This is a genomic window from Synechocystis sp. PCC 7339 (genome assembly GCF_019924095.1).
In the GTDB taxonomy this organism is placed as follows: Bacteria; Cyanobacteriota; Cyanobacteriia; order Cyanobacteriales; family Microcystaceae; genus Synechocystis.
In genome coordinates, this window is record NZ_CP063659.1 from 2,355,506 (window position 1) to 2,470,848 (window position 115,343).

103 protein-coding genes and 1 pseudogene (2 of these 104 running past the window's edge) are annotated in these 115,343 nt (G+C 47.7%); 56 read left to right on the plus strand and 48 right to left on the minus strand.

Annotated features, from left to right (window positions below):
• A protein-coding gene (locus tag IQE94_RS11225) for a PAP/fibrillin family protein (RefSeq protein WP_212721811.1) crosses the window boundary here: on the plus strand, positions 1–476 show its 3' portion. Its footprint begins 133 nt before the window's first position; only the last 476 of its 609 coding nucleotides appear in the window; its start codon lies beyond the left edge, outside the window; its stop codon occupies positions 474–476.
• Between the two features lie 10 nt (positions 477–486).
• On the opposite strand, the gene IQE94_RS11230 is transcribed toward IQE94_RS11225, so the two are convergent.
• Positions 487–2,736, minus strand: a complete 2,250-nt coding sequence (locus IQE94_RS11230) for a PBP1A family penicillin-binding protein (protein WP_212718352.1) — start codon at positions 2,734–2,736, stop codon at positions 487–489.
• Positions 2,737–2,804: 68 nt separating this feature from the next.
• Here IQE94_RS11230 and IQE94_RS11235 point away from each other — a divergent pair, with 68 nt between their 5' ends.
• The 3 genes from IQE94_RS11235 (at position 2,805) to IQE94_RS11245 (ending at position 6,075) form a co-directional block, all read left to right on the plus strand.
• The gene (locus IQE94_RS11235; RefSeq protein ID WP_223341954.1) at positions 2,805–3,509 is read left to right on the plus strand and encodes a hypothetical protein; all 705 of its coding nucleotides are present in this window, start codon (positions 2,805–2,807) and stop codon (positions 3,507–3,509) included.
• 161 nt (positions 3,510–3,670) lie between these two features.
• Entirely contained in the window at positions 3,671–4,612 is a 942-nt protein-coding gene (locus IQE94_RS11240) for a hypothetical protein (protein ID WP_212718361.1), read from the plus strand.
• Between the two features lie 86 nt (positions 4,613–4,698).
• Positions 4,699–6,075, plus strand: a complete 1,377-nt coding sequence (locus IQE94_RS11245; RefSeq protein ID WP_223341956.1) for an OB-fold nucleic acid binding domain-containing protein — start codon at positions 4,699–4,701, stop codon at positions 6,073–6,075.
• Between the two features lie 219 nt (positions 6,076–6,294).
• On the opposite strand, the gene IQE94_RS11250 is transcribed toward IQE94_RS11245, so the two are convergent.
• The 4 genes from IQE94_RS11250 to IQE94_RS11265 form a co-directional block, all read right to left on the minus strand.
• Positions 6,295–7,560 carry a M23 family metallopeptidase gene (locus IQE94_RS11250; RefSeq protein WP_223341959.1) on the minus strand — a complete coding sequence of 422 codons (1,266 nt, stop codon included), beginning with the start codon at positions 7,558–7,560 and terminating at the stop codon, positions 6,295–6,297.
• 123 nt (positions 7,561–7,683) lie between these two features.
• Positions 7,684–7,878: a heavy-metal-associated domain-containing protein gene (locus IQE94_RS11255; protein WP_194014822.1), complete on the minus strand. Its 195-nt coding sequence runs from the start codon at positions 7,876–7,878 to the stop codon at positions 7,684–7,686.
• 119 nt (positions 7,879–7,997) lie between these two features.
• Positions 7,998–9,005 (minus strand): hopanoid-associated sugar epimerase, encoded by a 1,008-nt coding sequence (gene hpnA, locus IQE94_RS11260; RefSeq protein WP_223341960.1) that lies wholly within the window; start codon positions 9,003–9,005, stop codon positions 7,998–8,000.
• 131 nt (positions 9,006–9,136) lie between these two features.
• Positions 9,137–10,003, minus strand: coding sequence for an aspartoacylase (locus tag IQE94_RS11265; RefSeq protein WP_223341961.1), 867 nt, complete (start codon positions 10,001–10,003; stop codon positions 9,137–9,139).
• 237 nt (positions 10,004–10,240) lie between these two features.
• On the opposite strand from IQE94_RS11265, the gene IQE94_RS11270 reads away from it, so the two are divergent.
• Together IQE94_RS11270 and IQE94_RS11275 are read left to right on the plus strand one after the other, a co-directional pair.
• A complete protein-coding gene (locus IQE94_RS11270) occupies positions 10,241–10,684 on the plus strand; it encodes a hypothetical protein (protein WP_212718371.1) in 444 nt (147 codons plus the stop codon).
• A gap of 72 nt (positions 10,685–10,756) precedes the next feature.
• Positions 10,757–12,322 (plus strand): serine/threonine-protein kinase, encoded by a 1,566-nt coding sequence (locus IQE94_RS11275; RefSeq protein ID WP_212718373.1) that lies wholly within the window; start codon positions 10,757–10,759, stop codon positions 12,320–12,322.
• A 178-nt stretch (positions 12,323–12,500) separates the two neighbouring features.
• Here the strand turns inward: IQE94_RS11275 and IQE94_RS11280 are convergent, their stop codons facing one another.
• The 3 genes from IQE94_RS11280 to IQE94_RS11290 all read right to left on the minus strand — a co-directional run bounded on the left by IQE94_RS11280 (position 12,501) and on the right by IQE94_RS11290 (position 14,097).
• A complete protein-coding gene (locus IQE94_RS11280) occupies positions 12,501–12,701 on the minus strand; it encodes a hypothetical protein (protein WP_194014832.1) in 201 nt (66 codons plus the stop codon).
• A gap of 179 nt (positions 12,702–12,880) precedes the next feature.
• Entirely contained in the window at positions 12,881–13,708 is an 828-nt protein-coding gene (locus IQE94_RS11285) for a hypothetical protein (protein ID WP_212718375.1), read from the minus strand.
• 170 nt (positions 13,709–13,878) lie between these two features.
• Positions 13,879–14,097, minus strand: a complete 219-nt coding sequence (locus IQE94_RS11290; protein WP_212718377.1) for a hypothetical protein — start codon at positions 14,095–14,097, stop codon at positions 13,879–13,881.
• Between the two features lie 850 nt (positions 14,098–14,947).
• On the opposite strand from IQE94_RS11290, the gene IQE94_RS11295 reads away from it, so the two are divergent.
• The 5 genes from IQE94_RS11295 to IQE94_RS11315 all read left to right on the plus strand — a co-directional run bounded on the left by IQE94_RS11295 (position 14,948) and on the right by IQE94_RS11315 (position 18,324).
• Positions 14,948–15,466, plus strand: a complete 519-nt coding sequence (locus IQE94_RS11295; protein WP_194014837.1) for a phycocyanin subunit beta — start codon at positions 14,948–14,950, stop codon at positions 15,464–15,466.
• Between the two features lie 113 nt (positions 15,467–15,579).
• A complete protein-coding gene (gene cpcA / locus IQE94_RS11300) occupies positions 15,580–16,068 on the plus strand; it encodes a phycocyanin subunit alpha (protein ID WP_194014839.1) in 489 nt (162 codons plus the stop codon).
• A gap of 114 nt (positions 16,069–16,182) precedes the next feature.
• Positions 16,183–17,004, plus strand: a complete 822-nt coding sequence (locus tag IQE94_RS11305; RefSeq protein ID WP_212718379.1) for a phycobilisome linker polypeptide — start codon at positions 16,183–16,185, stop codon at positions 17,002–17,004.
• A 45-nt stretch (positions 17,005–17,049) separates the two neighbouring features.
• The gene (locus IQE94_RS11310) at positions 17,050–17,925 is read left to right on the plus strand and encodes a phycobilisome linker polypeptide (protein WP_194014843.1); all 876 of its coding nucleotides are present in this window, start codon (positions 17,050–17,052) and stop codon (positions 17,923–17,925) included.
• Between the two features lie 147 nt (positions 17,926–18,072).
• A complete protein-coding gene (locus tag IQE94_RS11315) occupies positions 18,073–18,324 on the plus strand; it encodes a phycobilisome linker polypeptide (protein ID WP_194014845.1) in 252 nt (83 codons plus the stop codon).
• Between the two features lie 211 nt (positions 18,325–18,535).
• Here the strand turns inward: IQE94_RS11315 and serS are convergent, their stop codons facing one another.
• The 3 genes from serS to IQE94_RS11330 form a co-directional block, all read right to left on the minus strand.
• Positions 18,536–19,828, minus strand: coding sequence for a serine--tRNA ligase (serS, locus tag IQE94_RS11320; RefSeq protein ID WP_212718381.1), 1,293 nt, complete (start codon positions 19,826–19,828; stop codon positions 18,536–18,538).
• Between the two features lie 89 nt (positions 19,829–19,917).
• A complete protein-coding gene (locus tag IQE94_RS11325; protein WP_212718383.1) occupies positions 19,918–20,667 on the minus strand; it encodes a DUF1995 family protein in 750 nt (249 codons plus the stop codon).
• 33 nt (positions 20,668–20,700) lie between these two features.
• On the minus strand, positions 20,701–20,964 hold the full coding sequence (locus IQE94_RS11330; protein ID WP_212718385.1) for a TIGR02450 family Trp-rich protein: 264 nt from the start codon (positions 20,962–20,964) through the stop codon (positions 20,701–20,703).
• A 137-nt stretch (positions 20,965–21,101) separates the two neighbouring features.
• Between IQE94_RS11330 and IQE94_RS11335 the strand changes: the two genes are divergently transcribed.
• From IQE94_RS11335 to IQE94_RS11350, 4 genes are all read left to right on the plus strand, one after another.
• Positions 21,102–22,679 (plus strand): polysaccharide biosynthesis/export family protein, encoded by a 1,578-nt coding sequence (locus tag IQE94_RS11335; RefSeq protein WP_223341963.1) that lies wholly within the window; start codon positions 21,102–21,104, stop codon positions 22,677–22,679.
• 166 nt (positions 22,680–22,845) lie between these two features.
• Complete coding sequence (locus IQE94_RS11340) at positions 22,846–26,193, plus strand: ATP-dependent helicase (protein ID WP_223341965.1); 3,348 nt, start codon at positions 22,846–22,848, stop codon at positions 26,191–26,193.
• Between the two features lie 182 nt (positions 26,194–26,375).
• Positions 26,376–28,040: a BRCT domain-containing protein gene (locus tag IQE94_RS11345; RefSeq protein ID WP_212718389.1), complete on the plus strand. Its 1,665-nt coding sequence runs from the start codon at positions 26,376–26,378 to the stop codon at positions 28,038–28,040.
• Between the two features lie 307 nt (positions 28,041–28,347).
• A complete protein-coding gene (locus IQE94_RS11350) occupies positions 28,348–28,776 on the plus strand; it encodes a ferredoxin (RefSeq protein ID WP_212718391.1) in 429 nt (142 codons plus the stop codon).
• Positions 28,777–28,867: 91 nt separating this feature from the next.
• On the opposite strand, the gene IQE94_RS11355 is transcribed toward IQE94_RS11350, so the two are convergent.
• Entirely contained in the window at positions 28,868–29,722 is an 855-nt protein-coding gene (locus IQE94_RS11355) for a DUF1350 family protein (protein ID WP_212718400.1), read from the minus strand.
• Positions 29,723–29,885: 163 nt separating this feature from the next.
• Between IQE94_RS11355 and IQE94_RS11360 the strand changes: the two genes are divergently transcribed.
• From IQE94_RS11360 to cofG, 3 genes are read left to right on the plus strand one after another with little or no spacing between them, the layout of a single operon-like run.
• Positions 29,886–31,046 carry a SpoIID/LytB domain-containing protein gene (locus IQE94_RS11360; protein ID WP_212718402.1) on the plus strand — a complete coding sequence of 387 codons (1,161 nt, stop codon included), beginning with the start codon at positions 29,886–29,888 and terminating at the stop codon, positions 31,044–31,046.
• 12 nt (positions 31,047–31,058) lie between these two features.
• Complete coding sequence (locus tag IQE94_RS11365) at positions 31,059–31,697, plus strand: alpha/beta hydrolase (RefSeq protein WP_212718404.1); 639 nt, start codon at positions 31,059–31,061, stop codon at positions 31,695–31,697.
• Positions 31,698–31,700: 3 nt separating this feature from the next.
• A complete protein-coding gene (gene cofG, locus IQE94_RS11370; RefSeq protein WP_212718406.1) occupies positions 31,701–32,642 on the plus strand; it encodes a 7,8-didemethyl-8-hydroxy-5-deazariboflavin synthase subunit CofG in 942 nt (313 codons plus the stop codon).
• 193 nt (positions 32,643–32,835) lie between these two features.
• Here the strand turns inward: cofG and IQE94_RS11375 are convergent, their stop codons facing one another.
• The 3 genes from IQE94_RS11375 to IQE94_RS11385 form a co-directional block, all read right to left on the minus strand.
• Positions 32,836–33,246, minus strand: coding sequence for a bleomycin resistance family protein (locus IQE94_RS11375; protein WP_212718408.1), 411 nt, complete (start codon positions 33,244–33,246; stop codon positions 32,836–32,838).
• A 29-nt stretch (positions 33,247–33,275) separates the two neighbouring features.
• Entirely contained in the window at positions 33,276–33,791 is a 516-nt protein-coding gene (locus tag IQE94_RS11380) for a hypothetical protein (RefSeq protein WP_212718411.1), read from the minus strand.
• Between the two features lie 181 nt (positions 33,792–33,972).
• Positions 33,973–35,283, minus strand: a complete 1,311-nt coding sequence (locus tag IQE94_RS11385) for an IS701 family transposase (RefSeq protein WP_223341782.1) — start codon at positions 35,281–35,283, stop codon at positions 33,973–33,975.
• 67 nt (positions 35,284–35,350) lie between these two features.
• Between IQE94_RS11385 and IQE94_RS11390 the strand changes: the two are divergent.
• Positions 35,351–35,443: pseudogene (locus IQE94_RS11390) on the plus strand (IS630 family transposase); the annotation flags it as partial.
• 142 nt (positions 35,444–35,585) lie between these two features.
• On the opposite strand, the gene IQE94_RS11395 reads toward IQE94_RS11390, so the two are convergent.
• The 3 genes from IQE94_RS11395 to IQE94_RS11405 all read right to left on the minus strand — a co-directional run bounded on the left by IQE94_RS11395 (position 35,586) and on the right by IQE94_RS11405 (position 39,569).
• Complete coding sequence (locus IQE94_RS11395; protein WP_212718448.1) at positions 35,586–37,640, minus strand: FAD-dependent oxidoreductase; 2,055 nt, start codon at positions 37,638–37,640, stop codon at positions 35,586–35,588.
• Between the two features lie 94 nt (positions 37,641–37,734).
• Positions 37,735–38,286 carry a DUF2808 domain-containing protein gene (locus IQE94_RS11400; RefSeq protein WP_212718446.1) on the minus strand — a complete coding sequence of 184 codons (552 nt, stop codon included), beginning with the start codon at positions 38,284–38,286 and terminating at the stop codon, positions 37,735–37,737.
• 281 nt (positions 38,287–38,567) lie between these two features.
• Entirely contained in the window at positions 38,568–39,569 is a 1,002-nt protein-coding gene (locus IQE94_RS11405; protein WP_223341966.1) for a ribose-phosphate pyrophosphokinase, read from the minus strand.
• Positions 39,570–39,737: 168 nt separating this feature from the next.
• Between IQE94_RS11405 and bioD the strand changes: the two genes are divergently transcribed.
• The gene (gene bioD, locus IQE94_RS11410) at positions 39,738–40,451 is read left to right on the plus strand and encodes a dethiobiotin synthase (protein WP_212718444.1); all 714 of its coding nucleotides are present in this window, start codon (positions 39,738–39,740) and stop codon (positions 40,449–40,451) included.
• 65 nt (positions 40,452–40,516) lie between these two features.
• On the opposite strand, the gene queA is transcribed toward bioD, so the two are convergent.
• The 6 genes from queA to glk all read right to left on the minus strand — a co-directional run bounded on the left by queA (position 40,517) and on the right by glk (position 46,205).
• Positions 40,517–41,602: a tRNA preQ1(34) S-adenosylmethionine ribosyltransferase-isomerase QueA gene (queA, locus tag IQE94_RS11415; protein WP_212718441.1), complete on the minus strand. Its 1,086-nt coding sequence runs from the start codon at positions 41,600–41,602 to the stop codon at positions 40,517–40,519.
• An 82-nt stretch (positions 41,603–41,684) separates the two neighbouring features.
• Positions 41,685–42,770, minus strand: coding sequence for an AI-2E family transporter (locus IQE94_RS11420; RefSeq protein WP_212718440.1), 1,086 nt, complete (start codon positions 42,768–42,770; stop codon positions 41,685–41,687).
• A gap of 152 nt (positions 42,771–42,922) precedes the next feature.
• Complete coding sequence (locus IQE94_RS11425) at positions 42,923–43,663, minus strand: creatininase family protein (RefSeq protein ID WP_212721832.1); 741 nt, start codon at positions 43,661–43,663, stop codon at positions 42,923–42,925.
• 36 nt (positions 43,664–43,699) lie between these two features.
• Complete coding sequence (locus IQE94_RS11430) at positions 43,700–44,131, minus strand: hypothetical protein (RefSeq protein ID WP_212718438.1); 432 nt, start codon at positions 44,129–44,131, stop codon at positions 43,700–43,702.
• A gap of 203 nt (positions 44,132–44,334) precedes the next feature.
• Entirely contained in the window at positions 44,335–44,952 is a 618-nt protein-coding gene (locus tag IQE94_RS11435; RefSeq protein ID WP_212718436.1) for a Crp/Fnr family transcriptional regulator, read from the minus strand.
• Positions 44,953–45,137: 185 nt separating this feature from the next.
• Positions 45,138–46,205, minus strand: a complete 1,068-nt coding sequence (glk, locus tag IQE94_RS11440) for a glucokinase (protein WP_223341968.1) — start codon at positions 46,203–46,205, stop codon at positions 45,138–45,140.
• Positions 46,206–46,411: 206 nt separating this feature from the next.
• Between glk and IQE94_RS11445 the strand changes: the two genes are divergently transcribed.
• The 5 genes from IQE94_RS11445 (at position 46,412) to IQE94_RS11465 (ending at position 56,381) form a co-directional block, all read left to right on the plus strand.
• On the plus strand, positions 46,412–48,154 hold the full coding sequence (locus tag IQE94_RS11445; RefSeq protein ID WP_223341970.1) for an ABC transporter ATP-binding protein: 1,743 nt from the start codon (positions 46,412–46,414) through the stop codon (positions 48,152–48,154).
• A gap of 348 nt (positions 48,155–48,502) precedes the next feature.
• On the plus strand, positions 48,503–50,509 hold the full coding sequence (locus tag IQE94_RS11450) for an NAD(P)/FAD-dependent oxidoreductase (RefSeq protein ID WP_212718426.1): 2,007 nt from the start codon (positions 48,503–48,505) through the stop codon (positions 50,507–50,509).
• 152 nt (positions 50,510–50,661) lie between these two features.
• A complete protein-coding gene (locus IQE94_RS11455; RefSeq protein ID WP_223341972.1) occupies positions 50,662–52,869 on the plus strand; it encodes a caspase family protein in 2,208 nt (735 codons plus the stop codon).
• Positions 52,870–53,074: 205 nt separating this feature from the next.
• Entirely contained in the window at positions 53,075–54,715 is a 1,641-nt protein-coding gene (locus tag IQE94_RS11460; protein WP_223341973.1) for a hypothetical protein, read from the plus strand.
• Positions 54,716–54,749: 34 nt separating this feature from the next.
• The gene (locus IQE94_RS11465; protein ID WP_223341975.1) at positions 54,750–56,381 is read left to right on the plus strand and encodes a DUF3352 domain-containing protein; all 1,632 of its coding nucleotides are present in this window, start codon (positions 54,750–54,752) and stop codon (positions 56,379–56,381) included.
• Between the two features lie 180 nt (positions 56,382–56,561).
• Here IQE94_RS11465 and IQE94_RS11470 read toward each other — a convergent pair whose 3' ends face one another.
• Entirely contained in the window at positions 56,562–56,774 is a 213-nt protein-coding gene (locus tag IQE94_RS11470; protein WP_010871838.1) for a chlorophyll a/b-binding protein, read from the minus strand.
• Positions 56,775–56,838: 64 nt separating this feature from the next.
• Between IQE94_RS11470 and IQE94_RS11475 the strand changes: the two genes are divergently transcribed.
• The 3 genes from IQE94_RS11475 (at position 56,839) to IQE94_RS11485 (ending at position 60,485) form a co-directional block, all read left to right on the plus strand.
• A complete protein-coding gene (locus IQE94_RS11475) occupies positions 56,839–59,688 on the plus strand; it encodes a GAF domain-containing protein (RefSeq protein ID WP_223341977.1) in 2,850 nt (949 codons plus the stop codon).
• Between the two features lie 122 nt (positions 59,689–59,810).
• Entirely contained in the window at positions 59,811–60,266 is a 456-nt protein-coding gene (locus IQE94_RS11480) for a divergent PAP2 family protein (protein WP_010871840.1), read from the plus strand.
• A 24-nt stretch (positions 60,267–60,290) separates the two neighbouring features.
• Entirely contained in the window at positions 60,291–60,485 is a 195-nt protein-coding gene (locus IQE94_RS11485) for a hypothetical protein (RefSeq protein WP_212718416.1), read from the plus strand.
• Positions 60,486–60,788: 303 nt separating this feature from the next.
• On the opposite strand, the gene IQE94_RS11490 is transcribed toward IQE94_RS11485, so the two are convergent.
• Entirely contained in the window at positions 60,789–61,499 is a 711-nt protein-coding gene (locus tag IQE94_RS11490) for a TetR/AcrR family transcriptional regulator (protein WP_212718415.1), read from the minus strand.
• A gap of 37 nt (positions 61,500–61,536) precedes the next feature.
• Between IQE94_RS11490 and IQE94_RS11495 the strand changes: the two genes are divergently transcribed.
• The 6 genes from IQE94_RS11495 (at position 61,537) to IQE94_RS11520 (ending at position 67,530) form a co-directional block, all read left to right on the plus strand.
• Positions 61,537–62,613 (plus strand): glycosyl transferase, encoded by a 1,077-nt coding sequence (locus tag IQE94_RS11495; RefSeq protein ID WP_223341978.1) that lies wholly within the window; start codon positions 61,537–61,539, stop codon positions 62,611–62,613.
• Between the two features lie 205 nt (positions 62,614–62,818).
• Entirely contained in the window at positions 62,819–64,129 is a 1,311-nt protein-coding gene (locus IQE94_RS11500; RefSeq protein WP_223341980.1) for an IS701 family transposase, read from the plus strand.
• Between the two features lie 50 nt (positions 64,130–64,179).
• Positions 64,180–64,584, plus strand: a complete 405-nt coding sequence (locus IQE94_RS11505; protein WP_223341982.1) for an IS630 transposase-related protein — start codon at positions 64,180–64,182, stop codon at positions 64,582–64,584.
• A gap of 7 nt (positions 64,585–64,591) precedes the next feature.
• On the plus strand, positions 64,592–65,074 hold the full coding sequence (locus IQE94_RS11510; protein WP_249214025.1) for an IS630 family transposase: 483 nt from the start codon (positions 64,592–64,594) through the stop codon (positions 65,072–65,074).
• A gap of 248 nt (positions 65,075–65,322) precedes the next feature.
• The gene (gene map / locus IQE94_RS11515) at positions 65,323–66,147 is read left to right on the plus strand and encodes a type I methionyl aminopeptidase (RefSeq protein ID WP_212718450.1); all 825 of its coding nucleotides are present in this window, start codon (positions 65,323–65,325) and stop codon (positions 66,145–66,147) included.
• Positions 66,148–66,795: 648 nt separating this feature from the next.
• Entirely contained in the window at positions 66,796–67,530 is a 735-nt protein-coding gene (locus tag IQE94_RS11520) for an SDR family oxidoreductase (protein WP_212718452.1), read from the plus strand.
• Between the two features lie 69 nt (positions 67,531–67,599).
• Here IQE94_RS11520 and IQE94_RS11525 read toward each other — a convergent pair whose 3' ends face one another.
• The 7 genes from IQE94_RS11525 to IQE94_RS11555 form a co-directional block, all read right to left on the minus strand.
• The gene (locus IQE94_RS11525) at positions 67,600–68,562 is read right to left on the minus strand and encodes a pyridoxamine 5'-phosphate oxidase family protein (RefSeq protein WP_212718454.1); all 963 of its coding nucleotides are present in this window, start codon (positions 68,560–68,562) and stop codon (positions 67,600–67,602) included.
• A 121-nt stretch (positions 68,563–68,683) separates the two neighbouring features.
• The gene (locus IQE94_RS11530; protein ID WP_212718456.1) at positions 68,684–69,085 is read right to left on the minus strand and encodes a VOC family protein; all 402 of its coding nucleotides are present in this window, start codon (positions 69,083–69,085) and stop codon (positions 68,684–68,686) included.
• 187 nt (positions 69,086–69,272) lie between these two features.
• The gene (locus tag IQE94_RS11535) at positions 69,273–69,941 is read right to left on the minus strand and encodes an FMN-dependent NADH-azoreductase (RefSeq protein WP_212718464.1); all 669 of its coding nucleotides are present in this window, start codon (positions 69,939–69,941) and stop codon (positions 69,273–69,275) included.
• A 168-nt stretch (positions 69,942–70,109) separates the two neighbouring features.
• A complete protein-coding gene (locus IQE94_RS11540; protein WP_223341983.1) occupies positions 70,110–70,802 on the minus strand; it encodes a cysteine hydrolase in 693 nt (230 codons plus the stop codon).
• A gap of 105 nt (positions 70,803–70,907) precedes the next feature.
• The gene (locus tag IQE94_RS11545; RefSeq protein ID WP_212718466.1) at positions 70,908–71,585 is read right to left on the minus strand and encodes a glutathione binding-like protein; all 678 of its coding nucleotides are present in this window, start codon (positions 71,583–71,585) and stop codon (positions 70,908–70,910) included.
• Positions 71,586–71,883: 298 nt separating this feature from the next.
• Positions 71,884–72,348, minus strand: coding sequence for a nuclear transport factor 2 family protein (locus IQE94_RS11550; protein ID WP_212718467.1), 465 nt, complete (start codon positions 72,346–72,348; stop codon positions 71,884–71,886).
• A gap of 149 nt (positions 72,349–72,497) precedes the next feature.
• Positions 72,498–73,127, minus strand: a complete 630-nt coding sequence (locus IQE94_RS11555) for an NAD(P)-dependent oxidoreductase (protein WP_212718469.1) — start codon at positions 73,125–73,127, stop codon at positions 72,498–72,500.
• A 364-nt stretch (positions 73,128–73,491) separates the two neighbouring features.
• On the opposite strand from IQE94_RS11555, the gene IQE94_RS11560 reads away from it, so the two are divergent.
• Positions 73,492–74,013, plus strand: coding sequence for a TetR/AcrR family transcriptional regulator (locus IQE94_RS11560; RefSeq protein WP_223341985.1), 522 nt, complete (start codon positions 73,492–73,494; stop codon positions 74,011–74,013).
• A gap of 292 nt (positions 74,014–74,305) precedes the next feature.
• Here the strand turns inward: IQE94_RS11560 and IQE94_RS11565 are convergent, their stop codons facing one another.
• The 4 genes from IQE94_RS11565 to gghA all read right to left on the minus strand — a co-directional run bounded on the left by IQE94_RS11565 (position 74,306) and on the right by gghA (position 79,912).
• Positions 74,306–74,650, minus strand: coding sequence for a DUF760 domain-containing protein (locus tag IQE94_RS11565; protein WP_190596516.1), 345 nt, complete (start codon positions 74,648–74,650; stop codon positions 74,306–74,308).
• A gap of 105 nt (positions 74,651–74,755) precedes the next feature.
• Positions 74,756–75,580: an RNA methyltransferase gene (locus IQE94_RS11570; protein WP_212718473.1), complete on the minus strand. Its 825-nt coding sequence runs from the start codon at positions 75,578–75,580 to the stop codon at positions 74,756–74,758.
• A gap of 80 nt (positions 75,581–75,660) precedes the next feature.
• On the minus strand, positions 75,661–77,187 hold the full coding sequence (gene glpK, locus IQE94_RS11575; protein WP_223341987.1) for a glycerol kinase GlpK: 1,527 nt from the start codon (positions 77,185–77,187) through the stop codon (positions 75,661–75,663).
• A 58-nt stretch (positions 77,188–77,245) separates the two neighbouring features.
• Positions 77,246–79,912 (minus strand): glucosylglycerol hydrolase, encoded by a 2,667-nt coding sequence (gene gghA / locus IQE94_RS11580; RefSeq protein ID WP_212718477.1) that lies wholly within the window; start codon positions 79,910–79,912, stop codon positions 77,246–77,248.
• 242 nt (positions 79,913–80,154) lie between these two features.
• Here gghA and ggpR point away from each other — a divergent pair, with 242 nt between their 5' ends.
• The 10 genes from ggpR to IQE94_RS11625 all read left to right on the plus strand — a co-directional run bounded on the left by ggpR (position 80,155) and on the right by IQE94_RS11625 (position 94,480).
• The gene (gene ggpR, locus IQE94_RS18765) at positions 80,155–80,427 is read left to right on the plus strand and encodes a glucosylglycerol biosynthesis transcriptional repressor GgpR (protein ID WP_304650917.1); all 273 of its coding nucleotides are present in this window, start codon (positions 80,155–80,157) and stop codon (positions 80,425–80,427) included.
• 276 nt (positions 80,428–80,703) lie between these two features.
• Positions 80,704–82,203 (plus strand): glucosylglycerol-phosphate synthase, encoded by a 1,500-nt coding sequence (gene ggpS, locus IQE94_RS11585; protein ID WP_223341989.1) that lies wholly within the window; start codon positions 80,704–80,706, stop codon positions 82,201–82,203.
• Between the two features lie 154 nt (positions 82,204–82,357).
• Positions 82,358–84,019, plus strand: coding sequence for a glycerol-3-phosphate dehydrogenase (gene glpD / locus IQE94_RS11590; RefSeq protein WP_212718481.1), 1,662 nt, complete (start codon positions 82,358–82,360; stop codon positions 84,017–84,019).
• Positions 84,020–84,239: 220 nt separating this feature from the next.
• The gene (locus IQE94_RS11595; protein WP_212718483.1) at positions 84,240–85,637 is read left to right on the plus strand and encodes a lipoprotein; all 1,398 of its coding nucleotides are present in this window, start codon (positions 84,240–84,242) and stop codon (positions 85,635–85,637) included.
• A 57-nt stretch (positions 85,638–85,694) separates the two neighbouring features.
• Complete coding sequence (locus IQE94_RS11600; RefSeq protein ID WP_212718485.1) at positions 85,695–86,198, plus strand: hypothetical protein; 504 nt, start codon at positions 85,695–85,697, stop codon at positions 86,196–86,198.
• A 10-nt stretch (positions 86,199–86,208) separates the two neighbouring features.
• A complete protein-coding gene (locus tag IQE94_RS11605; protein ID WP_212718487.1) occupies positions 86,209–87,696 on the plus strand; it encodes a hypothetical protein in 1,488 nt (495 codons plus the stop codon).
• A 111-nt stretch (positions 87,697–87,807) separates the two neighbouring features.
• Positions 87,808–91,038 carry a hypothetical protein gene (locus IQE94_RS11610; RefSeq protein ID WP_212718495.1) on the plus strand — a complete coding sequence of 1,077 codons (3,231 nt, stop codon included), beginning with the start codon at positions 87,808–87,810 and terminating at the stop codon, positions 91,036–91,038.
• A gap of 4 nt (positions 91,039–91,042) precedes the next feature.
• A complete protein-coding gene (locus IQE94_RS11615) occupies positions 91,043–92,104 on the plus strand; it encodes a hypothetical protein (protein WP_212718502.1) in 1,062 nt (353 codons plus the stop codon).
• Between the two features lie 103 nt (positions 92,105–92,207).
• Complete coding sequence (locus tag IQE94_RS11620; protein WP_223341991.1) at positions 92,208–93,329, plus strand: SH3 domain-containing protein; 1,122 nt, start codon at positions 92,208–92,210, stop codon at positions 93,327–93,329.
• A gap of 32 nt (positions 93,330–93,361) precedes the next feature.
• Positions 93,362–94,480 (plus strand): hypothetical protein, encoded by a 1,119-nt coding sequence (locus IQE94_RS11625; RefSeq protein ID WP_212718504.1) that lies wholly within the window; start codon positions 93,362–93,364, stop codon positions 94,478–94,480.
• A 24-nt stretch (positions 94,481–94,504) separates the two neighbouring features.
• Here the strand turns inward: IQE94_RS11625 and IQE94_RS11630 are convergent, their stop codons facing one another.
• Positions 94,505–95,143 carry a hypothetical protein gene (locus IQE94_RS11630; protein WP_212718506.1) on the minus strand — a complete coding sequence of 213 codons (639 nt, stop codon included), beginning with the start codon at positions 95,141–95,143 and terminating at the stop codon, positions 94,505–94,507.
• Positions 95,144–95,348: 205 nt separating this feature from the next.
• Here IQE94_RS11630 and IQE94_RS11635 point away from each other — a divergent pair, with 205 nt between their 5' ends.
• Together IQE94_RS11635 and ribD are read left to right on the plus strand one after the other, a co-directional pair.
• The gene (locus IQE94_RS11635; RefSeq protein ID WP_212718508.1) at positions 95,349–95,987 is read left to right on the plus strand and encodes a class I SAM-dependent methyltransferase; all 639 of its coding nucleotides are present in this window, start codon (positions 95,349–95,351) and stop codon (positions 95,985–95,987) included.
• A 76-nt stretch (positions 95,988–96,063) separates the two neighbouring features.
• Positions 96,064–97,176, plus strand: coding sequence for a bifunctional diaminohydroxyphosphoribosylaminopyrimidine deaminase/5-amino-6-(5-phosphoribosylamino)uracil reductase RibD (gene ribD, locus IQE94_RS11640; RefSeq protein WP_212718510.1), 1,113 nt, complete (start codon positions 96,064–96,066; stop codon positions 97,174–97,176).
• Here ribD and IQE94_RS11645 read toward each other — a convergent pair.
• Both IQE94_RS11645 and IQE94_RS11650 read right to left on the minus strand, forming a co-directional pair.
• Positions 97,121–97,279 (minus strand): DUF2256 domain-containing protein, encoded by a 159-nt coding sequence (locus IQE94_RS11645; RefSeq protein WP_212718512.1) that lies wholly within the window; start codon positions 97,277–97,279, stop codon positions 97,121–97,123. The two genes, ribD and IQE94_RS11645, sit on opposite strands and share 56 nt — an antisense overlap.
• A gap of 21 nt (positions 97,280–97,300) precedes the next feature.
• A complete protein-coding gene (locus tag IQE94_RS11650) occupies positions 97,301–98,581 on the minus strand; it encodes a pitrilysin family protein (RefSeq protein ID WP_212718514.1) in 1,281 nt (426 codons plus the stop codon).
• A gap of 221 nt (positions 98,582–98,802) precedes the next feature.
• Between IQE94_RS11650 and IQE94_RS11655 the strand changes: the two genes are divergently transcribed.
• Positions 98,803–99,864: an Mrp/NBP35 family ATP-binding protein gene (locus tag IQE94_RS11655; RefSeq protein WP_212718516.1), complete on the plus strand. Its 1,062-nt coding sequence runs from the start codon at positions 98,803–98,805 to the stop codon at positions 99,862–99,864.
• A gap of 142 nt (positions 99,865–100,006) precedes the next feature.
• Here the strand turns inward: IQE94_RS11655 and carA are convergent, their stop codons facing one another.
• A complete protein-coding gene (gene carA / locus IQE94_RS11660) occupies positions 100,007–101,164 on the minus strand; it encodes a glutamine-hydrolyzing carbamoyl-phosphate synthase small subunit (RefSeq protein ID WP_212718518.1) in 1,158 nt (385 codons plus the stop codon).
• Between the two features lie 170 nt (positions 101,165–101,334).
• Here carA and IQE94_RS11665 point away from each other — a divergent pair, with 170 nt between their 5' ends.
• A complete protein-coding gene (locus IQE94_RS11665) occupies positions 101,335–102,453 on the plus strand; it encodes a helix-turn-helix domain-containing protein (RefSeq protein WP_223341992.1) in 1,119 nt (372 codons plus the stop codon).
• Positions 102,454–102,520: 67 nt separating this feature from the next.
• On the opposite strand, the gene IQE94_RS11670 is transcribed toward IQE94_RS11665, so the two are convergent.
• The 3 genes from IQE94_RS11670 to IQE94_RS11680 form a co-directional block, all read right to left on the minus strand.
• Positions 102,521–105,052, minus strand: a complete 2,532-nt coding sequence (locus IQE94_RS11670) for a mannose-1-phosphate guanyltransferase (RefSeq protein WP_212721838.1) — start codon at positions 105,050–105,052, stop codon at positions 102,521–102,523.
• A 675-nt stretch (positions 105,053–105,727) separates the two neighbouring features.
• Positions 105,728–106,036 (minus strand): hypothetical protein, encoded by a 309-nt coding sequence (locus tag IQE94_RS11675; RefSeq protein ID WP_190598527.1) that lies wholly within the window; start codon positions 106,034–106,036, stop codon positions 105,728–105,730.
• Between the two features lie 172 nt (positions 106,037–106,208).
• Positions 106,209–106,589 carry a hypothetical protein gene (locus IQE94_RS11680; RefSeq protein ID WP_223341993.1) on the minus strand — a complete coding sequence of 127 codons (381 nt, stop codon included), beginning with the start codon at positions 106,587–106,589 and terminating at the stop codon, positions 106,209–106,211.
• Between the two features lie 223 nt (positions 106,590–106,812).
• Here IQE94_RS11680 and IQE94_RS11685 point away from each other — a divergent pair, with 223 nt between their 5' ends.
• The 4 genes from IQE94_RS11685 (at position 106,813) to IQE94_RS11700 (ending at position 109,882) form a co-directional block, all read left to right on the plus strand.
• The gene (locus tag IQE94_RS11685; protein ID WP_223341994.1) at positions 106,813–106,968 is read left to right on the plus strand and encodes a ribbon-helix-helix protein, CopG family; all 156 of its coding nucleotides are present in this window, start codon (positions 106,813–106,815) and stop codon (positions 106,966–106,968) included.
• Between the two features lie 65 nt (positions 106,969–107,033).
• Positions 107,034–107,270, plus strand: a complete 237-nt coding sequence (locus IQE94_RS11690; RefSeq protein WP_190598525.1) for a DUF3134 domain-containing protein — start codon at positions 107,034–107,036, stop codon at positions 107,268–107,270.
• A 258-nt stretch (positions 107,271–107,528) separates the two neighbouring features.
• Positions 107,529–108,413, plus strand: coding sequence for an S-methyl-5'-thioadenosine phosphorylase (locus IQE94_RS11695; RefSeq protein WP_212718522.1), 885 nt, complete (start codon positions 107,529–107,531; stop codon positions 108,411–108,413).
• A gap of 143 nt (positions 108,414–108,556) precedes the next feature.
• The gene (locus IQE94_RS11700; RefSeq protein WP_212718523.1) at positions 108,557–109,882 is read left to right on the plus strand and encodes an aminopeptidase P N-terminal domain-containing protein; all 1,326 of its coding nucleotides are present in this window, start codon (positions 108,557–108,559) and stop codon (positions 109,880–109,882) included.
• A gap of 211 nt (positions 109,883–110,093) precedes the next feature.
• Here the strand turns inward: IQE94_RS11700 and IQE94_RS11705 are convergent, their stop codons facing one another.
• The 4 genes from IQE94_RS11705 to IQE94_RS11720 all read right to left on the minus strand — a co-directional run bounded on the left by IQE94_RS11705 (position 110,094) and on the right by IQE94_RS11720 (position 113,476).
• Positions 110,094–110,702, minus strand: a complete 609-nt coding sequence (locus IQE94_RS11705; protein WP_028948479.1) for an ATP-dependent Clp protease proteolytic subunit — start codon at positions 110,700–110,702, stop codon at positions 110,094–110,096.
• Between the two features lie 125 nt (positions 110,703–110,827).
• Complete coding sequence (locus IQE94_RS11710; RefSeq protein ID WP_212718531.1) at positions 110,828–111,505, minus strand: ATP-dependent Clp protease proteolytic subunit; 678 nt, start codon at positions 111,503–111,505, stop codon at positions 110,828–110,830.
• Between the two features lie 147 nt (positions 111,506–111,652).
• Positions 111,653–113,065, minus strand: a complete 1,413-nt coding sequence (locus tag IQE94_RS11715; RefSeq protein WP_223341995.1) for a transposase — start codon at positions 113,063–113,065, stop codon at positions 111,653–111,655.
• Positions 113,066–113,323: 258 nt separating this feature from the next.
• A complete protein-coding gene (locus IQE94_RS11720) occupies positions 113,324–113,476 on the minus strand; it encodes a hypothetical protein (protein ID WP_223341996.1) in 153 nt (50 codons plus the stop codon).
• A gap of 270 nt (positions 113,477–113,746) precedes the next feature.
• Here IQE94_RS11720 and IQE94_RS11725 point away from each other — a divergent pair, with 270 nt between their 5' ends.
• The 3 genes from IQE94_RS11725 to IQE94_RS11735 all read left to right on the plus strand — a co-directional run.
• Positions 113,747–114,049 (plus strand): hypothetical protein, encoded by a 303-nt coding sequence (locus IQE94_RS11725; protein ID WP_223341997.1) that lies wholly within the window; start codon positions 113,747–113,749, stop codon positions 114,047–114,049.
• Positions 114,050–114,272: 223 nt separating this feature from the next.
• Entirely contained in the window at positions 114,273–115,226 is a 954-nt protein-coding gene (locus tag IQE94_RS11730) for a replication initiation factor domain-containing protein (RefSeq protein ID WP_223341998.1), read from the plus strand.
• A gap of 85 nt (positions 115,227–115,311) precedes the next feature.
• Positions 115,312–115,343, plus strand: partial view of a hypothetical protein gene (locus IQE94_RS11735; RefSeq protein WP_223341999.1) — the 5' end (the start) only. 484 nt of this gene lie beyond the right edge of the window; only the first 32 of its 516 coding nucleotides appear in the window; it begins with the start codon at positions 115,312–115,314; its stop codon lies off the right edge, out of view.

Consider the following 115,343-nt stretch of genomic DNA (forward strand, 5'->3'; position numbering starts at 1 on the left):
ACTATAACCCCCACCCCAAGCCACTCCGGGAGAAAAATTTGCTAGATGGTAACTGGCGGCTCCTCTACACCAGTAGCCAAAGCATTTTGGGGTTGAACCGTCTTCCCCTTTTGCAACTGGGGCAAATTTATCAGTACATAGATGTGGCGGAGTCACGGGTGGTAAATTTAGCGGAAATTGAGGGCATTCCCTTTTTTGAAAGTTTAGTGTCCGTAGTGGCATCCTTTCTGCCCGTTTCTGATAAGCGTATTGAGGTGAAATTCGAGCGTTCCATTCTCGGTCTGCAAAAGCTCCTTAACTATCAGTCTCCCCTGAAATTCATCCAACAAATTTCCACAGGCAAACGTTTTTTACCGGCGGATTTTAATTTGCCCAGTCGGGACAGTGCCGCTTGGCTAGAAATCACCTATTTAGACGAAGATTTACGCATCAGCCGGGGTAATGAAGGTAATGTTTTCATCCTGGCCAAAGTTTAGATAACCCTCATTACAACGACGCAAGTTGTCGCATATATTGACCCCAAAGACTGGCGGCCAAACCGCTACTGCCCTGGGTGGGACTACTGTCATCATTACCCAACCAAATACCGGTAACCAGATTTTTTTGCGGTAAGAAGCCGATAAACCACAAATCCACTGCCTTGTCTGTGGTGCCGGTTTTACCTGCGGCTCCGTAGCCAATTTGGGCGGCCTGTCCTGTGCCATTGTTAACGGCGGCCTGTAACATTTGGGTCATGGTGGCGGCGATCGCCGGGGAAACCACTTGTTTTTGTCCCCGGGCATCCTGGCTGACCTGATAAACTTCCCGGCAGTTTTTCAGTTGCTCCGGATTGGGACAATCCCCCCCATCGCGAATATTGACAATGCCGTGGGGCCGATTCCACATTCCCCCATTGGCGATCGCCCCGTAGGCTCCAGTCATTTCCAACACCCTGGTTTCACTTTGCCCCAACACTAAACCAGGTTCTTTACCCAGGGGAGAGTTAACGCCAAAATCCTTAGCCAGGGCAATAATTTCATCTAGCCCCACCGTTTGGGCCACCCGCAGAGCCACCACATTTTCCGACTGGGTAAAACCTTCCGTAAAGGTAATGGCCGGGGCCGCCCCACTCCGTTCACAGGGCTTGTAGTTTTGGCCCTGCCAGGTAAAGGGGCCACATTCAAAAGCTTGGTCCGTTCTCACTCCCTTGGCGATCGCCGCTGTGTAGGCAAAAAGCTTAAACGTGGAACCTGGTTGTCGTTGGGCTTGGCTGGCTCGATTAAACTGACTTTCCCGATAACTTTTGCCCCCCACCATGGCCAAAACAGCCCCTGTGCGACTGTCGAGGGTGACCACAGCCCCCTGGGAAACGGCATACTTTTTTCCCTCCGTGGTGAGGAAGTTTTGTAAGCTTTTCTCTGCTAAGGCCTGCATTTTCAAATTGAGGCTAGTTTCCACCACAAAATTGCCTTCGTCGGCCACGTCTTCCCCTAGCAACTGATTCAACTCACCGAAAATATAGCCGTAGAAATAGGGGGCTTGCCGTTGGGATAGGGTTTGGGTGGCCTTGGGACTAACCTGAATACGCGATCTCCTAGCTCGGTTAGCCTCCTGCTCGTCAATCATGCCCAGCATGGCCATGCGCTCAATGACTCGATTCCGCAACTGCACTGAGGTTTGGTAATCCTGCACGGGGTTATAAAGGTTAGGAGCCGGGAGCATAGCCACCAGGGTTGCCGCTTCCCCCACATCCAAATCCTGGGCAGATTTGTCGAAATAAAACTGAGCCGCATCTTCAAAGCCGTAATTGCCCGCCCCTAGGTAAACCCGATTCAAATAGGCTTTTAAAATCTCATCTTTGCTATACACCGCTTCCAACTTGAGGGCGACAAACATTTCCCGAATTTTGCGCCCCGCCGTGTTTTCCCGCCCCACTTCGCTGAATAAACTGCGAGCCAACTGTTGGGTGAGGGTGCTGGCCCCCTGTTTCACATCCCGGTCCTGGAGATTGATATAAATAGCCCGGCCTAAACCGTAGGGGTCAACGCCAAAGTGCCAATAAAAACGAGTATCTTCCGACGCAATCACCGCCTGGGGTAAATAGGGCGAAAAATCACTTAAATTGTCAAATTCCCGGTGAATTTCTTGCTTAATGGGGTTGATTTCCGTAACTCCATCCCCCGCATAGACCTTGACTGGCCCGGTCACACCGCTGGGCATTGGTTTGACAGGAATTTTGCTCCATTGCCAGGCGATCGCCCCGGTAATAATCAGAAAAAACAGAATACCAGTGGAAAAAAAAGTGCGCATTCCCTTGAGCCACAGTGGCGGCGGGTTGAAATAAACAAGTTTGGGCACATCCACCAATTCCGGTGGCCCCAGGGTAATTTCATCGCCATGGTGGAGGCGATAGCTTTTCAGGCGACGACGTTGGAGATAAATACCGTTGCTAGAGCCTTCATCCCGAATAAAAAACTGGTTAGGATGGTCAGGGTCCCGCCGCAGGGAACAATGGGTTTGGCTCACGAGGGGATTTTGCAGTTGAATATCGCAACTGGAACTGCGACCAAGGAAATATCGATCGCCAAGGAGGGGAAACACACGACGGGATTGGGAATTTTTGCCCGATTCCTGCAGACGAATTTTGGCCACCCTCGATCCTTTTTTGAGGGCTACCTTTTGGCTGTTGCCGCCCTGGGAAAGGTTAGTTTGACTTTTTTTAGGGGCAGAAGGGGCTTTGCGGGAACGGGTAGCCATGGCAAATTAGGGCAAAAGCAGTCCAATTTTAGACCGATACAGTGGTGAAATCAGAATCAACTATTTCTATGCAGACGCATTTATTGCCAAAAAAGGTTGCCTCCTGGATTACAAGCTTCGGTCTGGCGGGGCTCTCCATTCTAGCTTTAGACCCCCTGCCTAGCCGGGCTGATAGTCCCCTGACTTCCACGGATCTAGCGGGAGCCTACTCTGACCTGGCCGCAGTGGAATGGGCCCGACAGTATCGACTGATGTCCCCCCTGATTGTAGATTTTCTCCTTGGCGATCGTCCTTTGGGGGAAAAGGCCGCAGTGATCAATGCCCTAGGGTGGAATATTGACGGCACCAATAATGCCGAACAATTCCTGGTGGCCCTGGCCAGGAAAAGGGGGAAAGCCCCCACCCACCTAGATTTAGGGGATTTAACTCCGGAGGAATTATTTCTGGTCGGCTATCTCCTGGCTTTGGACGATTATTTAAACCTTGGCCCCCTCAGTACCCAGGGCGGCAATGACCTCTGGCGATCAACCCCGGTGCAACTGCTGTCTAAGGTGGCCTATGCTCTGCCAGAGAATTTCACAGTGCAATTTGTCCGCTCCCTGGTGACGGGGCAGGCTTGGTTTGGCTCTTCCTGGTGCGCCCTGTATCTAGAGCCGGTCAATGTGTTGGCCAATTTTCCCCCGGAAAAGCGTAATTTACGCCCCCAGGCGGTGCAAAATGCCATGGAATACCTCAATCTATATGAATCCTATTGTTTACAGGGGGATATTTAGTTATTCGCCCGTTGGCCACCATCGGGAAAACGGTTGTAAAGTTTTGAAAAAATTGTAATGACGTGGGCGGATTATCGTGGCACCTTACCGGAAAATTTTGCTGAGATTCCAGGCGATCGGGGTAGAATCCAAGCAATAGTTCCTGTATTTTGCTCGTCGTTATGTCTAAGCAACCTTCCCCCGGTGGCCTAACTAGGCTCAGCGTTGGTGATGTGGTTTCCGGTGCTCTAAGGGTTTACCGGGACCATTTCAAATCCTATCTCTGGCTAGCTGGTCAAGCTTACCTTTGGTTGTTAGCACCATTTTTGATCACAGTTTTAGCAGTGACAATTCTGGCCGGACTGTCTGCGATAATGGAACCGATCGCCTTAGCCGGTTTGATTATTTTGGCGATCGCCGTTTTATTGATGCCCTGGGGTTATTGTCTGGGCAAATTCTTCGCCATCCAGGGAGTATTAGCTAGGCTGGTTTTCTTTGAAGTAGGGGAACAACCGGAAACGGTGGCGGCGGCCAAAATTCAGTTGATGCCAAGATTTTGGCGATTTCTCTGGGTCAGTCTGCTCACTTCCCTAGTGTTTTTTCTGTTCTTTATTCCAATTATTTTGGGCTATAGCGTTGTCTTTGCCGTGTTTGCCTTTCTATTCACAACCAATGACCCCGATGTAATCACTATTCTGTTGGCGGTATTATTAACTATTGTTTGGAGCCTAATTTCCCTTTACATTTACATTTGGGCCTTTGCCCGCTTAGCCTTAGTGGACGTTTGTTTAGCTTTGGAGCCTACCCTTAGTCCCCTCAATGCCGTAGGCCGTAGTTGGGCTTTAACAAAGGGTTATGTTTTGAGTTTACAGGTAATTTTCTTCCTCGCTTTTTTGATTACTCTGCCCCTTTCCATGGTGACCAATATTGGTTCCATCACTACCCTCATTCTCGATATTGACCCTGCTTGGGGGTCGGTAATTGATGTGCCCTTAAGTTTAATTATTAGTGTTTTAATTGTACCTTTTTGGCAAGCGATTAAAGCATTAGTTTACTATGATCTCCGCATTCGAAAAGAAGGTTTAAATTTATCATTAGATTTGCCGACGATGGATAGTTTTTGATCATATTGTTTAGAATTGGAAAAGATTTCTCTAGATTTGGAATACAAAATTTTAAATATTTTTAAATATAAATAATTGCCGTCGTCATGGTTAAAGTTATCGGCCGTCGTTCCCTCGCAGTGCAAAAAGTATTTGATATTGGTCTCGCCCAAGACCACAATTTTTTCTTGAATAATGGGGCGATCGCTGCCAATTGCTTTAACAAATCCCATTCCACCGCCTACGCCTACGTTACCTACCAAACGGCTTATTTAAAGGCTAATTATCCGGTGGAGTACATGGCCGCCTTACTCACCGCCAGTAGTGACAGCCAGGACAAGGTGGAAAAATATCGGGAAAACTGTCAGAAATTAGGCATCACTGTTGAGCCGCCAGATATTAATCGCTCCCAGCGCCATTTCACTCCCCTAGGAGAATCCATTTTATTTGGACTTTCCGCTGTGAGAAATTTAGGGGAAGGGGCGATCGAGCAAATTATTACTGCCCGGGATAATTCCGAACAAAAACGCTTTAAATCCCTAGCGGATTTCTGCACTCAAGTGGATTTACGGGTCGTTAACCGTCGGGCGATCGAAACATTAATCATGGCTGGGGCATTCGATGGCGTTCAAACCAATCGTAACCAACTTCTCCATGATTTGGAATTGGTCATTGCCTGGGCCCAAAAACGGGCTAAGGAAAAAGAAACAGGACAATTAAATATTTTTGATAGTCTAACCGCAGGGGAATCGATTAAAGCTAAAGAAGCCTCTAATAACGGTTTTGAACAGGAACCTTCTGCTCCCCCAGTGGCGGAATTTTCTCTGCAAGAGAAGCTGCAATTAGAAAAAGAACATTTGGGCTTTTACGTATCTGAACATCCGCTCAAATCCGTACAAAGTTCTGCCCGATTACTATCTCCAATTAATTTAATTGATCTAGATCAGTATAAGGTACGTCAAAAAGTTAGTGCAGTGGCAATTTTGGTGGCAGTGAAAAAAATTATTACCAAAAAAAGTGGTCAGCCCATGGCTTTTTTAACCTTGGAAGATATGTCGGGACAATCAGAGGCAGTGGTGTTTCCGTCCAACTATGAACGCTTACAGGATGTATTAATAGAAGGCAGTCAACAAATGGTTTGGGGTAAAGTTGACCGCCGGGATGATCAATACCAGTTAATTGTGGAAGATTTAGAACCAGTGGAAGAGGTAAAAATGGTCATGTTGGATCTCACTCCCCAGGAAATTACCAACACCAGCACCCAAGCCCAACTGAAACAAATTTTGCAAAGCCATTCCCCCCAAAGGGAACAAATGAGAATACCAGTGGTGGCCTGCATCAATGAAGGGCCAACTAAACATTTCATTCGTTTTGGTGAAAACTACTGGGTAAATGATTACGGTGCTGCAGTGGCATCCCTACAGGAGTTGGGTTTCCGAGCCCGATTAGAACCATTGTTACCCCAAAGCCAGAGTGTCGGTTAGCATTAATTTCATGGCTAATTTAATTGAAAGTGAGATGAAATTACGGGCCGAATCTTTTTCCTATTAACTCGACTAAAGTTGATATTCCCCCATCTTGTTTTAATCGTTTAAGCTATTGCCATGGTCAAACAAAAAATCCCCGAGTTGGATGCACTCAGGGAATTGAAACAATGGGAAGCAAATCAGCAGTTTTATTGCGGCTGTCCGTTGTTTAGTTGTTTAACTTTGGGATTGGAGATCAGCTTGGGATTGGGCGTATTTTTGGGCCGCCATCAAATTAGCTAAAGCCGCTTCCAAATGGGGGCCAGCGTCAACTGCTACCCAACCATCGTTAGTCAAGTGTCGCCATTCAAAGTGTAAATGGGGCCCAGTGGAGAACCCAGTGCTACCAACTCGGCCGATCACTTCACCCCGAGCCACCTGTTGTCCGCTTTGTACAAAGGCTTCTGATAGGTGGGCATAACGGGATTCCTGGGTTCCATCTAAGTGGCGTAGGGTCACCATCAAACCATAGCCGCCGGACCATTGGGCCGCTTCCACTATGCCGTCATAGGCCGCGAGCACCGGAGTGCCCATGGGAGCACCGATGTCAGTGCCATTGTGCATACGCCCTTGGCCACTGATAGGGTGAATTCGCCAACCAAAGGCGGAGGTAATGGGATTAACACCGGCAACGGGGAACATCAGATCTGTGCCTTGGCCAGGCTGGCCCTGGGGAGAGTACAATCCCGTGGCCCTGCTATATTCCGGTAGCGGAGCTAGGGCAATTTGAATGCCCCGATTAGCCATGGGATCAAGACTGAAAACCTGATTAGATCCCACTGGTTGCCCGATCGCCAGGGAACTAATTTTGGGTTGAATATTGAGGGGATTGAGGGGAGCAACGGAGTTATTAGTGGGAGTCGTATTGCGGGCATTGATCCTCTGGCGACGGGGGGCGATCGCCGTGGGGGGATTAACCGGACTGGACTGCTGACGGGCCACGGGGGCGCGATTGGTGTTACTGCGATTGGCGGCGGGATAACGGGTGTTGAGGGGAGCCTGTTGCCCAGAGCGGGGAATGAACTCCACCTCCGTCCGAGTGGGCAAGTTGGGGGCCGCCGCAGTGCCCTGGGGAGCAGCGTCGATGTAACTATTCTTTTGCAAACCTTGACGTATCTGGGCCGGTTGGCTGGATACGGGGGCTGGGGGCAAAATGGTCGGTGCCGCCAGTTTGGGAGTTGCCGGTTTTGTGGCCGCCGGAGCGGGAGCCGGAGTAGATTTACTTTGCACCGGAGTTGGCGCCTTTACTGGGGTAGGGGGAGCGGCGGGAGTCGCAATGGGGGCTGAGCCTGAGCCCTCCACTTCCAAATTTCCCGTAGTGCTACCGGGTAAAGACCAGATCAAACCACCAAGGAGGATAAGACCACCTAGGGACAGGTTGTAGAGGCTGTAATCTCGGCTGGGCTTACTTTTTAGGTCTTTCACCTTCCATTGGGACTGCATTGTTCAGATCCTCACACACATACGGGTTGCAAAATACTCCCTCGATTGTAGAGGGTTGGGTTATAAATGCAAACCAGAACAGTCAGAACGAAAAATTGTCACTGTCTGGATCGCCACTAAATTTCATTCAACTTCATGCCCCGCCGAGGCGATCGCTGCCCGGATTAATTCCTCTGTCACCGCACTGGTGATGGTAACTTGCTTGCTGGCCACATCCACTTGCACCGTTGCTTGGGCATCCTCATTTTGCACAGCTTTAGTGACGGCGGCGGCACAGGCTTCACAAACTATGGTGGGTACAGTTAGTTGAATGGTCATAATTTAAAGTTATGGAAATTTGAATCAAGTATGGATTTAGTCAGGCTGGAGATAGCAGTCATTACCGAGAATCACTAGTAACGCTTCCTAGTTCCAGTGCAATGATAATGGACTCGGAATTATTGCGGCTCAACATACCCCTGATCTTGAAACCAATGCACTGCATCGGCCAAGGCTTGTTTAATGGAGGACTGGGGCAGACCCAATTCCCGCGCCGCTTTACCAGCATCGTAATACATCTCTTGGGCAGACATTTTAACCCCGTCCATGGGCACCGACGGCGATCGCCCCAGGGGAGCAAGAACTTTTTCTTCCACCCAGGCCACCGCTAGGGGTAGCCAAAGGGGTACTGTATTTTTGGGGGCCGGTAATCCGGTAATGGTGGATAGGTGGGCCAAAATTCCCTGGAGACTGATATTTTCGTGTCCCAGAATATATCGATCGCCCCTGGCAAGAGCAGTTTTTCCCTTTTGCCAAGCTAGGAGATGCCCCGCCGCCACATCCCGCACGTCAATTAAATTTAAACCAGTGTTAACGTAAGCTGGCATTTGTCGCCGCAGAAACCGCAAAATTATTTCCCCCGTGGGGGTAGGTTTAATATCCCAGGGGCCAATGGGGGTGCTGGGGTTAACAATGACAATATCCTGTCCCTGCTGGGCCGCCGCCAACGCCTCCTGTTCCGCCCAATATTTCGACTGTTTGTAAGCCCCAATTAATTTTTCCACCGGACTTTGATAGGTTTCGTCGGCGCTTTCTCCTGTTTCTTTAACTCCGATCGCCGCTACGGAACTGGTGTAGACAGTGCGCTCAATGCCTGCCTTCTGGGCACAGGCAAGGATGTTTCTGGTGCCTAACACATTGCTGTGATAAAGAGCCTCCCGGTCTTTTTGCCAAAGGGAATAGTGGGCGGCCACATGGAATAGGCCCCGACAGCCCTGCATTTGTCGATGGAGATCAGTATCATTCAAATCCCCCACCACCCAATCGATAGGTAAATTTTGTAAATTATCGGGACGACTGGAAGCCCGCACCAAAGCCCTTACTTGATAACCCTGGGCCAACAGATGCCGGACTAAATTGGCTCCAACAAAACCCGTGCCCCCAGTGACAAAAAAACAATCCGCCATAAGCTATCCAGTGACTGATCTGCCCATAATGCCATCAAACGTTAGCTTAAATTTCCCACTCCATTGATCGCCAAGACAACTTCTTACTATTTTTTCAACCCGCCCACTACGCAAAAATTGTCATTAAGCCATCAAATAGCAATGGTTTTCCGCTGAGTTAAAGCCATGGCTATGCCTTTTTCCACATAGGCCGCTTCGCCAATAAAGACAGGATAAACCGTTGAAGCCCCCTGATAGGGAGTGACATTACCTCGGCGATGGTAAAACAATGGTGTGCCTGGTTTAATCGCCTGGTAATCCCGGATATGGGGCGCAATTTCCGCCACAATTTGCCCCTGGGCATCCCTGGGGTAGTCGATGGTTTCTATTTGTTGATAGACGGTGCAATTATCCGCCGAACTCACATTACCGGATGTCAATGCCTGAATATAGGCCAAAATCCTGCTTAAAGTCCTTTGGGTTTTGGCGATCGCCGCCGGGTCATAAACTCCCTGGGGCACAGGGCCCAATTCGATGGTTAAGCCCAATTCACACAGACCACGAATATAGGGCAAATCCTTTTGGGGAGAGTATTGCAACACCCGAATTTCCTCGTCCTGGGCGCTGAGGTGGGCCGCTAGGTTGAGGAGTAGAGGATGGGGACAGTTTAGGATTAAAGTGGTGCCCATAGCCGCAGTGGTAGTGTGCAAATCCACAATAAAATCAATGCCCGCCAGGGAAATTTGATGGGCCAACTGCCGGGCCCGCAACTGCTCATAGCCCATCAGATAGGGGTTTTTGCGGTCTTGGGGCCGAAAACAACGGTTCAGATCCTGGTGAATATACCTACGATTAGCGGCGATCGCCCGGGGATTAGCCAAGAAATAATGACACTTCAATGCCGGAAAATACCGAGCAAAATCTTTCTGTTGCCACCGACGCACCACCTCCACCCCTGTTCGTTCATTACCATGCACCCCCCCCACAATGGCCAGGGAGCGAACTGCTGAATTTATCATTCCCCACTTAGTCCTATAAAAACTTAAGATCCAATAAAATGTCCTTATATTGTAACTTTGACTACTGTTCTAAAACAACAATATCGTTGTTTTTATCTATTTTTTAACAGTTTTTAACTCACCCTCCGCTGACCAAGCCAAATGTCGGCAATTATAGTGTGGATTTTTTGTAATATTTCCTTAGGTCACTGCCAGAATTAGGGACAATGGAGTTGCACCAAACAGGAGAAAAACACCTTGGCCCACACTTTCCTATTGGAGCCAGGCCGATGGCATCTAGCGGGCTTTTGGCTGGAGCGCGATCAACCCCCCCTAGAAATCAAGGGAGGTGCCCTCATAGCCTGGAATCAAGAAGATTGGTTTACTATGGTGACTAAGTTTAGCTTTCCCAGCGGTGGCCACCAAGATATATCCTGTCAATATCGGGGTCGCCTCAACGGTGGAGAGTCCCAATACACTTACGTTTTACAACACAGTCAACTAGGTAGGGTAGAAGGGGAAGGCTGGATCTCCAACCATGCCATTGTTCAGCGCTATTGGGTTCTAGGCGATCGTCAGCGGCAGAGTGGCTTTGAAACCTTTTACCGCTTCAGTGATCACCGTTATTATTTAGCTAGTGGAATGCTCACTGGCCACTACTTGACCAGTACAATGGAAGCCACCCTGGAAAGACAGGGCTGAGGCTAGAGAACCATACTGATCGCTTGTTGTTCGAAAATTAACATCACCGCTCGTCGCTGAGATATTTGCGCTATGACCCCTGACTCCCGTCACCGCCGCTTATTGGCCAATCGCTATCAACTGGTTGAGTTGGTGGGCAGTGGGGCCATGGGCCAAGTTTACCGAGCGGAAGATAAGCTCCTTGGGGGAGTAACCGTCGCAGTCAAATTCCTTTCCCAAGCCCTGCTCAACCCCCGCATGAAGGAACGGTTTGAACGGGAAGCTACTATTTCAGCCCTATTGGGGGAAAAGAGTATCCACATTGTGCGTGTGCGGGATTACGGCCTGGACGAAAAGGAGATCCCTTTCTATGTCATGGAGTACCTCCAGGGGGAAAATATCAGTGACGTAATTAAATACCGACCCCTCAAGGTGGAACGCTTTTTAAAAGTAGCTAGGCAAATTTGCTTTGGCCTGGATTGTGCCCATAAGGGAATTATTTACCAAGGGGAAGCCTGCCCCGTTGTCCACCGGGATATTAAACCCAGTAACGTACTCTTGGTGGAGGACCCGGCCCTGGGAGAACTGGTTAAAATTCTCGATTTTGGTATTGCCAAACTAGTACAGGCAGCGGAGGAATCGAAAACCCAGGCCTTCATGGGTACCCTCGCCTATTGTTCCCCAGAGCAAATGGAAGGCAAGGAATTGGACAGTCGTTCAGACATCTATAGTCTGGGGGTGATGATGTACGAAATGCTAACGGGGGAAATGCCCCTGTTCCCCGACAATTCTTCCTTTGGGGGTTGGTACGAAGCCCATCACCACACTAAGCCCCATCCTTTCTCCGCCCGTTATAAAATTCCCGCTTCCCTCGAAGCCTTGGTGATGAACTGCCTGGCAAAAAGCCCCAAGGGTCGTCCCCAGTCAGTGGATGTGATTATCCGGGCGATCGATGCCATTGAAACAGAAATTAAAGCTCCCCCCATTTCCGATACAGAGAAAACCCAGATTGCGCCCCATTTACTCAACAGTGACATGGAAGCAACGGTGGTAGCTCAACGGGGCCCAGGGACGGCCCCAGAAAAACGGTTGCCGCCGGTAAGTGAACTCTATAAACAATTGGACTGGCCCTCCGACAAACCAAAACAGAAAATTGTTTTTCCCTATGTGCTCAACGCGGCGGAAGGAAAATTAGCTAGTTTGTGGGTGATGTTGAACCAAGAGGATATCCTCACCCGTATGTCTAGCATCCGCTACAACCAATTTTTGTTGATGACGTCCCCCCATCCCATGGTGCTCTGGATTACGGTGCTCTACCATCGGGAATATGGGCCTCGTTGGTTGCCTTGTTATCTAGATTTAAAGACTAAATCGGGCCAAAGTTTTGCCCAAATGTTGGGGGAATCCGGCACCTACTGGTTGCTGTTTTTTGCCTTGGAAAATCCTACTCGCTGTCAGCATATGTTGACCGCCACCGTTGCTCCTAATCAGTGTAAGCTGCTCAAGGAGTGGGCCCAGTCTAGTCAATCCTTGCCCGGTGGTAAACCCCAGGTAACTAAACGCTTACTCAAACAGGAGTTGGACCGGCTTAAACCTAAAATTGAGGCGAAATTGTCCCAGGTTAAGCCATCCTTCAATAAGGAAGTGTCGGGATTGTAGGGCGATCACCAAAATTCTCCAAGGACGAGAATGGGACGGACTGAATCCCTCAAACCCTTTTCTTCTAGATGATAACGAGAGCCCAGGTCTCCTATGGCCAATGTCATACACAAACACAGGAAAACTGGGCGGGATCTGATTTACTTAGTTGACCAAAAACAATTCGGGCGCAAAAGCACTAATCATAATAATCTTGGCTAGAAACATTACCGATCGCCGCTTCATCTTGATTGATGCAACTGCTGTTGCGGGCAAAATTGCAGACCCTGGCCCAGAGCCGGGCCCTCGTTCCCGCTGGCCCAGAAGAAAAAACCACCTTAGAGCCATTTTCAATGGTGACGCCACATACAGGACAGGTTTCTGCGGGGAAAACACTCATGAGTATTTATTCCTAGTGAATGAATTAGAAGCTACGTTAGGAGATTTAACCAGAGTAGACCGTCACAAATGTTACTGTTTACCCGATTAATTTTAAGAAAATTTAAGTTATATTGACAAAAATGTCACTTTATATTTCAAAAGTGACAATCCATACGAGGTTATCTGGTTTGGCGCTGTCTACCAACTAGCACTGCGCCAGTTGCCGTTGTTGTTGTTAGTGGGCACCGTTTGTCCTTGGCCATTGCCGATGCGGAGGGGCGATTGCAACATCAGGGTCAAATCTCGGCTGGAAACGGTTAACAACTCCTCTGTGCCACCGCCAACAATGCCCGCAGTGGGTAAACCCCAACCGGCCAGGGCCCCCGCTGCCGCTCCCCCCAACACTTCCAGGGGCGTAATGCGACGATCACCAGTGGTGCCGGAAATGATCGTTGCCGTGCCAGCCCCAGCCAAGGTTCCCATAATCACATCAGAAGCACTCGCCCCCTTATTGACCGTTTGAAAACCTACTAATTCGCGGGAACGGGCATTGATGGGAATATACTCACCGGTATTGAGCACCAACTGTTGGGCCATAAATTGCATTGCATTGCCATTGGCGATCGGGCGGAACTGGCCAATAATTTCACTACCAGCGGGAATAACCGTAACACCGTCGGATTGACGGAGAGCCGTTGTGGTGCGGAGACTGACCGCCCTCGTTTCTCCCCTTTTTAAAGTGATCTGTCCTTGGTCAACCGCCACAGGAATCATCGTTTGGGCCGGCACTTCCACATTGTAAAGTTGGCCGATGTTATAGCCAGAACGAGGAGCGTAGGGATAGGGGTTATTCTCATTCCATCGCTTGGAATTTTGAGCGGCATTGCCACGGTTAGGACGGGGACGGGCTTCCACCGGACTAGCGAAACTAGTAACCAATCCCCCCATTAATAAAGCAGTGGTCAACAAAGCAGTGGAGCGACGGGCTTGCCAGTGCAGCTTAGGGAACGAAAAACTATTAAACATCCTAATTTCCTCACCTGATTGCGGATATGGGTTGTGGGAAAATCTTTCCCCACTGCATCCAGATTAGGTAAAGGAAAAAGGAATGTCAGTCCCCGTTAACATGGAAGTGTTTAGCCAAACATTTACCAATCAAGTGGAAAAAAAGGGAGCTCTCCGCCCAGGCAAACCCATCAACCACGCTTTTGTTTGACCTGCCCAATCGATAGGCGGCGGACATAGGTCATTTTTCCCATACGGCTGGCCACAGAGCGAACAATTTCAGCCCTAGTTTCCTGGTCAACCGTCAGCTTGTCCGGTACAGAATTTAATGATTTTTCCAGGTTGGCAATTTTTCGCTTGAGGGCAAGGTCATCGGGCAGACTAAAACAATCAGCAGTACAATCAAACATGATTAAAAAAAGACTTGAATGTCACTAACTACATCCAGTCTTTGCCATGGCCAGTTTTTCCACCAGAGAAACTATCACATTGACCAAGTGATTTAGGTCACAGACAAACCCCAGGGCCGTTGCCTAGATTAAATCCCATGGAATAATTTGCTCTGGCGATCGGAGTGGAAACCCATCCAGGTCTTAGAAAAAGTAGAGTTATGGCGGCGGTGGGGTTATTTAACCCATCAGTTAAGACAAATCAAACACTACTCCTACTTCATTGTAAAATAAACTTAACAAAGCTATTCCCTCCCACAGAAGCAAGTAACTGGGTATTAAGACAAGGGGAAAAGAAACCAAAAAAGCAAAGCCGATTCTGATTCCGTAGGCTGCGATCTTCTTTGTCTTGGCAGAAACTAAAAAACGAGAAAAGTTCGCACCGAACATCAATCACAGAATTTTAGCCCTAAAACATAAGCTGAACAGAAATTGTTGTCCTCTCTCCGCATCTAGGACAACCTGAGAATCCCCTGCAACATTACTTAACAAAAAAGCAGGAATAAAATTAACAAGATGTAACAGACATAAGCCCCATCAGCGTTGTATAAAGTTAACTGTGGGATTGCAAAAGCATTCAAGCCTAGGCGTTGAGCTGTTTGAGCATCCCGGTGGCCCTAATCGCTGCCTCCGTGTTCTCCCCTGGATTTATTTAGGTAAAATCTCTCATAAATCCCTGGGTGGTTAACGAAAGTTCATGGAGATCAGTAACAATAACTCCAGGGTCATTACTTTGAACTCCCTCCGTTTGTCCGGGGGAATTGTGTTTAAGAAAATCCCAACTCATAAAGTCAAGTAGGAGATTAATTCAATGTTCGACGTATTCACTCGGGTTGTTTCCCAAGCTGATGCTCGCGGCGAGTACCTGTCCGGTTCTCAAATTGATGCGTTAAGCGCCACCGTAGGCGAAGGTCTAAAGCGGATTGATGCTGTTAACCGTATGACCGGTAACGCTTCTGCTATCGTTTCCAACGCTGCTCGTGCTTTATTTGCCGAACAGCCCCAACTCATCCAACCCGGTGGAAACGCTTACACTCACCGTCGGATGGCTGCCTGTCTTCGTGACATGGAAATCATTCTCCGCTATGTTACCTACGCAACCTTCACCGGTGACGCTTCCGTACTCGAAGATCGTTGCTTGAACGGTCTCCGTGAAACCTATGTTGCCCTGGGTGTTCCCGGTGCTTCCGTAGCCGCTGGCGTTCAAAAAATGAAAGAAGCTGCTTTGGAAATCGTCAACGATCCCAACGGCATTACCCGTGGTGATTGCAGTGCCATCGTTGCTGAAGTAGCTGGTTACTTTGACCGTGCTGCCGCTGCCGTAGCCTAGTTTGGTTATTTTAAAAAACCAACTTTACTCAGGTTTTATTACCAGAGAAAATCCAGCACATCGCTGACATATCTAGGAAAATTTTCACATTTTTAACGGGAGATACCTGAACAATGAAAACCCCTTTAACCGAAGCCGTTGCTATCGCTGACTCTCAAGGTCGCTTCCTGAGCAGTACCGAATTACAGGTTGCCTTTGGTCGTCTTCGTCAAGCCAACTCCGGCCTCCAAGCCGCTAAAGCTCTGAGCGACAACGCCAAGAACCTCGTTAACGGCGCTGCCCAAGCTGTTTATAACAAATTCCCTTATACCACCCAAACCCAAGGCAACAACTTTGCTGCGGATCAACGCGGTAAAGACAAGTGTGCCCGGGACATCGGCTACTACCTCCGCATCGTTACCTACTGCTTGATTGCTGGTGGTACCGGTCCTTTGGATGAGTACTTAATCGCCGGTTTGGATGAAATCAACCGCACCTTCGACCTCTCCCCCAGCTGGTATGTTGAAGCTCTTAAGTACATCAAGGCTAATCATGGCTTGAGTGGCGATGCCCGTGACGAAGCCAATTCCTACCTCGATTACGCTATCAATGCTCTAAGCTAGTCAGTTTTCAATTCTAGCTGGCCTGGAAGGGTGGGGAAGTGTTAACAACTGGTTGACAATATTCCGCTTTTCCAGGTCTTGTCGTATTTATTGACACTCACCTAGGAGAACAAAATGACTAGTTTAGTTTCAGCCCAGCGCTTGGGCATTGTGGCGGTAGATGAAACTGTTCCCCTTGAGCTTCGTTCCCGCAGCACAGAGGAAGAGGTGAATGCCGTGATCTTGGCGGTTTACCGTCAAGTTTTGGGCAACGACCATATTATGTCCCAGGAACGATTGACCAGTGCAGAGTCTTTGCTCCGGGGCAGGGAAATTTCAGTAAGGGATTTAGTCCGAGCTGTTGCTCTGTCGGAAGTGTACCGGCAGAAGTTTTTCCATTCCAACCCACAAACCCGTTTCATTGAGCTTAATTATAAGCATTTATTGGGACGGGCTCCCTATGATCAGTCGGAGATTGCTTTCCACGCTGATCTCTATCACCAGGGAGGCTATGAGGCGGAGATCAATTCCTATATTGATTCCCCGGAATACACGGAAAGCTTTGGAGATTGGATTGTTCCCTATTTCCGCGGTTTTTCGACCCAACGAAACCAAAAAACCGTTGGTTTCAGCCGCTCTTTCCAGGTGTATCGGGGCTACGCCACTAGCGATCGTTCCCAGGGGAATGGTTCCCGTTCTCGATTGACGCGGGAGCTGGCTCGCAATACGGCTTCTCCGGTGTATTCCGGTTCGGCGGCCGAGAGCTTGCGGGGTGCTTCAGCGGGTAGTCGCAACCAAATGTATCGTTTGCAGGTGATTCAAGGGGCGGCCCCTGGTCGTGGTACCCGAGTGCGCCGAGGTAAAGCGGAGTATCTAGTTTCCTACGATAATTTGTCTGCCAAGTTGCAACAGATTAATCGCCAAGGAGATACGGTCACAATGATTTCCCTTGCCTAGAATCAGGATTTTTTGTCAACCTAGTTAGTAAAAGGAGATTATTTAGTGGCAATTACAACCGCAGCCTCCAGATTGGGGGTGGCTCCCTATAACGAGTCCCGCCCTGTGGAGTTACGGCCTGACTTTAGTCTTGATGACGCCAAAATGGTGATTCGGGCTGTATATCGTCAGGTTTTAGGCAATGATTACATCATGGATTCTGAGCGCCTCAAGGGTGCGGAGTCTCTTTTAACCAACGGCTCTATCAGTGTGCGGGAATTTGTCCGTACCGTGGCCAAGTCCGAACTTTATAAGAAGAAATTCCTTTATAACAACTTCCAAACCCGGGTCATCGAACTCAACTACAAGCATCTGTTGGGCCGTGCTCCTTTCAGTGAAGATGAGGTGATTTTCCACCTCGATCTCTATGAAAACCAGGGTTTCGATGCGGATATCGACTCTTACATTGATTCGGTCGAATATCAAGAAAACTTCGGGGAAAATATTGTTCCCTATTATCGTTTTAACAATCAGGTAGGCGATCGCACCGTGGGCTTTACCCGCATGTTTCGTCTCTACCGTGGTTATGCCAACAGTGACCGTTCTCAGTTAGAGCGCACCTCTACCCGTTTAGCAACGGAGTTGGGACAAAATACTGTTTCGGCGATCGTGGGCCCCAGTGGCAGTAATGCTGGTTGGGCTTATCGTCCCTCTCGGGCGGGCAACACCCCGGCCAAAGCGTTGGGCGGTACGGTTCCCTTTGGTCAAGCGAGCAAACTGTTCCGGGTGGAAATTACGGCTATTTCTGCACCTGGTTATCCCAAAGTGCGTCGTAGCAATAAGGCGGTGATTGTTCCCTTTGAGCAACTCAACCAAACCTTACAACAAATTAATCGTTTGGGGGGTAAGGTTGCTAGTATTACCCCGGCTAGCTTGAGCTAGATTTTTGTTTAGTTCAGGAGGAGAAGTGGCTTGACTTTATTTTCCCTCTGGGGAGTAACTTGGGGTCGCTTCTCTTTTTTGTTTTTGTAGATGATTTTGCAAATTAGCAAATTAAAAATTTAGTGTTTAGGAGTTTTTAGAATCGCCATGTTAGGTCAATCTTCTTTGGTGGGCTATTCCAATACCCAAGCGGCTAACCGTGTCTTTGTCTATGAAGTTAGTGGACTCCGCCAGACTGATGCCAGTGAAAACGTCAACCATGATATTCGTCGCAGTGGCAGTGTGTTTATTAAAGTTCCCTATGCCCGCATGAATGAGGAGATGCGCCGCATTTCCCGTTTAGGGGGAACTATTGTTAACATTCGCCCCTATCAAGCCGATAGCAACGAAGAAAATTAGGCTATTTTGTTAATTGCAATTTGGGCTGGGTATGCAATATTGTACCTAGTCAAAAGTTCTAACTAACAATGACTAATTCATTTTTCTGATTGAATTTCAGACTAGTCAGGTCAGTCCATTTGGTTCATTTTTAATAAAAATTTGTCAGCGGTGGTTTATCAATACCACCGTTTTTGTTTTGGTAAAGAATAGTTTTGGTACAGTGATGGGGTCAAAGATAATCTCGTTTGAGGAAATTCTGCAGGACAGGGGGAACTTTAACTTGACCAGTGCTGGGTTCGTAATAATTTTCTAAAATTGCCGCCATGGTGCGCCCGATCGCCAAACCGGAGCCGTTGAGAGTATGAACAAATTGGGTGCCTTTTTTGCTCTTTTCTCTGTAGCGGATGTTAGCTCGGCGGGCTTGGAAATCGTGGAAGTTGGAGCAACTGGAAATTTCTCGGTAGGTGTTGGCCGATGGCAGCCAGACTTCTAAGTCGTAGCACTTAGCCGCCCCAAAGCCGAGGTCGCCGGTGCATAGTTCCACCACTCGGTAGGGTAATTCTAAAGCTTGGAGAATGGCTTCTGCATCAGCTACTAGGGCTTGATGCTCGGCGGCGGACTCCTCTGGCTTCACTAATTTGACTAATTCAACTTTATTAAATTGATGGAGACGAATGAGCCCCTTAGTATCTCGACCATAACTACCGGCTTCCCGCCGAAAACAAGGAGTATAGGCACAATGTTTGACGGGCAGTTGTTCTAGGTCTAAAATTTCATCTCGATAAAGGTTAGTCACCGGCACTTCTGCGGTGGGAATGAGCCAGAGATCATCTTGCCGACATTGGAAACTTTCTTCGGCAAACTTGGGCAATTGCCCCGTTCCCAGCAGAGAATCGCTGTTAACCAAAATGGGGGGCATAATTTCCTGATAGCCTACCTCGATGTGTCGTTCTAGCATGAAGTTAATTAAGGCTCGCTCCAAGGCGGCCCCGGCTTTCATGAGGGAAATAAAACGACTCTGGGCTACTTTAACCCCCCGCTCACTGTCAATAATGCCTAATTTTTCGCCAATTTCCCAATGAGGTAAAATACCTTCTTTTTCCGTTCTTAGGTATTGATCTCCCCAATGTTTTACCTCCACGTTATCGGTTTCATTGGCTCCGATGGGGGTAGTTTCACAAGGTAAGTTTGGTAGTTCCAGCAACAGCTTTTGCAACTGCTCTTTGAGGTCTTTTTCCTGCGGTTCCAAATCCGCTAATTTAATTTTGATATTATTGCCTTCTTCCCGCAAAGTTTGAATTTCTGTGCCCTTGGGATCGGCTCCTTGGCCAATTTTTTGTCCAATTAATTTGCCAATCTCATTACTGCGACTTTGGAGCAGGGTTCGTTCACTTTCCTTGGTCTTTTGTTTAGCGGCGATCGCCAAAATTGGTTGGAGATCATAATCAGTGCCGCTTCCCCGTTGATTGAGACGATTTTGGATAGCGGTGGGATTTTCACGAATTTGCTTGAGGTCTAACACGAACCAACTCTACTTAAAATTCTGATTTTTTTAACTATTAACGGTCAACCCCATACAGTTTAAAACGTCGGGGCGGAATTCTAACCGGACTATTGACTGAGGGCTTTGAGAAAACGATTCAGGTTGGCCATGATGCCTCCCCGTTTAGGACTGGGGCCACTACTTTCTGAGCCGGGCTCCTGGGGATTGCTACTTTCCATTAGTAGGCGCTCTAGAGCTTCCCCCACGGGCTTTTCGGCTAACTCTGTTAAAAGTTCGTACTCTTCTCCCTTTTCCAGCAATACTTGCCATGGGGAAGGATGGGAACGCAACACCACTGCTCCTTCGAGGGGACGGAAATAGTAGGCACTGAATAGGGTGCTCAAAAACCGTTGCCGCAGTTGTCTGGCTGCATAGCCAATGCCAACAATGGACACATCTTCAAGTTGGGGAATGAGCAAAATCACCGGGCGATCGCCGGCCAATTCACAAAGTTTTTCCACGCTCTGAACTTCCACTGCAGAGGGGGACACCACCAAAAATACTTGGTCAGATTCAGCAATTTTGCGGTCGATGGGGGTGTAACGACTGCCCAAATCCCCGATCTGGAAAGGAACTTCGCCCCAGTCTCGTTTCGCTAGGGCCGCCGCCCCGGTATCGGGAAAAATAATCCGTAGCCCCAATCCTTGATCGGCAAACAATTGGCTAAATTCCAAGGCAATGGCCTGGGCTTGGAGGGCAATTTCCGGCACTGATAATTCCACCTGGATGCGGCGGTAACCGTCATCTAGGGCCCTTTGGGTGGCGGCGATTGCCTCGGTGATGGCCTCGTCAATGGTGGAGGGAACGGGGATGGACATGGTTAGGGGCAGTGATGGTTAGTGACTCGCAGGCTATTTTAGCGTTATCTGATCTTCCCCATCCTTTTCCATGACTTGGAGAGGTTGCCAGCCTGATCGCCAGAGCAAATCATCTTTAAGTTGTTGGGCATTGAGCCAAAAGCGGACTTTAGGATCACAACTAGCCACCATTTCGGCAAAAACCCACCGCCCTTCCTGCCGTCGATTGACCACTTGGAAGTGTCGCCAGCCCCAGGTTTTTTGTTGGGCTGTCCATTTGGAACCGAGGAGATGAGGAAATTTTTGCTTGTGGGTCATGGGTTCACAAAAAGCTGGAGGATAATTTTCACGGCGGTTTCCCCAACATATAATATGTACCTACGATATGCCCAGGCCATTGGGCTAATTCACCCCAGCCGGAAACTAAAAAGGCAATAATTGTTTCTTGTAGTGGGATGAAAACCTTACTTTTGACTGCTTTGGACTTTTCTCCGTTGGTGAATACAATGCTTCCCTTGAATCCGATCAATCCCAGTCAATCCTTGCCCTCAAAGCTCAACAGCGCAGTGTTACTAATCGCCATGGCCTGGGTGGGCTTGGGAACCCCGAAAGCATTGGCCCAAATTGGTAGTCCTGCCCCTGGTCAATTACAGCAATTTACGCCCCAAAATACTCCTTCAGTGCTGCCCCCGGAGAGTGAATATACCCTCGGCCCCGGCGATCGCCTCCGGGTTGATGTGCTGCAAGTGGAAGGGTTATCCGGGGAATATCAAGTTTTAGTGGATGGCACAGTGGGTTTTCCCCTCATTGGTACGGTCAGAGTGGCAGATCTCACCATCCCGGAGCTTAATCAACTTTTGGCTAATCAGTATGCAAAATACATTCGCCGCCCCCTAGTCACGGCCATTCTCACCAGTCCCCGTCCTCTCAACATTACCCTTTCTGGTGAAGTCAATTCCCCCGGAGCCTATGCCTTGGCGATCGAAGGTGGGCAGAAATTTCCCACCATGACCCAGGTAATTCAACAGGCCGGTGGTCTAACTCCCGTATCGGACATCAGTCGAGTACAACTGCGTCGACAAAAAGGTGATTACCAAGAAACCTACAGTATTAATTTGTGGGAACTGTTACGGGAAGGAAACTCCCGTCAGAATGTAACCCTGCGGGATGGGGATATTGTGGTTATTCCCAGCAAAACCGCTACAGATCCCAGGGAAGTGCGACAGTTGGCTGATGCAAATTTTGGGATTCGTTTTGAACAGGAAATCAATGTTGCTGTGATTGGGGAAATTTTTCGTCCTGGTTCGTACAAACTTTCCCCTGCCATTCGAGCTTCCAGTATCACTGAGGTGAGTGGTGACAACAGTAACAGAGCTGGCACCGGCAGCCGTGCCAACGTAGAAAATACTCAACCCGTACGTCTGACCCAAGCAATACAGGAGGCTGGAGGCATTAAATCCCAGGCCGACATTCGCAACGTCGAAGTACGGCGGGAAAATCGGGACGGTAATTTTGAGTTAATTGTGGTTAATCTCTGGGAACTGTTGGACGAAGGCAACTTAGACAAGGATGTTATCCTCCAAAATGGTGATGTCATCACTGTGCCCCAGGCCAAGGAACTTTCACCAGATGAATTTGAAGCCACTGCTACTGCTAACTTTTCACCTCGTTCCATCACTGTCAACGTTGTCGGGGAAGTACGACGGGGAGGTGCCATTCAGTTGCAACCCAATTCCACTTTAAACCAAGCAATTTTAGCCGCCGGTTCCTTCGATCCTATTCGGGCAGATAAGGCCAGTGTTGATCTGATTCGTTTAAATCCCGATGGTACAGTCACTAGGCTTAATATCGCCCCAGATTTTGGTCTCAATATTAGTTCTGACAGAAATCCAACTTTAAGAAATAATGACGTAGTTTTAGTCAATACCAGTGGTTTAACCCAAGCAACCGATACGCTCAGAGAATTATTTAGTCCTATTGGTGCGCTCCTAGGAGGAGGGGGGCTAAGCCTAATTAACTTAATTAACAATTAAACCTATATGTCTCTTTGATAACTATTAGTAAATAGATCAGTGGAATAGATTTATGACCTAGATTCATTTAGAGACTTTAGGAGTGAACTGTTCGAAGTCGAACAAAAATTGCAGACTAGAGTTAATTTTGACAGTAATATTGGGCAAATTTTTCTGGATATAATCGATGAACAACAACAAAACGATTGTAGAAATATCTCAGTCTCTGTTGGTGCTTCGTCCATTTCAATCTAGTTTAAAAGATAGCTTTTCTGCCATTTCAGGGCTGTTTTATCAGTTAATAAACATGCTTACTGACTCTGAAAATATAGTCTTTAAAAATTTTTATGCTAGGTTTAGATATTGCCTTAGTAAAATCAATTTAGATGAGCAGGATGTCAGTAACCTGGATGCTTTTCGCCGGTTTATCCGCAGAGGTTTTTCTGAAAAAGTCAATCAAGTGGCAATTGACCAAGGGATTTTATTGATCCAAAGACTGTGTTTAAAGGTGATCGAAAATCCTGAATTGCTAGAATTTGCTATTGAGAACAATCAATATGATAATCAATATTTCACAACCCTTTTCCAGGCAAGGCGATCGCCCCAGCCAAAATACCTAAAACTTTTATACACTGGGCATCATCAGAGTAAATCCCGACGAGCTTTTCGCCTGTACGGCTTTAGCTTAGATGATCTTCAAACAAGCATTATCCTGGAGTGTGATTGGTTTAAGGCCCCCCACTTATTTTATTTAACAGATTTATTAAACGAAGATACATTAATCGCTTGTCACAATTTAGTGCCAGTAGCTGAAAATAAATACCAAGCTAATTCAGAATCACTAATTGTTATTGAACCAGACTTTCTTATGGACGCCAGTGGCATCAGTGAATGTTTTGGTAACAGAAACACGAGTAGTGATATTTTTTGGCTCAGTAAATTAGTGGGAGAATTAGCTGGGGCTCCAGCTTTTAAGGGGACTATTGTTGGTTACTATCTGGATGAATTAGTCAGAAATGAACAGATTGATGTTGCTAAAATTTTTACAGATTATAAGAAATCAGATGCTTTAAGATGTGCCTATCTTGGGGAAAAAGAAATGGTCGACATTCAAACATCCATCATCCAAGAACATCTTCCCAACATTATTAATTTAGTCAAGAGATTACATCAAGAAAAGCTGCGTATTTGGATTGAACCAACTTTCTTTTCACAGCATTATGGTTTGCAAGGAAGATTAGATTTATTGACTATCAATTCAAAGAGATTTAAGGATATTATTGAACTTAAAAGTGGTAGCGCTCCCTATCCGGGCAGAGAATGGAAAAATCATAAAATGCAAGTGGTGGCCTATAACATGATGCTGGAAAGCACCTATGGCAATTATGTAGGTAACAAGGAAATATTTTACTCAAAATCAGACCAACCCCGTAGAAATATCGTCAGTGAATCCCGGGAAAAAAATGAATTGATTAAAATCAGGAATAAAATTGTTGGCAAAATTTACCAATTAGCTAACGGCGATTTTACCAGCTTAAATAAACTTAAAACTAATGGAGCTGGGGCATTACCAGAGTATAATCAACGACGTTTAAACCGTTTTCAACAATGCTATCAGCCCGGTAGATTAACCACAAATTATTATCAACAATTAATTTCCTTTACTCTCAAGGAATTAATTAACAGTAAAACATCAGATTTTCAACAGTCGGAATTAGAAAATAAGCATCAATCATCCACAGGATTTGCTAGTTTGTGGTTGGACAATTTTAATACCAAACAAAGTAACTATCGACTACTTTATGGTCTCAGAGTAATGGAAGTTGACAAGCGGAAGAGTTATCTTTCTCTGGCTATGACCCAGGCTGATATAGACCATTCATTTCGAGTCGGTGACATGGTAATTATCTACCCTAAAATAGACGGGGATTATGAACCTTTAAAGCAACATATTTTTAAGGGGTCAATTAAAGTTATTAATCAAGAACAAATTCTAGTTTCTTTATTTAATAAGCAAACTGATTATTCGTTTATTGAAAAGTATGAGTTTTGGGCTTTAGAGCCAGATATTTTTGAGCGCAATTATTGGAGTAGTATAGCTTGCTTGTTAGAAGTGTTAGTTTGCTCCATGGAGAAAAAACAACTGCTTTTAGGGCACTTAGAACCGCAAACATTATCGATAAATTATCAAGAAAACGATTTTTTGACTAGCAATCAAAATCAAATTATTTGTCAAGCCCTCGAAGCTAAGCATTATTATTTACTCCAAGGACCACCTGGTACAGGAAAAACTAGTATATTTTTAGTTAACTATGTACAAAATTTATTGAAGTTAGACAAGAAAAATATTTTTATCCTAGCTTTTACCAACAAAGCTGTAGAACAAATATGTAAGGCCATTAAACATCCACGCCATGGGGAATCAATAGATTACGTCCGTTTAGGCAATAAAACCGTAGTTGATGAAAATTTATTCACTAAAAAATTAACTGGTAATAATGCAGATCAATGGCGAGAATTACTGCAGGCAAGCCGGATTTTTGTTACTACTGTTTCAACTTTTAAGGATAAGTATTTATTACTCAGAGAATTTGTTGGTGAATTTGATCAGCTAATCGTTGATGAAGCTTCCCAACTAACAGAGGCTGATGTGGCAGGGATAGTGGCATTATTCAACAAGTTTGTTCTAATTGGCGATCAAAAACAATTACCAGCAGTGATTACTCAAGGGGATGGGGATTGCCTGGTAAAAACGAAAGAATTTTCTCGTTACAACATAAATTTTGCAGATCTGAGAGTGTCTTTGTTTGAAAGATTAATTACCAATGCCAAAAATAAAAAATGGAACCATTGCTACGGTCAGTTAACTGAACATTACCGTATGCATAGAGATATTACTTTGTTAATTGCTCATCATTATGATCGCCGGTTGCTGGAACAACGGGAGCAACAGAGGGAAACGGAGCCAAAACATAAAAATTATGAGAATTATCTATTAAAAGAATTAAGTAAGAGCAGAACTATTTTTGTGGAAACACCGTCCGAAATTGGTCTGCAACGGAAGAATACTGACGAAGCTATCATTGCGGCTGCAATTGTTAAAACTTACTGGGATAATAATCTTTTTCCTGCGGAGGAAATTGGTGTAATTGCTCCTTTTCGAGCTCAAGTGGCAGAAATCAATCAACAGCTAGAAAAAATTCTGGGTAATGCTGATTTACCCATTGTTGTTGATACGGTGGAGAGATTCCAGGGGGATGAACGGGAATTAATTATTTTTTCCACCACCATTTCCTGGTCTAAGCAAGTGACAAATATTCAAAGTATTGCCGACCACGATCGCCAAAACACAGACCGTAAATTACTAGTTAGTATTTCCCGGGCTAAAAGCAAACTAATTATTTTAGGCAACTCATCTCAATTGCAATTTGCCTCTGCCTATAGGGAACTAATTAAACACATTGAGCAAACCAACGGAATGATTGATCTGGCAATAGGGCAGAGAATATTAACCTGCTTCGGCTCAGATTCTTAGCATAGGGACGAAGCGAAGTTGGGGAAGTTCAGTCCAGGGTGTCCTTACGGTGAGACCTCGATTAAGTTTTGCGACTATTTCTCCCTATCCCTCCATAAAAGGTTCCCAAACTTGCTATAAGAGGATCTAGAGTCCAGTCCAGTGGCGATTGGCATTAATGTTCTTGATCGAGGAGACGGTGGATGACCCCATTGGAATTGAGCTACCCCTTAAGCGGATTGGTTTTGGCCCTAGGCAGTGGCATATATGTCTGGAATAGTCGTCGTGCCCTGGAAAAAAAACTGGCCCAGTCTCCACCTTCCGATTTGCCGTCAACCATACCCACCAGTTCCCCAACCCAGGCGATCGCCAAGGAAGTCAGCTCTAACCATGACAATGGCGAGGAATCCCCTGAGGGCATCATCCACACCAAGGGGAAATTGCGTCGTCTAGAGAAGGAGTTACAGTCGATCCAAAGCAGCCTACAAAATGCTTTAGCTGAACGGGATCAGTTGACAGAGAATTACCAAGCTCAGGAAAAAATGGTGGCCGCTCTGCAACATCAGTTGGCTCACTACGATGACATCCAGGGTGGAAAACTAGCGGGCTTGCAAAAACTCAATCAAGAATTGCTCCAGGAAAATACCAACCTTTCCGATCGCCTCAAGCAAGCGGTGAATGAAGTGGCGGAAACCCGCCCTAAATTGGTGCAGTTGCAGTCTCTAATGACCAGAAATCAACAGTTGAGCGACCAACTCACCCACGTAGAACAAAATCAAGCCAAGGCGATCGACCAACACTTAGCTTCCCAGGAAAAACTCTGGCAACAACAACGCCGGGAAGAGCAGGAAAGCTTAAAGAATCGGCTTGTCCAAGCAGAGCAAAAGGTACAAACATTAACCACGGAGCGGGATCAAGCCCAGCAAGAATCACACACTTTAAAAGAAAAAACCCAGTCAGTCCAGGCAGAGGTAACAAATTTACAAACCGCCCTTGCTCGCCTAGTGCAGCAGGAAGAACAGTGGCAAGGGGAACGGGAGCAACTCACCGCCAAACTAAACCAACTGGAGGAAGCGCAAAAAGAATTGGCCCTAGCCAACGCCGAATTAAAACTCAAACTGGAAACTACCCAGGCCGAAGGCGATCGCCTGAAAGCGGAGAAAAAAGAACAGACTGCCGCCGTGCAATCTGCCCAGGGGGAAGTGACCCAACTGCAGGAGGAATTGGCCACGTTGAAAGAGGCCATAGCCAAAACCCAGCCCACAGCTCCGGAAGTGCCGGTTAAAGCTAACGTCGCCGCAACTAAGCCTGCTCCAGCAAAACCAGCCGAGGCCCCCGCCCCAGTCAGTGTTGAAGTTGAGCAAGAATCAGCTAAACCGACCAAGGCTGAAAAAGTTGACCCCACCCCTGCTAAAACTACAGCAAAACCTGAACCCCAGCCCGCCAAAGTTGCTAAAGCGACCGTGCCCCAGCTATCTGAATCAAAGACAAAGTCTAGTCCGGAGTCAGAGCCCGCAGAAAAGGCCCCGGTTAAAGTGGAAAAAACTTCGGTAGAGGCACCCCAGGGAGAATCAAAATCAGAGCCAGCCCCAGCCCAAACTGGCGATCGCCCGCCGGAAGTTGACCAAAGCGGAGTCCATCCCCTGGCCGAGAAAAAAATTGTCATCCTCGGTACCCTCAACGCCATGAATCGGGAGGAAGCTAAAACCAGACTCCAAAATGTGGGGGCTGAATGCACTGGCACTCCCAGCGGCAAAACCGATTATGTGGTGGTGGGCAAGGCCCCCGGCGCGAAACTGAAAAAAGCTCAGAAGCTCGGCATTGCCCAATTGTCGGAAGCTCAATTCTTGGAATTGTTGGGCGAATAGGAAAAAATTCATAGGTGAACTTGGATTGCCCACTAAATTAACCAAACATGGTCGATTAAACCTGTTACCTCCCATAGTTGCTCTGATTGCTCTTTGGGAGGGATGGGGCGACTTGAAAAAACCTAACAAAAAAATCTCAGAGTACAAACCAGATAATCGCCAAGCCCAATAGGGTCAATACCATCATTAAATGGTTCATCCAGTCATCAAAGTTCCAATCTTTAAACATAATAATTTGGGGGGCAGGGCCATTGGGCTTCGTTCTCTCCAACTATACGGCGATTATTCAGTTTTGGCCCCCATTCCCATGGACAATTTCTTTCCCATAACCTCTCCAGGAACCATTGTTGATAGTTGTCAACGCCTCGGTATTAACCGCATTCAACGACACCTGTTTCTTTGCTGTGACCAGACCAAACCGAAATGTTGTAGCAAAGAAGATAGCCTCGCCACCTGGGATTATCTCAAAAAACGCCTACCAGAATTGGGGTTGGATTGCGCCCAAGCCAGTCAAACAGGGCATATTTTTCGCACCAAGGCGAACTGCTTAAGAGTTTGCCAACAGGGACCTATTTTGCTGGTGTATCCCGATGGAGTTTGGTATCGCAATGTCACCCCCCCAGTGATGGAACAAATTCTCCAAGAACATATTTTGCAAGGCCATCCGGTGGAAGAATACCGTTTTTTCACCCATCCACTTCCGGTTTCTGAAGAGACTGACAGAACCAACAACTAGCCAGGGAGCCTGATGATCGGACTATTCTGACTTTCCGGCAATCCTGGGGCATCCCACTAGAAGGAACAAGGGGGCTTTTGAGAGTAATCTATCAGTTACTAGAATTGTCAAAATGACTATAAAAACGGGCGGGTTCTAGCCAACGGAGAATTTCCTTTTGCAGTCGCCTTAAGTCTTGGGAAAGGGAGTTTTTTAACCATTGCCCCACCGCATCCAGGGGGGAAAATTCCTGGCCCGTTTCCCATTGAATGTCTTGTCCTAAAGGAGTCAAATGATTGCCGGGAAGGGGACAGTAGGCCACTAGGTCGGCAGTTTGTTGATTCAAAATCGGCCGGAGCCCCAGGGTTTGATCAATGTCATCGTTGGAAAATTTGATTAATAAATTCCGTCGCACCCGATAGCTTTCGGCAATTAAAAGATTCGTTTCCTCCGGTGAGGGGGTAAATTCAAAATTTAAATCCACCTGGAGATTGAACTGTCTCAGTTGTTTTTGCACCCCGGTGAGAAATTTGTCCAATTGCAGTTGGGCTAGTTGCTCCCCAAAGGGAATGGCCTGTTTAACCGGATAGTTATTAAACGCAATAAGGATATTGCCGGCCCGTTCCACCTCGTACAAACTGCCAATGAGCAGATGTAACTTACAACCAAGGCTATGGCCTAAGCCGTACACCGGCAATAAACCATTGGTAATTTCTCCCTGTTTTCGCAATCTTTCTAGAATAATTTCAAAACGATTCAGCACACTGCGGGCGATCGCCTGGTGGTCGAAGGTATTGAGAAAAGGGGTGGCCACCACCACATAACCAGCTTTACCCAGTTCCGTTAATAGCCAACGATAGGCCACATTGGGGGCAGTACCCACAAACGCTCCCCCGAGAAAATGCACCACGGCGATCGGTTGGGGCGGCACCAGAACCCAACTGCCAGAAATTTCACGCCATTCCATCGAAATCTATTTCCTCTTTGAGAAACTGACCCATTCCATAACCACCGCTATTTTAACGATCTTTCCCCCTTTGGTCGGCGCTGCAACTGGCTTGGCAAAATCCCCGCCAACGGCTACCTTGGTTAGGATTGACCGGTAGATTGTGCTGTGAGGAAAATTTGTCATGAAATTGACGACAAAAACAGGGGGTTCCCTGCCAACAAACTTACGGGCTCTCCTCCCCTGGTTACAACTAATTGGTAAATCTGGTTTTTTCAGTTTAATTATTTCCCTGGCTTGGACTTTATCCGCCCAGGCGATGGAATTGCGGGTTGCCATTAATAAAGGGGTTGGCAATGTCAGAGTGGGCAGTTCCACCCCGGCCCTGGTGAAAAATGCTGGGGGGGCCACCATTGGTCGCCTAGATTCCCTCGTCCCCGCCAATGCCACTGCCTCCGGTCGCAACATTAACCTGGCTGGCATGCAGGCTTCCCAAATCACCATTGAACCCAGCGGTGACGGCCGCATTTGGATCGGCGATCGTTGGTATCGGGGTAAGGTGCGTTTAATCCGTCAGGGCAATGGGGTCAGCGCTGTTAACCTGGTGGGCATTGAAGAATATTTATACAGTGTGGTAGGTTCCGAAGCCATTCCTTCCTGGCCTTTGGAAGCCCTAAAAGCCCAAGCTGTAGCCGCCCGCACCTACGCCATCTATCAAACCAGCAAAGATAGTAACCGTTACTACGACCTGGACACCACCACTGCCACCCAGGTTTACAAGGGAATGAATAACGAATATGTCAGCACAGTGGAGGCCGTAGAAGCCACGGCGGGGCAAGTAATGACCTACAACGGCAAGGTAATTTTGGCTGCGTTCCATGCCGCCTCTGGGGGCCATACGGAAAATGTTGAAGACGTATGGATGTCACCCCTGCCCTATCTACGGGGAGTAGTGGATTATGACCAAAGTTCGCCGGTGTTTAGCTGGAACCAAACCTTCAGTAACCGTGATTTAAGCCGACACATTGGCGGCATCGGCACTGTCACCGGCTTAACTCCCCTAAAAGTTACCCCCAGGGGTCGCATTGCTTCTATCCAAGTCAATGGCACCGGGGGGCGCAAAACGTTAACGGGCAATGCCATTCGTCAGGCTTTGAAACTCCGTAGCACTCTGTTCACAGTGTCAAAAAATGGCGACAATTTCACTATCATCGGTCGTGGTTCTGGCCATGGCATTGGTTTGAGTCAGTGGGGAGCCTACGGTTTAGCCCAAAAAGGCACCCCCTACCAACAAATTTTGTCCCATTATTACCAGTCCGCTAGTTTGACCCAGTTAAATCGCTAGGACTGTCCTGCCATGGCTCTACATTTTTCGGCCCATTCTGCAGCGGATCTCTCGGCGATCGCCTATCCTGACCGAGGAAGTTCACCGTCGCAGTCTAGCCGTTTGCTAGTAATGCTCCATGGTTGGGGGGCCGATGCCAGGGATTTGGCGGATTTAGCCCCCATGTTGGACTTGCCAAATTGTCAGTGGCGCTTTGTCAATGCCCCCTTTGCCCATCCCCAAATTCCCGGAGGGCGGGCTTGGTATGACCTGGAAAGTCAAACTTTTGAGGGACTATCCCAGGCAAAACAGAGTTTAAGGGCCTATTTATTGGGTTTAGAGGCAAAAACAGGCATTCCTCTGGCCAGAACTGTGTTGGGGGGCTTTTCCCAAGGAGGAGCTATGGCCCTGGATGTGGGTTTGACCTTACCCCTAGCAAAGATTTTTTCCCTGAGTGGTTATCTCCATTTCCAACCTGAACCCCAACTTCAGGCGATCGCCCCTATCTTGTTAATCCATGGCACCGAAGATCCGGTAGTACCGGTGCGGATGGCTCAACAGGCCAAGGCTGAACTAGAAGGCATTGGGGCGACGGTGGAATATCAAGAATTTCCCATGGGCCATGCCATTCCTCCCATGGCTTTGGCGCGGTTAAAGTCTTTTTTGAGTTGAAGTGTGTTGCCCATCACCTACAGTCCCGCCTATACCCTGGTTCCCACCTACGAGTGTTTTAATCGTTGTAGTTACTGCAATTTTCGGCAGGAGCCTGGACGGGATCAATGGTTAACCGAAAGCGCTGCTAAACAGCGGCTGGAAAGTTTGGCAGGGCAGGGAGTAAGGGAAATTTTAATTCTGGCCGGGGAAGTGCATCCCCAATCTTCCCGCAGAAAGGCTTGGTTTGAACTTATTTATAACCTTGGCAAAATGGCCTTGGATTTGGGTTTTTATCCCCATACCAATGCCGGGCCTCTGAGTCGGTCAGAAATGATTCGTTTAAAGGAGGTCAATTTTTCCCTGGGGTTAATGCTGGAACAGGTTTCTCCCCGGCTATTAACCACTGTTCATCGCCAAGCACCAAGTAAAGAACCCCAACTCAGGTTAGAACAGTTACAACTAGCGGGGGAATTGGGTATTCCTTTCACCACCGGTCTACTATTGGGCATTGGGGAAGCTGACCAGGAAGTAGAAGAGAGTTTAATGGCGATCGCCAATGTTCACAGCCAATACGGTCATATTCAGGAAGTTATTTTGCAACCCCACAGTCCTGGACAAAAACAAACAGATAATATTTACGCCTACAGCCCACAAAAATTGGTGCAAGTTATTACCTTAGCAAGGGCAATATTACCCCAAGACATTACTTTACAAATACCGCCCAATTTAGTGCCAAATTTCAGTGATCTACTAGCTTGTTTAGCGGCTGGAGTTCGGGATTTAGGGGGAATTGTTCCCATTGATGAAGTTAACCCTGATTATCATCACCAATCGGTGAATCAATTGAGTCAATTGCTAAAAGAGAATGGTTATTCATTGCAACCAAGGTTTCCAGTTTATCCCACTTATTTTTCCTGGCTCAATCCTAACCTACAACAACGACTACCAATTTTTATCAACTAATTACTAGCCGATCTGGGCAACAATTTTTTCTGCTATCTGGCGACCCTAACGTTGCTGGCGATCGCCATGGACGATTGCAAAAGCACAGAGGCGCTTACAGTAAGAAGCTGGTGACGAAGAAGTTCTGGTGGGTAGGTCGTAAATTTTGTATGCGGCCTAACGGCCCTGTTCAGTCCCTGCCCGACTGCAACATTTAGTTGGTCGTGATTGAAGAACTAATTCTAAATACATGACCATCGGGATGTCTTATGTGGCATTCCCTAACACCCCAAGGCATATCTTCTGGCTCACAAGTCACCTCAATCCCATTCTCTTTTGCAATGTGAAATATTTGATCTACATCTTCAACCCACACTGACATCCACGTCCCACCATCTCCTAATTCGTCGCCTGTTTTCTGGAATGTTGTTAAATTTTGGCTCTTTCCTCGGCCACCTTGACCATTTAGGCACAGAAATATCTCACATTCACCAGATCCCACGCAACCGAAACCAGCAGGATCGCCCCATTCCCAATTCTTCGACCATCCCAACTTCATAAACCACTCAAAGCTAGATTCCATATCGGACACATTCAGGATTGGTGTTATGCATTTTGCTTTCATAGTTAATCCCTGAGCTACAAGTTATGCATTTATACACTACCAGCTCTCAATTTTGGTAATTGTTTTTGGCTAATATAATAACCATCTGGACTGCTGCGCCCATATATACTCGCAAACTTGATACCCCACGATCCATCTTTATAAAAATAAAGTTTGCCTACACAACCATACAATCCAAGCCCTAATAATGTATCTAGATGTCGCTCAATTGAGGGGGATAAATTGTCAGGCGTAAACACCGCAACAAAACGAGGCTTAACATTGCTACCATTCACTTCAAAGATAGACTGAGCGTATGTAATGCTTTGCCAAACAAGCCTTGTTGTTTTTGATGTCTGTGCATTTATGCCTTCAACCCATTTGCACTCAACACCAAACCACTCATTGGTGAAGCCTTCAGCTATTAAGTGAGGCTTTGCACGCAAGAAAACGTCAATCCTTAGACGGACATCGTATATAGGATGATACCCCCAAACTTCTTCTAAAATCTCAAAGTCTCGTGATAGCTTTGGGATTAGCCCCATTTTTAGCAATTGCTCTGTCATTTAATTTCATGCATAACCATTAATTAAACTTCAATGGGAACCCTTAATGCACATTTATCATTTAACTTGTAAGGATAAACAGCATTAAAACCCATACTCAGTCTTCTAATGCTGAGAGAATGCCTGAAAAGAACCACTAAGTCAAATTATTTGGATTAAGTTTTATCCCTCTTTCATCAATCTAGGCAGAAGAAGAATAGAATGTATTCCATGAATTTAGCAAATACTTTAATCGATCTAGCTTATCAACCTTGTTGTAAAGTTTAGTTAACTCATCCAAAACATGGGCAAATGGAAATACTTTTAACCACTTTTTGATAAGATTTATTGCATTAAATACAGAGATCACTAATCGTAGGTTGTTTAGCCATTTTTTCCACCCTTCTTCTTTATCCCATTTTTCATGCTTTTGATGATACTTTGACGTTGAATTTAGAGTCGGATTAAAATTCTCATCATAAAAACAAATCATACAATATGCACACATCACTAATTCCCACCATTTTTGAATTTGCTCATAATGAGTTACCCTAAAATCTGCCCATCCTAATTCACTTTTGCATTGCTTAAATCCATATTCTATCCATGACCTTACCCCATATATTCTGCCAACTTCTTTATATTTAATATCTGGTATTCGAGTCATTACAAACCATCCTGCTTTTTCCTCCTCTTTTTCTGTTTCTGTTTTAATTTCCCAATATCTTATTGCGTTTTTTTTGCCATAAACTATTTCTCTGATATACCTATCTTCCTGTTTTCCATCCCATCTTATATGTTCAAACCTCCTCCACTTATTTGCCCTTACTTTAGCTTCCTTTGGAAGCCAGACCCCATGATTGCTCCGGATTCCCACTGCATATTCTATTTTTAATTCCTCTACGGCACTGATAAAATTGCTATGGCTTTCTCCATATAAGCTATCTGACACTACTCTTTTTATTTTAAAACCACTTTCTTCTAGTTCTTTTATTATCTCTACTGCTAATTCCGGCTTTGTTTTATACTTATCTCCCTCTTTTAATCTTTCTTTTGGTTTAAATACTTTTGATTCTAGAGGAAACGTTACTCCATTGCAGTAACCATAGGCATTTACTGACACTATACCGCTTTCTATTTTTCCTAAATTTCCAATATATTGTCTTTTTACATAATCTGTTGTTTTCCCTTTTTTGGGGTCTCCTGTTTCATCTATTATTACTATTATTTCTCTTCCTTCTAAAACTTCTAAGATAATATTTAATCTTCTTTTTTCTAATTCTTTTAATTCCCAAGGAGAATCTGTCATGAAATGCAGTAATCCCTGTTCATTTTTCAATCCTAGTGATGATGCTATTGCAGGTAAACTCTTTCTTTTTATATCACTTAATATTCCCACAATGATATATTTAAATGACTCATAAGACCTCACTTCTGGAAATATATCTTTATACAGTTCACTATATGTGTCTACACACTGTACTGTCTTTTTCGCCTCTCTTGTCTTTGTCATTCTCCCTCCGCGCTTTTCAGCCTTTTATCTCCATTTTAATTCCCTCAGTCTGACGGAAGAGGGATAGCAGGAAGACTTAATAGCGCGGATGTTATTCACCGGAAGCTTAAATGCAACAGGTTTTGAAGGATGGCTTGAATTCTTTTTGATACCAGCATTAACAATGGGACTGAACAGAATTTTATGTAAGGGGAGTAAAATCCAATCAAAAAAAGGAGATCCCAAACTCACCGATACAAAAATCGCAATCGTATCCCCCAAATACTCCGTTCCAAAACTGAAATTTTTGTGAAAATTGGGGATTACTTCCAGTTTTCAAAACTGGTGAAAATAGATGTGTTAGGGAAAGCTGTTGGGTTACCAGTACGATCAATTTTGCGTCGCAACTGCAACAATTTTGGATTAGCAATTAAAGCAGTTTGGTTCACCAATTGATAGGGTAAATAATCGTTTTGCAACGCATCCACTGCCACAATACCTGCCGCTGCCCCGGAAGACCACTCAAAGGAATGAACTCGATAGGCCGCCGCCGCAATGTGACTAGTGGCAATGGTTTTTCCCACCACTAATAAATTATCAATGCGTTGGGGAATCATAGCCCGCAACGGAATTTGGAACGGGTAAGAGGGGGTATGGGCTTGTCTTTCCCCAGGCCGTTCAATGTTGCCGGGTTTTTCCACCGGATATTCCAAATAACAGGGATGGAAATCAATATTGTAATGGCCAATGCCCACAGAATCCGGGTACATGGTGGCCCGCTGACGACGCTCCACTGCATCGGGGGAAAGATTACCATCCAGCACATCCAAACCGTCAATGCCCGCTAACTCGGCGTGTAAACGACGGTAATCCCTAGGGGAAAGATTTTCCCGGTAAAAATCCTCCTTAAAGTCCTGGCGGGAAATGTCTGTTTCGTTGATTTCAAAACCGTTGGGATAAATAAAATCCGGCCGACCAATAATTCTACGTCCTTCCCGAATATAGGGAAATTTGGAAAGACCATGTTCAGTCCCCATGGGACTATCCAGCCCCGTTAGCAAACGATTATTCGGACTGGGAGTTTTGATGTTATCCCCCAGTTTGGCATCGGTGGTGCCCGCCACTAACCAATGGTAAAAACCCAAAGCAATTTTTTCGCCATTAGCCAAGCTTTCCGTCCGCAGGCCTCCCAACCATCCCCCTGATTCCAGTTGTCCCGTTTGTTGCAGTTGCTCCCTGGTGTAAACAAAATTGTCCCTAGGGGTACCAGGGGTGTAATCATTACCCGGCAACCAATTTTGCATGGAAATTTCCCCCGGCTGGGTGGGACTGACGCCAAAGCGATTTTTTGGTTGATTAGGGGTAGCAGGCTCAAAAATGCCTAGGCCATCGGGACTCCAAATACGTCGATAGGTAAATAAAGCATCAAAATCAAACCGGGATTGGTCGTAGCTGTAGTAAGGGGTAAATCTTTGGTAAAAATCTGGTTCCGGCTGGGGTTGGGGCTCGGCGGTGGCCTCCATGGCAAAGGTGTAGGTGAAGCCCTGGGTACAGTAGGCAAAACCTTCCACACTGGAGGAAGACGGGTCTAAATAGGTGCGGGGATCTACTCCCACCCGGTAGGGCACATCGGCCAAAGCAATTAATTCCCCAGTTTCGGTGGCTTCCACCACCAACCATTGGGCTGTTTTACCCTGGTTATTGCGGGGAGCGGTGAAGTTAATGATGGTTTTAGTGAATTGTTCAGAATCTTCGTAGCGGTAACTGTCTTCAATGGTCTGAGACAAAAACTGACTGTTTAACGGTTGAGCGTTGGAGGCCGGTTGATGCTGAATGGCGATCGCCCGGATGATTTCCTGTCCCTCTTCTCCTGGGGCGGTGGGGGCCAAAACCAGCTCTTTGATGACAGTATTCGGAAACCATTGCAGGGTGCCTTGGCCTTTCTTTTCCGCATTCTCCAGCATCGCCATCAGAATGTCATGGCCATCCTTGGGTAAAAAACAAGAAGAACGACTTACCCAACATTTGCCTGGATTTTGGACACCGTAAAAATCTTTGATTCGTTGCCTTAATTCTAGATAACCCCGGGGATAAAAAAGTTTTTCCGTTTGGGTAGGCCGTTCATCGAGGGCGGCGGTGCCTTGGGAAGTGAGTTGGCCCCCCACCCAATCCGTTAGCTCTGTCATGCAAACATTTTTCCCCGCCAACAAACCTTCATAGGCCGTGGCTGTGCCGGCCAATCCACCACCCACTATCAAAATTTCGCACTCCACTGTCTCGTCCACTGGCCTAGGGGGAGCAGCTTGCCCAGGGGCGATCGGCCAGGAAAAAATTGCCAGAAAAATAGCCGCAACAGTTCGGCGGCAATGGGTAGTCATGGAGATTCTCGCTACTCAAAACCAGAGCTTTTCTCTGGGTAAAACGCAAAGCTAGGCAGTTTACAGAGACCAACAGCAAGTAAATGGTAAGTAACTAGCGGTTAATACTCACAATCCAAGTGCCTAAATAAACCCGGACAGGGATATCGCCGGACACCATGGCATCCGCCACCATGTAATAAGTTCCTAAGCTGGGGTTAGTAACATTGGACAGGGTAATGGTAACTTGACTATTGGGTTCTGCCGGTTCCGCCAAAACAATTTGCAGAAAGCGACTTTCTTTGTCCCAAACCACATCTTCAATTTCAATGTTTCCCTGGCGTTTATTTTCCACCCGGACCTTCTCCACATCGAAGGTGCCATCAAAATTTTCGGGGTAGGAAACGTATAAAACCTTTGCCCCCTGGGTCATTTTCTTGGCGGGGATGTAGAGTTTGTAGCGGTCCCTTTGCCCTGAACGGCCGTTGAATTGGAGGTAGTAATCCAAAATATCGCTACGATTGTCCACTCCACTAAAAATAGTGAACCCGGAGTTACCCTGGGCAAAACTGATGGTGGGTAAACCCATTACCAGAACGCCACTCAGGGAGAGGAAAGCAAAGAGTTTTTTGTGGAATTTAAATCGAGAAGATCTGGGCATAGACATGGCTTGGCCTCCGAGGAAATTGAGATGGAAGTGGGGAATGTCCAGGGGCAATCTGTTCGAGACTGCATCAATTGCCAAAATTCCAGAATTTGACAAAACAGACCCCGGGGAAATATAGGCAATGATTGCATCACCTAACTACCAGCATAGCCAAAGACAAGGTTGAACCAAGGCGGCATTAACTGTAAATTGCTTAACCAAGACTATCATCCAGCCCAAGCTTTGGCCAGCTCAGCTATCCAGCTTTGCCATTGTCCACAGAAAAAACTTAAAACTCATCCCTAGCGGAACATACTGCTGACGGAGCTTTCTTCATGAATGCGCCAAATCGCCTCCCCAATTAAATTGGCCACTGAAAGAATAGTCAGTTGGGGAAAATGATGATCGTCGGGCACAGGAATGGTATTGGTGACAATTACCTCCTCAAACAAGCCACCGGAAAGACGGTTAATGGCCGGCTCGGAGAAAACTGCATGGGTGGCACAGGCATAAACCTGGCGAGCGCCCTGGGCCCGCAGTAAACGGGAGCCTTCCGACAAAGTACCGGCGGTGTCGATCATGTCATCCACCAGTACAGCAGTTTTTCCGTCCACATCACCGATGAGATTTAATACTTCTGCCACGTTATGGCTCTGACGACGTTTATCGATAATAGCCAAGGGAGCGTCGTTTAATTTTTTGGCAAAGGCCCGGGCTCGAGCTACCCCGCCCACGTCCGGGGAAACCACCACCAGATCAGTTAGTTGCTTACTTTTTAAGTAGTCAATGATGACAGGGGAGCCATACATATGGTCGCAGGGAATGTCAAAGTAACCCTGGATCTGGGCAGAGTGGAGATCCATGGCCAATACCCGTTGGGCACCGGCACCGGTGATGAGATTGGCGACTAACTTGGCGGAGATGGATTCCCGACCAGCGGTTTTACGATCCGCCCGAGCGTAACCGTAGTAGGGCAGTACCGCGGTGATCTGGCGAGCCGAGGCTCGACGACAGGCATCGATCATGATCAACAATTCCATTAGGTTATCGTTGACCGGATGGCAACAGGGTTGGATAAGGTAAATGTCACCGCCCCGAATGGACTCCTGGATTTGGATGTAGAGCTCTCCATCGGCAAACCGTTTACGCAACATGGGGCCGATGTCCATGCCCAAATAACGGGCCACTTCTTGGGATAAAGATGGGTTGGATGATCCGGAAAAAAGACGTAAGCGATTGTTGTCAGATAAGGCAGACAGCATCGATTGACGTGTTAAAGTAGCGATACGGCTCACGGCAGACACTTTACCCCCATGTCATGGCAGATTACTGGTGCTCCCCTTAGTCTTATGCCCGGAAGCTAACCCAGGGGACTCCGATCCAATCATAGCGGATTCTTCCCTCACCAATCTCCTTGGGTTTTGCAAAACTTAAATTAACTTTCACTTTTTCCCCTCGGTTTTTGCTCCCCCATGTCCCATTCTTTCCGAGCCGTTGACCAGAAAACTTTATTAGTTGTGGGTTGCGATACCGGGGTGGGCAAAACGGTAACTACTTCAGCTCTGGCGGCCTACTGGCAGAAGTACGGCAAAGATCAGTCTTTCGGATTAATAAAGTTAATGCAGACGGGGTTGGGGGATGACGAGCTTTACCAACAACTTTTTAGCCATCTGACCCACTGGGATGTGGTGACGCCACTAAAATTTGCTGAGCCCCTAGCCCCTCCCTTGGCCGCTGACCAGGAAGAGAAAACCATTGATTTAGGGTTAGTCTGGCGGACTCTGCAGACAATGCAACAGAACCATGGCCATGTGTTGGTGGAAGCCCTGGGTAGTTTAGGTTCCCCCGTTACCCATGAATTAACGGTGGCAGATGTGGCGGCTCTGTGGCGTTTGGAAACTATTTTGGTGGTGCCGGTGCAACTGGGAGCCATGGGCCAGGCGATCGCCCAGGTGGCTTTGGCGAGACAAACTAAAGTCAAGCTGAGGGGGTTAGTGCTCAGTTGTGCCAGTCCAGAGGCGGAGGCCAAGATAGAAGACTGGGCCACACCAGCTATGTTGGAGTCTTTTACCCATTTGCCGGTTGTGGGGATTGTGCCCTATCTAACCGAGTCGGAGCGGGAAAATGTATCCTGTTTGGCGGAGGTAACGGCCCGGTTTGATCTGGAAAAATTAGCCTATTTTTAGGTTAATTCAGTTGAATACAGACCAATTTGAATGGTACTCAGCCCTTGGTTTTTTTGAACTTTTCCCTAAAGCTGGCAAGCTTCCGGCAAAATTACCATGGCATCTCCAAAGGAATAAAAACGGTACCCTTTGGCGATCGCCGTTTCGTAAATGGCCATTAACCGGAGGCGACCGATGAGGGCACTGACCAACATTAATAAACTAGATTTAGGCAGGTGGAAGTTGGTAATTAATCCATCTACCAAGCGCCATTGGTAACCGGGGTAAATAAATAAATCCGTCTGGCCCCGAAAGGGTTGCAGGGGTTGCTTGGGAAAATTACTTTCCTGGGCCATGCCTTCCAAACAACGCACCACCGTGGTGCCCACCGCAAAAATTCTGCCCCCCTTTGCCCTAGTTTGTTCAATAGCTTGCACCGCCATTGGGGGGACATCAATCCATTCCTGGTGCATAACGTGGTCGAGAATATTTTCCGTTTCCACCGGGCGAAAGGTGCCAATGCCCACATGGAGAGTAACTTTTGTTGTCTGTACTCCCTGTTGAGCCAACTTTTCCAACAAATCCTCGGTGAAATGTAACCCTGCTGTGGGAGCCGCCACCGCCCCTAACTTTTCGGCATAGATAGTTTGGTATTGGTCATCCGTAGCTTGGCGATCGCCAATATAGGGCGGGAAAGGGATTTCGCCATAGTCTGGCAACACATCCCAGAGCCGTTGCCCAGGCTCCAAGGTAAACTCCAATAATCGACCCCCGGTGGCCTCATCCCGTTGCAAAATGGTCGCCCAAAGATCGGGTTTATCATTTCGCTGGGCGGGAAATTTAACTTTTGCTCCCAGCTTTAATCTTTTTCCTGGCTTGACTAGGGCAATCCATTGGTTTTCAGTACATTCTGTCAGTAGCAAAATTTCCACTGCCACACCATTTTTTTTGTGGCCATGTAGGCGAGCAGGCATTACTTTGGTGTCATTAAGAACCAGTAAATCCCCGGGTTTTAAATAATTGCCCAAATCATAAAAATGTTGGTGCTCCACCGTGAATTGATCTTTCACTACCAACAGGCGGGAATGATCCCTGGGGACGGCGGGAGTTTGGGCAATGCATTGGGGAGGCAGTTGGTAATCGTAACTACTAAGGTATTTATCCTGGTCCATGGATGGTCGAAACGTAAAAAATCTAAATGACAGAGACGGCAAAAAAAAGAAGCCCGACAAGCTTTAACAATTATCCGAAAATTTAGGTCGAGCTGACGGAAACCTCAGCGGACTTTTCCACGGATTTTTCTGATAGCCCCCGCAGGCGATCGCTACTGGCCTTAATAACACTGGCCATGGGCACCGCCACCAAAAGACCCAAAATCCCGCCTAATTTACTCCCCACAAACAAAGAAACAATGATCCAGGCCGGATTTAAACCGGTGCGGTTACCCATTAAACGAGGGGAAATAACGTTATCATTAATTTGTCCCACAATCACCGCTGCCAAAAGAATTTTTATCCCCAACCAAAAGTTTTCTAACATTAGTAAAAGGCTAATGGTGATAATGCTTAAACCGCTGGCAAAAGGAATCAACGTGCTCAAACCAATGGTGATGGCAAAAAGGATGGCATAGGGAGCCTGGAGTATGGTGAACACCACCATCTGCGCTGCGGTGAGAATGCCGGCTAAAATCGCTTGGGTGGCAAAATAGCCCTCGAAAGTTTCCCGAATTAGGTTCTGCAAATCCCTCTGCCAGGGATGGGGAAACCAGCTAAAAATTCCGTCCCAAATTTTCTCCCCCCCAAGGACAAGGAAAATGGTTAGCACCAGTAAAATTAATCCGTTAATACCGGTGCTGATAGTCACCCCCACCAGGCCCAACAGTTGGTTGCCGACGGAGTTGAGAATGCGGCTCAGTTTTTGAATTACTTGACTGATCAGGGGTTGGAGGTCTACCTGGAGGTTAGCATAATGCTCGTTTACCCAGGCTTGTAGTACCAGCAGTTGGGCGTTGCCGGAACGGAACCAGCCAGGCAGGTTATCCAACAGTTGTCCCAATTGGTTGATCGCCAGGGGAATGACAATCAAGAGGAAAAGACTGATCACAATCAGGGCGATGAGGAGCACACTAGCCACGGCCCAGGGACGTTTGAAGCCTTTTTCCACCAAAATTCTCACGGGGATATCCAGCAAAAAGGCCAGTAGGGCCGCCGCCACCAATAAACTACTGAGGGGTTGCAAAAAACCCATGGCTTTGTAGAATAACCAGCCGTTGAGGAAAAAGAGGGGAAATAGTAAACTCAGCCGGAGCCAGGGGGGGGATTGTTTCAGTTCTTCCAACATGGCAAAGGGAATGGATGGACATCCAGGGCAACGCAATGTTCACCTACCTTAACCCGGCCTGGCCTCGCTGGCGATCGCCGATGGAGGGCGGCTCCAATTGATCACCATCAAGGTAAGAATCTGGTCAATGGGACAACTGGGCGAAATTGTGGCTAGTTTTCCGTCAAAAACCGTTGATAACTTTCACTTAATTCCTTCACTGCCACTTCATAAAACCTTTGGCCATGTTCTGGGGTAGCGAGGGCGGGATTGGAACCCATGCGCCCGTCGACATAATGCTCCCGGAAATCTTGGGCGCTGTAAATGCTATGGCCCGAGGCAACTTCCGCATTTAATGGCGCTGTTTTAATGGCTTCGGGGTAAACAAATTGGGTCAGGGCCACTTCGCTGGGGGTGGCGTGGTGGCCTTCTTGGTCACCGTAGAGTTCCTTGGCTAACTGATAAACTCCCCTGGCCATGAACCAATTACCCAGGTGACAACGGACATTTTGACTATGGCCGAGGCTACCCAAATGGTGATAGGCTTCGGAAAAAGCGGCTTTGAGGGTGGCAATATTCCCTCCATGGCCATTGATAAAGTAAAACCGGCTAAAACCGGCAGGGGCTAAACTGCTGACGTAATCGACGATCACCCGGATCAGAGTACTGGGGCGCAGGCTAACACTGCCAGGAAAAGCCAGGTGATGCAAAGCCATGCCCACATTAATGGTTGGCCCCACCATGGCTCCGGTGGCTTCCCCTACCCCCTTGGCGATCGCCTCGGCACAGATGGCATCGGTACCGATCAGTCCTATAGGACCGTGTTGTTCGGTGGAACCAATGGGGAAAATGATGCCGGTGGAAGATTGTAAATAGCTTTCGACTTCGGGCCAGGTGGAGAGGTGTAATTGCATGGTGGGCTTGGGCCAAATGGGGCTAACTGTTTTCATCTACCTTAAAACAGGTTCAGAAAAAATAGTCTTACCATTCTTGGTTACCCGCAACCATTGCTGGTTCACCCAATAGGTGTAGGCTCCATTGGTGGCGTGGTAGGTGCCGCCGTCGGTGCTGAGCACATCCATCACATTAATCTGGTCGCCGTTGTTTTTATTCACACCCCGGTAAAAAAATTGTCCGTCGTAGGTTTGGCAAATATAGGCCAGGTAGGTTTTGGTTTCATAGGCTTCCACCACTTCCGCCCTGGGACAACCTCGAATAATTTCCGCCAGTAAAAATGGGGATGGTAATATTTGCAACCCAGTTAGGGGAGAGGCGATCGCCGTTGCGCTGTAGACCTTCAGTGGGGTTAATGACAGCGCCGCAATTCCCAGCGTAAAAACGCCAAGCCATCGACAACGATACCCACGGTTTGCCCAGACCATAGCCATTTTCTCAACTGTGCAACAACTAAGTCCAGGCTATCAAAAAATCCTTGTCCTTGGCCAATTCGGTTTAAACTTTAGAGCCTGTTTGTAAAGTCTTATTTTGACCCCTAAATCCCCCCATTAAAGCTCCGGCAATACCGGGGGACTTTGCCTCTGTTTCCCCCCAAATTTGGGGTCAGGGGGGCTTTTCAAACACGTCTTTAGTTTTCCAAGGCAACCACCAAATGGCGATCGCCATCTAAACTTACTTTTCCTTGGGCCTGGAATTCTCCCAGCAGACGGGTGACCGTTACCCTAGTAGTGCCAATGGCATTGGCCAACATTTGATGGGTGAGGCGCACCGATAAACGCATGCCCCCGGCTCCCGGTTGCCCCAACTCCTCGCCCAATAGATTCAATAATCCTTGGAGTCGTTCATCCACCCTTTTACAACCGGCGATCGCCAGTAGAGCTTCCCTCTGCCTTACTTGTTGTAGGGTTTGGTCAAGCACCAGGCGACATAGCCTAGCATTGTTGGTGATCATCTCGAGGGAATAGCCCCGTAGATATACATCCGTCAAAGCCCGAATCTGATAAGTTTCCCGTTGATTAGCGCTGAAATCCAAGCCCACAAAGCTACCGGGCTGGGCCCAACCCATCAGCACTTCATCGCCTCCTAATGTCCATTGACTGACCTGTAAAACACCCCGGTAAATTTGCCAACAACCTTGATCTTTGGGGGGAACGATCTCACCCCTTTCATAAAACTGTAGGGGCTGGGAGTCTAATCCTACCAATGCGGTCAAACTATCGGCGATCGGGGAACTGTTCACAAACATAAAATCAGGCAACCCTCAAAAATCAATCCAGGCGATCGGGCTTAGTCCCCATTGGTCAAGCATCCTGTTGGCACTACCCAAGCATTACTCCCATTGGGATAAACTCTTCCAAGAGTCAGCATAACCCTTCCCCGCCATTCCCAGGTAAAGACAAAGTTAACAAAACAACCCAAAATGTCCACTTCCTAGGACTGGGCCGCATAGACCGCCGCTCCAATGAGGCCAACTTTGGCATTGAGTACTACCTGTACAGGAATTGTCCCCATTAAGCTTTGCATCCTACCTTTGTCGCTAAAGCTCCGTATGAAACTACCCTTTTCCAGCAGAGGAATAATTTTAGGGGCAATGCCACCGGCAACGTAAAGTCCCCCTCGGGGCAGAAACTTGAGGGCGAGGTTACCAGCCTCGGCGCCATAGGCTGCGAGAAAAAGCTCCATAGCTTGGCTGGCTAAAGCATCTGTACCTTCTAGGGCCGCCTGGGATACGGCCGCCGCTAAATCGACGGTTTTGGCTTCTTGCTCTTTTTCCCGGTGCCAGGTTTGGTACAGTTGCTTGAATTGGGCTGATTCCTGCTCTGGGTATTGGTGCCGCAAAAATTCATAAATCACGGCGATGCCCATGCCCGATACCACCCGTTCAATGGAAACCCGTGACAGGGCATACTGCTGTTTGAGATACTCCAACAATTGCCACTCCAATGGCGATCGGGGGGCAAAATCGCCATGGGCTCCTTCGGAGGCAAAAACTCGATAGCGTCCTTGACCCTGGGGAATAACGTAGCATTGTCCCAAGCCGGTGCCCGCTCCCAAGATGGCGATCGCCCCTGACGGATCCACCGGCGCGGACTGGAGTACGGTTAAATCCTCTGACCCTAGGCCTAAAATGCCGTAGCCCACAGCGGCAAAGTCATTGATGAGGTCAACCTGGGCAATGGCTAACTCCTGGGCCAGGCGATCGCCGCTGAGGTGCCAATCTAAATTGGTGAGGCGACAGGTGTTATCGACCACGGGGCCGGCAATGGCAAAACAAGCTTTGGCAACGGAGATTCGGTTATCCAACACAAAAGCCGCTTCTTGGCGGAATTGTTGCACCATGGGCACCAGATCGGCAAAAGCTGGACTGCTGTAGGTCTGTTCAAACAGGGTCACGGGCTGACCTAATCCAGGGCTGTCATCCTTCACCGTCACCAGAGCCAGAATTGTTTTAGTGCCACCAATATCCCCTGCCAAAAAATTTACACCCATTACGCCCATGGCCCCAATGCCATCAAAAAACTACACAAAATACGATCTTTTAGCAGTTTAGGCTACGGGGGAAATGGTCACCAAACAAAAAGCCAAAATTCTCCTATTTCAGCAAGGTTTAGCAGTGTTAGTAGTGCAGTTCCCCCACCTGAGCCAGAGGAAATTAACCGTTAAATGGGTTAGGATCAAGGCTGTTTTCCCTTTAGGTTCCGTCCATGGCCGCCCCCAGCGTCAAGCAGTTACTCCGTTATTTAACTCCCCATTGGCGGGCGATCGGAGCTGGAACTTTTGCCCTGTTTTTGGCCAATGCCCTGGGGGTTTACATTCCCATTTTGATGCGGGATAGCATTGATGATTTAATGCCCCCCTTTGAAGCGTCGGACGTGGCCCGCATTGTGGTGCTGATTATTGTTCTCGCTTCCCTGATGTGGTTTATCCGCATGGCCTCCCGCATTTTTATTTTTGGGGTGGGGAGACAGGTGGAATATGAACTCAAACAGAAAATTTTTGACCATTTGCTCAGGCTAGAACCCCTCTATTTCACTGAAAATACCATTGGGGACTTGATTAACCGGGCCACCAGCGATGTGGACAATATTCGCCGTTTGGTAGGCTTTGCAGTGTTGAGTTTGATTAACACCATCTTTGCCTATGCTCTGACTATCCCGGCCATGTTTGCCCTCCATATTCCCCTCACTTTATTGGCGATTTCCGTTTATCCGTTGATGCTGATGAGTGTTAATCTTTTCAGCGGTAAGTTGCGGGATTATCAACTGGAGGTGCAGGAAGAGTTATCTGCCCTGAGTGAACTGGTGCAAGAGGATATGAGTGGCATCAGTTTAATTAAAATTTATTCCCAGGAAAATAACGAACGGCAAGCTTTTCAGACGAGAAACCAAAAATTGCTCCAGTCGAACTTAAAGCTAGCCCGCATTAGAAATTTTCTCTTTCCCCTCATTGAAGGTCTGGCTTACCTGAGTTTGCTGATTTTGCTAGCCTTTGGCACAGGTTTGATTCAAGATGGCAGTATCACCATTGGGGATTTTATTGCCCTGATTATTTTGGTGGAACGGTTGGTGTTTCCCACCGCTCTGCTGGGTTTTACCATCACCGCCTATCAACGGGGGGAAGTGAGCATTCAACGGGTGGAGGCTATTTTCCACACCACTCCCAAAATTTTAACTGTGCCCCAACCTTTACCCTTTAGTCCGGCTAGAGCAACAGGTAAAATCACCGCCCGCGGTCTGAGTTATTGCTACCCCGGTAGCGACCTGCCAGCCTTGGAAAAGGTGGATTTCACTGTTTACCCTGGGGAAATGGTGGCTATTGTGGGGCCCATCGGTGCCGGTAAATCTACCCTGGTTAATGCCTTACCTCGTTTGTTAGATATCGCCCCCGGCCAGGTGTTCATTGATGACTACGACATTACCCAGATTGCCCTCAGCGATCTACGGTCGGCGATCGCCTTTGTGCCCCAGGACAGCTTTTTGTTCAGTACCACCATTGCGGAAAACATTGCCTACAGCGATCCGAGTCAAACCGACACGGCGATCGAGCAGGCGGCCCAACAGGCCCATTTAGACCAGGAAATTACCAATTTTCCCCAGCATTACCAAACCCTAGTGGGGGAAAGGGGCATTACCCTATCCGGTGGGCAAAGACAACGGGCCGCTTTGGCCAGAGCTTTGATTCTCGATGCGCCCCTGCTGGTGCTAGACGACGCCCTTTCTAGCGTAGATAATCAGACCGCTACCCGCATTTTGCATTACCTGGCCCGCCGCAACAACACAGTGCTCTTTGTTTCCCACCAACTTTCCGCCGCCGCCCAGGCTGACCGTATCTTTGTCATGGACCATGGCCGCATTGTCCAAACCGGTAGCCATGAAGAATTGCTTCAAAAATCAGGATTGTATCAATCCCTATGGCAACAACATGAGTTAGAAAAAGTTTTAAGTTGAGTTTCATTTATCTCCCCGTGGTTTACTGTGTTGAATTACCCTGTAACGGAACAGATTTTTGGGTAAATTAATGGCAACTTTTAAGATTAATTCTGGTTAAGGAAATCCAGGCAGTTAAATCATTGAATGACCCAAAAAAATATTAAATTTCAGGGGATTTTAACAACCAATTTGCCTGACTTAAGGGTTAATTAATGGGAAAGCCTCGTTTTTTACCCAACAAATTTTCAACCGGTTGCCCATTGGTTGATAACATAAATAGAAGCCAGATACATTTGGCTTTTTTCCTACATACTTTTTATCTTTTGGCAATCCGCCGGCCAAGACTTTTAAGTCCATCTCCAACCCATGCGTGAACTGCTCTACTGTGAAGTCCCCACCCCTGCCACCGCCGAAGTTGTTGCTTGGCTCCAGGGAGCTTGGTCGCCCTTAGTGGGGCAAAAGTTGCCTACTCAACAAGGTTTAAGGCTGCGGGGTTCCTCTGGCCAAAGCAGTGAACTATCTATTTTTGTTTGGTCTTTACAAAGAACCACCTATCTTAAATGTGTGCGTTGGGGTGACACCAGCTTCCCCCAAGAAACGGCGATCGCCAAGGAATTGCGGCGGGCATTAGAACAAAAATTTCCCCCTACCTATCCGGTCCCACCGGCGATCGATCTGGAACAGCAAAATATTTTCCAGGCATTGCAAGACCGGTATCCTGAAACGGTTAAATTCTTCCAGAAATTTCCCCAGGGGGAATATGACCTCAAACGGGTTTACTGGTGGGAACAACGGTGGCGAGAAAATGTGGCCAACCCTCAAACCCCCAAAAAAGTGATCAGTCAAACCCCCACGGCGAAGGTGTTGGCCCCTGCAACTCCTGAGTTTGACCTAATTTACCTAGGCGGTGCCCTGGGCTCAGTCCATGCGGCGGTGATGGCCCGGTTGGGTTATCGGGTACTGATCATTGAACGATTGCCCTTTGGCCGAATGAACCGGGAATGGAATATTTCTCGGGATGAATTTCAGCGATTAATTAACTTAAATTTATTCACTCCAGAGGAATTTGAAAGCATCATTGCTCGAGAATATCGAGACGGTTTTAATAAATTTTTTGATGCCTACAATCCGCCCCACCTCAAAGCCAATGTCCTCCACACTCCCACTGTGTTAAACATTGCCCTAGATTCAGCTAAATTTTTGGCAATCTGTGGAGAAAAATTCCAAGAAGCAGGGGGCATTATTTGGGATGAGACTGAATTTATGGACGCCACCATTGACCCGGAAAAAGTAGTAGTCCATTGTCTGAACCTGCAAAATAATCAAACAAAACTAGCCCAAGCCCGATTGTTGGTGGATGCCATGGGCACCGCTTCTCCCATTGCTTGGCAGTTGAATGGCGGTAAAACTTTTAACAGTGTTTGTCCCACCGTGGGAGCAGTGGTAGAAGGCATTGATCCAGTGGTTTGGGACAATGCCTATGGTGATGTGCTCAATTCCCATGGGGATATTTCCCGGGGTAGGCAGTTGATTTGGGAATTGTTCCCCGGAGCAGGGGACGAAATGACAATTTATCTTTTCCATTACCATCAAGTTAACAAACAAAATCCAGGCTCATTGTTGGAAATGTACGAAGACTTTTTCAGCATTTTGCCGGAGTATCGCCGCTGTAATTTAGAAAAATTAACTTGGAAAAAAGCTACCTTCGGTTATATTCCTGGTCACTTTAGCACCAGCGCCCAAGACCGCACCATTGCCTTGGATCGATTAGTGGCGATCGGGGATGCCGCTTCCTTACAATCCCCTTTGGTATTCACTGGGTTTGGTTCTCTGGTAAGGAACCTAGCAAAGTTAACGGACTTGTTGCACACGGCTTTGCAGTACGACCTGCTCCAAGCAAAGCAATTAAATCAAATTCGAGCCTACCAAAGTAATATTGCTGTGACTTGGATGTTTTCCAAGGGAATGATGGTGCCGACGGGGAAACAGTTACCGCCCCAACAGGTTAATGCTATGCTCAATACTTTCTTTGGGCTGTTGGCTGATTCTTCCCCAACGGTGGCGGAAACTTTCATTAAAGACCGCACGACTTGGTGGTTGTTTTCCCGCCTAGCGCTGAAGGCGGCCCGCAAAAATCCCCAACTATTGTTTTGGATTTGGCAGATGGCTGGTACCACGGATCTATTAAAATGGCTGTTAGTTTATTTTGATTTTTCCCGTCAGGCTTTGCTCAATGCTCTGTTCCGCTTTTGGTATCCCCAGTGGCTAATTAATTCCCGTAGTTGGTTGGAAAAGCTTTCTCCCCAACTATGGTTTTCTTTGTTGTGTTTCGGTTATCAAATTCAACCAAAATTAGCTCAACAATCTAAGTAGATTAGTGTGACATTAAAGAAAAAATGTTTGCTTTAGCACATTCACCAGGGCAGGTATTGCTGTTAATCTAATTATGGGAATGTGTCCAGCACCAAAGTTCTCAAAACGCTAGGCTAGGCCCATGGCGATCGCCTTAGAGAGTTGAATTGACAATGACCTTTGACCGACGGACATTTTTACGTAGCGGCATAGCCCTGGGGCTTGGTTCCTGGGCCTGGGGATGGTCCGCCAGAACTATGGGCCAATCCCTCGCATCCACCACGAATCAAAAGTGGGCCCTATTATTGGCGGCGGGGCAAGGTGATGGAACCAATGGCGATCGCCGGGCATTGATGGGGTGCCGCACCGATAGGCAATTGCTAGGGGGAGTGTTAACAGGACGTTACGGTTTTGATCAAGCCAAAGTGGCAGGCCTAGACCCCCAAGCTATGACGTTGCCAGCCCTGGAAACTTTGTTTGATAATCATCTACGGCAACAGGTGCAAAAAGGCGATCCGGTGGTGGTGGCCTTTAGTGGTTACGGCAGTTACAATCCGCCAGCGGCCATGACCCCCAGCCCCACTTGGGAACAGGCTTTGCCCTATTTGGGCCTATTTTTAGCCGGGGAAGAGGAAAATAATCTTCTGCCCCTCACGACCTTAGTCAATTGGTTACAATCCCTTAAAACTAAACAAATCTATCTTGTGCTCGACTGTGGCTTTAGCATTGGAGGGAAAGAGTTTGAGGGGAATTTGCGGGGTCGCAGTGGAGGCCGGGGAGGGCAGATGCCTCCGGAAGTCAATGCTAGTAATCCCCCAGCCAAAGCAAGCTTAGGCAATATCACCCTAATTAGCGCCACCGGCCCTGGACAAACTGCGGTGGAAGTTCAACTGGGCAAACAGTCAGCGGGACTATTTACCTTGGCCCTAACCCAAAGTCTTTGGGAAAACAACTCCGCCAGCGCGATGGCAAGCCTCTGGGAGCATAGCCGCAATTTACTGGTTCCCCGTCTGGGTGCAGAACAAATTCCCCAATGGCGATCGCCGAATAATTCTCCGGATTTCTTAGTTCCCACAACCCTAGCAATGGGGGGAGAGGGCATGGTAACTGGCTTAGTCAGCGAGAATTCTCTCCAAAGTCAAATTGTGGCCCTGGCTCCCCTGGTGCAAAAGCGAGCCCTAGTGCATTCCTGTTATTTAACGGTTCCAGCCATGGGGGCGGGAAGCGCCCTGAATAATGCTAATGCTCTCTGGCAAGTACAAAGCGTCAAAGGGCAAAGCGCTACTTTAACGGCGATCGCCGCCCCTGCACCAACCAAAGCAGAGTCAGCAGCACCCACCCCAACGGCAGCCAATGACGAAAAAGCCGAAAAGGAAACTCTTGTGGGCAGTGGCCTACGGGAAATTTACCGAGCCATTCCCAGAACCCTCGCCTTAACGGTTGCCCTAGCCCATGACCTGGAGCGCATTGAGCGAGTGGATGCCACCAGCGCCTTTGGGGCGATCTCCGCCGTGGAAGCAGTCATTAATGCCGGAGACAGCAGTGCAGATTGTGTGTTTGGTAAGTTGGAAGTCCACCGCTACAGCCTATTTACCGAGGGGGGCAATCCCCTGCAACCCCTGACCAAGTCCGAGTCTAGCGGAGCAGTGAAAACCGTCATTAGTGCCCTGGACCCCTGCTTGAACCGTTTGCTAGCCCTGAAGTGGCTGACCCTGCTGGCCAACGGAGATAGTACCCAACTGGGGGCCGCCCTCAAATTGGTGCAACAAACCAGCGGCGATAATCCCCTGCCCCGTTTGACCTACCAATGGCGATCAACCCGTTACCCCCATCCCCCCCAGGACAACAGCACCGGCAATGGGGCCAATGGTGTTCCCAATGCGCCCCCTAGCTTCCTGCCCACTGTGGCTACTAACCAAGCTTTACAGTGTGAATTGGAAAACTTTGGTGAGGAACCCCTCTACGGTTGTTTAATTGGGGTCAATAATCGCGGTCTGAGTGTGGCGGCCATTCTCCATCCAGACCTCAAGTTATTGCAAGGTAAAGAACAACTCACCTGGCCTAGCCCGGAGGATCCCCTTTGGATCATTGGGGGAGATAAGGCGATCGCCCATTGGTTTTTAATCCTTTCCCGTTTTCCCTTACCTGCCACCGTCACCGCCCTGGGCCAACAAATAACTGGCAACAACTCCACCAATCCCCCCAGCCTAGAAAACAATCCCCCCCGGGTGCTGGCGCTGAAAAATTTGCTCCCTGTGGTCTTGGCCCTGGTGCAGGACTTAACCGCCCACGGGGTAACGGTGGCCCCAGTCCCCGACGACATGGTATTGCTATCCACCGCCGATTGGTTAAGTTTGCCAATTATGTATCAAGTCATTTAGAAAAGCTCGCAATCTAGGGATTCCTTGTTAGGATATTAGACGTTTCAGGGTTGGTGGAGCTTGCCTTAACCAGGGGGGTCTGATTCTGTCTATGCCATTGTCCTTGATGCGGTCGTTAACTCTGGACATTACTTTTCCCTCTGAAAATGCTCCCCACTCCCAGCCATTGTGCTAACTATTATTTTTGTCCGTCCATTGTTCATCTATGACATCTTCCTTGCCCTCGTCTACCCAGCATCGGCTGCAGCAATTACCACAGATTCCGAGTGTCTGGGAAGGCGATCGCCGCCCGTTTAATGGGGGAGCCTTGGGAGAAAGGGAAGACGGGGAAGCAGGGGAATGCATTCTCTGGGTGGATGGTACCGAGGGATTAGTACGTTCCATGGACGTAATTCCTGAAACCTCCGGTATGGAAACCGTGGTTCGTACCCTGATCCGGGCCATGGAGATGCCCCGATCGCCAGCGCCTCCCTGTCGGCCCAAAAAAATTGTTGTCCGCAATCGGGAACTACAGTTTTTACTGCGGGGTATTCTCCAGGACTTGAATATCAATGTGGAATACCAAGCCCAACTGCCCCTAATTGATGAACTTTTTCGCACCTTTGACAGCATCGATGACCGCCGCCCAGACCCCATTCCCCCACCGTTCGATGCTCCCCTCAAAAAGTTGGCTCGGGAAATTTGGCATTTAGCCCCCTGGGAAGTGTTGACTGACCTGGATATTATTGCCATCCAAATCCCAACCCTAGAGGAAGTCCCCCCGCTCTACGCCTGTGTGATGGGGATGTTGGGAGAAGAATATGGCATCATCCTCTATCGTTCCTTAGAATCCCTGAAAACCTTTCGGGAAATGGCCATGGGGGAGGACGATAACCAGTGTTTAGAACAGGTTTTTCTCTCCCAGGACTGCTGGTTTATTAACTACGAAGCCGGCGGCCAGGGGGGAACCATGCCCAAGGAAACCCCCCTGTTTTTCTCTGCCAGCCAAGATAGCCAGGCCATGGCCATTTTTGGCAGTATCCATCCCCTTGAGGGCATTCGTCCCTTTATTGACGAAGGGGAAGCCCTAGCTATTTACTGTGCTCTGGAAGGGTTGGCCCATTTTATCAAAGCCCACCACACCGATTTTGAAGCGGAAAATGTGGACTTAATCACCAAAGAGGTAAAGGTTAAACATCCCCTTAAACCCAAGATCAACCGGGAACAATTATTGGTGCGGCTGTCTACCCAACCGGATCTAACAGCGGAATTTTTAGCGCAACTGGGCTTTGAGGGGGAAGACGAAGAAGACGACGATGACCTGTTGGAAGATGATTTAATTCCTGACAATTCCTATATGAGCTTGGGCATGGTGCCTTGGGATCTAGTACACAGCCTGCGTTCTTCCCCCATGGTTCATTACCAGGCCGGTGAATTTCGGCAAAAGGGGGACGGAATGCCAGTGTTGATGATCCAAACTAGCCGTCCCAAAGCCAAAGATTTGATTCGTCGCCTCCAACAAGAGGGAGAAATCGCCGGACTGGGTTTTAATGTGGGGCGAGACCCCTGGACGGAAACTAAATATGATCTGGGCATCCTGAAAATCGGCCAGGATAAATTGTTTCTCTTTGGAGAATTTCTCCTCGACGCCCCGGCCCACCGCCAGGCGAAAAAAAATTGGGAACGTCGTTGTCGGGATACCAAGGGTTATTGTGCAGTTTTGATTGCCATGGGGGTAACGGGACAATCCAAGGGCAGGCCGGAACTACGCCATATGTTGGGCTATTTTGAAACCCGCTTCCTCACACCCCAAGAATTGGGATTAGGGCACCTGCGTTTGTCCTTGGGAGTGGACCTAGATTTTTAGGGATTTTGTAAACTTTTATTAAAAGAATGCCACCATGACTACCCAGAAATCCAGTCTTACCTACGTGCTCGGGGCAACGGTGGCGGCGATCGCCATTGTGGTGGGGGGAGGGCTTTTTCTCTACTCAAGGATGAATCGGGGTCGGGATTTAACCCCCCAGACTGGAGCCCAGGTGCTCCCCTCGGACACCATGATGGCAGGGTTTGTGGAAACTGATCAGCAACGGTGGTTATCCCTGGGCAAATTCCAGGTTTTTGCACCGGAGCAATGGGGCGATGCGTTACAGGAAAATTTATTGGCCAACGGTGACATTGACTATGGCCAGGACATCCAACCCTGGCTGGGCAATGTGATGGTGGCCATGGTACCAATCCCTGGGGAAGCCGATCAAACCGACCTATTGCTGGTGGTGGGGGTTAAAGATAAAACCAAAGCACTGCAATTTTTCCAAAAGCTAGCGGCGCAATGGCAGTCGCCTCCCCAGGAGTTGGAGTATGAAGGGGTAAAACTCTGGGAGGCGGTGACGGGCGATGGGGAGACCATTAGCTATGCCTTGGTGGACGAAAAGTTGGTGGTGGCATCCCAAACCAGCACCATTGAAACGGTGATCGCCACAGTTCAAGAGGGCAATTCCCTGGGGGCAGCATCCCAGGGCCGGGGGTTATGGGAAAAGACTTCCAGCTTGAAAAATCCCATCGCCACATTTTATGTGTTGGATTATGGTCAACTCCTGACGGCCATGGCGACCCAGTCCGGAGAAAACTTACCACCGGAGACCCTAGAACAATTAGCCCAAATTGAGTCTCTGGTGATGGGGGTGAGCATCGCCGACCAAGGGTTACACTTCCAGGCGATCGCCAATTTGGCCCCTGGAGCCCCAATGGATTTTCCCCCCAGTGCTAATCGCATCCTGGAAAGGGTGCCCGCCGATACCCTGATGGCCCTCAATGGCACCGATATCAAAGGACGTTGGCAACAGTTGGTCAGTCAAGGAGAGAGTGTGGAGCCCCTGGGCACAACAGTGGAAGAAATACGCCGAGCTTTTGCCTCGGAAACTGCCTTAGATCTGGACAATGATGTGTTTGGTTGGATGGATGGGGAATTTGCAGTGGGTATGGTTCCAGCTCGGGGAGGCATGTTGGGGGATTTTGGAGTTGGCGGTTTGATTCTGCTGGAAACAGGCGATCGCCAGACGGCGGAAAATACCATTAGCCAATTAGAGAACCTAGTCCGACGGGAATTGCCCCCAGGGATGGACTCCCGCCAAGAGGATGTGCAGGGGGTGAAAATTACCCTATGGGACAGCCCTGACCAAAGAACAGCAATGGGCTATGGGTGGTTAGATGAAGATATTTTCCTGCTCACCATTGGTTTTGCCCCCAATCCCCTAGTGGATCTTCCTCGGGAAGATTCCCTTGCCGATGGAGGAACTTTTGCTGAGGTCACATCTGCTTTGCCCCAGCGCAACCATGGTTATTTCTACGTTAATTTAGAGGAGGCCTGGCCCCTGTTTGGCGCTCTGTCCGGAGCTACGGCAGAAGTGCCACCGGAAGCCCAATCGATTCTAGAGGGCATCACCGGCTTAGCCATAACCACCAGTAATGTTGATGGAGAAACGGGACAGGTGGACTTAATAGTGGTGCTTAAGCAAGCGCCGACGCAATAGTTTTTGCCAGGGTGACCAGAGGAGGAGAAAAGCCTCATTTCCCCCGGCTTACCTAACGATTTGAGAAATTGCTTGCAAGCTTTTAACGGCGTGTCAAGGTACCGCAACCCAAGATGAAAGATTTGTCCCTAAAACTTTTGCCCAAACTTGGATGGCCCAGGGAACTTCGCCAAGATCATCTTACAGACTGTTTAACCAACCGATGACGCCGTGCCCTGTAACTACTTCCATAATTAGGAGGGAGGCAAAGCCGATCATGGCAAAACGACCATTCATTTTTTCGGCGTATTTAGTCCAACCCGCTTGTACGGAAGAGTCAACGTAAACTTCTGGTTCGATGGCAAAGTTGTTGAGACGATTGTCCTGATCCAAGCGGAAGCCACGGGTGGTCATAATTGGATTACTCCTAATAAAAACTTATGTTAACTATTGTAACACTTTTTTAAGGAATGTAACAATGTCTCCTTCTTCCCATGGCACCGCAGTCCAACAGGCGATCGCCGATCAACTGCTGGAAATGATTCTCCAGTCCCAGGATTTACATAATGTTTATCGACTGGTGGTGGAGGGGTTACAGCAGGGCTTAGGGGTAGACCGGGTGTTGTTGGTGCAGAATGCAGTGTTCCCGAGCCATCAATCCCGCCTTGTGGCCCAGGCCACTGCTCCAGCCAGGGATATTCTGCCCTTGGATGAGCCTTACCATGACTGTCTTTGGCTTCATTTACTGGGGCAATTGCCCCACGAAGGCCTGTGGACAATGGGGGGTCAGGGGGATGAATTTGTCGAACTAGATCCGGTTCAGGGGGAATTTTGTCAGACCCTGGGGATTAAAAGTCTATTGCATTTACCTTTGGTGATTAACCAACGCCATTGGGGGGTTCTCAGTCTCCAATATCTCCACCAAGCCCGGCCCTGGCCCCTGGGGAATCAGCAATTTGCCCAGCGCATGGCCCATTTATTCTGTTTGGGTTTGATGAAGACGGAGCTTTGGATTCATTGCCAGAACCACAAAAATGCGTTGCAGACTATGGTGGCTGAGGGCCAGACCCAAAAGGAAACTTACCTTAAGTCCGCCCAGCGGGAACAAGCGATCGCCGATGTCATCGACAAAATTCGCTTTACCCTTGATCTACGCTCCCTATTTCAAACCACGGTGACGGAGGTGGGGAAATTGTTGGCGGCAGACCGGGTGGTCATTATTAAAATTAGGCAGAATAAAAATTTTTCCTGGGGAGAAATTCAAGCGGAAGCCCAGACGGGCGAAAAACTATGCCCCTTACCTCCACAAGAGAAAGTACCTTTGTCTTCCCAATGGATCGACCATTTTGCCAGGGGATTGATTTTGGCCATGGATGACACAGACGAGCAGGGGGCGGATTTTGCTCAATCAATATTGGGATTAACCAAGGCTAATTTAGTGGTGCCCCTCTTTTCCGGCGATCGCCTCTGGGGGGTGTTATCAGTCCACCAATATGGAGAGTCCCGGGCGTGGGAAAGTTCGGACATTGAGTTTACCTTCAAAATTGCCCTCAACTTAGGGGTGGCATTGCAACAGGCAGAATTGTTGACCGAGTCCCAACGGCGATCGGCTGCTCTCCAAAGTGCCCTAGGGGAAGTGGAGGCCCAAAAAGATTATCTCGCTCGCATTGCGGAGGAAGAACGGGCTCTCACCAGGGTAATTGAAGGCATTCGCCAGACGTTGGAGTTACAGACTATTTTCCGAGCCACCAGCGACGAAGTGCGCCATTTACTCAGTTGTGACCGGGTGTTAGTGTACCGCTTTAACCCGGACTGGAGTGGGGAATTTATCCATGAGTCTATAGCTCAAATATGGGAACCCCTGCTAGATGCGGACAATAATTTTCCCCTCTGGCAAGATACCTATCTCCAGGAAACCCAGGGGGGGCGTTACCGCCAGCATGAGAGTTTAGCGGTGGGCGATGTGGAAACAGCGGGTTTCAGTGACTGTCATTTGGCTAACTTACGCCAGTTTGAAATTCGTGCTTTTTTAACTGTGCCAGTGTTTGTGGGGGAACAACTCTGGGGACTGTTGGGGGCTTATCAAAATGGGGCTCCCCGCCATTGGCAAGCAAGGGAAATCCATTTGCTCCACCAAATTGCCAATCAGTTGGGCGTAGCAGTGTACCAAGCTCAGTTGCTAGCCCGCTTTCAGGAGCAGTCCAAAACCATGGAAAATACCCTAGCTGACCTGACGGCGATCGTTGATAATCTGGCCGATGGCCTGTTAGTGATCGATCTGTTTGGCCGCATTACTCGCTACAACCCGGCTCTGTTGGCCATGTTTGACCTGGAGGGCCTAGAACTATTGGGCGCGGGGGTAGATGCCTATTTCCCTGCGACTTTGAATCAGTTGTTAGCTAAACCGGAAAGACAAGAGCAACAGGTGGTCACCGCCGATGTGGCATTAAGTCAGGGTCGCCAGGGGCAAGCTTTGATCACTAGCATTACTTCCAATGAAGATGGATGCAAATATTCCCAATGTCTAGGGGCAGTGATTATGATCCGGGACGTTACCCACGAACGGGAAGTGGAGCGGATGAAAACGGACTTTTTAGCGACAGTGTCCCATGAGTTACGCACCCCTCTCACCTCTATTTTGGGTTTTGCCACGGTAATTCAGGACAAATTGCACCGAGTGATTATCCCAGAGTTGGATTTGGCTCAGCCCCGCCTTGGTAAGGCCACGGAACGGGTGATGAGGAATTTGGCCATCATTGAGTCGGAGGCCCACCGGCTCACTGCTTTGATCAACGACGTGCTGGACATTGCCAAAATGGAAGCGGGACAGGAATCCTGGCAGGAACAACCCTGTGCCATTAATCCCATTATTGAGCGGGCGATCGCCACCATTACTCCCCAGGCCCAAAAGAAAAATATTAGTTTGCAAGGGGAGTTGGAACCGGATTTACCTGATTTTATTGGCGATGAAAACCGAATTTTGCAAGTGGTGCTTAATTTGCTCTCCAATGCGGTCAAATTCACGCCTAAAGGTTTAATCATTACCCGTAGCCACCGCCATCAAGATTATCTCTGGGTGGAAATTATTGACCATGGCCCCGGTATCGATCCGGCGGATCAAGCCAAAATTTTTGAGCCCTTTCAGCAGGGGGGGGATGTACTCACCGACAAACCCCAGGGCACCGGTTTGGGCTTACCTATCTGCAAGAAAATTGTTGAACACCATGGCGGCACCATCGGCGTCAATAGCAGTCTGGGTCAGGGTAGCACTTTCTATTTTTCCTTGCCTATCCCCGGCCCTGAGGTGGAAACTCCCCCGGTTGTCTGAAGCTGGTTTAAGGTTATTTTTCCTTTGGTGTTCAAGGCCAGCAACGGCGATCGCCTAAGTTTAAGGTATGGTTGATCATGGTAGTTCAACCAAGGCCGGCCTTTTTCCAGCCTGCATTATCTATGCAAGATTTTGGCGCAGTATTCCACAACCAAGTGCTTCTGATTTCCCTGGCGGCCTGTTTTTTGGCCCAGGGCATTAAGGCGATCGTGGAAATTTTCCGCAACGGTAAAATTAATCTCCGTTCTCTCGTTTCCACCGGAGGAATGCCCAGTGCCCATTCTGCGTTGGTGGGGGCCCTAGCCACGGGGGTCGGCTTGCAAAAAGGGTGGGGCAGTAATGAGTTTGCCATTGCTTGTTTATTTGCCGTCATTGTCATGTACGATGCGGCGGGGGTAAGACAGGCCGCCGGTAAACAAGCCCGCATTCTCAATCAATTAATTGATGAACTGTTTCAGGAAGATCAAAGCCTCACGGAGGAGCGTCTAAAGGAACTACTGGGGCACACCCCGGTACAGGTTTTTGCTGGTTTAGCATTGGGCATTGCCATCGCCTTTTTTGCCGTGCCAGCCCAGTGAATGGGAAATTAGGAGCGTAAATTAATGGAAATTGTCCTTTTCCTAGCCACTATTGTAATTATTGGTTTGGTACTAAGATGGTTTTTCAACGTAACAGCAGCAACTTTAAAAAATGGGGCTATTATCGCTATCATTTTGGTGGTGCTTTACGTCGGTTTTAAAATCACCCCTGCTGAAGTGTGGGAACAGATGAAACAAATTTTCCAGGGCAAACGTTAAAACTTTTGCTATTGATAAAACTTAAATTTTTCGTCCTAGAATGCTATTGATACAATTTTGGTTCACTGTCTTGATTTACCAAGGTTGACAGTATTTTTGGAACCATTCTCAGAAAGTGTTTGAAAATTGCAAGGCTAGGTGTTTATCCCCCTAAATCTCCTTACTAAAGCTCTGGCTTAAAAAGGGGGACTTTTGTGACAGTTCCCCCCTGCTTAAGGGGGGGCTGGGGGGGATTAAACAGCCAAAACTCAACTTTTCAAACAGGCTCTCAGGTTTGGTTAGAATTTGTCAGGGTTTGATTAATCACATTTTTTCGCCTTTGGCCAATACTCCATGGAGAAAAATATCCGCTAACCCCTCCGCCATTTCCTGCAAAGCCTGGGGGGAAGCGTGGGGGTCAATTACTGTTTGTTCCGAAAAACCCGCCACTGCAAACATGCCTAAGAAAACCTGGGCAACAATTTTGGGATTCATCGGTCGGTAAATTCCTCGGTCCATGGCAGTTTGGAAAAAGGCCTCTGCCACATCGGTCATTTTATCGATAATTTCCGACTGAATTTTTTCCCGTAACTCTGGGTGATATTGGGCTTCCACAAAGCAGACTTGCAATAGATATTTGTTTTCTCGCAAATGGAACATCCGCCGCTTCATTACCTGGGCGATCGCCTTATAACTACCCATCTCGCTTAATTCCGTTAGCAAGTCAGTGAGAATTTCCACCCAGCCGGCGGTGGCTACTTCTACTAAAATGGCCTTTTTATTGGTGAAATAACGGAACAAAGTCCCTTCAGCCACATTGGCCGCTTGGGCCAAATCCTTGGTAGTGGTACCTTCATAGCCCTTAGTGCCAAATAATTTCAAAGCTCCCTTCAAAATGCGATCATGGGTGGAAGCTTCGGCCGGATTGGTAAAGGTCGATGGGGCGGTGTAACACTTTTTGCTCTGCATGGACTTTACCTCTAAACTCACCCAGTTATTACTGTTATTGTGCGGGAAAAATCCCGATCGCCCCACTGGTCAACAGAAATCTTCATAATTCTCACCTTTTTGCATGAAACGTCCCACCCTCTACTGTGCAATTACGGGCCATGGTTTTGGCCATGCGGTGCGGACTGCTTGCATTGCCCGCCGGGTCCAGGAACTTTGCCCTGATGTGTTGATAATCATGGCTACCCGTAGCCTCCGTTGGTTGCTGGAGTGTTATTTGGAAAAACCCTTTATTCACCGCCCAGTGGCTTTTGATGTTGGCGTGGTACAGGCAGATAGTTTACAGATGGATGAAAAGGCAACTCTGCAAGCCTTACAAGATATTTACAAGCGGGAAAGTGCCCTGGTGGCCACGGAGTCTAACTATTTACGTAACAATCAGGTAGATCTAGTGCTGGCGGACATTCCGGCCCTAGCAGTGGCGATCGCCCATCGAGCGGATCTGCCCTGTTGGATGAGTAGTAATTTCGGTTGGAATTTTATTTATCGGGACTGGGGCGATGAATTTGGGGAAGTTATCGAAAAAATTGAACGGGATTATCGGCAATGTGATTTATTATTTCAGTTACCTTTAGCCGAACCAATGGAAATTTTTCCCAGGAAAATTGCCACAGGATTACTAGGGGGAGATCCCCGCTACGGCGAGCAAATGTTGAGGGAAAAATTTGCCATTAAAACTACCAAAGAAAAAACTATTTTACTAACCTTTGGCGGTTTAGGTTTAGAGGCTATTCCCTATCAAGTGTTAACAACGTTTCCTGACCATCAATTTATTACCTTTGACGCCCAAGCCCCTAGGTTAGATAACCTGACCATTATCAAGGATAAAACCTATCGCCCCGTGGATCTAATGCCCCTTTGTGGCCGAATATTTTCCAAGCCTGGGTTTGGCACTTTTGCTGAAGCATTAAAGTTAGAAGTCCCAATTATTTCCCTGACTAGGGATGGTTTTGCGGAAGCGCAAGTTTTACTGGCAGGTTTACAGAACTACGGAGAGCACCAAATTGTGCCCCACCAGCAGTTTTTTGCCGGGAACTGGGATTTTTTGTTGGAAAACCCCAAAAAACCCAGGCTGACTCAGAAGTTAGACAAACACGGCGATCGCCAGATAGCCGAAAAAATTGTTGCCCAAATTAGTTGATTTTGTCCCCCAACTCGGAAAAGGTCAGGGGATTTTGGTAAACCATAAACCTGGGGTTAACCTCTGGGAAGCCGCTCATGGCTGTTCATGCCATATATCTTTACAATCTAAATGCTATCCGACACCTCCGTTGACTTAATATCCCTCTTCCGTCAGACTGAGGGAATTAAAATGGAGATAAAAGGCTGAAAAGCGCGGAGGGAGAATGACAAAGACAAGAGAGGCGAAAAAGACAGTACAGTGTGTAGACACATATAGTGAACTGTATAAAGATATATTTCCAGAAGTGAGGTCTTATGAGTCATTTAAATATATCATTGTGGGAATATTAAGTGATATAAAAAGAAAGAGTTTACCTGCAATAGCATCATCACTAGGATTGAAAAATGAACAGGGATTACTGCATTTCATGACAGATTCTCCTTGGGAATTAAAAGAATTAGAAAAAAGAAGATTAAATATTATCTTAGAAGTTTTAGAAGGAAGAGAAATAATAGTAATAATAGATGAAACAGGAGACCCCAAAAAAGGGAAAACAACAGATTATGTAAAAAGACAATATATTGGAAATTTAGGAAAAATAGAAAGCGGTATAGTGTCAGTAAATGCCTATGGTTACTGCAATGGAGTAACGTTTCCTCTAGAATCAAAAGTATTTAAACCAAAAGAAAGATTAAAAGAGGGAGATAAGTATAAAACAAAGCCGGAATTAGCAGTAGAGATAATAAAAGAACTAGAAGAAAGTGGTTTTAAAATAAAAAGAGTAGTGTCAGATAGCTTATATGGAGAAAGCCATAGCAATTTTATCAGTGCCGTAGAGGAATTAAAAATAGAATATGCAGTGGGAATCCGGAGCAATCATGGGGTCTGGCTTCCAAAGGAAGCTAAAGTAAGGGCAAATAAGTGGAGGAGGTTTGAACATATAAGATGGGATGGAAAACAGGAAGATAGGTATATCAGAGAAATAGTTTATGGCAAAAAAAGCGCAATAAGATATTGGGAAATTAAAACAGAAACAGAAAAAGAGGAGGAAAAAGCAGGATGGTTTGTAATGACTCGAATACCAGATATTAAATATAAAGAAGTTGGCAGAATATATGGGGTAAGGTCATGGATAGAATATGGATTTAAGCAATGCAAAAGTGAATTAGGATGGGCAGATTTTAGGGTAACTCATTATGAGCAAATTCAAAAATGGTGGGAATTAGTGATGTGTGCATATTGTATGATTTGTTTTTATGATGAGAATTTTAATCCGACTCTAAATTCAACGTCAAAGTATCATCAAAAGCATGAAAAATGGGATAAAGAAGAAGGGTGGAAAAAATGGCTAAACAACCTACGATTAGTGATCTCTGTATTTAATGCAATAAATCTTATCAAAAAGTGGTTAAAAGTATTTCCATTTGCCCATGTTTTGGATGAGTTAACTAAACTTTACAACAAGGTTGATAAGCTAGATCGATTAAAGTATTTGCTAAATTCATGGAATACATTCTATTCTTCTTCTGCCTAGATTGATGAAAGAGGGATATAGCAAAGATTGCTAAAATTAGGACATAATGTATGGAAAGAGTTAGGAAAAAAGCGATGCCAGCCCCCTACAGTGTAGATCTAAGAGAGAAAGCGGTAAGTGCAGTAGAAAAAGGAGAGAAGAAAAGCCATGTCTGCCGAACACTGAACATTAGTCGCAACACCTTAGACCTATGGATAAAAAAGAAGAAAGAAACAGGAAGTGTGGCCGCGAAGAGAGATTATGAGCGTGGTCCACGACCGAAAATAGATGATTTGGATAAATTCAGAGAATTTGCGGAGGAGAACGGTCATTTAACGCAAAAACAAATGGCAGAAAAATGGCCAGAGCCTGTAAGTAGAATAAGAATAAGTAAGGCTCTAAAGAAAATAGGGTTTACTAGAAAAAAAAACTTATATTTACAGGGAAATAGAAGAGGAAGAGAGAAAGGCATTTGAAGATGAAATCAAGCAATATGCGGCAGAAAAACTGATTTATATGGATCAAGCCGGTCTAGATGACACTCTAGACTACCCCTATGGGTACTGTCATAAATCAGAGAGATTAAAGGCGAGCAAATTAGGACATAGAACCAAGAGAGTCAGCATAATAAGTTGTTGGTGGAATGGAACAACAATAGCTCCAATGATATTTGAAGGATACTGTAACGCTCAAGTAGTATGCACGTGGATAGAAGAAATGTTATTACCAGAGTTAATACCAGGTCAGATACTAATCATGGATAATGCAAGCTTTCATCCGAAAGAAAGAATAAAGGCATTGGTAGCAAAAGCTGGGTGTGAGGTTATATTTTTACCACCATATTCACCAGACTTGAACAAAATTGAGAAGTTCTGGGCGAGACTAAAACGTTATGTTTCCCAACTTGTTAGTAATGGAGAATCGCTGATTTCTGCATTGGATATAGCGTTGAGAGAACTGTCCTAACTATCTCGTCCTTTGCTATACCCCTCTTTCCTGAATCTCGGAAAGAATATTTTTCAGTACTACACAAAAAGTCTCACTGTGGAGACGTTTCAATGTTTTCAAAACTCGACAATCATGGGGGATAATATCTTGTTAAGTACACTACATAAAACCGTTGTTGCTAAAGGCTTTCGATGATTTCCAGCAAATCGGCTTGCCCAGTCTGACGCAAGAGGGATACCAGTAATAGCACAGCACAGGCTTTATCCATGAACCGTCAGAATTTGCTCTCGATCGCCGGAGATTTTGTCCAACCCCAGGGTTCTCCAGGCCTTGTCTTGCTTTTGAGTAGAGAACTAGACAAAATGCGGCGGGTTGGACGACTTGCTGCGAACCTCCTCAATCATCTTGGATCAATGGTGCAACCTGGAGTGAGTACGAAAGCCTTAAATGATGAGGCGGCGCGTTGGATGCAAGCTCAGGGTGCAACCAGTGCCACCCTTGGCTATGCGCCTCCCGATCATCCCCCCTTTAACGGCTCAATTTGCACCAGCATTAATGAAGTAGTTTGTCACGGAATTCCGAATCCAAAGCACATCCTTAAAGACGGGGATATCATTAATATCGATGTGACGCCACGCCTAGACGGTTATCATGGCGACACGTCTAAAACATTCCTGGTTGGCAATGTATCCGCAACCGCCCGGAAACTGGTTGAAGCCACTCACGGATCGATGATGCTGGGGATTGCTGAAATCAAGCCGGGGGCAAGAATTGATGATATTGGGACTGTAATTCAAGAATATGCAGAGGCAAATGGGTTCTCAGTTGTTCGAGATATGGTTGGGCATGGCATTGGCAGGCAGATGCATACAGAGCTTCAAATTCCTCACTTTGGCGAACGAGGCAGTGGATTGAAGTTGCGTCCGGGAATGGTTTTTACGGTTGAGCCGATGCTAAACGAAGGAACGAGTACTCTTAAGTTTCTTGCAGATCGTTGGACTGTGATTACAAAAGATAAGAAACTTTCAGCTCAGTTTGAACACACCGTTGCTGTGACTGAGGAAAGGGTAGAAATTCTGAGTCTTCCTTGAATTTCAAGATACAACTCCTTATTTATTTCTTGAGAAAGAAGTACAATATTGCTCTAAAGATAAACCACTGCTCAGGGACTCGGTTCCTATGGGGACAACCAACTTTTAACATCATCGTCATGGAACCGAGTCCCTTGGCCTATCTATCCCTTGCCCTAAGTTTTTATCATTGGAGGTAGCGCGACAACGTCATGAACGATTGGTATAAAAAGTCATTGCAGCAGACTCTTGAGGGCAAGTTTACCAGCTCTGGTTGAGTCTCGAAAGTCTTTACCAATGGTCGGTTGAAACCGTAAAAGGGGCCAAAAGATACTCTTCAATAAAATCCCGCCTGATTAGTAGCTGCCTGTATTTGGAAGTTTTCGAAGACTTCTGAAAATATCATAAGAATCTGATAAATCACGAGAAGAATCTGAAAGAACTTTAGAATTGGAAATCATTACACTCAAGTTAATTACACCCTTATCGCTTCGCAAACCGCGTTAGGTCGAGTGGGTGTTCCTGATGATATTGGCGGGTAGATCGTATCTTTACTCTCCGAAGATAACCGCTGGGTAAATGCTCAGAGAATTGAAGTCTCTGGCGGCATGTTACTTTAATTTACACTGACTAAAACTCAAGGAAACTCAAACAAAAGGAAAACTCACCATGTTGAATGTAGAAAACAAAGTAATTGCTATTACTGGAGCCAGTAGCGGTATCGGTGAAGCTACCGCAAAACTGCTCGCCCAAAATGGCGCAAAAGTCCTTTTAGGGGCACGGCGGACAGAAAGGCTGGAGAAGCTAGTCGAGGAAATTCATGCCTCAGGTGGCACAGCAGAATTTAAAGCAGTCGATGTCACCGATCGCGAAAACGTAAAAGCATTTGTTGAGTTTGCCAAAGACAAATTTAACCGCGTTGATGTCATCTTTAACAATGCAGGTATAATGCCCCTATCGCCGATGAACGCCCTGAAAGTCGAGGAATGGGACAACATGATTAATGTGAATATTCGGGGCGTATTGAATGGTATCGCAGCTGGGCTACCGATTATGGAAACGCAAGGTGGCGGGCAGTTCATCAATACCGCATCGATTGGGGCTCATGTAGTCGTTCCGACGGGGGCCGTCTATTGCGCCACAAAATATGCGGTTTGGGCTATCTCCGAAGGACTGCGCCAGGAATCACAAAATATTCGCGTCACTACGATCTCTCCGGGTGTCGTTGCCACCGAACTTGGCTCTGATATTACAGACGGGTCGGCGAAAGGTGCTTTGCAGGAATTTCGCAAAATTTCGCTCAGCCCAGATGCGATCGCGAGAGCGGTGCTGTACGCCGTATCCCAACCCGATGATGTTGACGTGAATGAAATCATAGTCCGACCGACGGCGAGTGCGTTCTGAAGGAAATTGGTCAAAGCATAGGAGCGTTACGGCGGATTTGGCAGGCCACCATATGTTCGGACAAATGGTCTACCAAAAACCTGTCTGCTCTAAAAAGCGAGAATATTCCGGCTGAGACCAAGCTAAGGGCAAGCCACTATCTATCCGGATGCCCTGGGTAAGATGAAACTTGAACAGCCGCTCAGCGCCTGCATAGGCTTCAATTTCCGGGTCTCCGTCCCAAACCACCTCAGCTCTGCCTGTAAGATAAAGCAAATTGCCACGATCAAAGTCAATGAACAACAGGCCAGCTCTAGGATTAACCTCAATGTTACCAAAGGTGTTGAAGTGGCAGTTGCCGATAAAATCGGGCACAGTGAGGGTATCGCCGTCAACTCGCACAAAGCCAGGTTTGCCGCCCCGGTGAGAGACATCGACACCTTTGCCCATTCCGGCAGCATCATCCAGATAAGCGGTGGTGATAAAGAAGGTATCGGCAGCCAAAACTATCTGACGTTCAGTTTCTCCCAAGGTGGTGAGGGTATGCAGGGGTTTGGCCACAGCCGGGTCAAATATAACTAAATTGAACTGTCGCGCCTGGATATACTTGGGACAGTTGCCAAAGGTTTGACTCACTTGCACCTCGAAGCCATCGGGCCCGATGTTGCTAACCATGCCATTAACGCGGTTGCGACGACGAGTATGCAATTCAACCCCGAGAAAGCCAATATAACTACCAACTTTCAGGGTCTTAGTAAGCGGATCGCCATAGAGAGGCTGAGCGGCGATGTGAAGAGTGTGGTCATTTGGCGTTGAAATAAAGCCAGGTTCACCCACCAGGATGGATGCCCACGGATTTCCTGCAGCATCCACTGTACCAACCAGAAAGTAGGAAAGTTGGGCGTAGAATTGGCGATGCTGCTCGGGCAAAAATTCGCGAATAATCCTCCGGCCGAAATTATCCATTTGGTCTAAGGCGCCCAGACGTTCTTGAATCGCCCGCTCCCCCTGATGAAAGGGAGAATCTGTCCGTTGCCAGCCGGGGATTGCCATGATGTCGGTCTCCCAAATTTTGAAAGTGATGGTTGTCAGTAAAAACCGCGAGTCGCGCTGGATGGACTTCCCAGGATAGTGTCGGTCAGCCCATGCCAACGTAGGTACTCTCGTCCTTAGGTTAACGGGCGGGAGCGGTCAACTCCATGCGGATGCCGCCAGGAATGGCAAACATCATGTGCTGAGTGGGGCCACCGCCCAACAGTTCCGGCGCGAATTCAATCTCGACACCTGGGGCGGTTTTGAGCTTTCTGTAGATGGCCTTGAGGATTTCGACCCCGTCTACTTTGAAGGCAAAATGGTGCAGGCCGATGTTGGTTTTGCGGTTAAAAGGAATCGCGTGATCCGGCTCTGTCGCCTGCCAGAGGGTCAGTAAGCTGGTGCCGTCAGAGAGAAAGTAAGCAGGGTAGTCGGGCACTTCACCGACTTGTTGAAATTCTAGTACATTTACGAAAAAATCGCGGGTGGTATTGATGTCGGGAACGGTCAGACCGATATGATGGGTGCCTTGAGTCAAAGCCATGATCAAAATTCCTCGTAGGGATAAAAGGTCAGTCGAAGCAAGATGGAGGCTAGGGATCAGATCAAGCTGTCCCCTTCTTGAGCAGAGGTCGGAAAAACACGTCCAACGTCATCAACGCTGTCGTCAGGGCCAGGGCAGAAAGAAAGAGTTGCTTTTTCATGGGAATGACCTCGTGGCGATGGGAAGGTTACGCAGCGACGGTAGGGATGCCTACTTTTTGGCTGAGCTGTTCCACCAGTTGAGGAATGGCCGCATAGGCTGCCGCTTTGGACTGCTGGTGGCGATCGTCGCCAAACTCCTGATATTCAATGCGAATGACGTGGTGTTCGCTCACACCCAGTAAGCGGGAAGCGGTAATGATGGCCGTATCCAGATGATTCTGTGCCGCGTGCACGCCGCCAAATTCAAAGCCCCCCTCGCCAGAAGCCGTCAAGATGACCAGAATTTTGCCGGTTTGAATGGGCTCAATCGGTTGCTCTCCCCGCGCTAGATCGAAAGAAAAGGTGCGTCCGATGCGAATCACCTGATCAATCCAGGCTTTGAGTGCTGACGGCATGCCGTAGTTGTACATTGGGGTGCCGATGACGATAACATTGGCGGGCCCTAACTCTGCCAGTAGTTCATCAGATTCTCGCAGGGCGGTGACTTGTTCAGGAGTGCGCTGATCGATGGGTTTGAACGCGGCGGCAATCCAGTTCTCACTGATGGCGGAGGGGGGATTAAGCCCCACATCTCGTGTGATCCACGTGTCGTTGGGACGGATTTTTTGCCAGTGTTCAGCAAACGCGGTAGTCAGTCCGCGACTCAGAGAACGGGTGACGCGAGCACTGGCATCAATTTGCAGAATCGTTGTCATAATGGATGTCCTCAAATAGTGGCTAAGCTGATTACAGAAATCCGGTTTTCCTTCTGAGTAGAGCCAAAACTCGGTCGTAGACTCTCGGTTGTATACTGACGAAGAAGCCAGATTTCTAGCAATGTGGAGGGGCAAGTTTGGTACTCATCCCCTAATGACCGTTGCTCCTTACACAGGCTGTAAGCTAGGCAGGCTTTTTCCTAACACCTGTAGCGCCTCCTGAGTGGACCAAACTGTGTTGGCTAACATGCGATAGTTCACCAGCGCCGAGGCATAGCCATCACCCTCGGGGACTTTCACGCCAGCGGTGGCGTCTTTCACCACGGCGACTTCAAAGCCTTGCTCCAGTAGCTCTCGCAGGTGCGATTCCACACAGAGGTTGGACGACATGCCGCCGAGAATGACTTTGTCGATCCGCTGTTTACGCAATTGCAGAATCAAGTCGTTATTTTCGGGACAATAGACCTTGTGCGGGCTACAAATGACAGTTTTGCCACCTTCGATATAGGGTTTATAGAGATCAACCCAGTCAGCGCCAGAGCCAATCAGGCCATCCAGTTGGAGTGGACCAGGACGATCAAACATGCCAATGCTATGCATGACATTTTCCAGTGCCCCTTCAAACTTCCAGCGATGATCGGCAGGGAAATAGTAATGGGGTGAGATAAACAAAGGCAAGTCGTAGGTTTTAGCGGCTTTCATTAAGGCCTCAATATTGGCGACGGTGTTGTTTTCAGTGACGCTTTCGCCTACAACTCCCCAGGCAACACCAGTGGGGCTGAGAAAGTCGTTTTGCGGATCGATGATAACGATTGCAGTTCTTTCGGCATCAATAGTCATGCCAGGATTAGGTAAGGCCATGGTGGAAAACTCCTAAAGTGTTTAGCTGGATGATTAAAATTAATTCGTTGAGTAAGTTTGCATTTGTACTATCAGTTGCAGGGGAGCACCAAACTATGCAGATGCCTACACTGCCATCAGTTGCGACGCCCCATCGGGGACTGCCAGCGTGCCAAAGTTGCTCTTGAAGCCGGGTTGAAGAATATTCATACCGACTTGCACAGCAGGACGTTGCTGCATGGTGTCAACCCAGCGGTCAATATGGGGAAACGCTGCCGTGGAAATGTCCAAGTAAGAGGTCTGGGCCGCAGCCACCCAGGGATATGTGGCAATGTCAGCAATGGAGTAACCCCCTGCAATGTAGGGAGAATTCTCAAGTTGGCGATCGAGCACATCGAGCAACCGGAGGGTCTCACGGTGATAGCGTTCAACTGCATAGGCCATCTTTTCGGGTGCCGCATTGCGGAAGTGTCCGAGCTGACCGAATATTGGTCCCACACTGGCCATCTGGAACATCAGCCACTCCATCACCTTGAAGCGACCGGCTGTGTCAGTGGGTAGAAGCTTGCCGGTTTTTTCGGCTAGGTAAATCAGGATGGCACCGGATTCGAAGATAGTGAGGTCGTTGTCACGATCGCCAATGGCAGGAATCTTACTATTGGGATTGATGACCTTAAATTCGGGGGTAAACTGGTCGCCTTTGCCAATGTCAATTTTGTGAATGGTGTAGGGCAGTGCAAGTTCTTCGAGCAGAATGGCAGGCTTGCGGCCATTGGGGGTGGTGTAGGTATACAGGTCAATCATGGATCAATTTCCTTAAGGTCAAGTAATCATTAATCAATGGGAGTTAGTAATCGAGGCAAGTTAGTCGATGCGGAATGTTCAATTTGGCGGGTTTTGGAGATAATTGGTCAGGCCGACAGTTCCAGGATGGGCGTGGGATCTGAGGAAGGTCGAGACGGCATTCCATGGGGAGGCTCTCTCGTTCTGCACCCATCTGGAGCGGCAGAGTATGCAGACCATCGCAGGGAAGGAATTTGTCCATTTTGAAATTAGTTAACATGGCAGTCCTCTCGACTTGGATTTAGAACTAGGGGATGGTTTACCTTTCCCAGCGAAATTTGCGATCAGACTCTTGGATGGGCACGTCGTTGATGCTGGCTTCGCGGCGCTGCATTTGACCGTTGGGGGCAAATTCCCAATTTTCGTTGCCATAGGCCCGATACCACTGGCCCGAGTCGGTGTGGTACTCGTACTCAAACTTGACGGAGATACGGTTTTCGGTGAAGCTCCATAGGGTTTTCTTGAGGCGATAGTCCAACTCGGCATTCCATTTGCGAGTCAGAAACTCGCGAATCTGGCTACGACCTTTAATAAATTCCGAGCGATTGCGCCATTCCGAATCAACGGTGTAAGCCAGGAGCACTTTGTCGGGATTGCGGCTATTCCAGGCATCTTCTGCTGCTTGTACCTTGGCTTTTGCTGTTTCCAGTGTGAAGGGCGGCAGTGGTGGCCTGTTTTCAACGGTGTCAAAAGTTGGATTTGTGGGTGTTGTGGGTTCGGGCATGGGGGACTCCTTAAATTGCATGTTTTATGTAGAACGGTCTGTATGATTTTAGGCGTGCAGATGGGTCTGTATGTTGTCAAACGAGTGATGTCATAGTTTCATAGCTTGAAACTAAAAATGTCCCTAGTTTAAATGGGTATCATTGAGATTCAGTAAGACAAACTAGGGGTCTGTTGTAGGGACGATTCATCGGAGAACTGCTTGAGGATGAAATTTGCTACATCCGCCCGAGAAATCTGTAGGGTGATAGTTCTGTCGGTGCTGGGGAAACTATGGCGATACTGCCCGGTCAATGGCCCATCAATAAACGCTCCGGGGCGGACAATCGTCCAATCCAGACCACTGTTTTTCACTAGAGCTTCCTGCCTTTCATGATCGGCAAAGACCTTTCGTAGAATGAAGCTAAACATGATGTACTTCCAATAAAAGTCAAGGTTGCTCCAGCTATCTCCGACCCCGAGGGTAGATTGGCAGATTAAGCGGCGCACGCCAAGACTCTTCATTGCCTGGATGATCTGCTGGGTGCCTTCTGAGCGGATAGTTCCCGTTAGTTTTTTCCCAGAGCCCAGAACACAAACCACCGCATCTTGCCCACAGATAGCAGATTCTACTGCCACAGAATCCATTACATCTCCCTGGACTTGGATAAGTTGGGGATGCTGGATATTAAGTTTCGCCAGATTATGGGCAAAGGCAGTGACAGTGTGACCTTGGTCTAGAGCTTGCTGAACCACCTGACGACCGATGGTTCCAGTTGCACCGAAAGTTACGAGTTTCATAGGAAGTTTCCTTGAAAAATGTAGATTTGTTTGTCTATACCTAGAGTGCAGACAGGTCTGTATAATGTCAACCAGCTTATGTCATAGTTTTATGGCTTGGGTTTGAAAGTGCCCCTACTTTGGAAAAAGTGACGCATAGTTTTCTGGAGTCGGAATGGGCTATTCAAGTCGAACGGAGGTGTTCTTCCCATGCATCGATGTCAGCCTATAGCAAGGGCTTGATGAAAATTGGCCACGCTGGCAACAGCTTAATTGCATGCAAATCCGAGGTAAAAACATTATTATGTAGACAGTTCTGTATGAATATATTTCTGACATGTCCAATACCAAATTATCTTCCAAGCCACCTGCACGTGAACGCATCATGCAAGCGGCATCCACGTTGTTTTATCAAGAGGGGGTGCAGAAAGTTGGTATTGATCGCATCATCGCCGAGTCGGGCGTAGCGAAAATGTCGCTGTACAACCACTTTAAGTCCAAAGACAGCTTGATTGCTGCTTGGTTAGAGGAGCGTGATACTAGCTGGCGGCGATGGTTTCAGAAAACGGTGGAAAAACGGGCAACCACACCTACTGATCGCCTTTTGGTCATGTTTGATGCCCTGGAAGAATGGTTTTCTCAACCTGATTTTCGTGGCTGTGCTTTTATTAATTCATCGGTGGAGTTGGTGGAGCCTGAACATCCTGGCTATCAGGTCGCGCTCAAGCACCAACAAGCAATTTACGAATATATTCTGCAACTGGTCTATGAAGCCGAAATTCCCCATCCGGAGGCGGTGGCGGAGCAACTTTTACTATTAATGGAAGGGGCGATCGTAGTAGCGATGATGCGTCGTCACCCTGGTGCTGCCACCCAGGCCAAGGCTGCCGCGGCGAGGCTCATTTAATTAGTGTATAAACCCCTCTTCACCGTTTCTAGCTGGCCAGAAATTAGGTTGGGAACTTGACCATGGTTGGCCCTTAGTTTATTGAGAAGGAAGCCTAGCCGGAGAAAAGTAGTTTCCGCGAAGGGTGTGGAGATTGTTGTACCTTCTGCCCTTAAAACTTGGCAAGGAAACTAGAAGAAAATCTTCCCAGTACTGCAAGGGCTTTAGTGGGTTGATTTAGAGGTAAATTTTGGGTTGCCTGTGGAGGCTCTGAGTCGGACAGATCAGACCCTATAAAACTCAGCATCAATAATTATGCATTTTCACCGTTGTTGCCGGTGCTTTTAAAAGCTTGTTCAAAGCCCAACCGTTGCTCAGCGTTACGGAGAAAATACCCACTCATCATGGCGGAAGCTAAAAGACGGCCCAGATTTTCTCGGCTGGTGCTGATGGTCACTCCAAAATGGTCCGGGGGTAGATTGCCCAATAAGCCAATAATATTCCGTTCCATTACCTGAAACACTTCTTGGGAATCGGGGCGGGATAGTTGGGCAATGGTTTCGGGGCTCAACTCTTGAACGTATGTCCACAAACTATCTTTGCCTGCCGTTTCATTGCCGGCAAACAGCGGTTGGGGACGTTGGGGTTCATGGGTCACGACGGATCTCCTCTTCTAGTAATGGAACTTGATTTGGGATTGATCCCGATGGGATAACCACACTCTAACAATTTCGGGAAAGAACCGGAGGGCAAAGAACCGAACTTACTTTGGTGTTGACGCCGACCATTGTTGACGCCTGGCTTCGTACAGCATTACCCCGACGGCGATCGCCACGTTGAGGGATTCCACTGCTGGGGCCTGGGGAATGGCCACTTGTTGGGTGGTCAATTCAAGCACGGGGGCACTGAGCCCTTGGCCTTCACTGCCAAAAATTACTACGGTGGGAAGCTGAAAATCAATTTCCCACAGGGTTTGTTGCCCCTGGGGTACGGTGGCAATTAGTTGCAGTCCCTGGGCTTGGAATTTTTCCAACACTGACAGCAGGGATTCTTGTTGTTGTTGGGGCAAAAGTAAACTACTACCGGCGGAGGAACGTAACACTTTAGGACTAGTGGGATCAACGCAGTCGGTGGTTAGCCAAATGCCTTCCACTCCGGTGGCGGCGGCGGTTCTCAGAATGGTGCCCAGGTTACCTGGATCCTGTAATCGTTCCAGTACCAAGCCCAATTGAGGCCTGGGGGGAGGCGATCGCCAAAACTGATCCATGGCCAAGGTAGCTACCACGCCGTCGGGGTTAACGGTGCTGGCCATTTTTGCCAGAACTTCCCCACTTACAAGATAACTTTGGTTGGCTTGGGCCACTAGGCGATCGGCTAGGCTGGGATTTTTGCTTTGCCAAACTGCGGTGAAACAGCCAGAATTAAAGCGTTTTCCCTCGGCTAAGGCCACCTCCAGCAAATGGGTTCCTTCCAAGAGAAGCTGACCCTGTTGTTTGCGTCCCTTGGTTTGGTGCAGTTGCCGCAGTTGTTTAACCAGGGGGTTTTGGGGGCTGGTGATGGAGGCAATGTCGCTGGGCAATGGGTACACCTTCCTGAATGGGCATGGGCAGAAATGGACAATAAATTAAGCCTAAGCCTATTTTTCCGCAGTTAGGGGGCCAGAAAAACCTACTCCGCTGCCGACTCGGCCCAATTTTTTGCTCGACCAACGGCCTCCTGCCAAACCGCAAAATTAGCCCGGGCATTGGCAGATCCTTCCCCAGGCTCGAATACCCGGTTAATGGCCCGATTTTCCACTAGGGAGAGGTAATCCCGCCAGAAACCCACCGTTAACCCAGCCCCAAAGGCGGCCCCTTGGGCTGTGGCATCCAACACCACCGGGCGCTCCACCGGAATGCCCAAAACATCCGCTTGGCATTGCATCAAAAAGTCATTGTTACAAGCTCCCCCGTCCACTTTCAGTTGTTGAATGGCAGCGGGACTGTCTTGGTTAATGGCCTCCACCACTTCCCTAGCTTGGAAGGCGATCGCCTCTAGCACAGATCTCACGAGATGAGCTTTAGTCACCCCGGCGGTCAAGCCCAGAAAAGCGCCACAGGCATTCATGTCCCAATGGGGCGCTCCCAAGCCACTCAGGGCGGGCACAAAGTAAACGCCGCCATTGCTATCCACACTGCGAGCGAGGGTTTCACTGGCCGCCGCCGAGTCAATTAAACCTAATTTGTCCCTCAGCCATTGCACACAGGAGCCAGCGGTGAACATACTTCCTTCCAGGGCATAGTCGGTTTTTAGGCTTTGGTCGGAGTTGGTTTGGGTCCAGGCCACGGTGGACAGTAGGCGGTGCTGGGAACGGGTAATCTTTGCCCCTGTATTGGCCACCAAAAAGGCCCCCGTGCCATAGGTGCATTTCAGTAACCCAGGGCGATCGCAACCGTGGGCATAGAGGGCCGCCTGTTGGTCACCGAAAATGGCGGTGATGGGAATTTCTACCCCCAAAATGGCCGGATCCGTCACCCCGAAATGCCCTAAGCTAGGCCGCACCCCCGGCATAATCTGACCGGGAATGGCGAACAGATTCAACAGTTTTTCATCCCAAGTAAGGCTGTCCAAATTGAGCACCATGGTGCGGCTGGCATTACTGTGGTCTGTGCGGTGAACTTTACCCCCGGTTAAATTCCAGAGGGCCCAACTGTCAATGGTGCCCGCCAAAAGGTTAGCCGGATCAACATCTCGGTTATGTTTGACCCAATCCAATAGCCAATGGAGCTTGGTGGCGGAAAAATAGGCATCCAACACAAGACCAGTGCGGTCATAAATTTCCTCCACATAACCCTTGGCTTCCAAGGCCCGGCAAAACTGGGCAGTGCGCCGATCCTGCCAAACGATCGCCGGGTGGAGGGGTTGCCCGGTGGTTTTATCCCAGAGCAGACAGGTTTCCCGTTGCACTGTGAGGCCGATCGCCACAATTTGTTGGGGTTGGATAGCGGTTTTTTGCACCACTTCCTCCATGGCAGTTTTAGTATCCCGCCAAATTTCCAGGGCATCATGCTCCACCCAACCGGCCTTGGGATAGGACTGGGTTAATTCCTTATAGACTTGTCCCGCAATGTTGCCCTCGTGGTCAAACAAAATGGCCCGATTGCCCGTGGTACCCAAGTCCAGGGCCATTACATACTGATTGTGTTTCGCTGTCATAGACAGTAACCTCCAAAAAATTAATCAACAAATCTCTAAATCCCTGCCCCGATGGGCCCTAGGATGCCCCCTGGGAACGACTGTTGCGTAAAATCAAACCCTGGCCGTCTCGCAACTCAAACACCCGCAACGAATCTGCGGTGGAATCCACATTCACCCCCGGGGTGGCGATCGCCACTTCCCATTCCTGCAAATCCAGTTGCAACCAGTCCCCCAAGGTAACAATGGCCGGATCTCCCTCCATATGGGTTACCATCACCACCCGGTCAGGATCATCACTGTGGGCCGTGGCCGGGTTGGTCCTGAGGCCATAAAAAAGAGTGTGGCCATTTTCATGGATGCGGTTAAAGCGATCGCCGTCTTGGAGATTGTGATGTAACCAAGGATGTTGCCGTCGGTAATTGCGTAAAGCCAAATTAAAACGACTTCTTTCTGGGTCCACCTGGTCTAGGTAATAGGAAACACGGCAGGCCTCATGGCCATCCTCCATAAAGGCCCGGGCAAATTTTTTCAATTTGGGCACATCCAAACGGGTGACAAATTCCGGTTGCTCGGCATGCTTGAACTGACTAAGCAATTCCAAATCACAGGCCGCCGCTTCCCCATCTTCCTCCGGGTCGTAGCCCAGGCAATGGCGACAGGCCTTTGCCACTGCTTCCAGGTGAAAATCTTTTTTGACCATCGCATCGGCCACCGCCTTCATGAACCGTTGCAGTAGCTCCAAATTACCAAAGCCCAAAGCCTTCAGTTGGGGGAATAACTGGGGATGTTGGTATAACTCCGGGGAAATTTGCCAGTCCAAAAATCCCGCTTCTTCAAAAGCCACTTTGACGCCGTACCGTTCATCCGTGTTGCGGAAAAACCCCCAGGGACTGTGCATCATCGCATTTAAAAAATCCATCGGTAGCCCCGGACAAAAACCATACACCCACAGCAACGTCGCCGGATTATCGTAGGCATTGTGCAACACTTCCGGTAGGGTTTTGCCCAAGTTCCAGTTGATTTCCGCCTGGTGATGGTCAATTTGGTTGCCCCGGCGCACCGTATCGTGGTTGCCACAGCCGGTGATCCACCGATCGCCTTTGTACATGACTTCACAAACCCGTTCCCATTTCCGTTGCCAAAAACCCTTGAGGGAAGGGGTGTTATGGGCAAAAATCAGGGGCCCCCACTGGTAGGATTCCGGCCGCAGTTCAATTAATTCCCGGTAGGTGGATTTCTCTTCCCAACCGTCCTCTGGCCAGGGGCGGCCATCTTCAAAAATGGTAAACAGTAACCGTTTACAACCTTGAATTTCCTGCACCACATCACTCATGGCCAACAGATAGGCATCGTCCTGTTCCACCCTCCCTGTGAGGGGATTAAAAAAGCGAAAATCCTGGCCCCCATCTACCCGAATGCCGTCGGCACCAGTGTTAATTTTGCGCCGTTGCATTTCCAGCAAAAGAGCCCGCACCATGGGTAACTGGTGATTTAAATCCTGGCCATACATATTGGGCCCTTTGAAATATTGCCGATTGAGCAATTCCAACGCCTGGTTATCGGCATGGCCATAAACCAAGTCGTAAATTATCTGGATGGGGCCACCGGGAAAATTGTGTAGCGTAGCAATGAAATCTACCAATTCATCCGGGCGTAAAGTGCCCAATACCGCTGGATTGGTAGCTCCAGAACCGAGAATTGGCACGTCGTAGCCCCAATTTTGGGTATTGGGTTTGCGGAGGGTAACTTTAATTTTTTCTTCCACCACCACTTCCACTTCCGCGCCTTCTTCCACTTCTATTTCCTCAATCTCCTCCCCGGCGATCGCAAAGAATTCGTGGTCTTGGTTAAAATCCTCCAGACGATATTCAATGGTGGGTTCGATGGGTAACAGTTGGATAGCGTCGTAGCCCACATAGTTATGTTCTCCATCATTGAAAGGTTCTTCCCGGAGTATTTTTTCCCCTAACCGTTGGTAAATTTTGGTGAGCCCTGCCAGGGTACCCTCCGGGGAAGCGGTGTTGATGTGGATTTGCAAAATGTTAGTCATTGCCCCCACCCGACAGATGGCCGCCTCGCTATCTTCATCGGGATGCAAATTTTGATCCACGGCAATGGCCGGGTTGAGCACCGCCGCCCGCTGGGCTTGAAGTTGCTCCGGGTCAAAAACGTTTTCAGGATGTTCTTGGCATCGGTTCAGGGCTGCCGATCGCCGTAGGTAATCCAAATCGGCCCGTTCCCGCTGTATCTTTTCCATGTCGTACAGTTCCGCCGGGGCAAAAATACCGTAGGGCAGGGAGTAGGCCAGGGGGTCCCGAATCACCAAAGTTTTAGACAAAATGGAATCGTAATAGCGCAACCAGTAGAAAGAACCTGCTTGCTCCCGTCTGCCGGGCCGCATCCCCGACAGTACCGCCCAGACAAATTCCCCCTGCTGGGGCAGTTCAATACGTTCCCACCGGAATGATGTCGTTTGTTCCGGGGCTTGGAATTCAATCTCCCCCAGGGGCGTGAACACCTCCAGGTAAATTAATTTTTCGGTAAAAGCTCCTTCCCCCGCTAACCGGGGCACCCAAAAGCCCACCTGGGTCAGACCATCTTCTTGATAGTGGGCCCCCAATTTTTTTGCCACTTCCCGAGCCGCTTGGAAATAGTTGTCTGGGGATTCGGTGACGGTGCGGGCCCACTCCATTAGTTTTTCTGTTTTGTCTTCAACAAGATGGATGCGATTTAATTCTTTCATACTTAAAAATAAGCCCAAAATAAGCCGAATTTGTCGGGGGAGAAGGGAGCTTTAGCGCCGCTATTCCCTATCCAAGGGGGTAAAACCAGTGGCAATCCTAGGATAGACCCTGGGCAAACTAGTTCACAGTGTTTATTGTTTTTCCCGGGGCGATCGTCGGGGGCAAAGCTCAATGTTATCAAAACTCCATAAAAAAACTGCAAAAATTATCCTGGCTGTGTGGAAGTCAAAAAGACTAGAAAATGAGATCAAACAATAACAAAAAATCAATTCACCCTAGCGATCGCAATAGTTTTAAGGTTAACAAAAAAAATAGAATTTACCGCAATCAATGGGTAAATTCCCAGTGGATGCCCCCAACTCTAGAAGCAGAAATCTTGCCAGAAAAGCTTTTTCTGTTACTATACTTAACAAGTAACTACTTTTCCCATAGTCCGGGGGCGGCTTTCCAAAAACCAGAGATTGGTGGCTTGCCGCTGCTGTTCTCCCCTGGAGCAAGGGGGAAAGGTAATTAGTGTTACGGCATTTTACCGGCGGGTTAAGTAATCTTTAACAAAGATTGTATGAGCCGTCACCGTAATTGCCCCCACGGGGGAACGCGATGTCTGCGGACTCGCCCAGGACGTAATCAATTTTTCTGTACCGATATTAGCGGTGAAAAGTTTTATTCAACGTACTAAACTGCCCCGGCGGGAATTAACTTGGGTTCCAAGAAGTCGGGTACATTAGCCGTACTAGACCAGCCCAATAGTTACTTTGTTTGATTCTTTCTTTTGGAGACCGCTGATTTTATGAATTCATCCCTTGTGATCCTTTACCACCGTGAGCCCTACGATGAAGTTAGGGAAAATGGCAAAACGGTATATCGGGAAAAGAAGAGTCCCAACGGGATTTTGCCCACCCTCAAAAGCTTTTTTGCTGATGCCGAACAGAGTACTTGGGTGGCCTGGAAGCAGGTAACCTCAAAACAGAAGGAAGATTTCCAAGAGAAAATGTCCATTGAGGGCCTTGGCGATCGTTGCACAGTGCGCAGGGTGCCCCTAACGGCGGATCAGGTGAAAAATTTCTATCACATCACCTCCAAGGAAGCTTTTTGGCCCATTCTCCACTCCTTCCCCTGGCAGTTCACCTACGACTCTTCCGATTGGGAAAATTTCAAGCAGATCAATGAAATGTTTGCCACGGCGGCCTGTGAAGATGCCGATGACGATGCCCTGTTTTGGGTTCATGACTATAACCTCTGGCTGGCTCCCCTTTACATTCGTCAGCTCAAACCCAACGCCAAGATTGCCTTTTTCCATCACACTCCTTTCCCCAGCGTTGATATTTTCAATATTTTGCCCTGGCGGGAGGCGATTGTGGAAAGTCTGTTGGCCTGTGACCTCTGTGGCTTTCACATTCCCCGTTATGTGGAAAATTTTGTGGCGGTGGCCCGCAGTCTCAAGCCAGTGGAAATCACAAGAAGGGTGGCGGTGGACCAAGCTTTTACGCCCTACGGCACGGCCTTGGCGGAACCGGAACTCACCACCCAGTTGCGCTATGGCGATCGCCTAATTAATCTCGATGCATTCCCCGTTGGTACCAATCCGGCCAATATCCGGGCGATCGTGGCTAAGGAAAGTGTGCAAGAAAAAATCAGCGAAATTAAACGAGATTTGGATGGCAAAAAACTGATCGTTTCCGCTGGTCGGGTGGATTACGTTAAGGGCACCAAGGAAATGTTGATGTGCTACGAGCGTTTGCTGGAGCGTCGTCCTGAACTCCAGGGGGAAATTAGTCTGGTAGTCCCCGTAGCCAAGGCCGCTGAGGGAATGCGTATTTATCGCAACGCCCAAAACGAGATTGAACGACTGGCAGGGAAAATTAACGGCCGCTTTGCCAAACTGTCTTGGACGCCGGTGATGCTGTTTACTTCTCCCCTAGCCTATGAGGAACTCATTGCCCTATTCTGTGCCGCCGACATTGCCTGGATCACTCCCCTGCGGGACGGTTTGAACCTGGTGGCCAAGGAATATGTGGTGGCCAAAAACGGTGAAGAAGGGGTCTTAATTCTGTCGGAATTTGCCGGTTGCGCTGTGGAACTGCCCGATGCGGTGTTGACCAATCCCTATGCTTCTAGCCGTATGGACGAATCCATTGACCAGGCCTTGGCCATGGACAAAGAAGAACAGAAAAAACGGATGGGGAGAATGTACACCGCCATTAAACGTTACGACGTTCAACAATGGGCCAATCACCTCTTGCGAGAAGCCCACGCCGATGTGGTGCTAGGGGAACCTCCCCAAATGTAGGCGATCGCCAATGCCGGTTGTTGTCGACGGATTGCAGCCCAATAACCATTGTCCCAACCCCCTAAAAATTACCCAGAGTTAAAGTTTAGGGGGCTTTTTTCCATTTCATTGCACTGATTACAAGACTTATTCCTCATTGGAGCATTACCCAGCCATGCGTAATTTCCCAGAAATCCAAAATACGGCCTATGACCTAATTGTGATTGGGGGAGGCATTAACGGGGTTGGCACTGCCCGGGACGGGGCCCTACGGGGCCTAAAAACTCTCCTGATTGAAAAGGATGATTTTGCCAGTGGCACTAGTAGTTGGTCTACCCGCTTAATCCACGGCGGTCTGCGCTACTTAGAATATTTTGAATTTAACCTGGTGCGGGAATCGTTGCGGGAGCGGGAAGTCCTACTCCACACTGCCCCCCATTTGGTTCATCCCCTGCAATTGACCATTCCGGTATATGACTGGTCAAGCCGAGCCTATTGGGAAATCCAAGCGGGCATGATTCTTTATGACATCCTCAGTTTTGATAAAACCCTCCCTCCCCACCGGATGTTGCGCCCCCAACAGTTTCAGCAATTGTTCCGGGCGGCGGAAAAGCAAGGTCTGAAAGGGGGAGCCCAATATTTTGATGGCCAGGTGGAGTATGCAGAGCGGTTGGATTTAGAGGTGACCCTGTCGGCCCAAAAGGCGGGGGCTGAGATGCTCAATTATGTGGCTGTGAGGGGTTTGGAGAAAGGAGACAATAATCTGATCACCGCCATCCATTGTCAGGATCAACTGAGCGGAGAAAAATTTACGGTTAATAGCACCCAGGCGATCGTCATTAACACCGCTGGCCCCTGGGTCGATGAGGTTTGCGGCCTAGCCCGTCGGGGTTCTGAACCTATTGCCATCGTCAACGAAAGAAAAATTGGTGGCACCAAAGGCAGTCATATTGTGGTCGATCCCTTCCCTGGAGCCCCAGCTTCAGCTTTATACGTAGAGGCATTTGTGGATAAGCGGCCCTATTTCATCATTCCCTGGTTGGGTAAATATCTGATTGGCACCACCGACCACCGCTATGATGGTTCCCTCGATCAGGTTAAAGCTAGTGATGACGAGATTGATTACCTCATTGCGGAAACTAACCGGGTCATGCCAGCGGCCCAGTTAACTAGGCAGGACGTGCGCTTTACCTATTCCGGGGTGCGGCCTCTGCCCTACACCGATGGGAAGAAAGCAGGCAGTATCACCCGCAATCATATTCTTTACGACCATAGTCAAGACGGAGTTAATAATTTGATTTCCCTGATTGGCGGTAAGTTGACCACCTATCGTCAGGTGGGGGAAGAAATGGTGGATAAGGTTTATGCCAAGTTGGGACGCTCTGCTCCTCCCTGCCCAACTCTCACCCAACCCCTACCCGGGGCGGAAGCCTATCCCCTGTCCTTGGAAACTGCCATGGATAAATACGGTGATCAATTAGAACGGCATTCTATTCAACATTTATTTTGCTTGTACGGAGCTAGGGCGGGAGAAATTTTGGCTTTAGTGCATGGGGCACCGGAGTTGGGAGAACAAATTATTCCTTCCTTGCCAGATATTAAAGCCCAGGTGGTTTTTGCGGTACAAGCAGAAATGGCCCATACCCTGGTGGACATTTGCCGACGACGCACGGCGATCGCCATGGTGACCGATGATTACGGCTTTAGCGCCCTGGCCGGCATTTGCCAAACATTAATGAACCACTGTGGCTGGACCCAGGGGCAATGTGACGAACAAATTCAGAAGTACCATGAATATATGGAGGAAAACTGCATTCCCGACTATTGTCTTAACTGAAAAGGGAGGATTTGAAAACACTCTTTGAAAGGGTGACAAACTTTTGACTTGCCGGCCACAGTAAAGAAAAGCTGACAGGATCATCCAAGGAACTCTCGCCTAAAATTAAGGCTATAGAGGGCAATCGCACCGCTTGATTTTTTCGGAGCAGTGCACTAGGCTAATTGGCGAACTCCTGCTCTGTTGAATCATTTCCATTATTGTCTTTCTGGGTTGTTGTGTGAAAAGCTGGATTCTCTTCTCGGTGTTAGTGCTGACCTTAGCTGGCTGTGGTCAAAGGGGAGGTTTGCCCTGTGTGGAAACAGATCAAGGAGTGGTGGAGCGCAGAGATGAAGAATATTCCCCAGGTCCCTTTGAGAGCTTGAATGTGATGGTCGGGGTAGATGCCAGTGAATCCATGGTTGGGTTTGTCAGCCAACCCGGTAGTCGCTACGGCCAGGCGATCGCCTCTTTGCATACGTTGCTGCAAAACAAAAATCTGCCCACCTCCTATTGGCGGGTGGGGAGCAATGACACCATCAACCAAGCCCAATCCATTTCAGCGACCCAATTCCTTGCCGCTAGTAAAGCACCCTTTTATTGTCGTCGGGATCAACCCATAGCTGAATATCCCTGTGTTTCTAGTACCTTAGGGCAACTTTATGAGTTGGAAGCCCAGGCCACTGACGGAGCCAATCCAGCCCCAGAAAATGACAATGGTGAAGGGGATAGCAACAATGCCACCGCTCCCCGTAGTCTGAAAATTTTGCTCACCGACTTGGAGCCTGACGATGCCGCCGTTGGTCAAATTTCTGGGTTAATTAGCAAAGAATTAAAGGCCAATCCCAACTACAAGGCGGTACTTATAGGGGTTCGTAGTCAGTTTCGGGGCAATGTGTACTCGGCCAATGCTAGCTATCCTACCTTTGTTTACGATACTGCTGGCCAAGATGTGGACCAAAAAGGCCGACCTTTTTTCATCTTGATGACTGGTCCCCAGGACACGGTGGATGAATTGGTGAAGGAATTTCGTCGGCTTCCGTTAGATGTCAATAAGGCTTTTCAGGCTTCTGCCTTTGAATTGGGGCAAGGGGATACGGTAACCCTAGACAATAGTTCTTTAACAGGTACTATTCAAGAATGTGTCATCGAAATCGGCTCTGTGGATGGCCAAAGGCCAAATCAAGACCAGGAAAAGGATTGGCTCATGCTCGAACAAACCAATTGCGGCGACAATTCTGCTACCCCTCTGCCTTCTTTAGAGTTGAATATTCCTTCTAAAAGTACCGTTTCCCTCACTGGTGGAGAGCTAACCCCAGATCTTTTCAATGTTTCTGAACCCTTTTTGACGGTGAAAAAAGCAGAAATTGTCCAAAATCCAGGGGGAGAGGACGCCCGCCTTTTATTAACCGCTGTTTTTGATGGTAATCAGTTACCCCAGGGACAAGGCAAACTGGTTTACGTTACCCTTGGCGATCGCCAGTTGGATCAAGCGGTGTGGCAGGATTGGGACATGGACATCAGCAACCCCAACGGCGCCAGAACCCAAAATTTACGGCTTTTTGTGTCGGGATTGCGGGGGGCCGTGGCCAATGATCAGGACGCTGTTAAGTTTTGTCTCGGCTACAGCCACTATTAGATTACTTAATCAAAATTTTTGCTAATCTTCACGTATTAGTTCGTCAGGATAGGGGTTATGAAAATTGCGGAGATAGTGGCCCTCGTGGTGACAGTGGCGATCGCCACCATTGTGATTTTTGGGCTACAGCCATGGCTATTGGGCGGGAGTGGACTGCCCCTGAGCTTATCCCGAGGGAACTTGGACAAATGGGCCTCGGAGATTTTATTTCCCACCCTTTACCTGGTTTATGCCCTGGGTGCCCTACTCCTCTTCTTCTGGATTACCAAAGCCCTCAATGGCAGTTTTACCAAAGCCCAGGACGTACTCAGCACCGGTGGCCTTTGGTGGATTTTTGCCATTGTCCTTGGTGTAGTGACCATGTTGGCCCTAGTGGGTCTAAGTTTCTTTAACGGTTGGTTTGACGATACTCGTAACTTAGAACCCTTCTTCTGGCTACTGGGCTTCATTATTGTCGATGTGTTGTTAATTTTCTGGCTGCCCACAGCCCTAGCCACCCCCAAATCCATGCGCTATGTGCCACCAGGGTCAATGTTGTTACGCAAAATTTACGGAGGTTAAAGCTTAAGCCATGCGAAAAATTTATGCCATCGGCGTGGGGGGCAGTGGGGCCAAATGTGTGGAAGCGGCCATTTTTCTCCATTCCCTAGGCCTGTACGGCGAGAACTCCGAACTAAAAATTTTATTGGTCGATGCGGATACTTCCAACGGTAACTCCCAAAGAACTGGGGTAAATTTCCGCACCACCGACGATGCCCAAAAAGCCTTTGGCCAAGGGAAAAGTCCCCTCATGGGCGGGCAATTTTTCCATTACGGCACCTGGAATCCCTTGGGAGATCAAATCCACAACACTAACCTAGCGGCAGTTTTCAACAAACAGGCTTTGCGGGCCGGCGCTCCCCCTTTGGCAAAATTATTTGATGCTCTCTACAGCCCAGCGGAACAAAATGCCGATCTGGGGGTGGGATTTCGGGGTCGTCCCCCCATCGGTTCAGCAGTGATGAGTCGCTTGGAATTGAACAGTCTCGGACAAACCCAAGCCGGGGGCTGGCAACAGCTATTTAATAATTTGACCACGGATTTAGGGGTAGGCCATGGCGATGAAGTAGTGGTGCATTTCTTTGGCAGTATTTTCGGGGGCACCGGTGCGTCTGGGGTTCCTACCCTAGCGAAGTTGGTTAGTAATCAATTAAAAGAGGGGGGGCTCCAGGTTCGTATTCACGCATCTTTACTGTTGCCCTACTTTGCCTTTGAGCGGCCCGACGACGGGGATCAAACCGTATTTGCCGAAACTCGCTTTTTTGCCCTTAATACTCAGGCGGCATTGCAGTACCTAACCGAGCAATCAGAAGGTTGTTTCGACAGTGTGTATCTCATTGGGGACAATGCCCAAACTAGGTACGATTCCCACACTGGGGGCAAAAATCAGGAAAATGGGGCCCATTTCGTCGAACTGTACGCCGCCCTGGCCGCTAACCATGGCTTTGGTCAACCGATGGGGGAAACGGTGGCCCACTACATTAGCAAAGCAGATATTAATAGTCTAATTTGGACTGATCTACCGGACAGCGAAACTGCCAAGTTGGCCCTCAGTAAAGGAGTTAAATTTGCCTATGCTTGGTTCTACAACTTCTCTTTGGAATTAGAAGCGGCCCGTAAGTTAGGGGGCAAAAAGTTTGCAAAGGGTGCTCCCTGGTTCCAGCAGTTTTTTGCCCTTAGATCCGGGGAAGGGGATAAGCCCCTGGTGGACAATGCCCAGGAAGTGGCCAAAAATGATCTACTCACAGCCTGGGCCAAGAAGTTTTTGCAATGGGCCCAACAGGTTTCCTCTGCCCATGTCAATGGCGAGCAACTCTTCCAGCTCAAACATTTGGACGATCTGAAACAAAACCCCGGTTACCGTGAACATCTCCATCAATTAATTATTGACAAAGAACGCAGTCAAGCGGCGCAAAGTGGCGATCGCCTAGACAATATTAAGAACCGTTTGGCTGATGAGGGCAGAAGTTACGATAACGGCGTTTTTGGTTTGGCTCACGCTCTGTTTGCTTTGCTTTAGTCTGCTTTACATTGATTTAATTGATTTAACTGTGAATCAGCTTTTTGACCTAGGCTAATTCCACCCTATTTTCCCCTTCCCCCAGCTTTATTTTTAATTGCCTGACTAACCATGACTAACCAACCCCTACTTCCCAAAACTAATCAAGATTTTGCTGGTGGTGCTGCTCCGGGGGAATGGATTGCTGATGGGGTGGGACTCTTTAACCGTTTGGGTAATAGTTTGGAGTTTGAGGCGGGGGCTTACCGGGAAGTGAATTCTATCCCTAGTCCTTGGTCTCGACCTTTGCAATTAATTTCTGCATTTCGGAATAATCAGTACCCCAGTCGGGATTGGCTGATTGAGCAGTATCGGGGTTTGTTGACGGCTTTGGCCCTGGCGGAAAATTTAAATCTTAAGATCACCGCCACCCAGGTACGGCTCAAGGATTATCAAGATAAGGAATTTGCTCGTTGTCTGTGGAAGTTGCGCCCCAATGATAGGGATAATGTGTTGTCCATGGTGCCCGCCGATGGCCCCTGGGCGGAGTTGTATTTGTTTGAACTAGACGGAGTGGCGATCGGTATGACCAGTCCGGCCACCATTGTCTGCCCCACGGGTTATTTTCCCGACTCCTTAAGTCGGCGCATTGCTTGGATTAAAAATGGCTTTTTCAGCAACCCCATCAATAATGGTTTAGCTCCCAATCAAAAGGAAGTGTTGTTGCCTTGGTTGGAAAATTTAAAAGGTAATCTGATGCGTAATCCCCAAAATCAGGCCTTAGCGGGGCGGGTCTCCGGGGTAATTGATGACTATATCCAAGATTTGGGTATCACCACCAGCAATGTGTTTCAACCTACCACCAAAAATTTACCGTTTGGCATTCCCCTTACCCCAGCCCCGTTGCCAGCTCTTTACCCAGCGAAGGCGGTACAAACTCCTTCTAATGTAAGGTTAATTGCTTCAGCCGGTCGAAACCCTAGTAAGCAACTTTATATTATTGATCAAGTACAACTACCAGGACTTTTGCATAAAGGAGCCGAGGAAATTAATGTCATTGATGCGTCTCCTCTGCTCAATTTCGATCCCAATCTTCACCGCCGCTCCGATGCCATCTTTGCTACCCCAGCGGATATTTTCCAAGACAATCTTTATTTTCATAAAACAAAGGGTTTATTGCCAGGCACATGGTTAGACCAAAAGTTAAATCTGGATAATCTCACCATTTTGTTGCCCTTTAAACCTTTTCTGCGGGAATATTTCAGCAGTGAAGATCTGGAAAAAAAGGTGGAGTTAGCCCCCGTTTCCACTCCCGAAGGCCCGGGGATACGGATTTCGCTGACGGTGCAAATATCGGGGTTTGATCGTCCTGTGGCCTATACCATGTCCCAAGAATATGCCCTCAAGGCGGAAAACGAAATCAAGCAGGATTTTCCCACCCTTGCCCTCTGGCCCAATGTGCCCCCCGATTTGTGGAAGGAGTATTTCCTACTGGTGGAAACTACCGAGGAGTATGGCGAGTTAGCTTTTCGGGTGGATCAACCCACCCCCAATGCCCAAGCAGAAAGTCGGCGATCGGGTCAAGAAAGTTACCAGTACTGGAAATGTGATGCCTACCCTGATGTCATCCTGGCGATCGATAAAAATGCTCAGCCGCTTGGACTTATTCCTCTACGGATACCCAAAGCCCAGGGGGGAAATGCCACCACTTGGACGGTGGGAGTAGATTTCGGCACGTCATTTACCAATGTTTATGTGCGGAAAGGCTCCAGCGGCACTCCAGAAAGATTGCAACTCCAAACTAATTTGCTAAAAATTACCCACAGTTTGGAGGATATTCAAACAGTAATTTATCGAGAATTCTTCATTCCTGATTTGCTTTTACCGGAGGGGAATAATCCCCCTATGTCAACGGTGCTGACTACCAGAGGATGGGCGGAAAGTGAAGGAGAAATTCCTAATTTAATTACTAATGCCCGTGTTTATATTCCTCGTCTTGATAAATACGAGTTTGATAAAGAATATATCAAGACTAATATTAAATGGAAACAGGTGCAGTACCAACGGCCATTCCTGGGGCAATTGGTGCGAATGATTTCTGCTAAAGCCGCCCTGGAAGGAGTCCGCAACATTGAATGGAGTATATCTTATCCGTCCGCTTTTTCCCCCATGGACATTAATCGATATAACGGAGCTTGGCAACAGGTATTAAAAGATCTGGATATAACCTCAAATCAAAATCATAATTTACAAGGACACGGTCTAAAAACAGAAAGCATTGCCTTTGCACAATTTTTTGGCGATGTTTTGAGTAAGCATTTAATTTACACTACTTGTGTGGATATTGGTGGAGGTACATCGGATATTTCTGTTTGGCAAGACAACCGACTGGTTCATCAAGCATCAGTTCCCTATGCAGGAAGGGATATTTTTCACAGCATTTTAGAGCCTAATCTTGTCTTTATTGGTGATATTTTTGGACTACCTCCAGAAGCGGGAAGATCGGTGGCTAACGTGCTAGGAAATCAGCGTAATTTTAATGCCTCTTTGGACATTTATCTACGAGCAAACTCGGAAAGAATTTTGTCCGAAGGGTACATCATGAATGCAGATAAGCCTCGCAATCGGCAGTTTCGTACTTTGCTAGCTTTGTCTTTTGGTGGACTTTTCCATTATTTAGGCATGATGCAAAAAGAGCTTAAGCGAGAAGAACTTTTTAGTGATGTCAACATTATTACGTCAATTTTAATGGGAGGCAACGGTTCCCGTTTCTTGCATTGGCTAACTCCCAGTGGAGCCTATACTCAAAATTCGGAAATCAACGATCTAGTCAGTGGTATTCTAATGCGAGCTTCTGGCTTAAACAAAAATCCTGATTTACTAACCCTTTCCTCCCAACCTAAAGAAGAAGCTTGTGGTGGGCTAGTTGTACCACCAGTAGGAGCTAAGCTCAGTGGTTTTTCAAGCAAGAAAAAAGATTATCCTTTTACCGGGGAAAATTGTATTATAAATGGAGAAAAGTTTACTTCTAGTGACCGTTTGAATGTCTTAGATCGTGGCTGGGAAGAAATTAATTCTTTTGAAATCATTGCCTATGATCAACTGGAAGAATATTTGAAGAATTTTAATGACATCTTACGAGAAGAATCTATCCAAGAAATTGATCAGCTCAGAAATTTTAATCAGGGTGGTCTCTTTAATATGGATAGCGACTTCCGCATACTGCTGGGAGCAAAAATTAAACAAGCTTGCTTAAGGAAAGTAGGACCTGTTTCAGAATTTGAAATTGATCCTCCATTTCTAATAATTCTTAAGTGCTTTATTTCTATTCTCGCTGAACAATGGTCTAAAACTGTAGGTTAAATAAATGAAAATTACTAACAAATTTATACACACTTTTGTCCTTTGTAATTTGGCGGTATTTAATTATTGTTCTTTAGCACAAGCTTTTATAGATCCACCGGAACTAGGTCGGCGAGTAAATCCATATTTCATTGGCAAAGATAATCAAACAAGTAGAAATGAGTTTGCAATAGATCAATGTAGAATAATTCTACAGAGAACTAAAAGTAATTTCTTATTAACGACTGCATATCTGGGTATAAAACCCAAAGAAAACAGATCAATTTCAAAAATTAGTAGAATTTGGAAAGGGTTAATGGAGTTTAAAGCTCCCTATTTAATCTCATTTTTATTGTTGTTTGTTTTACTGGGCTTATATGTCTGGTGGCTAAATAAAAGCCTACAGGAACTGAAAGAAAAAATCAAGAAAAATTACGCATTGACTAAGAGTTCCCAGGACAAACTAGCCAGTGACGTTTCAGTAGTCAAAAATTATTCAGATAATCTATCTCGTCAACTCGAGAAAATACTTCGGGAGATGGGTAAAATCGAGAAAGAGATTATTCAACTAAGATCAAACCAGTCAACATCTCATCCATCCAGACAATATGGTGAGGAATGGGACAATCCATCTGACTACAACGATTATAGTTATGACCCAGCAAGGGCATCAGTTTTTCCAAGGAAAGTAGAAATTTCTCCCTCAGATACTTTAAGTATAATTGTAGAAAATTTTAATAAGGGCAATGAAAGCCACTTTAATAATGACTTATTTTTCTTTTTAAAGCCTACTTCTGCTACCAATTTAGGGAGTCAGGGTGTTGATATTAATGCTTCAGCAAAAGTAGAGTTTGAAAGGGCATCCGATAATACGGCTCAGGCTTCCTATATTGGATTTAAACTTAATGATCAAAATACCTATATAGTTCCAAATTTGTTTAATAAACGTTGGAAACAAGTAATAACTAATGATGAAAATAAAATTTTTGAATGGTACGATTCTAGCTATGTTTTGGCTGAACCAGCAATGATAGAAAATACTGGCAATGATATTTGGCGGCTGGTCAAGTCTGGGAGGTTTGATTGATTTTGAATCAATGTTGAATTCTAAATGCATTTTCATTTTTGTCATTCTAACAATATGGGGGGTTAAGTCGACCAACGCCCAGGAAATAAATCCTTGTCCAGTGATGAGTGATTATCAGATGTCATTTTCTGATTTTAATTTGGACGTTTACGAGATTCCCAATACTAATGGGGAAATTATTGCAGAAATTCCTGCTGGTAGAAGATTTTCTTTATCTGACATTTATGCCAAGTATTATGATGGCTTTTGTTGGTATGAAATCATCACTTTTTCCGTAGACGAAAGAGGGTGGATTGCTTTTCAACCCAATGATACTCAACTGAGTAATATTCCTTCCAATCAAAATGAATCTTTAACACAATCTCCTAGCCCAAATATTGCACCAGAGCCAAGCCCTACAGTAGATTCAAGTAGAGCAGAAGCTACCACTGAAACTAACTCTCAGAACAATGAAGACTTGCTAATTATAGTTTATTTATTTGTTGCTGGTACCATTGGTTTGAGTATCGTCATTGGCAAGCTGGCAGTTGACTTGTTGAATGCTTTTTCAACTAAGCCTAGTAAAAATAAATCTCTCCAACAAATGGGAAGCAAAACTTTAAAGAAAATTACCGCTTCTAGGGTTACTGGCGGTGCAAAATGCAAAGTTATTAATGTCACCCAAACTGATATTGTTTTACCAGATAAAAATCAAATAAATACACCAGATTCAATTATCGAGGCAGATGTTTATAATTATTTTTTAGAAAATAATTTTATCGATGCCAAAGGCCATGTAATAAGCAATGGAGAACAAGCTATAGATGCCTTATTAGAAGTAGAAAATACCGAAAAACCAACCCAATCTTTTGGCTTCAGCTTGGAATATTGCATCACTAATTTTAACCAGGGCAACAAAGATTTTTTTGATGATCAATCCCAGTTCCAATACCTTAAGCCCACAGAAAGTGTTATCCATGGCAAGGCAGGCAATCTTAGTCTTGGCGATCGCCAGGAATTTGAAGAAGGAGAAAGGAGCCAAGCTTCCTATTTGGCCTTTACCATTGGGGAAGAAATTTGGTTAATTCCGAATCTAATGCTCAGCCGCTGGCAAAGACTAATGACTAACAGTTACTTTTTTGACAGCTATGGCAATTTACAAAACCCTAACCTAGTCAAGCCCGCTAAACTTCTCCTAGTCGGCGATCGCCGTTGGCAAATAGTCGAAAAAGGTATGTTTAATTAAAGTTATTAATAGTAAGAGATAAATTAAACAATATGGCTGGCAATCAACCGGATAAATTAAATCAAGCTAAGCTGATTCAGTTGGAGAAAAATCAACTTAAGTTACAACAGGAGTTTGCAGCCCTACGATTTTTTGAAGCACAAAAAAATAATGAAGTCCAGAACCAGAGTAGCACTGAGTTAGTCAAAGAAATAGAAGTCCTTAAACAAAAAATTAGTCAAATTGAAACTACGGTTAGCCGACCCGCCACCATTCCCGCCAATGCCTATCCCCATTTAATAGTTGAAAATCCTCCCCCCTTACTAGATTTATCCATTAGTAAAATTATTGATATTTACCATGAAACTCCTCAAATATTAGAGGTTTACTGTGAGCGGGTATCCTTACTCACTGACCAGCAAGATATTCTAGAAAAAAATAATGTTGGTAACTTTTGGGTAATGCAACTCAAAAATCAAGGATTTTATCTCTTTCCTCGGCCAGAATCCTTTAGCCGTTTTAGTTCCTTGACTAGTTTTGCCAAACTATTTAGGGCAACTAATGAAAACCCAGCGGAGAATTATCAATTTACCCTGCAATCAGCAGCAAAATTAGACGTTTTAAAAATTGGTGAAAAATGGAAATTACTCAAAGCGGGCAAAATAGTTTTGGGTGAGAGTCCATTGGAATATGCTTGGCAACAGGAAATTACCACCGTGAGAAAGGAATATGAAAAATTCAATAAGCTATTGGAGGTGAGGGGGAGTGCGGGGCTAGATTTCACTTTGATTACCCAATATTGGCAACAGTCATTGATGCAAAAATATGGCGAACTAGTGACCTTAGCAATTAACACCTGTATGCCGATCGCCTATGCCATTTATAAAGGCCCGATGCTAGTACCATGCCAGATTTTGTTGGGGGCTAATCCTTTGGTAGTACCGGGTTGGGACCGGGGAGTGCCCTGGGATACTTCTATTTATTCCCAATCCCATAGTAAATTTAACAAAGATTATCTCCGTACCACTGCTGACCATCCCCTCTTGCCTAATCAAATTTACCTGCGGGAAAGTAATGGCAAAACCCATCACACCTGGGCGATCGCCAAAAGTTATGAAGAAGCAACGGCGATCGTGCAAAGGCTAAACGGCCATTGGATTTCTTTGGATTGATAATCCTATTTAGTCCACCAAAAACTACCAAGCTTTGGGTTTAAAATTAGCATCATTAAGAATGGCTAAACTTTCCCCCGATTGGGCAATGACAAACAATCCTTGACGGTAGGCATAGCGTGCCACTTCCTGGGGGATTACCATGCCGGCCACCGCCCCCAATACATTAAAAGACTGATAACGGGGTAGCAGACGCTTAAATTTAGCTAATCTTTCCAGATGCTCATCCACATCATCTCGCCCCAATTTACTCTTTACTTCAATGGCAATAGCTTCCGTGCCATTGACCACTAAAATATCAATTTCAATACCTTCATTTCCGCTTTGGAGAGATAAATCGGAAGAAATTTCCCGTACTTCAATGCCTCGCTCTCTAAATAAACGTACTGCGGCAGGTCTGACTTGATACTCCACAAATTCCCCCAGACGATTGCCCAGTTTACCCAGTTGCTGATCCACCCTCTGGCTTTGCTCCTTAAGCAGGCGTTCCGTTGCTTGATTCTGTTCTTTCAGAAGCCGCTCTGTCTCTTGGCTTTGTTCCCTAAGTAGTCTTTCCGTTTCCTGTAAACGGCGATCACTGGCTTGAAAACGTCGCTCAGTCTCCTTTTGCGCTTCCACCAATTCCCCTAACAATCGCCAAACATCATCCGCTGTAGTTGCCATAACCGACCTTCTAAGCTTTTTAAAGTTACCAATCGACCAGTCTACAATGGTCTGTATTATCTCCAGTTTACTTCCCTACTCCGTTTCTATTAGCCTTTTATTCGATCAGGAAACCCGAAAAATGCCACCATGATGGATTAGAAATAATTGATTTTCTTTTTTCTTTCAACACCTTGCCTACCGTCACATTTTTGTTGTCTTCACCATGACCGATCGCCGTCAATATTCCCCTGCTACCCAACGCAACCGAGAGGCGATCGCCGCTGTTTTGCAGGAATATTTACCTCCCCAAGGCAGTATTTTGGAAATTGCCAGTGGCACCGGGGAACACGCTTGTTTTTTTGCGCCCCTATTTTCCCCTCGCTGGTGGATAACGTCCGATCCTGATCCCCTTTGTCGGGAAAGTATTCTTGCTTGGCGGGAGCATGAAGCATTGGACAATTTTCAGCCACCTTTAGATTTAGATGTGCAATCATCGCTGTGGCCGGTGGAAGCAGAAGTTTTACCAGAACCCATCACTGCCATGGTGGCAATCAACTTAATCCATATTTCCCCCTGGAAATCCTGCTTAGGGTTACTGAATGGGGCAGAACGCATTTTACCGGCGGGGGGCATTCTCTATCTCTACGGTCCCTATCGTCAAAAGGAAGTACCAACGGCCCCTAGCAATGAAGCGTTTGACCAATCTTTGCGGAGTCGCAACCCAGCTTGGGGTTTGAGAAATTTGGAGGATGTGATTGGGGAAGCGGAAAAAAGGAATTTACATAATCAGGCTGTGATTGCTATGCCCGCCAATAACTTATCGGTGATCTTTGAGAAAGGGCCAGAGCAAAATACTTTTTGAACATCGTCGATCATCAGCAAGAATCCGTTACTGAAAATCCAGTAAATTTGATTAGATTCTTTTCCCTTAGCCCGCTATGATTTCAGACCAAACCCATATGCGTCGTTGCTTGACCCTAGCAAAAACGGCGATCGGTAAAACAGTGCCCAATCCCATGGTGGGGTCGGTCATTGTCCAGGGAGATCAGATTGTCGGCCAAGGTTTCCATCCCCAGGCAGGGCAACCCCATGCAGAAATTTTTGCCCTCTGGGAAGCTGGCGATCGGGCCAAGGGAGCGACCCTATACGTCAATTTGGAACCCTGTAACCATCAAGGGCGCACTCCCCCCTGTACCGAAGCAATCATCAAAGCGGGCATATCTAAAGTGGTGGTGGGCATGGTGGACCCCAATCCCTTGGTGGCGGGTAAGGGCATTGGTCGATTGAGACAGGCTGGCATTGAGGTGAAAGTGGGGGTGGAAGAAGAAGCTTGCCAGCGGTTGAATGAAGCGTTTTGTTTTCGCATCCAGCACCGACGACCCTTTGGCATTTTCAAATACGCCATGACGTTAGATGGCAAAATTGCCACTGCCCAGGGCCACAGCAGTTGGGTGACCAGTAGCTCGGCTCGCCATTGGGTACATCAATTGCGTAGTCAATGCCAGGCGGTGATTATTGGGGGCAATACGGTGCGGCGGGATAATCCTTTGTTAACTACCCATGGGGTGGGGGCGGTGAATCCTTTGCGGGTGGTGCTGAGTCGCAGTTTAGATTTACCTTTGGAGGCTCAATTGTGGGATCAAGGTGTGGCTAAAACTTTGGTGTTTACGGAAAAAACCTGTGATCGAAATACGCTGAGCCATCTGGAAAAATTGGGGGTAGAGACCCTGATCTTGGATCCGTTAACTCCCCTGACAGTAATGACGGAGTTGTGCCAACGGGATTGTCTGCAAGTGTTGTGGGAATGTGGCGGTATCCTAGCGGCTCAGGCGATCGCCATGGGAACAGTGCAAAAAATCCATGCTTTTCTGGCACCAAAAATTATTGGTGGGGCCACGGCCCCGACTCCGGTGGGGGAACTGGGTTTTCAACAAATGACCCAGGCGTTAAATTTAACCGATCTCCATTGCCAGGCGATCGGGCCCGATTGGTTGTTTACGGGCTATCTGGCTGGGAACGCTGGCGACGGCAACGATCAGAGCAATATTTAACTTCATCCCAACAACTGGCCCATTTTTTGCGCCAAGTGAAGGGCCGTTGGCAAACAGGGCAAATTTTACTGGGAAGATGGGCCTTATTACCTCGGTGAGCCATGGTTGTTAACGTTGATCGATCTTATTCTGGCAAAGCAATAACCTTGCCGTAGGCGGTGGGGGAAAGATACGTTTGGGCGGACTGTTGTAAATCCTCGGCGGTCAGGGCTTGAATTTGTTCGGGGTAGGTCAAGGCTGGTTCCAAATCGCCAATTTGGGCGTAGTAATAGCCATATAAATTAGCCCGATCGCCGGGGCGTTCATTGCCAAAAACAAAACGATTGGCCACCTGGGTGCGGATGCGTTCTAAGTCCTTTTCCGGCACCAGTTCATTTTGTAGTCGTTCAATATGGTCCAGAATGCAGCGCTCTACGATGGGAATATTTTCCGCCGGTAACTGGGCCGAAATATAGAACATTCCCTGGGTGGCCTGGGTGGAATTGCTAGCCCCGATCGCCGTTACTAAACCCTTTTCTTCCCGCAATTCTCGAAACAAACGGGACACTCGACCCCGACCTAAAATCACCGCCAATACCCCCAGGGGTAAGGTTTGCTCAAACTGGTCCAACCCCGGCGATCGCCAAAGCAAAATTAGACGGGCCTGTTGTAAACCCTTATCCACCACAGTGGTTGTTTCCACTGCAGTGAAAGGTGGAGGAATATTAACCGGCGGCGGCGTTAAGGCTTGGGAAGGGGATTTCACTCGATAACAGTCGGCAAAACTGCTGGCTACCGTTTCCACTAGATGGGCCACGGGGCGATTACCCACCACGGTGGCGGTGATGGCCTGGGGCTGATACCAATGGGCATGAAAATCCCGCATCTGTTGAGCTTGGAGATGGGTAATAATTTCCCTGGCCCCCAGCACAGGGCGGGCGTAAGGAGTGTGGGGAAAAGCCAACTGCACCACCTGCTGAAAAATGCGCCGTTGGGGATCATCCTGCGATCGCCGAATTTCTTCTAGCACCACCAACCGCTCCCGCTCAAACGGCCCATCGGCAATGGTGGGATTAAGCACCACATCCAACTGCAAAGGGGCCAAATGTTCAAAATCCTGGGGAGCTGAAGTGAAGTAAAACTGAGTGTAATCCTGGCTAGTGGCGGCGTTGGTGCCCGCTCCCCTAGATTCAATGGCCCGCTCAAATTCCCCCATGGCGAGGCGGGGAGTCCCCTTAAACACCATGTGCTCCAAAAAATGGGCTGTGCCATTAATGTCGTCCCCCTCCCAACGGGAACCCACCCTCAACCAGAGTTGAAAAGACACCGCTTCCACTGGCATCTGCTCCGCAATAATGGTTAAACCATTGGGTAACACTTCAATGTGGGGACTATTGAGGCGGGGAGGCAATAGGCTGGGGGTCATGGAGGGAAACGGATAGGGTTTGCTCTATGTCTATTTCCACTCTGACACAATGCTTAGGTTTGGGGGGGGATTTTCCGCACTTTGTCGAGTTACCAATCAATGGTGACGCTTACCTATCTCTGGGGTCTGCCTGGCCAGAAGCTGTCCAAAAACCTTTAAGATCAAGGGGCAGACTGTAATCCCTCAGAGAATTCTCCCAATTTTTGTCATCAATTGTCACTATGTTAACCACCGATGCCGTTTTAACCGTGCTCCGTCCCGTTCAAGATCCCGAACTACAAAAAAGCTTGGTGGAACTGAACATGATCCGAGATGTGGCGATCGCCGGGGGTACTGTTAGTTTTACCCTGGTGTTGACCACACCGGCCTGTCCGTTGCGGGAATTCATTGTGGAAGATTGCGAAAAGGCGGTTAAAACTTTGCCCGGGGTGGAAAAGGTAGAAGTAACGGTGACAGCGGAAACTCCCCAACAAAAATCCTTGCCCGACCGCCAATCCGTGGAGCAGGTGAAAAATATTATTGCCATCTCCAGCGGTAAGGGAGGGGTAGGAAAAAGCACAGTGGCGGTGAATGTGGCGGTAGCCCTGGCCCAGACCGGCGCGACGGTGGGACTATTGGATGCAGATATTTATGGACCCAATGCCCCCACCATGTTGGGCTTGAGCGGTGCAGCGGTGCAGGTACAAAACAGTCCCCAAGGGGAAGTGTTAGAGCCGGTGTTTAACCATGGCATCAAAATGGTTTCCATGGGTTTTTTAATTGACCCCGACCAACCAGTCATCTGGCGGGGCCCCATGCTGAATGGCATTATTCGTCAGTTTCTCTACCAAGTTAATTGGGGAGCTTTGGATTACCTGATTGTGGATATGCCCCCCGGTACCGGCGACGCCCAGCTCACCCTAACCCAATCCGTCCCCATGGCCGGCGCAGTCATTGTCACTACTCCCCAAACAGTCTCTTTGTTGGATGCTCGCCGGGGTTTGAAAATGTTCCAACAGATGGGAGTAAACGTATTGGGCATTGTGGAAAATATGAGCTACTTTATTCCCCCGGATCTGCCCGATCGCCAATACGATTTATTTGGTTCCGGCGGCGGTGAAAAAGCTTCCAAAGAATTGAATGTACCTCTGTTGGGCTGTGTGCCTTTGGAAATTGGCCTGCGGGAAGGGGGAGATAAGGGCATTCCCATTGTGGTATCCCACCCTGAATCAGCTTCAGCCAAAGCCCTAACGGCGATCGCCAAGCAAATTGCCGGGAAGGTTTCCATGGCCGCTCTGGTTTAGCATTAGAGAGCTAAATGCTCTTCAATAAAATTGGTGTACACATCCCCGGCCAGAAAAGCTGGGGTTTGTAAGCTCGACTTTGTCCATTATCCATTTTTTAAAAACCTTACTTGTCCATCGGTAATATGGCCAATCGCAGCTGTTACCAGCCAGCGGCTTCGGCCTTTTGTTGGCGCATCAACTGGACAAAATCGGCAAACAAGTAATCGGCATCATGGGGGCCTGGACTGGCTTCAGGGTGGTACTGCACCGAGAAAAATGGTAGTTCCTTATGGCGTAACCCCGCCACCGTTTTATCGTTGAGATTGAAATGGGTAATTTCCACTTCTTCGACTAGGGAGCCCTCTGCCACCGCAAAACCATGGTTCTGGCTAGTAATTTCCACCTGTTGCTCCAGGCCACAGGGTTGATTGAGCCCCCGATGACCAAATTTGAGCTTAAAGGTTTCCGCTCCCAAAGATAACCCCAACACTTGATGCCCCATGCAAATACCAAAAATGGGCTTTTTCGCTGCCAACAATTCCTTAGTGGTGACAATGCCTTCCTCCACTGCTGCGGGATCACCAGGGCCATTGGAAAGGAAAATGCCGTCGGGGTTGTACTGGAGAATTTCCGCTGGGGAAGTGCTGGCGGGCACCACAATCACCCGGCAACCGTAACTAGCTAAGCGACGCAGGATATTACGCTTAACACCAAAGTCCAGGGCCACCACTGTGAGGGCAGGTTTTCCCTTTTGTTCCGCCACTGGCCCAAACTGCCAATGGTTATCAGTAGGGTCAGTCCATTCGTAAACTTCATGGGTGGTCACTTCCTTAACCAAGTTCAACCCGGCCATGGAAGGAGCTGCTTGGATGTGGTGTAACAGGGCTTCTGGTTCCAAAATTTCCGTGGAAATGCCGCCGTTCATGGCACCAACGGAACGCAACTTGCGGGTCAGGGCCCTAGTGTCGATGCCATAAATGCCGATAATTTTATGTTCTACCAAATAGTCGGGTAGGGATTGGGTCGATCGCCAATTGCTGGGGCGGCGGGTGATGTTGCGGGCCACTACTCCTTTAACGTGGGGATGGATAGATTCTTCATCCTCCCCATTGACTCCGGTATTGCCCAATTCAGGATAGGTGAACGTGACAATCTGGCCACAATAACTGGGGTCGGTCATCACTTCTTGGTAACCAGTCATGCCGGTGTTGAATACCACCTCTCCCACTGTGGTGCCATTGGCCCCAAAAGACCAACCGGGATAGGCGGTGCCATCCGCAAGGACAAGAAGGGCCGGTTTCGCCGCAGCAATTGGCATAATGATATATTGCAAGGTAGCTGGAATAGAACCATTCGGCCGTAGTGGGAAAAAGTCATATCCTTGGAATCTTGCCCAGGGTGATTGGCTTTCGCCCGGCCGCCGCCGAATCAACCACATATTAGCAGATTCACCCCTGTCGTCTGTTCCACTAATGTCAAATTGTCCTGATGGTTACTGCCATGAGTCCCGCTAAGCTGACCGACACCGATAAACAAGAGTTGGTTGACCTTTACCGGCAAACCCCCGCCACCACCACTACCCTCGCGGAACGTTTTGGGGTGAGCGTTTCCACCGTTAGTCGTCTCTTAAAAACGGCGATCGCCAGTGGGGAATATGAAACCTTAGTGCAGGAGAAAAGGGGGGGGAAGGGACCCAAAAATGACGCCCAGTTGACGTTGCCTTTACCCAAGCCCTCCAGGAAAAAGTCAGAGGGGACGGAAACTAACAGTTCTTTGGACTCCGTGGCCGAGGTTTTCCCTGTGGCTGAAATAAACGATCAAGATCAAGATAGTAGGACTATTGAGGCCACCGCTAGTAGCCAGGGCCGCCGTGTGCGTTCCCGTCGTCGAGCCACCGCCAGTTCCGTCGACCCAGGAAGTGATGGGTTTGCCGATGCCGTAGAAACCATCGATCCGCCGGCGATCGCTACCTCCTCCCCAGCCCAGCCCGACCGAACGGGATTTGGTGACAGCCCAACCGCCATGCCAATGGCTAAAACCGAAGTGCCATCCGATGCCCCCATAGGTCGGCGCCCCCAGATTGTTTCAATTAAATCCTCCGCCCTAGATGAAATTGTCAAGGACATAGACGAGGACTTAGATTTACTGGATGGAGAAGACATTGATGATCTGGACGAAGAGGACGATGAAGATGACGAGTTTGAAGATGAATTAGACGATTTTGACGAAGACCAGGGAGAAGAGGATTATGCCCCCGCCCCAGTTACCATCAAACAAACTCAAACAAACACCGCAGAGCTAATTTCAATTTTGCCCCTGATGGAAGCCTCTATGCCCAAAAACTGCTACCTGGTGGTGGACAGGAAGGGTGAATTGATCGTCCGTCCCCTGAAGGAATTCAGCCTCGATGGAGCTCTACCCCCGGAAGAAGTCCAAGCCAAAACCCTACCGGTGTTTGATAACCATCGAGTGGCCCGGCGCTTTTCCCTCAAAACCCAAAAGGTAATTCGCTTGCCCGACGCTAGCATCGTCCAAAAAACGGCCCAAGCACTCAAGTCCAAGGGCATTACCAGGGTGTTTCTCGGCGGCCAGGTCTATTCTCTTTAACTTTATCGATCCACTGGCGATCGCCTTAGTGATTTGATTCCCGACGGGGTTTCACCCATCCCTAGCATCAGGAAAAATGTTGGTAGGATTCCTCCTGGGCATCGCTAATAAAATTCAATACCTGAGCCTGGTAGTAACGTAATTTGTCATCTACCCAGTGGCGGTCTTCACTGTTGGCGTAGATATGGACTAGGGGCTCCCCAGCATCGGGCAAAATCAAGACCCAATTGTCTCCGTTGGGAAAAGTTATTTTTACCCCGTCCACCAATTCAATATGCTGATCTCGATGGATTTCCACTAAATGGCGCATCAGGGCCCCTTTAATTTTCCAAGAACAACGGACACTGCAACTGTTGTGGTAAACCGTCGGCAATTCTGCCCGAATTTCCCCCAGGGTACGTTTTTGCACAGTCAGCATTTCCATCACTTTAGCAATGCAGAACATGGCATCAAAGCCGGGGTGTAAGCGGGGGAAAATAAAACCAGTTTCCCCACTGCCCCCCAAAACCACGTTATGGCTCGATTGGGCGGCGGCCATCAAAGCGGTGGGATTGGCCTTGGTTCTCAAAACTTTCCCTCCATGGCGGCGGGCCAACTTCTCCACTGCACTGGAGGCCTGCACTGGCACCACAATGGTTCCCCTGGGAGAGGCAGTTAACATCATATGTACCATCAAAGCAGTTAGCAGTTCCCCCCGGATGGGCAGGCCCCCTTCGTCCACTAGGGTAAGTTGTTCGCCATTGGCGGAAACTTGCACCCCCAAATTAGCCTGGAGCGCCGATACTACTTGCCCCAACTGACTGAGTAGGACTTCCTTTTCTTCGTTGGAAACGGCGGTTTGCCGCAGACTAGCATTGAGTACCACCGCGTCGCAGCCGAATTTGGTTAATAGCAATGGCAGAATGGCCCCGGACACCCCATAGGCATAATCGATGACAATTTTGGCCCCATCATTATTGATGATGTCCATGTCCAGCAACTTTTCAAAGGTATGGCAATAGGTTTCCAACACCTGGGCCGGATAGGACATGTCGCCGATTTGGGGAATACTCACCCGACGTAAATCTTCTTTGAAATAGGCCCCTTCAATTTTCTTCTCGGTCTTTTTGGAAATGTTGATACCCTGGCTATCGAGAAATTCAATCAGCAAATAATCTGGGCGATCTGGATGAATACGCACATGGATGCCACCGGCCACTTTCAACTTCGGGGTCATGGTGCGGGCAATGGGAATCGCTGTCGCTTCCAGGTTTTGAATGTTTACCCCCACCGACATCAGGCCGGCAATGAGGGAACGGGTAACCATGCGGGAGACGTTACGTTGATCCCGGGAAACAACAATTTCCGCCCCGGGCTTGAGGGAAGAACCGTAGGCCGCCCCCAATTTAACGGCAAACTCCGGCGTCATATCAATGTTGACAATGCCGGAAACGCCTCTCTGACCGAATAGGTTACGGTGACCGGTACTTCCCCAGATCAAATTGATGTTGAGAATGGCCCCCGGTTCCACCCGTTTACTAGGCCAAACTTTAACGTTGGAGTTGATCTGAGCTTCTTCTCCAATGATGGATAGGGGGCCAATTACTGCCCCTTCCAGCACCTGTACCCGTCTTTCTATGCGACAGCCCCGTCCCACCACACAGGCGGCTAGATAAGCTTCATCGCCAATGAGGACTCCATTCCAAACAATAGCCCGTTTTAATTCTGCTCCAGCGCCAATGGTGACGTTATCGCCAATGATGGTACCGGCTTCCAATCTAGTGCCCGGGCCGATGTTGCAGTTATCGCCGATCGCCAAGGGGGGAATCAGAACAGCGGTGGGGTCGATGGTGGTGTGTTCCCCGATCCAAATATCGGAGTGCCTAGGTAGATTACCCAATTCCAACGTGACTTTTTTTTCTAGGGCATCGTATTGGGCTTCCCGGTAGGCATCTAAATTACCGACATCACACCAGTAACCATCAGCGACAAAACCATACATGGGCTCGTCATTTTCCAGTAGGAGGGGAAATAAATCCTTGGAAAAATCCATTTCCTCCCTGGGGGGCAGATAGGCCAGCACCTCCGGTTCGAGGATATAGGTGCCGGTGTTGACGGTGTCGGAAAAAACTTCACTGGTGGAAGGTTTTTCTAAAAATCTTTGTACCCGTTGGTTTTCGTCGGTTATGACCACGCCAAATTCAAGAGGGTTGGGAACCTTGGTTAAAATCAGAGTTGCCTTGGCCTGTTTTTGTTTGTGGAAGGCGATCGCCTGGGTGAGATTAAAATCTGTAATGCTATCCCCGCTAATTACCAAAAAAGTATCATCCAATAACTCTTCAATGTTTTTGACGCAACCTGCCGTACCCAGGGGATGCTCATCCTCTACGGCATAGGTCATTTGAACGCCGAATTCACTGCCATCGAGGAAATAGTCCCGCATGGCATCGGGGAGGTAGTGGAGGGTAGCCACCACTTCGGTGATGTTATGGCGACGGAGCAAATGGATAATATGGGCGGCGATCGGTTGATTAACAATGGGCACCATGGGCTTGGGCAGATCGCAAGTCAGGGGTCTCAAACGGGTGCCTGCCCCCCCTGCCATCAACACAGCTCGCATTCCTTTACCTCGGTGACGAATTTCTGTTCCCATCTTAAGGTAAACCAATAACTCTAACCGGTTGCCGTTGCGGTTTCAACCCCATCAATATTGCGGACAGTTAGAGTGGCTATAGACAAACCCCAGATGGCCCCTGGATCTATAGAGGGTTTTGACGACGGCAATGATAATATTTTCCATTGCAAGGCCGCAGATTCTCCGTTTCTCAAGGTCAAGGACTATTCAAAAGCTTGACAGTTAATTGCTAAGGCAATCTAGCGGGGGATTCTTGCTTCAGTGACTCTTGACTAGATCAAACAACGTTAATTGCTTGACCCCTGCCAGAACGTATCCACTCCGCAAGCATTTTGAATCACGGACTATCCGACCAAAACTTTTGCGCTGGCAGTGTCACGGCTGTCAATATGCCTACAAAATTGGCAGTTGTGTAATCGTTGATTTAACTTTGTTTTACTTGTTGCGCCAATTAATAAATTAAAGTAGCACAATGGCTGAATTGTTAATTTCATATTATTGAGTATATTTTTCCGGCTCTGTTCTTTATTTCACCATGGATATTTTTGTATGTTCCGGTGAGACCTCTCTTCTCCTTGTTTTGATAGAATGGCGACAAAAAATAGGGGAAGCCGGAGGTAATTTCCGCTTCCCCTGTAATAGGCGATGGCAATGTCAAGATTAGAATTGTTTCTTAACCTGCTCAAATGTGTTGGACAATTCGTTCCAACTTTTTTCTAAGCCTGCTTGCAACTCTTCCCAAGCAGCTTCACCAGATTGTTGAAGATCGTGCCATTTACCCATTAGGGCGTCCCGTTGGGCCTGAAGATCCTTAAGGGCTTTTTGGTAGTTAACATTGGCATCTGCGGCTTTTTCCCTAGCTTCGGCAGACATTTGATCAATCTGGGCATTGAGCTTGTCAATTTTTGCTCTTACCTTCTCTTTATAGGCTTCTTTTTCTTGGGCAGTCATCGTGGTGGGGTTGGACATAAATGTTATCCTCTCTGTTTTTATTTACTGTAGGTTTTCTACAAAAGCTACACCAGCCGGCGATCGGAAGGAAAATGTAGAACATCTCCCGGTATCACACCAGTGGGGACAGTTAATGTTGTTTTTCTAGAATGCTTAAATTTGACTGAATTAGCCAAGTCCTGGATCGGGACTAGAATCTACCAGTGATGGATAGGGCGATCACAATTAGGGCTAAAGCCAGGTTAGCGGCCAATCCGAAACCAATTAACTTGCGTCTAAACTGTTGCTTAGAGTCTGGATCAATTTCTGATACGGGAGGAGAAACTGGGTAAGCGTTAATCAAACCTGAATCGGTGACCCGGTAAGCAGGCTCAACGTTGGGGGAAGAGGGCGCATCTGCTTTGCCTGCGTTTTCTTTCATTTCTGACTCTGGAGTCAGAGGCTTTTCCCTCTCTGTCAATCCCTTAGCGGCAACTTCAGAGGGAATCAGCTCGCTCCCATCGCTGATATGTTGACCACGGTTATTTTTAGCAGTGGTTTCTTTTTCCAGTGCTGTGTTTTGGCTATCCATTGATAACCCTCCATCTAACGACAGCAAGTATTTGCCTTGCTATAATTCCATTGTAACTCCCCGTCGTGCTTTTGTCAACTCAAAGTAATTTAACTTTAAATATATTGTCGTAACTTTATAATTGCTTTGTTATTACAAGTGAAATCATTAAAGCCCTATAGAATGCCGTGTCAGTCCGCTGAAAGTTGCTATGCTGGGGAAAGAGAAGGACTCTGTGAGGGCAATGATTAGAACAAAACCGAAATCCGATAAAGTGCTGACGATTCGTTTACCGGAAAAAGATTTGATTCATTTAGAGCGTTACTGTACGGCGGAGGGGCGGACAAAAACCGAGGTGTTGCGTCAGCTAATCCAAAATTTACCCACAGTTCCAGACTAGGAGCATATTTTGCTATAATCGTGGGTCGCTCAAAATAGATAATTCAATAGTTGGCATTAAGCACTATGTACAATCCTTCCCTCCGTCGAGAAGCCCGTTATGAGCCAGCGGCGGTTTTGCCTGTTACCCGTGAGCAGTCTCTGATTGACTGGCTAGAAAGTAATAATCGTTTGATTTATCGGGAAATTGAAGAGGGCACCACCAGCAATATGAGTGACGAGGATGTTGATATTGCTGAGTTGATGGATGGGGATGACAATCTCTATAGTGACGATAGCAGTGATGATATGGATGAAGACTAAGCCTGAAAAGCTAAGTTAATTCAGATCTGTATCAGTCAGTTTTGGAAAACTCTGCCCGCCGGGGGGGGGATTTTCGTCCCGGATGTTGAGGGGGGCATTCCCATGGGCTACCTGGGAGTGGTTGGCAAGGATATTTTTCGGAAGTCCCCATCTCATCCCAGGGGTTGGGGAGAATCTTTGTGATAAGGAGGATTTAACCTTCCCCTCGCTTTGGACAGTTTAATTGTCAAACCAATCTCGTTAGGAAAGAATTCCACCATGGTAAATGCACAAATTGGCATCATTGGCGGCAGTGGATTGTATCAAATGGACGCCCTCAAAAATGTTGAGGAGGTGACTATTGATACGCCTTTTGGGGCGCCGTCAGACAGCTTTATTGTGGGGGAATTAGCTGGGACATCAGTGGCTTTTTTGGCCCGCCATGGCCGGGGGCATCACCTTTTACCTAGCGAAATTCCTTTTCGAGCCAATATCCATGGCATGAAACAGTTAGGGGTTAAATATTTAATTTCTGCGTCGGCGGTGGGTTCTTTGCAGGCAGAAGCAAAACCTTTGGATATGGTGGTTCCGGACCAGTTCATTGACCGCACTCGCCAGCGGATTTCCACTTTTTTTGGGGAGGGTATTGTGGCCCACATTGGTTTTGGCAACCCCATTTGCCCCCAGTTAGCTCAGTGTCTTTCCACGGCGATCGCCGGTTTGGAGTTGGAGGGGGTAACGCTCCATGACCGGGGAACCTACGTGTGTATGGAGGGCCCAGCCTTTTCCACCATTGCGGAATCGAATTTATATCGTAGTTGGGGGGGGACTGTGATCGGTATGACTAATCTGCCGGAGGCCAAGTTAGCCAGGGAAGCAGAAATTGCCTACGCTACTTTGGCCCTGGTAACGGACTATGACTGTTGGCACCCAGACCATGACCATGTGACGGTGGAGATGGTTATTGGTAACCTACAAAAAAATGCAGTCAATGCCCAGTGGGTAATTCTGGAAACGGTGAAACAATTGGCGGCTAATCCCTTTGATTCCATTGCCCACAGCGCTTTACAGTATGCAGTGCTGACTCCCCCGGATAAGTTTCCCACTGCCACCTACGAAAAGTTATCTTTGCTTTTGGACAAATATTATTCCCCTTCCCGGTAGAAACATGGCGGAAGTTTCCAAATTGGGCAAATTCTCCCACAGTCTGGAGATCATGCACTTGAGGGGCAAACCTGCCGCCGCCGAGCTTTTTCCCTAACCAGTACAATAGGGATATTACCCTTTAGCCTGTATGACTTTTGCCCATGCACCCGGTTGTTAGTTCCGCTGAATATCGCCAACGTCGCGATCGCCTGATGGCCAAGCTTGGTCAGGGAACGGCCATTTTTGCCAGCGCCCCCCAGGCGGTGATGCACAACGATGTGGAATATGTATTCCGTCAGGATAGTGATTTTTACTACCTAACGGGTTTCAATGAACCGGAGGCGATCGCCGTTTTTGCCCCCCACCACGAAGAACATCAATTTGTTTTGTTTGTGCAACCCAAGGATCCGGCCAGGGAAACCTGGACTGGCATTCGCTACGGTGTGGAGGGGGCCCAATCAACTTTTGGGGCGGACATTGCCTATCCCATTGGGGAACTGGATGAGCATTTACCAAAATACCTGGAAAAAGCAGATAAAATTCATTACCACCTTGGTCGAGATGAAGCGTTAAACAAAACTATTCTTCACCATTGGCAACGTCAATTGGCCGCCTATCCCCGGCAAGGCTATGGACCCCAGGCTTTGGTCAATTCCCATGGCTTGGTGCACCCTCTGCGGCAAGTGAAAAGCGAAACCGAATTAGCCCTGTTGCGGCGGGCCTGTGACCTGTCGGCGATCGCCCATCAGCGGGCCATGGAATTTGCCAGACCTGGCCATTATGAATATCAGGTACAAGCGGAATTAGAAATTATTTTTCGGTGGGAAGGGGGTTTGGGTCCAGCCTATCCCTCCATTGTGGCGGCGGGTAAAAATGCCTGCATTTTGCACTACATCAACAATGATTGCCCTTTAGCCGATGGGGATTTACTGCTCATCGATGCCGGCTGTTCCTACGGCTACTATAACGGTGACATCACCCGTACTTTTCCGGTCAGCGGCAAATTTAGCCCGGAGCAACGCACTCTGTATGAAATTGTTTTAAACGCCCAGGAAGCGGCGATCGCCGCAGTGCAAGCAGGCAATCCCTACCACCAATACCATGATGCCGCGGTGTCAGTGATTGTGGATGGCCTGATGGATTTGGGTCTGCTGGCGGGCGATAAGAAAGAAATTATCAAAGAAGAAAAATATAAACCCTTCTACATGCATCGCACAGGCCATTGGTTGGGTCTTGATGTCCACGATGCGGGCAATTACAAACAGGATAAGGATACCTGGACAGTGTTGGAACCAGGGCAAGTGCTCACCGTGGAACCTGGTATTTACATTGCCCCGGATATAAAACCTGTGGAAGGGCAACCGGAAGTGCCGGAACAATGGCGCGGCATTGGCATTCGCATTGAGGATGACGTATTGGTCACCGCCCAGGGCCCCGACGTTTTAACCAGTGCAGTGCCCAAGGCGATCGCCGACTTGGAACATTGATTATTGTTTAGACACCCTAACTCCAGTCAAAACCCAAGACTAGAGGGAGTTTCGTACTCTGACCCAGGGTTCTGACTGGACTCCATTTTGTTATCGATTCTCAGAGCAAGAAGAAAAAATCTCCCCAGGTTTGCCTTAACTGCAGTGGGGAGAAGGAGGGGTTATCTTAGAACCTTGCTAACGGTTTTACCAAGAAACAATGATTGGGCTATTAGTTATTGCCCATGCTGGAGTTTTCAATCACTTTATCGATCAAGCCATAGTCTCTGGCTTCCGCCGCTGAGAGAAAATAATCCCGGTCAGTATCCTTGGCAATCTTTTCCACGGTTTGGCCGGTACGTTGCGCCATAATTTCGTTCAACTGTTGACGGATACGGAGAATTTCCCGCGCTTCAATGTCAATATCCGTTGCTTGACGGCGACCGGTACCTCCCATGGGCTGGTGGATCATAATCCGGGCGTGGGGCAGGGCTAATCGTTTTCCTGGCGCCCCGGAGGCTAACAAAAAGGCTCCCATGGATGCGGCCAGGCCCACACAGATGGTAATCACTTCTGCTTTGATATATTGCATGGTGTCGTAAATGGCCATGCCCGCAGTGACAGAACCACCAGGGGAATTGATATAGAGATAAATCGGCTTACTCGGATCATCGGAATCTAGATATAGCAAAAAAGCCACAATTCGATTGGCGATCGAGTCATTTACCTCTTGGCCAAGGAAAATAATCCGTTCTTGGCTCAGTCGAGTATAAATATCAATCCACCGTTCATACTGACTGCCGGGAAGACGAAACGGAACACTGGGAACACCGATAGGCATGGGTTTTTTCGCTTAAATTTGGGAATAGATTTGAATAGTCAACAAAAGTCGGAACTTAGCTGATGGGGGACAATGGCCCCGATTTGCTCAGTAGGGGTAGAGTCTTTAGGCAAGATTTAAATGGCCTAAATCACTGCCATTGGTTTGGGCAATTCCGCTGGGCTTTCTAGCACCCGGTCAATCAGTCCATACTCCTTAGCTTGGGCGGGGGTGAGATAAAAAGTCCGGTCCATGTCTTTGGCTAACCTTTCCTGGGTCTGGCCAGTGTTAAAGGAAAGAATTTCCAGCATTGTCTGTTTGTTGGAAATTACTTCCTTGGCGCGAATTTGGATATCCGTAGCCTGGCCCTGGGCCCCAGTGCGATTTTGGTTAAGGACGATGGTGGAGTGGGGCAAACTCGCCCGATAACCTTTGGTGCCGGCAGAAAGGATCATGGCGGCGGTGCCCATGGCTTGGCCAATGCAAATGGTATGCACCGGGGGCTTGATGTAGTTGAGGGTGTCACAAATAGCGAAGGCTTCGGTTTCAAAACCCACCGCATCGCCGGTGTACCAGGAAGTACCAGTGGAGTTGATATAAAAATAGATTGGTTTATCGGGATCGTCGAATTGGAGATACAGCAGTTGGGCAATAATCAACTGGGTCACATCAATGCCGACCTGTTGCTTCACCTCGTCGGAGGAGAAAAGCGGCATCCCCAAGTAAACGATGCGCTCTTTAAGCAAAAGGGATTCCAGATCCGGCGGCGGCGTTTTGAAAGCCATGTCGCCATAGTAGGAGGATTGAACCGCAGTTATTTCCATGCTGTCAGGTTGGTGTCGATGGATAAAAAGGCGAAACCAGAGGAATGCCTTATTTGCCCGTGGATATTGGTTATGATCATTTTATTCTAAGCTAGCAAATTACAGACTAAATAAGGGATCCTAAGAAAAGACCCCTACAAGCCAGAATTAATCAGTAACGTCGAGAGTCTCCCTAACCTCATCTAGAGCACGGTAAAGAAGCTTAGCGGCATAGCCTCCGGTCTTGTTAATAACCAAGTTACCCACCAGATTATTTTTAGCCATACCAGCAGGTTTCTTAGCAGACCAGTCAATCTCTGAGAGTAGAGCTTTAACCTGATTAACCGTCATCAGACCAGAAGACGACAGAGAGTTAAACATCTCAGACCGTAGCCGAGCTTGGTATTTAGCGGCCGCCTGTAAGGCCAACTTATCAGGGTCTGCCTTGAGCTGGGCCGTTTTCTCATCGTGATAGTCCTTAATCCTTTGCAACTGCTCAGAGTATTGAGTCTTAGCACCAAGCTTGAACTGCGAACTAACCCAGCAGTAGAACTCAGCCCGACAGATGGAAGAACTAGAACCAGTCTTAGAACCTTTGATGCTAGTCCCTGACTGTGTCTCTACCCTTGCCAACCCGATACGACGCTTAAACGCAGGCAGACTAGTAAAACGTTCACTAAAAGGGTAAATCAGAGTAAGCAGAATACCCCGCAGAGGAACGCCAAAGTTAAATCGGTCAAAGACCAGGTCATAACCCGCAAACTGGGGAGAATGAACGAGGTCAGAGAGCCTGCTATTAATCTCATTAACTTTTAAATCAAAGTCATCAGTCAAGCCAGCAAGATAGATCGAAGTATCTGAAATCTCTATGCCATATTCCCTCGCAATGGAATTATTCAAACGATTCACCCAAGGAGACCTACGAGTACCCCGTTGACGACCAGCAACTACTGAAAGCAATGACCTACGACCATCAAGACGAGTTTTACCTAAAGGATCTGAATAGAGGGAAGCAGATTCAGGGAAATCAAAGGCTAGATGATGTTGGACTCTATTACAAGCTCTAACAGACATCTTTATACAAAATTTTCTCAGATGATATAAATCTCGAATCTTAGCAATAGAGCCATTCTCAAAGCGGATAAAATAACGCCAGTAGTCTTTAAAAGTTTGAGTATAGGCACAAAGAGCATAAGCGTCAGCAATATCATTCTTATCCGGTAGTCCGTGGGTTTGCCGCCAATTTCTACAGCTATGGTGATTAACCCAGAAAACCTTAATACCGTGAGATTCACAAACCTTAGCAATGAACATCGAGTAGTGAAGCCCCGTAGGTTCTAATGCAACTGCATCGACCTCCCAACTGAGGAAGGTATCAATACCCCGGACATCTAAAACCCTTTCAGCATCTTGAGTTCGATAAACATCATGGCAAAACCAGAAGGTATAAGGATCATCAGATGGTTTCTTAAACCGTGACCTAAATCCTTGTTTCCATACCTGCTTAGGATCAGCAGGAAGCTCATCAAGAATCCATGCCACAGCGTAGCCTTTACAAATGTCAAGACCTGCAATTCTCATTATTAAATTGTCTCCAATAGGAAAGAGAAAGTTAGCTTTAAATTAATCCCAATAGAAGCCAGAAACCTATAAATACAAGACAGTTTATTCTTAAGCTTATTGGGTAGCTAGGCAATCAATAATCAGACATAAAATGATAAAACTATAAAGCCATTTTCCTTTAAATCGTCATATCAATTACCTAACCGATGAGACGGGAAGCTACTCCGTCCCTAGTGACCCCTCAACCTAAGCTCAGAGGTCAGTAGGGAAGGGCAACTACAAAGAATCAATCTCACCTAGTAATTCAATAAAACGAACCGTATCCAAAGGAGAACAAGAAGAAATATAAGCAGGAGAACGACTAGCAACATAGGTAAGAACCTGGTCAATATCAATAGGATGATCAATCTCTAAAGCATTAAGAATCATAGAAATATGATCTCTACACCAGGAGCAGGGAATATTATGCTCCGCAGACAATAACCCATCGAAGTCTGGGGAATTAAGACGAGCACCACAAGAGCAGAAGTAGTGGGTAGAGGAATCTATATCAAGAGGAGACATAAGAGAAAACCTAGCCAAAAGGGGAAAATTTATGCTATGTTCGACGCAGTGTATTATAAAAAAAAAAAACTACTTGTCAAATTTTTATAAAGAATTTACAGAAGTTTTACATTTCTTTACAAGGATGCAAGAACTATGGCTAAAAGAGGCAGAAAGCTAGGTAGCGGTGAAACCCGCATTGTCAAAGGATTTAGTCTCAAGCCCGACACCGTGGAAATGATCCGCATTGGTGCCCACGCCGCAGACATGAAGCACAGTACCTATTTAGAGACGTTAATCAATTCCAGTACGGTAACACTAGCCATAGCCGCTAAGGATTTAGCAGAATTAGCCACCGAGTTAGAAGAATCAGTAGAAAATCTAAATAATCAGATGACTAAGACAAATGATTTAATTACACGGGTAAAGGAGTTATCGAGAAGATTGGGGGGGAAATAGAGAAGACGGGAGAAAGTAAGTTAAACGACCTTAAATGGGGCGCTAACGCTGTTGGTCTCGGCATTAGCGGTCAGGTTATAAGGCTTAGTTATCTAGTTTCATTGTCTCTATTGTGGCGATGAGACTTTTTTTTTACTGTTGCTGGCATTGAGATTTCACGGTTTTAGAGGGCTGTTAGCACGCCCGCGAAATTTTTTATTGGTTTATTCTCTTTTACCCAGTTATGGCCCCTAAACACCTCAGCATTGGCATTGACTATCTGCAAGGCATGGCCCGTTTTTCAGAGTTTCGCCAGTTGGAGAGCTTTTTGCAGGAAGTACAAGCGGGCATGGTCAAAGGGGACAAGTGTTTTTTTGACCAGGAAGGAGTGACCATTGGCAGGAAGTTTAACAACCGTATTCGCTCAGTTAAGGGATTATGGGGAGGCTTTACCGTCCATGATGATTACATCGACTGCCATTTACAGTTTCCCGGTACTATTTGCTGGGAGTTTACGGATCAGTTAAAGAGCTTAGAGCTTATCAAAGAGAGGCTTAAAAAGCTTACCCGCATTGACATTGCCATTGATGACGAAAAGCGGCGCATCAGCCAAAGAAAGATCCAAACCCTAGCAGAAAAGAAGCACTACAAAGGCTTAGATAGTTTTAAATTCATCGAGTCCAAAGCTGTAAAGGGGGAGGAACCAATAGGGACTTGTATTTTTGGTAGCTCTGAAAAAATTGTCAAGTTCTACAATGCTGAATTTATGCACGGTATCCCCGCCGACCGTTGGGAATTATTACTGCGTGGAGATTATGCGGAATTTTGTGCCGATGAGATTATCGAAAAAAGAGATATTCGTGCCGGTGGCAAATTTTTGACCGGAACCCTTGATTTTATTAAGCCTAGCAAGGATTACAAGTCAGATAGAAGATACAGATTTTGGGAACAATTTGTCAAAGAGGTTGGCCAATGTCGGCTCAGAAAGCCCAGAGACGAACCCACCCTAGAAAGAGCTTTGGATTGGTTGGAGCGACAAGCTGGGCCCACTTTTGCTGTTATGTATTTCGGTCTCGGACAGACTGAATTTACTAAAAGTATTAGCCGCATAGCCGAACGATCTGGCGAAAGGCTCCAAGAACACCATCTAGCCTGGATTAACTACCTACAAGAACAACGAGAACAACCCTATGCTTAGCACTTCCAAATATTTAGTTATTGGCGCTTCCCAAGAGGAATATGTCATCGAAGGGGAAACCATTAAGTCTGGTTTTATCCAAGTAATGAACCTTGAACAAACCAATGATGGCGTTAT

What these genes read in the sequence shown, in the direction of transcription:
- IQE94_RS11235 (WP_223341954.1), top strand. Translation starts at nt 2,805, where the DNA reads ATGCAGACGCATTTATTGCCAAAAAAGGTTGCCTCCTGGATTACAAGC.
- glpD (WP_212718481.1), top strand. Translation starts at nt 82,358, where the DNA reads ATGCGTAATTTCCCAGAAATCCAAAATACGGCCTATGACCTAATTGTG.
- IQE94_RS11675 (WP_190598527.1), bottom strand. Translation starts at nt 106,036, where the DNA reads ATGTCCAACCCCACCACGATGACTGCCCAAGAAAAAGAAGCCTATAAA.
- IQE94_RS11250 (WP_223341959.1), bottom strand. Translation starts at nt 7,560, where the DNA reads ATGCAGTCCCAATGGAAGGTGAAAGACCTAAAAAGTAAGCCCAGCCGA.
- IQE94_RS11525 (WP_212718454.1), bottom strand. Translation starts at nt 68,562, where the DNA reads ATGGCAATCCCCGGCTGGCAACGGACAGATTCTCCCTTTCATCAGGGG.
- IQE94_RS11730 (WP_223341998.1), top strand. Translation starts at nt 114,273, where the DNA reads ATGGCCCCTAAACACCTCAGCATTGGCATTGACTATCTGCAAGGCATG.
- IQE94_RS11530 (WP_212718456.1), bottom strand. Translation starts at nt 69,085, where the DNA reads ATGGCTTTGACTCAAGGCACCCATCATATCGGTCTGACCGTTCCCGAC.
- IQE94_RS11325 (WP_212718383.1), bottom strand. Translation starts at nt 20,667, where the DNA reads ATGTCCATCCCCGTTCCCTCCACCATTGACGAGGCCATCACCGAGGCA.
- IQE94_RS11450 (WP_212718426.1), top strand. Translation starts at nt 48,503, where the DNA reads ATGCGTGAACTGCTCTACTGTGAAGTCCCCACCCCTGCCACCGCCGAA.
- IQE94_RS11285 (WP_212718375.1), bottom strand. Translation starts at nt 13,708, where the DNA reads ATGTTTAATAGTTTTTCGTTCCCTAAGCTGCACTGGCAAGCCCGTCGC.
- ggpS (WP_223341989.1), top strand. Translation starts at nt 80,704, where the DNA reads ATGAATTCATCCCTTGTGATCCTTTACCACCGTGAGCCCTACGATGAA.
- IQE94_RS11705 (WP_028948479.1), bottom strand. Translation starts at nt 110,702, where the DNA reads ATGCCTATCGGTGTTCCCAGTGTTCCGTTTCGTCTTCCCGGCAGTCAG.
- ggpR (WP_304650917.1), top strand. Translation starts at nt 80,155, where the DNA reads ATGAGATCAAACAATAACAAAAAATCAATTCACCCTAGCGATCGCAAT.
- IQE94_RS11430 (WP_212718438.1), bottom strand. Translation starts at nt 44,131, where the DNA reads ATGGTCTGGGCAAACCGTGGGTATCGTTGTCGATGGCTTGGCGTTTTT.
- IQE94_RS11280 (WP_194014832.1), bottom strand. Translation starts at nt 12,701, where the DNA reads ATGAGTGTTTTCCCCGCAGAAACCTGTCCTGTATGTGGCGTCACCATT.
- IQE94_RS11365 (WP_212718404.1), top strand. Translation starts at nt 31,059, where the DNA reads ATGGCTCTACATTTTTCGGCCCATTCTGCAGCGGATCTCTCGGCGATC.
- IQE94_RS11240 (WP_212718361.1), top strand. Translation starts at nt 3,671, where the DNA reads ATGTCTAAGCAACCTTCCCCCGGTGGCCTAACTAGGCTCAGCGTTGGT.
- IQE94_RS11555 (WP_212718469.1), bottom strand. Translation starts at nt 73,127, where the DNA reads ATGAAACTCGTAACTTTCGGTGCAACTGGAACCATCGGTCGTCAGGTG.
- carA (WP_212718518.1), bottom strand. Translation starts at nt 101,164, where the DNA reads ATGCCAATTGCTGCGGCGAAACCGGCCCTTCTTGTCCTTGCGGATGGC.
- IQE94_RS11630 (WP_212718506.1), bottom strand. Translation starts at nt 95,143, where the DNA reads ATGGCAACTACAGCGGATGATGTTTGGCGATTGTTAGGGGAATTGGTG.
- IQE94_RS11540 (WP_223341983.1), bottom strand. Translation starts at nt 70,802, where the DNA reads ATGGCCTTACCTAATCCTGGCATGACTATTGATGCCGAAAGAACTGCA.
- IQE94_RS11485 (WP_212718416.1), top strand. Translation starts at nt 60,291, where the DNA reads ATGGAAATTGTCCTTTTCCTAGCCACTATTGTAATTATTGGTTTGGTA.
- IQE94_RS11665 (WP_223341992.1), top strand. Translation starts at nt 101,335, where the DNA reads ATGGTTACTGCCATGAGTCCCGCTAAGCTGACCGACACCGATAAACAA.
- queA (WP_212718441.1), bottom strand. Translation starts at nt 41,602, where the DNA reads ATGGACCAGGATAAATACCTTAGTAGTTACGATTACCAACTGCCTCCC.
- IQE94_RS11655 (WP_212718516.1), top strand. Translation starts at nt 98,803, where the DNA reads ATGTTAACCACCGATGCCGTTTTAACCGTGCTCCGTCCCGTTCAAGAT.
- IQE94_RS11610 (WP_212718495.1), top strand. Translation starts at nt 87,808, where the DNA reads ATGACTAACCAACCCCTACTTCCCAAAACTAATCAAGATTTTGCTGGT.
- IQE94_RS11400 (WP_212718446.1), bottom strand. Translation starts at nt 38,286, where the DNA reads ATGTCTATGCCCAGATCTTCTCGATTTAAATTCCACAAAAAACTCTTT.
- IQE94_RS11420 (WP_212718440.1), bottom strand. Translation starts at nt 42,770, where the DNA reads ATGTTGGAAGAACTGAAACAATCCCCCCCCTGGCTCCGGCTGAGTTTA.
- IQE94_RS11550 (WP_212718467.1), bottom strand. Translation starts at nt 72,348, where the DNA reads ATGCCCGAACCCACAACACCCACAAATCCAACTTTTGACACCGTTGAA.
- IQE94_RS11455 (WP_223341972.1), top strand. Translation starts at nt 50,662, where the DNA reads ATGACCTTTGACCGACGGACATTTTTACGTAGCGGCATAGCCCTGGGG.
- IQE94_RS11425 (WP_212721832.1), bottom strand. Translation starts at nt 43,663, where the DNA reads ATGCAATTACACCTCTCCACCTGGCCCGAAGTCGAAAGCTATTTACAA.
- IQE94_RS11265 (WP_223341961.1), bottom strand. Translation starts at nt 10,003, where the DNA reads ATGATAAATTCAGCAGTTCGCTCCCTGGCCATTGTGGGGGGGGTGCAT.
- IQE94_RS11470 (WP_010871838.1), bottom strand. Translation starts at nt 56,774, where the DNA reads ATGACCACCCGTGGCTTCCGCTTGGATCAGGACAATCGTCTCAACAAC.
- IQE94_RS11480 (WP_010871840.1), top strand. Translation starts at nt 59,811, where the DNA reads ATGCAAGATTTTGGCGCAGTATTCCACAACCAAGTGCTTCTGATTTCC.
- IQE94_RS11700 (WP_212718523.1), top strand. Translation starts at nt 108,557, where the DNA reads ATGCACCCGGTTGTTAGTTCCGCTGAATATCGCCAACGTCGCGATCGC.
- IQE94_RS11445 (WP_223341970.1), top strand. Translation starts at nt 46,412, where the DNA reads ATGGCCGCCCCCAGCGTCAAGCAGTTACTCCGTTATTTAACTCCCCAT.
- IQE94_RS11380 (WP_212718411.1), bottom strand. Translation starts at nt 33,791, where the DNA reads ATGACAGAGCAATTGCTAAAAATGGGGCTAATCCCAAAGCTATCACGA.
- IQE94_RS11460 (WP_223341973.1), top strand. Translation starts at nt 53,075, where the DNA reads ATGACATCTTCCTTGCCCTCGTCTACCCAGCATCGGCTGCAGCAATTA.
- IQE94_RS11475 (WP_223341977.1), top strand. Translation starts at nt 56,839, where the DNA reads ATGTCTCCTTCTTCCCATGGCACCGCAGTCCAACAGGCGATCGCCGAT.
- IQE94_RS11330 (WP_212718385.1), bottom strand. Translation starts at nt 20,964, where the DNA reads ATGACCCACAAGCAAAAATTTCCTCATCTCCTCGGTTCCAAATGGACA.
- IQE94_RS11395 (WP_212718448.1), bottom strand. Translation starts at nt 37,640, where the DNA reads ATGACTACCCATTGCCGCCGAACTGTTGCGGCTATTTTTCTGGCAATT.
- IQE94_RS11435 (WP_212718436.1), bottom strand. Translation starts at nt 44,952, where the DNA reads ATGTTTGTGAACAGTTCCCCGATCGCCGATAGTTTGACCGCATTGGTA.
- map (WP_212718450.1), top strand. Translation starts at nt 65,323, where the DNA reads ATGAACCGTCAGAATTTGCTCTCGATCGCCGGAGATTTTGTCCAACCC.
- IQE94_RS11275 (WP_212718373.1), top strand. Translation starts at nt 10,757, where the DNA reads ATGACCCCTGACTCCCGTCACCGCCGCTTATTGGCCAATCGCTATCAA.
- IQE94_RS11245 (WP_223341956.1), top strand. Translation starts at nt 4,699, where the DNA reads ATGGTTAAAGTTATCGGCCGTCGTTCCCTCGCAGTGCAAAAAGTATTT.
- IQE94_RS11600 (WP_212718485.1), top strand. Translation starts at nt 85,695, where the DNA reads ATGAAAATTGCGGAGATAGTGGCCCTCGTGGTGACAGTGGCGATCGCC.
- IQE94_RS11340 (WP_223341965.1), top strand. Translation starts at nt 22,846, where the DNA reads ATGAACAACAACAAAACGATTGTAGAAATATCTCAGTCTCTGTTGGTG.
- IQE94_RS11645 (WP_212718512.1), bottom strand. Translation starts at nt 97,279, where the DNA reads ATGGCTCACCGAGGTAATAAGGCCCATCTTCCCAGTAAAATTTGCCCT.
- IQE94_RS11605 (WP_212718487.1), top strand. Translation starts at nt 86,209, where the DNA reads ATGCGAAAAATTTATGCCATCGGCGTGGGGGGCAGTGGGGCCAAATGT.
- IQE94_RS11335 (WP_223341963.1), top strand. Translation starts at nt 21,102, where the DNA reads ATGAAAACCTTACTTTTGACTGCTTTGGACTTTTCTCCGTTGGTGAAT.
- IQE94_RS11720 (WP_223341996.1), bottom strand. Translation starts at nt 113,476, where the DNA reads ATGATTCTTAATGCTTTAGAGATTGATCATCCTATTGATATTGACCAG.
- IQE94_RS11355 (WP_212718400.1), bottom strand. Translation starts at nt 29,722, where the DNA reads ATGGAATGGCGTGAAATTTCTGGCAGTTGGGTTCTGGTGCCGCCCCAA.
- IQE94_RS11345 (WP_212718389.1), top strand. Translation starts at nt 26,376, where the DNA reads ATGACCCCATTGGAATTGAGCTACCCCTTAAGCGGATTGGTTTTGGCC.
- IQE94_RS11545 (WP_212718466.1), bottom strand. Translation starts at nt 71,585, where the DNA reads ATGATTGACCTGTATACCTACACCACCCCCAATGGCCGCAAGCCTGCC.
- bioD (WP_212718444.1), top strand. Translation starts at nt 39,738, where the DNA reads ATGTCCCATTCTTTCCGAGCCGTTGACCAGAAAACTTTATTAGTTGTG.
- ribD (WP_212718510.1), top strand. Translation starts at nt 96,064, where the DNA reads ATGATTTCAGACCAAACCCATATGCGTCGTTGCTTGACCCTAGCAAAA.
- hpnA (WP_223341960.1), bottom strand. Translation starts at nt 9,005, where the DNA reads ATGGCGGATTGTTTTTTTGTCACTGGGGGCACGGGTTTTGTTGGAGCC.
- IQE94_RS11650 (WP_212718514.1), bottom strand. Translation starts at nt 98,581, where the DNA reads ATGACCCCCAGCCTATTGCCTCCCCGCCTCAATAGTCCCCACATTGAA.
- IQE94_RS11360 (WP_212718402.1), top strand. Translation starts at nt 29,886, where the DNA reads ATGAAATTGACGACAAAAACAGGGGGTTCCCTGCCAACAAACTTACGG.
- IQE94_RS11350 (WP_212718391.1), top strand. Translation starts at nt 28,348, where the DNA reads ATGGACAATTTCTTTCCCATAACCTCTCCAGGAACCATTGTTGATAGT.
- IQE94_RS11535 (WP_212718464.1), bottom strand. Translation starts at nt 69,941, where the DNA reads ATGACAACGATTCTGCAAATTGATGCCAGTGCTCGCGTCACCCGTTCT.
- IQE94_RS11500 (WP_223341980.1), top strand. Translation starts at nt 62,819, where the DNA reads ATGACAAAGACAAGAGAGGCGAAAAAGACAGTACAGTGTGTAGACACA.
- glk (WP_223341968.1), bottom strand. Translation starts at nt 46,205, where the DNA reads ATGGGCGTAATGGGTGTAAATTTTTTGGCAGGGGATATTGGTGGCACT.
- glpK (WP_223341987.1), bottom strand. Translation starts at nt 77,187, where the DNA reads ATGACAGCGAAACACAATCAGTATGTAATGGCCCTGGACTTGGGTACC.
- IQE94_RS11690 (WP_190598525.1), top strand. Translation starts at nt 107,034, where the DNA reads ATGTACAATCCTTCCCTCCGTCGAGAAGCCCGTTATGAGCCAGCGGCG.
- IQE94_RS11715 (WP_223341995.1), bottom strand. Translation starts at nt 113,065, where the DNA reads ATGAGAATTGCAGGTCTTGACATTTGTAAAGGCTACGCTGTGGCATGG.
- IQE94_RS11670 (WP_212721838.1), bottom strand. Translation starts at nt 105,052, where the DNA reads ATGCGAGCTGTGTTGATGGCAGGGGGGGCAGGCACCCGTTTGAGACCC.
- IQE94_RS11695 (WP_212718522.1), top strand. Translation starts at nt 107,529, where the DNA reads ATGGTAAATGCACAAATTGGCATCATTGGCGGCAGTGGATTGTATCAA.
- IQE94_RS11625 (WP_212718504.1), top strand. Translation starts at nt 93,362, where the DNA reads ATGGCTGGCAATCAACCGGATAAATTAAATCAAGCTAAGCTGATTCAG.
- gghA (WP_212718477.1), bottom strand. Translation starts at nt 79,912, where the DNA reads ATGAAAGAATTAAATCGCATCCATCTTGTTGAAGACAAAACAGAAAAA.
- IQE94_RS11230 (WP_212718352.1), bottom strand. Translation starts at nt 2,736, where the DNA reads ATGGCTACCCGTTCCCGCAAAGCCCCTTCTGCCCCTAAAAAAAGTCAA.
- IQE94_RS11620 (WP_223341991.1), top strand. Translation starts at nt 92,208, where the DNA reads ATGAGTGATTATCAGATGTCATTTTCTGATTTTAATTTGGACGTTTAC.
- IQE94_RS11635 (WP_212718508.1), top strand. Translation starts at nt 95,349, where the DNA reads ATGACCGATCGCCGTCAATATTCCCCTGCTACCCAACGCAACCGAGAG.
- IQE94_RS11680 (WP_223341993.1), bottom strand. Translation starts at nt 106,589, where the DNA reads ATGGATAGCCAAAACACAGCACTGGAAAAAGAAACCACTGCTAAAAAT.
- IQE94_RS11725 (WP_223341997.1), top strand. Translation starts at nt 113,747, where the DNA reads ATGGCTAAAAGAGGCAGAAAGCTAGGTAGCGGTGAAACCCGCATTGTC.
- IQE94_RS11385 (WP_223341782.1), bottom strand. Translation starts at nt 35,283, where the DNA reads ATGACAAAGACAAGAGAGGCGAAAAAGACAGTACAGTGTGTAGACACA.
- IQE94_RS11615 (WP_212718502.1), top strand. Translation starts at nt 91,043, where the DNA reads ATGAAAATTACTAACAAATTTATACACACTTTTGTCCTTTGTAATTTG.
- IQE94_RS11560 (WP_223341985.1), top strand. Translation starts at nt 73,492, where the DNA reads ATGCAAGCGGCATCCACGTTGTTTTATCAAGAGGGGGTGCAGAAAGTT.
- IQE94_RS11295 (WP_194014837.1), top strand. Translation starts at nt 14,948, where the DNA reads ATGTTCGACGTATTCACTCGGGTTGTTTCCCAAGCTGATGCTCGCGGC.
- cpcA (WP_194014839.1), top strand. Translation starts at nt 15,580, where the DNA reads ATGAAAACCCCTTTAACCGAAGCCGTTGCTATCGCTGACTCTCAAGGT.
- IQE94_RS11375 (WP_212718408.1), bottom strand. Translation starts at nt 33,246, where the DNA reads ATGAAAGCAAAATGCATAACACCAATCCTGAATGTGTCCGATATGGAA.
- IQE94_RS11315 (WP_194014845.1), top strand. Translation starts at nt 18,073, where the DNA reads ATGTTAGGTCAATCTTCTTTGGTGGGCTATTCCAATACCCAAGCGGCT.
- IQE94_RS11520 (WP_212718452.1), top strand. Translation starts at nt 66,796, where the DNA reads ATGTTGAATGTAGAAAACAAAGTAATTGCTATTACTGGAGCCAGTAGC.
- IQE94_RS11685 (WP_223341994.1), top strand. Translation starts at nt 106,813, where the DNA reads ATGATTAGAACAAAACCGAAATCCGATAAAGTGCTGACGATTCGTTTA.
- IQE94_RS11505 (WP_223341982.1), top strand. Translation starts at nt 64,180, where the DNA reads ATGGAAAGAGTTAGGAAAAAAGCGATGCCAGCCCCCTACAGTGTAGAT.
- IQE94_RS11305 (WP_212718379.1), top strand. Translation starts at nt 16,183, where the DNA reads ATGACTAGTTTAGTTTCAGCCCAGCGCTTGGGCATTGTGGCGGTAGAT.
- IQE94_RS11710 (WP_212718531.1), bottom strand. Translation starts at nt 111,505, where the DNA reads ATGGAAATAACTGCGGTTCAATCCTCCTACTATGGCGACATGGCTTTC.
- IQE94_RS11255 (WP_194014822.1), bottom strand. Translation starts at nt 7,878, where the DNA reads ATGACCATTCAACTAACTGTACCCACCATAGTTTGTGAAGCCTGTGCC.
- IQE94_RS11290 (WP_212718377.1), bottom strand. Translation starts at nt 14,097, where the DNA reads ATGTTTGATTGTACTGCTGATTGTTTTAGTCTGCCCGATGACCTTGCC.
- IQE94_RS11465 (WP_223341975.1), top strand. Translation starts at nt 54,750, where the DNA reads ATGACTACCCAGAAATCCAGTCTTACCTACGTGCTCGGGGCAACGGTG.
- IQE94_RS11495 (WP_223341978.1), top strand. Translation starts at nt 61,537, where the DNA reads ATGAAACGTCCCACCCTCTACTGTGCAATTACGGGCCATGGTTTTGGC.